73 protein-coding genes, 2 tRNA genes, 2 rRNA genes and 1 riboswitch (1 of these 78 cut by a window edge) are annotated in these 92,111 nt (G+C 28.2%); of the genes, 15 read left to right on the forward strand and 62 right to left on the reverse strand.

The window, feature by feature from the left end:
- From AC4FQV_RS06700 to uvrA, 11 genes are all read right to left on the reverse strand, one after another.
- Positions 1–3,555, reverse strand: partial view of a DNA polymerase III subunit alpha gene (locus AC4FQV_RS06700; RefSeq protein ID WP_491165162.1) — the 5' portion only. Its footprint begins 24 nt before the window's first position; 3,555 of the gene's 3,579 nt are visible here — the first part of the coding sequence; its start codon is at positions 3,553–3,555; the stop codon falls past the left edge of the window.
- Between the two features lie 169 nt (positions 3,556–3,724).
- Positions 3,725–4,279, reverse strand: a complete 555-nt coding sequence (locus tag AC4FQV_RS06705; RefSeq protein WP_491165163.1) for a hypothetical protein — start codon at positions 4,277–4,279, stop codon at positions 3,725–3,727.
- Positions 4,280–4,439: 160 nt separating this feature from the next.
- Positions 4,440–5,390, reverse strand: coding sequence for a DNA-binding protein WhiA (whiA, locus tag AC4FQV_RS06710; protein ID WP_491139678.1), 951 nt, complete (start codon positions 5,388–5,390; stop codon positions 4,440–4,442).
- 2 nt (positions 5,391–5,392) lie between these two features.
- Complete coding sequence (gene mgfK / locus AC4FQV_RS06715) at positions 5,393–6,739, reverse strand: gluconeogenesis morphogenetic factor MgfK (protein ID WP_491139679.1); 1,347 nt, start codon at positions 6,737–6,739, stop codon at positions 5,393–5,395.
- Entirely contained in the window at positions 6,736–7,620 is an 885-nt protein-coding gene (gene rapZ, locus AC4FQV_RS06720) for an RNase adapter RapZ (RefSeq protein ID WP_491139680.1), read from the reverse strand. The genes mgfK and rapZ overlap by 4 nt, the downstream gene beginning before the upstream one ends.
- Before the next feature lie 222 nt (positions 7,621–7,842).
- Positions 7,843–8,757 carry a UDP-N-acetylmuramate dehydrogenase gene (gene murB / locus AC4FQV_RS06725; protein WP_491139681.1) on the reverse strand — a complete coding sequence of 305 codons (915 nt, stop codon included), beginning with the start codon at positions 8,755–8,757 and terminating at the stop codon, positions 7,843–7,845.
- Positions 8,758–8,899: 142 nt separating this feature from the next.
- Positions 8,900–10,768, reverse strand: coding sequence for an excinuclease ABC subunit UvrC (uvrC, locus tag AC4FQV_RS06730; RefSeq protein WP_491165164.1), 1,869 nt, complete (start codon positions 10,766–10,768; stop codon positions 8,900–8,902).
- Between the two features lie 136 nt (positions 10,769–10,904).
- The gene (locus AC4FQV_RS06735; protein ID WP_491139683.1) at positions 10,905–12,371 is read right to left on the reverse strand and encodes a peptidoglycan D,D-transpeptidase FtsI family protein; all 1,467 of its coding nucleotides are present in this window, start codon (positions 12,369–12,371) and stop codon (positions 10,905–10,907) included.
- Positions 12,372–13,601: an FtsW/RodA/SpoVE family cell cycle protein gene (locus tag AC4FQV_RS06740; protein WP_491139684.1), complete on the reverse strand. Its 1,230-nt coding sequence runs from the start codon at positions 13,599–13,601 to the stop codon at positions 12,372–12,374.
- A gap of 13 nt (positions 13,602–13,614) precedes the next feature.
- A complete protein-coding gene (locus AC4FQV_RS06745; RefSeq protein ID WP_491139685.1) occupies positions 13,615–14,049 on the reverse strand; it encodes an FHA domain-containing protein in 435 nt (144 codons plus the stop codon).
- A 308-nt stretch (positions 14,050–14,357) separates the two neighbouring features.
- A complete protein-coding gene (gene uvrA / locus AC4FQV_RS06750; RefSeq protein ID WP_491165165.1) occupies positions 14,358–17,180 on the reverse strand; it encodes an excinuclease ABC subunit UvrA in 2,823 nt (940 codons plus the stop codon).
- 638 nt (positions 17,181–17,818) lie between these two features.
- Between uvrA and AC4FQV_RS06755 the strand changes: the two genes are divergently transcribed.
- Complete coding sequence (locus AC4FQV_RS06755) at positions 17,819–18,490, forward strand: cyclic nucleotide-binding domain-containing protein (protein WP_491139687.1); 672 nt, start codon at positions 17,819–17,821, stop codon at positions 18,488–18,490.
- Positions 18,491–18,547: 57 nt separating this feature from the next.
- Here AC4FQV_RS06755 and recQ read toward each other — a convergent pair whose 3' ends face one another.
- The 5 genes from recQ to AC4FQV_RS06780 all read right to left on the reverse strand — a co-directional run bounded on the left by recQ (position 18,548) and on the right by AC4FQV_RS06780 (position 27,244).
- Positions 18,548–20,713, reverse strand: coding sequence for a DNA helicase RecQ (gene recQ, locus AC4FQV_RS06760; RefSeq protein WP_491165166.1), 2,166 nt, complete (start codon positions 20,711–20,713; stop codon positions 18,548–18,550).
- Between the two features lie 175 nt (positions 20,714–20,888).
- Complete coding sequence (gene aspT / locus AC4FQV_RS06765; RefSeq protein ID WP_491139689.1) at positions 20,889–22,553, reverse strand: aspartate-alanine antiporter; 1,665 nt, start codon at positions 22,551–22,553, stop codon at positions 20,889–20,891.
- Positions 22,554–22,594: 41 nt separating this feature from the next.
- A complete protein-coding gene (locus AC4FQV_RS06770) occupies positions 22,595–24,184 on the reverse strand; it encodes a bifunctional aspartate transaminase/aspartate 4-decarboxylase (RefSeq protein WP_491165167.1) in 1,590 nt (529 codons plus the stop codon).
- A gap of 311 nt (positions 24,185–24,495) precedes the next feature.
- Complete coding sequence (locus AC4FQV_RS06775) at positions 24,496–25,845, reverse strand: TldD/PmbA family protein (RefSeq protein WP_491165168.1); 1,350 nt, start codon at positions 25,843–25,845, stop codon at positions 24,496–24,498.
- A 13-nt stretch (positions 25,846–25,858) separates the two neighbouring features.
- Positions 25,859–27,244, reverse strand: coding sequence for a TldD/PmbA family protein (locus tag AC4FQV_RS06780; RefSeq protein WP_491165169.1), 1,386 nt, complete (start codon positions 27,242–27,244; stop codon positions 25,859–25,861).
- 249 nt (positions 27,245–27,493) lie between these two features.
- On the opposite strand from AC4FQV_RS06780, the gene AC4FQV_RS06785 reads away from it, so the two are divergent.
- A complete protein-coding gene (locus AC4FQV_RS06785; RefSeq protein ID WP_491139693.1) occupies positions 27,494–28,792 on the forward strand; it encodes a DUF389 domain-containing protein in 1,299 nt (432 codons plus the stop codon).
- Positions 28,793–28,894: 102 nt separating this feature from the next.
- Here the strand turns inward: AC4FQV_RS06785 and AC4FQV_RS06790 are convergent, their stop codons facing one another.
- From AC4FQV_RS06790 to AC4FQV_RS06800, 3 genes are all read right to left on the reverse strand, one after another.
- The gene (locus tag AC4FQV_RS06790; protein ID WP_491139694.1) at positions 28,895–30,268 is read right to left on the reverse strand and encodes an APC family permease; all 1,374 of its coding nucleotides are present in this window, start codon (positions 30,266–30,268) and stop codon (positions 28,895–28,897) included.
- Positions 30,269–30,462: 194 nt separating this feature from the next.
- Entirely contained in the window at positions 30,463–31,389 is a 927-nt protein-coding gene (locus AC4FQV_RS06795; protein WP_491165170.1) for a DMT family transporter, read from the reverse strand.
- A gap of 348 nt (positions 31,390–31,737) precedes the next feature.
- Complete coding sequence (locus tag AC4FQV_RS06800) at positions 31,738–32,310, reverse strand: xanthine phosphoribosyltransferase (RefSeq protein ID WP_491139696.1); 573 nt, start codon at positions 32,308–32,310, stop codon at positions 31,738–31,740.
- Positions 32,311–32,509: 199 nt separating this feature from the next.
- A riboswitch (purine riboswitch) is annotated at positions 32,510–32,611 on the reverse strand.
- 607 nt (positions 32,612–33,218) lie between these two features.
- Here AC4FQV_RS06800 and AC4FQV_RS06805 point away from each other — a divergent pair.
- Positions 33,219–35,876 (forward strand): calcium-translocating P-type ATPase, PMCA-type, encoded by a 2,658-nt coding sequence (locus AC4FQV_RS06805; RefSeq protein WP_491139697.1) that lies wholly within the window; start codon positions 33,219–33,221, stop codon positions 35,874–35,876.
- A 44-nt stretch (positions 35,877–35,920) separates the two neighbouring features.
- Here AC4FQV_RS06805 and AC4FQV_RS06810 read toward each other — a convergent pair whose 3' ends face one another.
- On the reverse strand, positions 35,921–36,595 hold the full coding sequence (locus AC4FQV_RS06810) for a DUF975 family protein (protein ID WP_491139698.1): 675 nt from the start codon (positions 36,593–36,595) through the stop codon (positions 35,921–35,923).
- A 153-nt stretch (positions 36,596–36,748) separates the two neighbouring features.
- On the opposite strand from AC4FQV_RS06810, the gene AC4FQV_RS06815 reads away from it, so the two are divergent.
- The gene (locus AC4FQV_RS06815; RefSeq protein WP_491139699.1) at positions 36,749–37,129 is read left to right on the forward strand and encodes a ribosomal maturation YjgA family protein; all 381 of its coding nucleotides are present in this window, start codon (positions 36,749–36,751) and stop codon (positions 37,127–37,129) included.
- 94 nt (positions 37,130–37,223) lie between these two features.
- Here AC4FQV_RS06815 and AC4FQV_RS06820 read toward each other — a convergent pair whose 3' ends face one another.
- Complete coding sequence (locus AC4FQV_RS06820; protein WP_491139700.1) at positions 37,224–39,323, reverse strand: sodium-translocating pyrophosphatase; 2,100 nt, start codon at positions 39,321–39,323, stop codon at positions 37,224–37,226.
- A 585-nt stretch (positions 39,324–39,908) separates the two neighbouring features.
- Here AC4FQV_RS06820 and AC4FQV_RS06825 point away from each other — a divergent pair.
- Positions 39,909–40,307: an HsmA family protein gene (locus AC4FQV_RS06825; RefSeq protein WP_491139701.1), complete on the forward strand. Its 399-nt coding sequence runs from the start codon at positions 39,909–39,911 to the stop codon at positions 40,305–40,307.
- 63 nt (positions 40,308–40,370) lie between these two features.
- On the opposite strand, the gene AC4FQV_RS06830 is transcribed toward AC4FQV_RS06825, so the two are convergent.
- The 23 genes from AC4FQV_RS06830 to AC4FQV_RS06940 form a co-directional block, all read right to left on the reverse strand.
- The gene (locus AC4FQV_RS06830; RefSeq protein ID WP_491139702.1) at positions 40,371–41,771 is read right to left on the reverse strand and encodes an FAD-binding oxidoreductase; all 1,401 of its coding nucleotides are present in this window, start codon (positions 41,769–41,771) and stop codon (positions 40,371–40,373) included.
- Between the two features lies 1 nt (position 41,772).
- Complete coding sequence (locus AC4FQV_RS06835) at positions 41,773–42,966, reverse strand: electron transfer flavoprotein subunit alpha/FixB family protein (protein WP_491139703.1); 1,194 nt, start codon at positions 42,964–42,966, stop codon at positions 41,773–41,775.
- A gap of 12 nt (positions 42,967–42,978) precedes the next feature.
- Entirely contained in the window at positions 42,979–43,767 is a 789-nt protein-coding gene (locus AC4FQV_RS06840; RefSeq protein WP_491165171.1) for an electron transfer flavoprotein subunit beta/FixA family protein, read from the reverse strand.
- Between the two features lie 73 nt (positions 43,768–43,840).
- Positions 43,841–45,364 (reverse strand): L-lactate permease, encoded by a 1,524-nt coding sequence (locus tag AC4FQV_RS06845; protein ID WP_491139705.1) that lies wholly within the window; start codon positions 45,362–45,364, stop codon positions 43,841–43,843.
- A 225-nt stretch (positions 45,365–45,589) separates the two neighbouring features.
- Positions 45,590–46,276 carry a FadR/GntR family transcriptional regulator gene (locus AC4FQV_RS06850; protein ID WP_491139706.1) on the reverse strand — a complete coding sequence of 229 codons (687 nt, stop codon included), beginning with the start codon at positions 46,274–46,276 and terminating at the stop codon, positions 45,590–45,592.
- 180 nt (positions 46,277–46,456) lie between these two features.
- Positions 46,457–47,464 carry an alpha/beta hydrolase fold domain-containing protein gene (locus AC4FQV_RS06855; protein WP_491139707.1) on the reverse strand — a complete coding sequence of 336 codons (1,008 nt, stop codon included), beginning with the start codon at positions 47,462–47,464 and terminating at the stop codon, positions 46,457–46,459.
- Positions 47,465–47,601: 137 nt separating this feature from the next.
- The gene (locus tag AC4FQV_RS06860) at positions 47,602–49,194 is read right to left on the reverse strand and encodes a putative ABC transporter permease subunit (protein WP_491165172.1); all 1,593 of its coding nucleotides are present in this window, start codon (positions 49,192–49,194) and stop codon (positions 47,602–47,604) included.
- A complete protein-coding gene (locus AC4FQV_RS06865) occupies positions 49,187–49,912 on the reverse strand; it encodes an ABC transporter ATP-binding protein (RefSeq protein ID WP_491165173.1) in 726 nt (241 codons plus the stop codon). The genes AC4FQV_RS06860 and AC4FQV_RS06865 overlap by 8 nt, the downstream gene beginning before the upstream one ends.
- Positions 49,913–50,071: 159 nt before the next feature.
- Positions 50,072–50,923 (reverse strand): DegV family protein, encoded by an 852-nt coding sequence (locus AC4FQV_RS06870; RefSeq protein WP_491139712.1) that lies wholly within the window; start codon positions 50,921–50,923, stop codon positions 50,072–50,074.
- Between the two features lie 241 nt (positions 50,924–51,164).
- Complete coding sequence (gene uvrB / locus AC4FQV_RS06875) at positions 51,165–53,132, reverse strand: excinuclease ABC subunit UvrB (protein ID WP_491139714.1); 1,968 nt, start codon at positions 53,130–53,132, stop codon at positions 51,165–51,167.
- A 79-nt stretch (positions 53,133–53,211) separates the two neighbouring features.
- A complete protein-coding gene (locus AC4FQV_RS06880; RefSeq protein WP_491139716.1) occupies positions 53,212–54,474 on the reverse strand; it encodes a PDZ domain-containing protein in 1,263 nt (420 codons plus the stop codon).
- 22 nt (positions 54,475–54,496) lie between these two features.
- Positions 54,497–55,774 carry a S41 family peptidase gene (locus AC4FQV_RS06885; RefSeq protein ID WP_491139718.1) on the reverse strand — a complete coding sequence of 426 codons (1,278 nt, stop codon included), beginning with the start codon at positions 55,772–55,774 and terminating at the stop codon, positions 54,497–54,499.
- Between the two features lie 87 nt (positions 55,775–55,861).
- Positions 55,862–56,770 carry a permease-like cell division protein FtsX gene (ftsX, locus tag AC4FQV_RS06890; RefSeq protein WP_491139720.1) on the reverse strand — a complete coding sequence of 303 codons (909 nt, stop codon included), beginning with the start codon at positions 56,768–56,770 and terminating at the stop codon, positions 55,862–55,864.
- The gene (gene ftsE, locus AC4FQV_RS06895) at positions 56,760–57,446 is read right to left on the reverse strand and encodes a cell division ATP-binding protein FtsE (RefSeq protein WP_491139722.1); all 687 of its coding nucleotides are present in this window, start codon (positions 57,444–57,446) and stop codon (positions 56,760–56,762) included. Before ftsE ends, ftsX begins: the two co-directional genes overlap by 11 nt.
- Before the next feature lie 204 nt (positions 57,447–57,650).
- Positions 57,651–58,508, reverse strand: a complete 858-nt coding sequence (locus tag AC4FQV_RS06900) for a YitT family protein (protein ID WP_491139723.1) — start codon at positions 58,506–58,508, stop codon at positions 57,651–57,653.
- A 200-nt stretch (positions 58,509–58,708) separates the two neighbouring features.
- Positions 58,709–59,653 carry a transketolase family protein gene (locus tag AC4FQV_RS06905; protein ID WP_491165174.1) on the reverse strand — a complete coding sequence of 315 codons (945 nt, stop codon included), beginning with the start codon at positions 59,651–59,653 and terminating at the stop codon, positions 58,709–58,711.
- Entirely contained in the window at positions 59,653–60,477 is an 825-nt protein-coding gene (locus tag AC4FQV_RS06910; protein WP_491139726.1) for a transketolase, read from the reverse strand. Before AC4FQV_RS06910 ends, AC4FQV_RS06905 begins: the two co-directional genes overlap by 1 nt.
- Before the next feature lie 418 nt (positions 60,478–60,895).
- A complete protein-coding gene (locus tag AC4FQV_RS06915; protein ID WP_491139727.1) occupies positions 60,896–61,246 on the reverse strand; it encodes a type II toxin-antitoxin system PemK/MazF family toxin in 351 nt (116 codons plus the stop codon).
- A 5-nt stretch (positions 61,247–61,251) separates the two neighbouring features.
- Positions 61,252–61,494, reverse strand: coding sequence for a hypothetical protein (locus tag AC4FQV_RS06920; RefSeq protein ID WP_491139728.1), 243 nt, complete (start codon positions 61,492–61,494; stop codon positions 61,252–61,254).
- A gap of 227 nt (positions 61,495–61,721) precedes the next feature.
- Positions 61,722–62,315 (reverse strand): germination lipoprotein GerS-related protein, encoded by a 594-nt coding sequence (locus tag AC4FQV_RS06925; protein WP_491139729.1) that lies wholly within the window; start codon positions 62,313–62,315, stop codon positions 61,722–61,724.
- A gap of 61 nt (positions 62,316–62,376) precedes the next feature.
- Positions 62,377–63,876 (reverse strand): NAD(P)H-hydrate dehydratase, encoded by a 1,500-nt coding sequence (locus AC4FQV_RS06930; RefSeq protein WP_491165175.1) that lies wholly within the window; start codon positions 63,874–63,876, stop codon positions 62,377–62,379.
- Position 63,877: 1 nt separating this feature from the next.
- Positions 63,878–64,261: a holo-ACP synthase gene (gene acpS, locus AC4FQV_RS06935; protein ID WP_491139731.1), complete on the reverse strand. Its 384-nt coding sequence runs from the start codon at positions 64,259–64,261 to the stop codon at positions 63,878–63,880.
- Positions 64,262–64,310: 49 nt separating this feature from the next.
- A complete protein-coding gene (locus AC4FQV_RS06940) occupies positions 64,311–64,616 on the reverse strand; it encodes a DUF6514 family protein (RefSeq protein ID WP_491139732.1) in 306 nt (101 codons plus the stop codon).
- A gap of 367 nt (positions 64,617–64,983) precedes the next feature.
- Here AC4FQV_RS06940 and AC4FQV_RS06945 point away from each other — a divergent pair, with 367 nt between their 5' ends.
- Together AC4FQV_RS06945 and AC4FQV_RS06950 are read left to right on the forward strand one after the other, a co-directional pair.
- Positions 64,984–68,313, forward strand: coding sequence for an endo-beta-N-acetylglucosaminidase (locus tag AC4FQV_RS06945; RefSeq protein ID WP_491165176.1), 3,330 nt, complete (start codon positions 64,984–64,986; stop codon positions 68,311–68,313).
- Positions 68,314–68,777: 464 nt separating this feature from the next.
- Complete coding sequence (locus AC4FQV_RS06950) at positions 68,778–69,977, forward strand: FprA family A-type flavoprotein (protein WP_491139734.1); 1,200 nt, start codon at positions 68,778–68,780, stop codon at positions 69,975–69,977.
- A 61-nt stretch (positions 69,978–70,038) separates the two neighbouring features.
- Here the strand turns inward: AC4FQV_RS06950 and AC4FQV_RS06955 are convergent, their stop codons facing one another.
- On the reverse strand, positions 70,039–70,383 hold the full coding sequence (locus tag AC4FQV_RS06955) for a single-stranded DNA-binding protein (RefSeq protein WP_491139735.1): 345 nt from the start codon (positions 70,381–70,383) through the stop codon (positions 70,039–70,041).
- A gap of 150 nt (positions 70,384–70,533) precedes the next feature.
- Here AC4FQV_RS06955 and galE point away from each other — a divergent pair, with 150 nt between their 5' ends.
- Positions 70,534–71,520, forward strand: coding sequence for a UDP-glucose 4-epimerase GalE (gene galE / locus AC4FQV_RS06960; RefSeq protein WP_491139736.1), 987 nt, complete (start codon positions 70,534–70,536; stop codon positions 71,518–71,520).
- Positions 71,521–71,554: 34 nt separating this feature from the next.
- Here galE and AC4FQV_RS06965 read toward each other — a convergent pair whose 3' ends face one another.
- Entirely contained in the window at positions 71,555–72,406 is an 852-nt protein-coding gene (locus tag AC4FQV_RS06965; protein ID WP_491139737.1) for a YihY/virulence factor BrkB family protein, read from the reverse strand.
- Positions 72,407–72,576: 170 nt separating this feature from the next.
- On the opposite strand from AC4FQV_RS06965, the gene AC4FQV_RS06970 reads away from it, so the two are divergent.
- Together AC4FQV_RS06970 and AC4FQV_RS06975 are read left to right on the forward strand one after the other, a co-directional pair.
- Positions 72,577–73,575, forward strand: coding sequence for an LCP family protein (locus AC4FQV_RS06970; RefSeq protein ID WP_491165177.1), 999 nt, complete (start codon positions 72,577–72,579; stop codon positions 73,573–73,575).
- Positions 73,576–73,676: 101 nt separating this feature from the next.
- Positions 73,677–74,552, forward strand: coding sequence for an aldose 1-epimerase family protein (locus AC4FQV_RS06975; protein ID WP_491139739.1), 876 nt, complete (start codon positions 73,677–73,679; stop codon positions 74,550–74,552).
- A 49-nt stretch (positions 74,553–74,601) separates the two neighbouring features.
- Here the strand turns inward: AC4FQV_RS06975 and AC4FQV_RS06980 are convergent, their stop codons facing one another.
- Positions 74,602–75,201 carry a DUF1836 domain-containing protein gene (locus AC4FQV_RS06980; protein ID WP_491139740.1) on the reverse strand — a complete coding sequence of 200 codons (600 nt, stop codon included), beginning with the start codon at positions 75,199–75,201 and terminating at the stop codon, positions 74,602–74,604.
- Between the two features lie 676 nt (positions 75,202–75,877).
- Here AC4FQV_RS06980 and AC4FQV_RS06985 point away from each other — a divergent pair.
- Positions 75,878–76,117, forward strand: a complete 240-nt coding sequence (locus AC4FQV_RS06985) for an AbrB/MazE/SpoVT family DNA-binding domain-containing protein (protein ID WP_003476163.1) — start codon at positions 75,878–75,880, stop codon at positions 76,115–76,117.
- A gap of 163 nt (positions 76,118–76,280) precedes the next feature.
- Here AC4FQV_RS06985 and rsmI read toward each other — a convergent pair whose 3' ends face one another.
- From rsmI to AC4FQV_RS07005, 4 genes are all read right to left on the reverse strand, one after another.
- Positions 76,281–77,123 (reverse strand): 16S rRNA (cytidine(1402)-2'-O)-methyltransferase, encoded by an 843-nt coding sequence (rsmI, locus tag AC4FQV_RS06990; protein WP_491165178.1) that lies wholly within the window; start codon positions 77,121–77,123, stop codon positions 76,281–76,283.
- Positions 77,124–77,125: 2 nt separating this feature from the next.
- A complete protein-coding gene (locus tag AC4FQV_RS06995) occupies positions 77,126–77,896 on the reverse strand; it encodes a tRNA1(Val) (adenine(37)-N6)-methyltransferase (protein ID WP_491139742.1) in 771 nt (256 codons plus the stop codon).
- Positions 77,897–78,043: 147 nt separating this feature from the next.
- On the reverse strand, positions 78,044–79,354 hold the full coding sequence (locus tag AC4FQV_RS07000; protein WP_491139743.1) for a C40 family peptidase: 1,311 nt from the start codon (positions 79,352–79,354) through the stop codon (positions 78,044–78,046).
- 184 nt (positions 79,355–79,538) lie between these two features.
- A complete protein-coding gene (locus tag AC4FQV_RS07005) occupies positions 79,539–79,829 on the reverse strand; it encodes a hypothetical protein (RefSeq protein ID WP_491139744.1) in 291 nt (96 codons plus the stop codon).
- A gap of 163 nt (positions 79,830–79,992) precedes the next feature.
- On the opposite strand from AC4FQV_RS07005, the gene AC4FQV_RS07010 reads away from it, so the two are divergent.
- Positions 79,993–80,068 (forward strand) — tRNA-Pro (locus tag AC4FQV_RS07010).
- Between the two features lie 63 nt (positions 80,069–80,131).
- Here the strand turns inward: AC4FQV_RS07010 and AC4FQV_RS07015 are convergent.
- Complete coding sequence (locus tag AC4FQV_RS07015) at positions 80,132–80,260, reverse strand: hypothetical protein (RefSeq protein ID WP_491165179.1); 129 nt, start codon at positions 80,258–80,260, stop codon at positions 80,132–80,134.
- A 236-nt stretch (positions 80,261–80,496) separates the two neighbouring features.
- Between AC4FQV_RS07015 and AC4FQV_RS07020 the strand changes: the two genes are divergently transcribed.
- Together AC4FQV_RS07020 and AC4FQV_RS07025 are read left to right on the forward strand one after the other, a co-directional pair.
- Positions 80,497–81,846 (forward strand): [Fe-Fe] hydrogenase large subunit C-terminal domain-containing protein, encoded by a 1,350-nt coding sequence (locus AC4FQV_RS07020; protein ID WP_491165180.1) that lies wholly within the window; start codon positions 80,497–80,499, stop codon positions 81,844–81,846.
- An 85-nt stretch (positions 81,847–81,931) separates the two neighbouring features.
- A complete protein-coding gene (locus AC4FQV_RS07025; RefSeq protein ID WP_491139747.1) occupies positions 81,932–82,585 on the forward strand; it encodes an HAD family hydrolase in 654 nt (217 codons plus the stop codon).
- 50 nt (positions 82,586–82,635) lie between these two features.
- Here AC4FQV_RS07025 and AC4FQV_RS07030 read toward each other — a convergent pair whose 3' ends face one another.
- From AC4FQV_RS07030 to AC4FQV_RS07060, 7 genes are all read right to left on the reverse strand, one after another.
- On the reverse strand, positions 82,636–84,063 hold the full coding sequence (locus AC4FQV_RS07030; RefSeq protein WP_491139749.1) for a glycosyltransferase: 1,428 nt from the start codon (positions 84,061–84,063) through the stop codon (positions 82,636–82,638).
- Between the two features lie 109 nt (positions 84,064–84,172).
- Positions 84,173–85,354 (reverse strand): ABC transporter ATP-binding protein, encoded by a 1,182-nt coding sequence (locus tag AC4FQV_RS07035; protein ID WP_491165181.1) that lies wholly within the window; start codon positions 85,352–85,354, stop codon positions 84,173–84,175.
- Positions 85,355–85,367: 13 nt separating this feature from the next.
- Positions 85,368–86,603: a glycosyltransferase gene (locus tag AC4FQV_RS07040; RefSeq protein ID WP_491165182.1), complete on the reverse strand. Its 1,236-nt coding sequence runs from the start codon at positions 86,601–86,603 to the stop codon at positions 85,368–85,370.
- Positions 86,604–86,621: 18 nt separating this feature from the next.
- On the reverse strand, positions 86,622–87,905 hold the full coding sequence (locus AC4FQV_RS07045) for a glycosyltransferase (protein WP_491139753.1): 1,284 nt from the start codon (positions 87,903–87,905) through the stop codon (positions 86,622–86,624).
- Between the two features lie 13 nt (positions 87,906–87,918).
- Positions 87,919–89,091, reverse strand: a complete 1,173-nt coding sequence (locus AC4FQV_RS07050; RefSeq protein WP_491139754.1) for an ABC transporter ATP-binding protein — start codon at positions 89,089–89,091, stop codon at positions 87,919–87,921.
- Positions 89,092–89,109: 18 nt separating this feature from the next.
- Positions 89,110–89,931 (reverse strand): ABC transporter permease, encoded by an 822-nt coding sequence (locus AC4FQV_RS07055; protein WP_491139755.1) that lies wholly within the window; start codon positions 89,929–89,931, stop codon positions 89,110–89,112.
- Positions 89,932–90,228: 297 nt separating this feature from the next.
- Positions 90,229–90,975, reverse strand: a complete 747-nt coding sequence (locus AC4FQV_RS07060) for a peptidylprolyl isomerase (RefSeq protein ID WP_491139756.1) — start codon at positions 90,973–90,975, stop codon at positions 90,229–90,231.
- A gap of 305 nt (positions 90,976–91,280) precedes the next feature.
- On the opposite strand from AC4FQV_RS07060, the gene bcp reads away from it, so the two are divergent.
- The gene (bcp, locus tag AC4FQV_RS07065; protein WP_491139757.1) at positions 91,281–91,748 is read left to right on the forward strand and encodes a thioredoxin-dependent thiol peroxidase; all 468 of its coding nucleotides are present in this window, start codon (positions 91,281–91,283) and stop codon (positions 91,746–91,748) included.
- A gap of 33 nt (positions 91,749–91,781) precedes the next feature.
- Here the strand turns inward: bcp and AC4FQV_RS07070 are convergent.
- The 3 genes from AC4FQV_RS07070 to AC4FQV_RS07080 form a co-directional block, all read right to left on the reverse strand.
- Positions 91,782–91,857: transfer RNA gene (locus AC4FQV_RS07070), tRNA-Phe, on the reverse strand.
- 11 nt (positions 91,858–91,868) lie between these two features.
- A 5S ribosomal RNA gene (gene rrf / locus AC4FQV_RS07075) occupies positions 91,869–91,986 on the reverse strand.
- A gap of 52 nt (positions 91,987–92,038) precedes the next feature.
- Positions 92,039–92,111: ribosomal RNA gene (locus tag AC4FQV_RS07080) — 23S ribosomal RNA — on the reverse strand; the annotation flags it as partial.

Genomic DNA, 92,111 nt, shown 5'->3' on the forward strand with positions numbered 1-92,111 from the left:
TTCTTCTCCAAACTTTTCTTTTAAAAATTCTAATACACCTTTATCTAAATCCAACCACATATCTCTACTTAATCTAAAAGTCATTTTCTCCTTTGCAGTAAATAGATAAACTGGTGAATCTCCTCTATATGAAGATAATAATACCTTTAAAGGCTTAACTATTTTATTAGCCTTTTCTCTATTTTCAACCTTTATATAAACCTTAGAAGAATTAATAAGTTCTAAGGGTTGTATATCCTCACATAATATTTTTGGTTCCTCATCTTCTTTCAATGAAAGCCTTCCTCTTATTAAAACAAAGGAATCTTCATTTACTAACTCATTGCATTTTTCTAATACTTTAGGAAATATAACACACTCTAAATATCCTGTTAAATCTTCTATTTTACCAAAGGCCATAAGAGTGTTGTTTCTTGTTACCTTTCTAGATACATTAGTAAGTATTCCCCCTACAATAACTCTAGTTCCATCAGTTATAGAATTATCTAAAACAATATCTTCTAACTCAATATTTCCTTGTTCATTTAAATTATTTTGAACCTCTATTATCTTTTCTATAACAACTGAAGTCTGCTCTTTTAAGGTCTTTTCATAATCATCTAAAGGATGACCACTAATATAAAGCCCTGTCATTTCCTTTTCCATAGCAAGTAAATATTTTTTATTAAATTCTTTTATATTTGGATATTTTATCTCTAAATTTGATTCACTTTCTTCTTGCAAAGCTCCAAATAAAGACATCTGACCATCTATATTTTTCTTTCTTTGAGAATATACTCCATCCATTATTTTCTCAAAAACAGATAATAGTTGAGACCTATAAACTTTTAAACTGTCAAAAGCTCCTGCTTTTATTAAACTTTCAACAGCCCTTTTATTTACAATACTTAAATCTATTTTATTGCAAAAATCCATAAGTGAAGTAAATCTTCCCTTCTTCTCTCTAGATTTTGCTATATTTTCAACAACATTTACTCCTACATTTTTTATAGCTCCCATACCAAATCTTATAGTATCACCTTTAACAGTAAATTTTGTGTAACTCTCATTTATATCTGGTGGCAAAACTTGAATTCCAAGCTTTTCTGCACTTCTTATATATTCAGATACTTTATCACTATTACCCATAACAGAGTTAAGCATAGCCGCTAAAAACTCAACTGGATAGTATTTCATTAAATAAGCTGTTTGAAATCCTATTACTGCATAGGCAGCAGCATGACTTTTATTAAAAGCGTAAGAGGCAAAATCCATCATAGAATCAAATATTTTATTAGCAGCTTCAGCAGAAATTCCATTTCTTAAGCATCCAGGTACTTCTATATTACCCTCTTCGTCCTCAATTCCATATATGAAATTCTTTCTTTCTTCTTCCATTACCTTATGTTTTTTCTTAGACATAGCTCTTCTAACAAGGTCGCTTCTTCCCATAGAATATCCTGCTAATTTTCTAACAATCTCCATAACCTGTTCTTGATAAACCATAACTCCATAAGTTACATTTAATATATTCTCAAGCTCTGGAACTATATATTTAACTGATTTTGGATCTCTCTTACCACTTATATATCTTGGTATTTCTGCCATAGGACCAGGTCTATACAAAGATATACCTGCTATAATATCCTCTAAACAATCTGGCTTTAACTCTTTCATGAAAGAAGTCATTCCTGCAGATTCTAATTGAAATACTCCTACTGTATTTCCTTCCCCAATCATTTTATAAACTTCTTTATCATCAAAATCTAAATTATCTAAATCTATACAAACTCCTCTATTATACTTAATCATATCAATAGCATCACGCATAACAGTTAAAGTTCTAAGTCCTAAGAAATCCATTTTAAGCAAACCAAGTTCCTCAAGAGTTGTCATATCAAATTGAGTTACAATAGATTCATCATTTTTTTGAAGTGGAACATAATCAACTAATGGCTTAGAGGCTATAACAACTCCTGCTGCATGGGTTGATGAATGTCTTGGAAGTCCTTCTAATCTCCTACTTACATCAATAAGCTCTTTTACTCTCTCCTCATTATCATATATAGTTTTAAGCTCTGGATTTAAATCTAAAGCTTTATCTATTGTTACTCCAAGAACTGTAGGTATTTGTTTAGCTATTCTATCCACCTCTGCATAAGTATAATTCATAGCTCTTCCTACATCTCTAATACAAGCTCTTGCTGCCATTGTTCCAAAAGTTATAATCTGAGATACATTATCATGCCCATACTTTTCAACTACATAATCTATAACTCTCTGTCTTCCTTCATAACAAAAGTCAGAATCTATATCTGGCATACTTACTCTCTCAGGATTTAGAAAACGTTCAAAAAGCAAGCTATATTTCATAGGGTCTATTTTTGTTATACCTAGAGTATATGCAACTAATGCTCCTGCTGCTGAACCTCTTCCTGGTCCTGTTGGTATTCCATTGTCATTGGCATACTTTATAAAATCCCAAACAATTAGAAAGTAATCAACATATCCCATTTGCTTAATTACCCCAAGTTCATATTCAAGCCTTTCAACATCCTCTTTCACCTTTTTATTATTTTCACTAATTTCATACACCTTATCTATATCATATATTCTCTTTTCTTTAAGAGGCTTTAATTCCTCTAACCTATCTATAAGACCATAAAAACAGGTTTTTCTAAGATAATCAAAGGGTTCCACCCCCTCTGGTAATGGGAATTTGGGAAGTTTTGAAACATGAAATTCATAATCAAAATTACATTCCTCTGCAATTTTTAATGTATTTTCTAAAGCTTCTGGAATATAATCAAACATATCCCACATTTCTTCTGGTGATTTTAAATAAAATTGATCTGATGGATATCTTCTTCTATTTGGGTCATCTACAGTTTTTCCTGTTTGTATGCACATAAGTATGTCATGTGCTTTAGAATCCTCTTGATTTATATAATGAACATCATTAGTTACAATTAAAGGAATATTAAGTTCTTTAGCTAATTGTATATTTACCTCATTAACTTTTCTTTGTTCTTCTAGCCCATGATTTTGAAGTTCTAAATAAAAACCCTCCTTGAAAGTATCTCTATAAAAAGTTGCAGCTTCCCTAGCCTTATCTATATTTCCATTTAAAATAGCTTTTTGCACCTCTCCTCCAAGACAAGCACTTAAAGCTATGATTCCTTCTGAATGTTCCTTTAAATATTCTCTGTCAATTCTAGGCTTATAATAAAATCCTTCAATAGAAGCAACAGAAACTATTTTCATAAGATTTTCATATCCTTTTTCATTTTTAACAAGAAGAACTAAATGATATGTCTTATTATCTTCATCATTACTCTTTATTTTTCTAGACTTAGGAACAACATAAACTTCACATCCTAATATAGGTTTTATACCTGCCGCCTTTGCTTCTTTATATAACTCAACACACCCATACATAACACCATGGTCAGTTAAAGCAATACTTTCCATCCCAAGTTCTTTAGCCCTTTTAATAAGTGGCTTTATTTTTCCAGAACCATCAAGTAAACTGTACCCCGAGTGTAGATGCAGGTGGCAAAATTTCTTCTCCCCCATTAAATTCACTCCTTTCTTAAGCGAAAAATTTTCTATATTTAAACTTTAAATAAACTTTCTATATAAAATATTTAATTAACTTAGTTTAACATAACAAATTTATATTTATAAATATTATCTCATAAAAATAATCAAACCTATATTAAAAACTTAATATAGGTTTAAAAAATTACTTAAAACTATTTCTAACTTCATCTATAGCTTCTTGAAGCTTAACTTTAGCCTCATATACAGGCTTCTCCATATTTTGCATAGCAGAAATAAAATCTTCTTTATTCATTCCTAATACTTTATTTCTATTAGCATTTAACTCATTTCTTAGAGAACTTATATCCATTTTTAAATTTTCTATATTTTCAATAATTTTTTTATTAGCTACCTTTAAAACTTCTTGAGATGGTGAAACCTTAGAACTAAGCTCATTTTTTAAATTTGTAAGCTCTGTATCTAAATTTTTATAGTAATTTTCATACTCCTCATAAGTTGCATTTTTTCCTTCTTCACTAACTTTAGAAAAATCGTATTTTGTTCCTAAGTTTATATCTCCTAAATAAGTTTTTATTTTCTCTTCTAAAAGATTTCTATACTCTGTTGCAGTATCTATAGATAAATCTAGATTATTCAACTTATTATCTCTATTTTTATTACATCCTATAAAAGCTAGGGGTATAAAAATAATAAATAAAGCTAAAATCAAAAATTTTTTAGTAAATTTTTTTGACATGACAAGACCTCCAATTTAAATAATATTACTTGATTTATCTTTCCCATAAAATAAATTTATATTATTCAATTAGAATATCTTTTTATCAAAAAAATCTTTTAAGTCTTATTTAAAATAGTAAAATACTAAAAATAACCTCTTAAAAGATTTTAAATGGCTTTTAAAAATTCCCTGTTCTAAGCTCTTCAGCTATTTTTTCAATTTTTCTTAACCTATGATTTACTCCTGATTTTCCAACAGGAGGTTCAAGCATCTCACCAAGTTCCTTTAATGACTCCTCAGGATAAGTTAATCTAAGTTCTGCAACTTCTCTTAAATTCTTTGGAAGTCTAGCAAGACCAATTTCTTTTTCTATAAGTTTTATACTCTCAACTTGTCTAACAGCAGCATTTACAGTTTTACTAAGATTTGCAGTTTCACAGTTTACAAGCCTATTTACATTATTCCTCATCTCTTTCATAATCCTAATGTTTTCAAGCTCTAAAAGAGCAGTATGAGCCCCTATTATGTTTAATAAATCTACTATTTGTTCCCCTTCTTTTATATAAACTATGTAACTATTTTTTCTTTGTATAACCTTTGCTTTTAACCCAAAAGTATTTATTAACTTCCCTAAATCCTCTGCATATTCTTGAGAGTGAGTAACAAATTCTAAATGATAAGTCTTCTCTGGATTACTTATACTTCCTCCACCAATAAAGGCACCTCTAATATAAGCTTTTTTCTTAGCTTCTGTATCAACTAAATTTTTATCTATATGATAATCTAAAGACATTATTCCATCTATTTCTCTTAATATACCTGTTATCTCAAGTAAATTTTTAACGCCCATATCTTCAGTTATAACAACCATATAAATATTATTCTTCTTTAGTGAATTACTCTTTTTAACCATAAGTTTTGCATGTATATCAAAATAATCTTTCAATATGGTAAACATCAATCTTGCAGATGCAGGATTTTCTGTTGTCATCTTGAAACTTATTTGTCTACCACTAAAAGCAAGTGTACCACATACTTTCATAATAGCTGATATTTGAGCAAGAGCTTCCTCTTTTGATATATCAATATATCTACATATTTCTCCCTTTACTTTTGCTGAAAATGACATGGCTACTCCTTCCTATTTGAACTTTCTCTTTTCTTAATTCTTTGCGATAAATATATATACTCTAAAATTTTCTTTCTATCATATAATAAATGCTTTTCCATTACTGTTTCAATGAGAAGTTGTGCTAAATAATCCGAATTATGCCTTACATAGTCACCCTTAATCTTTGTTAAGTCTCCAGAAATAACACATAAGCCCATTTTCTTTAGCTTATTAGTATCAAGTTCTACAAGCTCGGAATTTTTTTCTAAATATTTTTCTTTTAACTCCTCTGAAATATTTCTAGAATTTGCAATTATACAATCTACCATATCTTTTCCACAATGGTCTAATATAACTTGTACATGGTCAGAAACTGTAAAACCATCAGTTTCCCCAGGTTGAGTCATTATATTACAATTATAAATTTTAAAAGCCTTACTTTTTTTAATAGCCTTTCTTATATCCTTTACTAAAAGATTAGGTAAAACACTAGTATATAAGCTTCCAGGACCTAAAACTATAGAGTCAGCTTCCTCTATAGCTTTTAAAGCCCTTTCTAAAGCACTAGCATCCTCTGGAATTATTCTTAACCTTTTTATAGGACTACTCTGGTCTATAACTTCTTCTCCAATTATAGACTCTCCTCTAACTTTATGACCATTCATAAGTTCTGCTTCTAATATCATATTTTCTAAGGTTACAGGTAAAACCTCCCCCTTAACAGCAAGTACAGAGCTCATTTTTTGAACAGCATCTTCAAAATTTTCTGATATTCCATCCATAGCTGCTAAAAATAAGTTTCCAAAGCTCTGTCCTTTTAATCTTCCGTCATTAAACCTATACTGCAATAAATCATTCATTAAAGGCTCTGTATTAGCTAAAGCTAAAATACAGTTTCTTATATCTCCAGGTGGTAGTATTCCTAGGTCCTCTCTTAATATCCCAGAACCACCACCATCATCTCCAACTGTTACTATAGCTGTTAAATTAGATGTATAATGCTTTAATCCCCTAAGCATTGTTGAAAGACCAGTTCCTCCACCTATTACAACAATTTTAGGTCCTTTTATCAATAGTCTATCATCCTCTATTAAATCCTCTAATTCTTCTTCTTCAATAGATAAATTTATATATCCCTTATTTACTAGAGAAACCATTGATTTAACACACCAAACTATAGATTTGTATCCTACTAAAGCAGAAAATAATATTAATATTATAAATACAGCCTTATCTTGAATTGTAGTTACATGAATCTCATCTATTAATTTTGCAATGGATACAGCCATTGTTATAATAGATGCTAAAGCCAAAAAAATGTATCGTTTCACTTTTATACCAGGCTTTAGTAATTTTTTCATCATCATAGTTTCCTATCTCCCCTATTTATGTCCTCGTTAATATCTCTATGTTCTAAAGTAACATGGAAGCTCTTAGATAAAAGGTCTTTATATAAAGCATTTGCTATTGCTACTGACCTATGTCTTCCTCCTGTACACCCAATAGAAATTATAAGTTGTCTTTTTCCCTCTTTTATATAGTTAGGTATTAAAAACTCTGCCATATCTGAAAGTCTTGATAAAAATCCCTTTGTTTCTTCTTGAGAAAGAACATAATTTTTTACTGGTTCATCCTCTCCTGAAAATGGTTTTAATTCAGGAATATAAAATGGATTTGGTATAAACCTTACATCAAAAACTAAATCTGAATCTGAAGGAATACCATATTTAAACCCAAAGGATAAAATAGTTATAGAAAGATTTTGATCTACTGGTTTACCATCTCCATATAAAAGATTTATTTTTTCTCTTAAGTTTCTTATAGGATAATTTGAAGTATCTATTATATTATCCGCTCTATCTTTAAGTTCTCTAAGTCTCATTCTCTCTTCACTAATACCTGTTATTATTCTTCCATCTGGTGAAAGGGGATGACTTCTTCTAGTTTCTTTAAATCGCTTAACTAATACCTCATCGGAAGCTTCTAGAAATAAAATTTCGTAATTAAAATCATTAGCTTTTAAATATTCTATGCTTTCAAATAAATCATCAAAGAATATTCCACCTCTTATATCTATAACTAAAGCTATTTTATCTATTTTACCTTCACTTTGGACACAGGCCTCTGCAAATTTTGGTATTAATTTTGGTGGTAAGTTATCCACACAAAAATATCCTAAATCTTCCAAACTTCTTGTTGCCTCTGTTTTACCTGCTCCTGATAGTCCAGTAACTATTACAAATCTCATTTCATCATCTCCTATATATCTATAATATATTTCACTTTTCAAAACATAATAAATGCTTTAATCACTTGGTAATTAAAGCAAAATCTAATCTCATAAATAAATTATAACATAAACAAGTTAATTGTTGCTTAAATTTATAAAGCTATATAATTTAAGCTAAAGTTAAAAAATTATAAATCTAAAATAGTTTAAAAAAGAGTATGCATAGCACACTCTTTTTTACTAATCTCTACCGATTATTCTAACTTCAGTATGAAGATCCACATCAAAATTTTCTTTTACAGTTTTTTGAACATGAGCGATTACATCTAAAACATCCTTAGCTGTAGCTCCACCCTTATTTATAACAAACCCTGAGTGTTTTTCTGAAACTGCTGCTCCTCCAATTGAGAATCCCTTAAGACCTGAATCTTGAATAAGCTTACCTGCAAAATATCCTTCTGGTCTTTTAAAAGTACTTCCTGCCGATGGATATTCTAAAGGTTGTTTGCTTTCTCTTTTTGTTGTAAGATCTTCAATCTTATCTTTTATACTAGCATACTCTCCGCTTTCTAGTTCTACTGTAGCTTCAATAACTACATATCCTTTTTTCATAACTACTGAACTTCTATATCCAAGTTCTAGCTCTTCTTTAGTTAAATTTTTAACATTACAATTTTCGTCAATTACTCTAGCTGACTTTATTACATGAGCCATTTCTCCATCATAGGCTCCTGCATTCATAAATACTGCTCCCCCAATACTACCTGGTATTCCGCAAGCAAATTCAAATCCCTTTAAATTATTTTCTAAAGCAACTTTTGATACATCCTTTAATAAAGCTCCACTTTGAGCTGTTACACAATTACCCTTTGCTGTAATTTTATTTAACTTATTAAACTTAATTACAACTCCAGAAACGCCCCCATCTTTAACTAAAATATTAGAACCATTACCTAATATAAAGTAAGGTACATTATATTCCCTACAAAGTTTTAAAGTATTAACTACTTGTTCTTCATTAACAGGAGTTACTAGTATATCTGCAGGTCCTCCCACTTTAAAATAAATATGTTCGCTCATAGGAGAGTCCACAGTGATATCTTCTTCATTATAAAATTTACTTAATAATTTATAAAACTCCATGTATTGATTCATACCCAAACTCCTCAATTTTAAATTTAATATCCTAATTTAATAGTATAAATTAATTCTTGACATCTTTTCAATATTTAGTACAAATTTTTTTTATTTTCTATGCCATAATATTATATATATTATATTAAGTCAATTTTTGTTATTAATTTTTTTTAGAAAAATATTGTATTATACTATTAGCTGCCCCCTTGTCAATTCCAGGGGTATCTAATAATTCTTCTAAAGAAGCCTCCTTAATTTTATCTACACTACCAAATTTCATAAGAAGATTCCTTCTTCTTTTTTCCCCAATTCTAGGTATATCTTCTAAGATAGAATGTAAAGTTCTTTTATCTCTTAAACTTCTATGATAAGTTATGGCATACCTATGAACTTCGTCCTGTATTCTAGTTATTAAGTTCATAAGACTAGAACCTTTTTTAATTATAAATTCTTCATTGTTAAAAATAATTCCACGAGTTCTATGCTTATCATCTTTAACAAGCCCACATACAGGAATCTCTATTCCAAAGTCTTTTAACACATCTAAAGCTATGTTAACTTGCCCTTTTCCTCCATCCATCATTATTAAATCTGGAAAAACACAAAATTTCCCTTTTGAATATTCTAAATTTCTATCTGCTATTTCCCTAACTTCTTTTAAACCATGAGAAAATCTTCTACTTAATATTTCTCTCATGCTTTCATAATCATTAGGTCCTTCTACACTTTTTATTTTAAATCTTCTATAGTCAGAATTTTTAGCTTTTCCCTCTTCAAAAACAACCATAGTCCCAACAGAGTCCATTCCTTGTATATTTGATATATCATAAGCTTCTATTCTAGAAGGTAATGAATCTAAAGAAAGCAATTCTGCAAGATTTTCTAAGGCATATTTATTTACTTCCTTTTCTTCAATCATCTTATCTTTAAATTGCTCTAACATTATTTTAGCATTATTTTTCACCATATCTAAAAGATTTTTTTTATCACCTTTTTTAGGAATCTTTATAGAAACCTTAGTGCCTCTTTTTTCTGAAAGAAATTTTTCTATAAGGTCTTTATCATCAATTTCATGAGAAACATAAATAACCTTAGGTATTTGTGCAGTTCCTCCATAAAAAGATAATATAAAAGAACTTAAAATATGTTCTTTTGATTCTTCATAAATATTTTCAAGCATAAAATGTTCTCTTCCTATAACCTTACCTTCTCTAAGAAAAAATACTTGAGCACATCCATCTTTTTCATCTCTATATATGTCTATAAAATCCTCTTCTCCTTCTTTAACCATAAACATTTTTTGTTTTTCCACAAGAGCTTCTATAGCCATTATTCTATCTCTTATCTTAGCAGCCTTTTCAAACTCTAAATCCTCTGATGCTCTTTGCATTTCTTCTTTTAAATCCTTTATTATAGAACTATCTAATCCCTTTAAGATATTTATTATTTCGTCTATCATCTTTCCATATTCTTTTTTAGATATATATCCTGCACAAGGTGCCTTACATAAATTTATATGATAATTTAAACAGGCTCTTGTAGGTTCTCCACCCTCTAAAATAACCTTTTTACAAGTTCTAAGAGGAAACAATTTTTTTATAAGCCCCATAACTTCATAAACAGCATTTCCATTTGTATAAGGTCCAAAGTATTTATTTCCATCCTTTGCAAAGTTTCTTGTAACATAAACTCTTGGGAAATCTTCATTAGTTGTTATTTTTATAAAGGGATAAAATTTATCATCCTTTAATGCTATATTATATTTTGGACTATATTTCTTTATAAGATTACACTCTAAAATTAAGGCTTCCATTTCAGAATCAGTAACTATATATTCAAATTCAGCTATATTTTTAACCATAGCCTTAACCTTTTCTGAATGACTTTTAGAGTTTTGAAAATACTGTCTTACTCTATTTTTTAAAACTTTTGCTTTTCCTACATAAATAACTTCTCCAAGAGAATTTTTCATTATATAAACTCCTGGCTTATCAGGTAATATTTTTAATTGATGTTGAAAATCAAACATTTCCTATCACCTCATCTCTTTTATTATAAAACTAATTTATATATATTAAATAACATTTATGTGAAATCAATATAAATTAATAAGCCCTAACACACTATTTTCATAGCATTATTAGGGCTAATAAGTTTTAATTTTATTATTTATTAAAATAAGCTTGCATTACTCTTGCAGTAACTGGAGCGGCAACCTTTGAACCTGAACCCCCATTTTCAACAATTGTTGCCACAGCTATCTTTGGATTATCAGCTGGTGCAAATGCTATTAGCCAAGCATGAGAACTTCCATCTGGAACTTGAGCTGTACCTGTTTTAGCAGCTACATTCATTCCGCTAAAATATCCCCAGTTATCATTTATTCTATCTTGAGCAACCCCTTGCATATATTGATTTATAATATTAGCTTGTTCAGGGGTCATAACAGTTTCCTTACTAGCAGAAGAAAACTCTTTTACAGTATCTCCACTTTTATCTACGATTTTACTAACTATATAAGGCTCTAATCTAACACCATTGTTTGCAATAGTTGCTGCAACAGTTGCCATTTCAATAGGACTTGCTAAAACATCTCCTTGTCCTATAGCCTCATAAGCTATTAATCCTCTATCTACTGTTTTTCTATCTGGGAAATTTCCAGAGTATGCCTTAAGTTTTCCTAGATATAAATCCTTATTAAAGCCGTACTTTTCTGCTGTTTCCCTTAACTTTTTATTACCAAGTTCTTCCCCTAAAATACCACCAAAAACTACGTTACTTGAAACTGATAAAGCTTTCTTTAAATCAATTTCTCCATAAGCATTTCCATTTTCATTTGGTAAATCCTTTGTTCCAACATTTATAGAACCTGTATCATCAAAAGTTCTTTCAGTTACATTCTTTAAATTTTCTAAAGCTGAAGTTAAAGTTATAATCTTAAAAGTTGAACCTGGTGGATATTGTCCATTTAAAGCTCTATCAACTAATATCGCATCCTTAGTATTACCATTTGGATTATTTGCTATTTCATAAGTTTCTTTTAAATTATTAGGATTAAATCCTGGTTTAGAAACACTTGCTAAAACTGCCCCAGTTTTAGGGTCTAAAGCAACAACAGCTCCTCTATTTGCTCCTAAAGCTGCATAAGCTGCCTTTTGCAAATCAGTATCTAAGGTAGTTATAACACTATTTCCAACCTTTTTATCTAACTCATCTCTATCTTTAAAATCTTCCTTAAAATTAAAAGATTTAAAAAATGCTCTTAATGAAATATTTTCATAAGTAGTTAATTCCTTTGAATATGCTCCCTCTAAACCTGAGTTTCCATATATTCCACTAGAATATCCAATTGGATGTGAGTATATTTCTCCATAAGGATATTCTCTCTTTTGAGTTAAATCCCCACTTTTAGTACTCTTAGCTAAGACATTTCCGTTTCTATCTTTTATATCACCTCTTATGACCTCATTTTGAGCAGCCATAACAGCTGTATTGCTATCCATCTCTGCTATTTTAGGAACTTGTATTAATTGGAAGTAAGCTATGTAACTTATAAGACCTACTAAAAGAAGTAAGTAAACAAACATAACTTTTTTTATACTTCCTGATAAATCCTTTTTTTTCTTTGCCATCTATCTTAGTCCCTCCTCTGAAATTTTCTGAAGTATTCCTAAGGAAATGAAAACTGTAAGCATAGATGTTCCACCATAACTAACTAAAGGTAAAGTAATACCTGTTAAAGGAATAACTGCAAATACCCCTCCTATAATTACTAAAACTTGAGCAACTATAAGTGTACTAAAACCTACAGCATTTAATTGTGAAAATTGGTCATCTGTATTTAGAGCAGCTCTTATTCCTCTATAAAATAATAGGAAATATATAAGTAATAATCCTATGCCAAAAACAAGACCTAATTCTTGTGCTATTAAAGCAAATATAAAATCTGTTGACCTAAAAGGTACAAGAGTAGGATATCCATTATAAAGTCCAACTCCAAACATTCCACCTAAAGACATTGCATAGAATCCTTGAACTATTTGATAACTTTCCTTGTTAGCATATTTCCAAACATCTTTCCAAATTTTTATTCTATTTCTAACATGACCAAATAAGAAGTAACTTGCTGTTCCTCCTACTGCAAAAAGACCTAAACCTGTAGCAACATATTTCCAATTACAAGTAGCAATATAAACCATTGTTACAGATACAAAGAAAAAGATAAGTGCTGAACCTAAATCCTTTTGTAAAACCATAAACCCTAAAGAATACATTACAACTAATGCTGGTTCTAAAAGTTGTTTAAATTCACTTTTTATACTTTTTTTCTTTTCATACTTCATTAAAGCAGAAGCTAAGTAAAGTATTAAAAATATTTTTCCTATTTCAGAAGGCTGAAAACCAAAACCTCCTATGTAAACCCAGTTTTTTGCTCCATTTATAGAAGTACCAATAAACATAGCCATCGCCATAAAAATTAAGGTACCTACTAAATAAACATATCTATACTTAGCAAAGCTTTTTAAATCAGGTAAAACTATTACAATTGTCATATAAATTGCAATTCCTAAACTAAACCAAACTAATTGTTTCATTGCTAATTTAGGGTCTAACCTATAAAGAACGGCTATTCCAACTACTGCTAAGACAGATGCAAAAATAAGCATATATTTATCCCCATCAGGATAAAACTTTCTTATTATAAAATGTGAAAATCCAATAATAACTATCAATATACCTGCTATAACAAATGCCATTTTGTCTATAGGGTTTTGCTTAAGTGCTATATTTGTAAATAAGGCTAAGCATAAAAGATAGACTAATAGCAACATTCTTTTTTCATACTTTAAAGCAGCATTCATCTTATCACCTCTTTTACCCTATAACCTTAAATTCAGTACTTCCCATTTTTATTCTATCATTTACCTTTAATCTAACTCTTCCCTCAACTTTAGAGCCATTTATAAATGTACCATTTGTACTTGCTAAATCTTCTAAATAAAAATCATTGTTTTTAACATAAATTTTAGCATGATATGATGATACAAACTGATCATTTAGCACAATAGAATTATCATCTCTTCGTCCAATAGATATAGTACTCGTCACAGGTATAACCGAGCCAACACCTAAAGTCCCATTAGAGATAGTCTGTAAGACTTCTAATCCATGTGCTTTCTTTCCAGGGGCTTTCTTCTTTTTCCCGCCTTTAACATCTTTATACATTATCTTTAATGCATAATAAATTATGGAATATAATATAACTATAAATATTATTCCAAAAACCCATGTCATTAGTTTAGAAAACATCACTTCACCTCTACATATTTTATATTTCTTTTATATTTTACTTTATTTAATAACTTGATTATACAATAAAAGCTTACAATTTCATAATCATAATTAAAATCCTTAATTATTATATCATTTTAAAAAGTGAAATTTATAATATTTATATTTTTATTTTACTTCTTTTTAAAACTTTTAATTAAAATTTCTTCTATAAGTTCATATATTAATAAAATTCATAAAATATAGCTATCAGAATAAAAAAATTCTGGTAGCCATAATATGTTGTATACTAAAATAATATATTTACTTTTTTAAATTATATTCCTCTACTCAAGATATTTTTTTAAATACTTCCCTGTATAAGAATCTTTATTTTCTACTATTTTTTCAGGTGTTCCAGAAACTACAATTGTTCCACCCTTATCTCCACCTTCAGGTCCTAAATCTATTATATAATCTGCACATTTAATCATATCTAAATTATGTTCGATTACAATTACTGTGTTTCCTCCCTCAACTAACCTTTGAAGAATTTTAACAAGCCTATTTACATCATGTATATGAAGTCCTGTTGTAGGCTCATCTAAAATATATAAGGTTTTTCCTGTACTTCTTTTAGATAATTCATAAGCTAATTTAATTCTTTGCGCTTCTCCACCTGATAGCTGTGTTGAGGGTTGCCCTAGTCTTATATAACCTAAGCCAACATCCATTAAAGTTTGAAGTTTATTTTTTATTCTTGGAATATTTTCAAAAAACTCCAAAGCTTCTTCAACTGTCATATTTAAAACATCTGCTATATTTTTCCCCTTATATTTAACCTCTAAAGTTTCTCTATTATATCTTTTTCCCTTACAAACTTCACAAGGAACATAAACATCAGATAAAAACTGCATTTCTATCTTTATTATACCATCTCCACTGCAAGCTTCACACCTTCCACCCTTTACGTTAAAGGAAAATCTACCAGGTTTATATCCTCTCATTTTTGCTTCTTGAGTTTGAGAGAAAAGCTCTCTTATTACATCAAAGGTTCCAGTATAAGTAGCTGGATTACTTCTTGGTGTTCTTCCTATAGGACTTTGGTCTATATCAATAATTTTATCAATATTTTCATAACCTGTTATATCTTTAAATTTTCCTGGTAAGTCCTTAGCTTTATTTACTATCTTATTTAATCCCTTATAAAGAATTTCATTAACTAAAGTACTTTTTCCAGAACCAGAAACTCCAGTAACCATAGTTAAAGTTCCTAAAGGAAATTTTACATTAATATTTTTTAAATTATTCTCCTTAGCTCCTTTAACAGTTATGAAATTTCCATTCCCTTTTCTTCTTTCCTTTGGAAGTTCAACTCTTTTAATTCCTGTTAAATATTTTCCTGTTAAAGAATTTTCATTTGCCATAACTTCCTCTAAAGTTCCTTTAGCAACTATTTCTCCACCATGTTCCCCTGCACCTGGTCCTATATCTACTATATAATCAGCTTCTCTCATAGTATCCTCATCATGTTCTACAACTATAAGTGTATTACCAAGGTCTCTAAGTTGTTTTAATGTAGAAATAAGCCTATCATTATCCCTTTGATGAAGTCCTATTGAAGGCTCATCTAGTATATATAAAACTCCCATAAGTTGAGAACCTATTTGAGTTGCAAGTCTTATTCTCTGTGCTTCTCCTCCTGATAAAGTTCCTGCCTTTCTTGCTAAATCTAAATAATCTAATCCTACATTTATTAAAAAGCTTAATCTAGATTGAATTTCCTTTATTATTTGATTACTTATTATTTTATCTTTTTCTGAAAAATTAATAGAATTTATAAAATCTAGTTCTTCTCTTATAGCTAATTTAGTAAACTCAAATATATTTTTTCCTCCAACAGTAACCCCTAAAGCTTCAGGCTTAAGTCTTGCACCTTTACATTTAGGACAAGGATTATCACTCATATACTTTTCTATTTCATCCTTTAAAGCATCTGAACCTGTTTCCATGTATCGTCTTCTTAAATTGTTTATTTCTCCTTCAAAGGAATGATTATAAACTGATTCTACATTTTCTTTTTTATATGTAACCTTTAATTTATCCTTTTCTCCATACATTAAAACTTCTTGTACCTTCTTAGGCAAATCTTTATATGGAGTATCTAAATCAAAATTATATTTCTTCATTAATGCCTTAAGAACAGAATAAGTCCAAGCATCCTCCTTAAGTCTTGCATCTCCCCAAGTAGAAATTGCCCCTTCTCTTATACTTAAATCTTTATTAGGAACAACTAAATTTTCATCAATTTCCATTAAAGTTCCTAACCCATCACATCTTTCACACTTTCCAAAAGGAGAGTTAAAAGAAAACATTCTTGGAGATAACTCCTCTATGCTTATTCCACAATCAGCACAAGCAAAATGCTCACTATAAAGTCTATCCTCTCCTCCTATTAAACTAACTAAAACTAAACCATCTGCCATTTTAAGAGAAGTTTCTATAGAATCTGTTAATCTTCCTTCAATTCCTTCCTTAACAATTATTCTATCTACTACTGCCTCTATATTATGCTTAATATTTTTTTCAAGCTTTACTTCATCCTCTGTTAAGTCATAAATTTCTCCATCTATTCTCGCTCTAACAAAACCTTGTTTTTTTATATTTTCAAGAACCTTTTCATGATTTCCTTTTCTGCCTCTTATTATTGGTGCTAAAATCATTATTTTACTTCTATCTGGAAGTTCCATAACTTTGTCTACTATTTGGTCAACAGATTGTTGAGATATTTCTTTTCCGCACTTAGGACAATGAGGTACTCCAACTCTTGCATATAATAATCTTAAATAATCATAAATTTCTGTTACTGTACCTACAGTTGACCTTGGATTTCTAGAGGTGGTTTTTTGGTCTATAGATATGGCTGGAGATAAACCTTCTATTGATTCAACCTCTGGTTTATCCATCTGTCCTAAAAATTGTCTTGCATAAGATGATAAAGATTCTACATACCTTCTTTGCCCCTCTGCATAAATAGTATCAAAGGCTAAGGAACTTTTACCAGAACCTGATAGTCCTGTAAATACAATAAGCTTATCTCTTGGAATTTCTAAGCTTATATTCTTTAAATTATGTACTTTTGCCCCTTTTATTATTATTTTGTCCTTCATAAAACTCTGCTACTAAAACTATATAAACTTTGTAATAAAATAAGTTTTAAGTGTGTAGCTCTCCCTTCTTTTATATTTTTATATAATTAATTTTCTCTTTAATTTCTTGTAAAACAAACTTCTATTTTATTATGTCTTTAAAGCTTATTTATTATATACACTAAAAGTTATTATTTATAAATAATACTTTGTATATTCTAAAAAAGCAAACGTAAGTTCGTATACAAATATTTTAATTCTCTAAAATTTATATGTCAAATTCTTTATATAATAATCATTATTATTTTCATAATCTTAGAATAATACAAAATTCTGTTTCATAAATTATATTGAAGTAACTTTTAAAGTCATTTCTTTAGGCATTAATAAATTTGTTTTTAAGACTCCTCCAGACGATTTATTAATGCCTAAGCTTTCAACATTTTACACCTCTAACATCTGATAACAAAAAATAAAGAGTGTATAGCATATATAAATGCTATCACTCTTTTATAGAATTTAAAGTATTAAGGCAATTTTATTGTTAATTTATTAAATATTCTCTTTAACCTATTAATAGGACTATTTTATCATATATACTATAGGTATAGTTATGACATATGTCTTATAATATCGGCTTCTTTAGGAGGTATAAACTCTTGGTACTTATAAATGATAGAGAAATTTTAATGAAATTAATATATAAATATGAACTTCAATCAATTTTCCCGAAGGAAATTATCCCCTTATTAGAATTACATATGTTTAAAAAGAATGAACACATTTGCTTTATGAATGAAGAACTTAAATATTTATACTTTTTTATTCATGGAAAAGCTAAGGTTTATAAAACCTTGCCAAATGGTAAGTCTTTACTTTTAGAATTTTACGAACCAATTCAATTAATTGGTGATTTAGAAGTTATATCAAAGGTAAGAGCTAATTGTAGTATAAAGGTCTTATGTAAAAGTCTTTGTATTGCTATTCCTGTTAAGGAAGTAAATAATATAGCCCTTAAAGATTTAAACTTTCTTATGTATATAACTAAAAATCTTTCAAAAAAATTAGAAAGATGTTCTGTAAGTAGTTCAATAACAATTACATATAATTTAGAAACCAAACTTGCAAATTACCTTTTAGCAAGAAATGAACACATAATAACTATAGATAATTATTCAAACTTAGCAGAACTTTTAGGTACAAGCTATAGACATTTAAATAGAACTTTAAATAAATTAATAGAAGATAAAATAATAAGCAAAGAAAAAAATGAAATAAAAATTTTAAATATAAAAGCTTTAGAAAGCCTTTGCATAGACTTAAAACAATAATTCCCTAGTTTATTAAGCTAAAAAGCATAATAAAACTAGGGATTTTTTTATTACAGATTACTCTTTATTTAAATTATTTATTACTAATTTAGTAACTATAAATCTTATCTTTTCATAAGAAACCTCTTCTTTTAAGTTTTCCTTAATAGGCTTTAACTTTCCATAACCTACTTCCTTTATGGCATCTAATACTAATTCTTCTTCTTTTTTTGAAAATAATGAATCAAAATCTATTTCAAAATCTATCTTATTTCCTTCTTCTAAATATTGTTGAATATGAGAGAGAAGTGTTGTTATAGATAACTCTCTTTCCTTTGCAATAGCATAAAGTTTTTCTCCCTCTTTAAGCATATCTATAGTAATTTCAAAGGATTTTTTCTTACCACTATTTCTCTTTAATTTTTTATCCATATCTTCCTTACTAACCTTTTCTCCTTCTTCCCATTTAACATTTATATTATTTTCTTTAACATATTCCTTTATTACCTTTATAAATACCTCTCCATATTTTTGTATTTTCTTTTCTCCAACTCCTGTTATTTCTGAAAGTTGATTTTCATTTACTGGTATTCTTACGCTCATTTCCTTAAGAGTATTATCCCCAAATACTATATATGGAGGAACCCCTTCTTCTAAAGCTATTTCTCTTCTTAAAGTTCTTAAAAGGTCAAATAATTCATTATTTTTATATACTTTTTTAAGCTTTCTTTTTTCCTTAAACATAACTTTTTCATTTCCTTTAAGAACCTCAATAGATATTTTATTTAATCTAACTACAGGATATTCTCCAGTATAATCTATAAATCTATGGGAAATTAAAGTATTTATAAAATCTTTAAGCTTATCCTTTGAATAGTCCTTCATTATTCCATAGGTACTTAACTTATCTAAGCCTAAATCAATTATTTTTTTATTTTTTGATGCTCTTAAAACATCTATTATTACCCCTATGCCAAAAGGTCTTTTCATTCTATAAACACAAGATATAACCTTTTGTGCATCTATGGTTTTATCAACTATTTCTCCTTCTATTTCACAATTGCTACAATTATTGCAGTCTTCTTCTAATGTTTCACCAAAATAATTAAGAATAAACTTTCTATAACATCCATTAGAATAAACTAAATCCATCATTGTCTGTAACTTGCTTAATTCATTTATTTTTCTTTCTGGATTTAAAGTTCCAGTTTCTATTATATATTTTTGAGTTTGAAGGTCTCCTGGTGAAAAAAGAAGAATACACTCTGACTTCTCTCCATCTCTTCCTGCTCTTCCTATTTCTTGATAATAAGCCTCTATATTTTTAGGCATATTGTTATGAATTACATATCTTATATTAGGCTTATCTATCCCCATTCCAAAGGCATTAGTAGCAATCATTATATTTACTTTATCAAAAACAAAATCCTCTTGATTTTTCTTTCTTTCTTCATCAGAAAGTCCCGCATGATACTTCGTACATTCCATACCTGATGAAATTATACTTTCATATAAAGAATCAACTTCTTTTCTAGTAGCACAATAAATAATTCCTGAAACATCTTTATTTTCTTTTAAATAATCTAATATATAGTAATTTTTATTTACCCCTTTTTCTATTATTATTTTTAAATTTTCTCTATCAAATCCAGAAATAAAAATCTTAGGTTTATTAAGGTCTAAAAGTCTTATTATATCTTTTCTAACCTCCTCTGTAGCAGTAGCTGTAAAAGCTGAAACTACAGGTCTTTTTTTTAAAAGGCTAATAAACTTACTGATAAACCTATAACTGCTTCTAAAATCATGTCCCCATTGAGAAACACAATGTGCTTCATCAACAGCCACTTGAGAAACATCTATATTAGAAACTAAAGATAAAAAATCCATTGATTCAAGTCTCTCAGGTGCTACATATAATATTTTTATAGCTCCTTTTTTAACTTCTTCAAATATAGTGTTTATTTCATAACTACTAAGAGTTGAATTTATATATGCAGACTCTATGCCCATACTATTTATAGAATCTACCTGGTCTTTCATAAGAGAAATAAGTGGAGAAATTACAACTGTAATACCTTCTAAAAGTAATGCAGGTATTTGATAACATATTGATTTTCCTCCTCCTGTGGGCATTATAGCTAGAACATCATTTCCCCTTACAATTTCATTTATAATTTCTTCTTGTCCTTTTCTAAATTCATTATATCCATAAAAACTTTTTAAAAATTCCTTTGCCTTACTCAATATTTCTCTCCTTTAATTAAAAAATATTTTTAATTATAATAGCTTTTTTATTTATTAACTAATATTACTAAATTCATACTTACTTCTTAATTATATCCTTAAAAAATCAAAAGACAAAACAGCTTAAAAATAAGCTGTTTTGCCTTTTTATAATAAATTTCTAAATTTTTTTGCTTTACCTAGCCAATAATCCTATTGTGAGTGGTCCCATGACGGTTATCAAAATATTACCTACTGCATAGGAAGGGGTATAACTTAAAGCAAATATACTACTTCCATTGTCCTCAACTATAGCATTTAAAGCTGCTGTTATAGTACCTGCACCACATTGAGAACCTATAATATCTACTGGATCTAGCTTTAATGCATATTTTCCAAAGAATATAGATAGGAAATGTGGAATTATAGCTACTAATACACCTACTAAAAGAACTTTAACTCCCATAGAACGTAATGCTGGAATAAATGCACTACCTGCTTCTAATCCAACTACAGCTATAAATAGGTTTAATCCTACACTCTTTAAGAACCAACGAGTTGAAGAAGGTATTTGTCCAAAACGAGGATGTTTGTTTTGATACCATCCACAGAATAAACCTGCAAATAAAGCTCCTCCACCGCTACCTAAAGTTAAAGGAACATGTCCTATAGTTATAGCTATTGTACCTATTAAAATACCAGCTATAATACCAAATGTTAAGTAACTAACATCTGTTTCTGAACCAGTATTTTTTATATAACCAAATTCTTTTATTATCTTGTCAATAGCATGCTCTGGTCCTATAATCTCTAAGAAATCTCCATTTTTCATTTGAGTTTCATCATCTAAGACCTTGTCATTTCTTTTAACTGATAATAACATTATGTTATTGTTATATAAATCTTGTAAGTTTCTTAAGTTAAATGCTTTTGTTAAAACAATTTCAGATTTCTTTAAAGAAACATTAAGATATTTATCATCTGAAGTTTCTGTTAAAGAGTCACTTGCTACTTTTAACATATCTGAAAGGTCACCAATTAAAGTAATATATTCACCTACTTCAATTTTTGTATTACCATCAAATTTTAAATCTTCATCATTTTTAAAGATTTTTTCAAAGGTAATTTTGTGCTTAAATTGTTTCTCTATATCGGAAACTGACTTTCCAATAAAAGAACAATTTTCATTTACTAAAAATGAACGCATTTTTACATTCTTTAAAATAGCAGAACCATTATTAGAATCACCTTTAAAGTTTAACTTTTCAATCATCTTTTTAGTTTCTTCTTTTAAGTTTACACGTAAAAGCATTGGTGCTATGTTCTTTAAGAAAATAAGAACACCAACAGTACCAAAAAGATAAGTTATTGCATAAGCAATAGCAACTTTAGATTCCATAGCATTTTTTTGTGCCGCCGAAATATCTAAAGAGTTTATAGCAGATGCCGAAGTACCTATAACCGCTGATTGTGTAAGTGAACCTGAGATTATTCCAGCACCTTCTCCTGGTCCAATTTTAAATATCTTAAAGCAAACCATTGCAACAATAAACGCAACTACACTAAAGAATACTGAGTGTATTATAAGTTTTACTCCTGATTTCTTTAAGCTATTTACAAATGCAGGACCTACTTCATAACCTATTGTAAAGATAAAGAAACTAAAGAATATACTCTTTACTACAGGTGAAATGTGGAATACGGTAATCTGCCCTAAAAGCAATCCTACAATTAAAGTTCCTACAGTAGAACCTAAACTAAAGGACTTGTATCTTAGCTTACCTACTAAATATCCTAAGCATAAACATAGAAATATAGCTACACTAGGGTTTTTCCCAAAAAAGTCAATTACATCTTTCACTTAAATCACCCTTTGTCCTAAATTTTTAACTTTTATTCAAACTATTTATTTTCTTTTTTATACTCATCATAATATTCAGAAAGTAATTCTAGTATTTGAGCTCCTATTTTCTTATAAGCATCATCTGGTAAATTTGCCTCTGATACACGAAGTGTTCCTGGAGTTGCTGCAAATCCTACACCTTCCATTAAAACTACTCCATTCATTTCAGCTAAACGTAATAAGAAATCAATAGGTTCAAAATTATTCTTTAAATATTCTTCAAACTTTTCATCATATACATTTTTTGCTAATTCATATACATCTATTAATGAATAATACTTAGCATTTTCTACACTATTGTCTTCTTTAATACCAAGAGTAGTGAATAAATCGTGATATCTTGCTCTTACTAATTTCTTAGCACTTTCAATATATGCATCTTTTTCTCCTGCACATAAATCACTTAAAGCAAATAAAGCCATTTGTACTTGTTGAGGTGTTGATAAACCTGAAGTATGATATAATCCAACTGAACGGCTATCTGCAACTAATCTATCTATAAATTTTAATTTTCTTGGTTCTAAAGTAACTAGACCATATCTCTTATCTAATTCTTTTAATTTTTCTTCTGGTAACTTAGCTATTAAATCATCTAAAACGTTATTTTCATTTGCAGCTATTAAACCTAATCTCCAACCTGTTGCTCCATATAATTTAGAGAAAGAGTAAACTAATAGTGTATTGTAAGGTGCTACAGAATATAAAGTTTTAAAGTTTTCAACAAAAGTTCCATAAACATCATCTGTTATTATTATTAAATCCTTACGTTCCTTAACTATTTCCTTAATATGATTTAAAGCTTCTTCACTTAATGCTTTAGAAGCTGGGTTAGAAGGGTTTACAAAGAATAAAGCTTTTATACTTTCATCTCTTAACTTTTCTATTTCCTGTGCATCTATTATCCAGTTATTTTCTTCTTTAGACATTAAGTCAACTTCTACCATATCATAATCATGTAATTGTGGTATTTGAAGATAAGGAGTAAATATAGGTGTATTTATTGCTATTTTGTCTCCTTTTTTTATTAATCCATTTTCCTTTAATGAATTAAATATGTAACATATTGCAGCTGTTCCACCTTCTGTTGGGAAAACTTCTGTTTCACTAGCTAACTTTATTCCATCATAAAGATTTTTTTCTAAGTACATGTTTACTATTTTTTCTACATTAACTAAGCATCTGCTAGGAACAGGATAGTTATTTCCTATAGCTCCATCTACAAATTCCTTAACTAAAGCATCTTTATCTATATTTAATTCTTCAGCACAGTAATTTACTGCTTTAATTAAAAATGCATCAACTTCATGATTTCCATTTAAGAAAGATACAAATCTATCATAAATTCCTTCTAAAGTTGTATATCCTGCTAAATTTCCATCTTCCATAGTTCTTCTCGACTCTGAAACACCAAATTCAACAATTCTTCCTAAAGCTAGTCTTCCTTGAGTGTTTATCCAGTTTGGATTTCCTCTACCTGCATTTAAAAAAGTATTATGCTTTTCATTTTCTTTAGCTAACTTTAGCATTTTACTACTGATTTCAAAAGCTCCTAAGCCTTCTAATTTTTTCTCAAAATCTTTTGTTATCATTTCCATCACTCCTTATTGTTAATAGTAAAAACATATAAGAAATTTAATATTTTAATTTCCAAAAAAAAGATTAAATCCCTTAATCAAGTATACCTTAACACTTTAACCATATTTTTAAAGTCAACCTATATATGCTTTTAATAAAAATAACGTTAAAATTTTTTTACTTTATAATTTTGTTATATACTATATTGACACAAAGAGAAATTTATGAAAAAATTTTTCCAAGTTTAATATATTTTCCCTAGAAAAAAAGTTAAAAGTATATATAAGAATATACTTTTAACCATGATATAAAGCTACTTATTTACTTATTCTCCAGCTATTGATAGTTCCTTAATAACAATATTAGGACTACCATAACCAGAAGTTACCCCACTTTCTTCTAAGTTATCTCCTATTTCTTCTATATTATTTAATAACTCAAAAAAGTTACCTGCAATTGTTATATGTTTTATAGCCCCTTTTAATTTTCCCTCTTCTATTTTTATCCCTTCAGCAGCTAAAGAAAAATCTCCTGTTACTGCATTAGCACCTGAGTGAAGTCCAGCTAAATCAATTATATAAACTCCATTACCTACAAATTTTAATAAATCTTCAAGGGATTTATCACCATTTTTTATATATAAGTTAGTAGGACTTGCTTTTACTGGGGATTTAAATGAAGCTTTAAAACCATTTCCTGTTGCCCTTACCCCTTCTTTATTTGCTGTTTTCAAATTGTGTAAAAAACCTTTAAAAATTCCCTCCTTAATTATCTCTTTAACTCTTGTAGGAACTCCTTCATCATCAAAGGAACAACTTGAAATTCCTCCTTCTAAAAATGGATTGTCTATTAAATTGAGCTTTTTAGATGCAATTTTTTCTCCTATTTTACCTTTTAAAAGAGTTTTATTTTCTTCAGCTATATGACCTAAAAAATTACTCTCCATTACTCTTATTAAAGAAGCCATAACCTCGCCTTCTATAATAACCTTATATTTTCCTGATGGTATTGAAGTAGCACCTTTTTTTCTTAAAGTATTATTTATTCCTTTTTTAATTAATTTATCTATATTTATATCGCTTAAATTAGTTGAAATCTTATAAGCACCATCTATAATCATATTTTCTCCCTCTTTAACAACTGGAGAAACTGAGGCACTAGCAATTGTTTTTTCTTCCTTCAAATTTATTCCTTCAGAATTAACTATTCTTCTCTCAATAATAGCTGTATTAAATTTTGTGTATTCACTTTTTAATATTTCAGAATTTATATTTGATGGCTCAAGGCTTAACCTTATAGCATTATCAATTTGTTTACTAGGAGTTAAATTTACTATATTTTCATCATAAGTACTGACCTTAAAATACTTCTCCTTTTCTCCAAAAATAAATTCAGAATCATCACTTTCTATAAGCTTTGCACATTCTAAAGCTTTCAAAACTAACAGGTCTATTGAATCTTCATCTAATTTTTCTGTATATGAATATCCCATCTTACCATTATATATTCCTCTAAAAGAAACACCTATAGAAGTGCTTAAACCATATCTTTCAACTTCCCCCTTAGAAGAAGTTATATTTAAAGCTTCGCTCTTACCATAATATAATTCATACTTTTCAAAATTAAGCTCTTTAGCTCTATTAAATAATTTTTCTTTAAAATCCTTAAATTCCATAATAGTAAACCTCCTATCTTCCCCCAACTGTAATTTCTTTAACTCTTAAAAGCGGTTGCCCTACATTTGTTGGAACAGAGCCACTTAAAGAACCACAAATCCCTTGACCATGAGCTAAATTTTTCCCAACCATATCTATATTCATTAAAATTTCAGCTCCATTTCCTATTAAACTTGCTCCTCTTACTGCTTTAGAAATAACTCCATTTTCAACTAAATATCCTTCAAGAATGTTAAAATTAAAATCACCAGTTATAGGATTAACTGAACCTCCTCCCATTTGTTTTGCATACAATCCATTTTCAATAGATTTTATTATTTCATCATTATCATCTTCTCCCTTTGCTATAAAGGTATTTGTCATTCTTGATGTAGGAGCATACTTATAGGATTCTCTTCTTCCACTTCCTGTTGATTTCATCCCCATTCTTCTTCCATTAAACTTATCAATCATATATGATTTAAGTATTCCATTTTCTATTAAAATATTTCTTTTAGTTTTTTCTCCTTCATCATCTATATTTAAAGACCCCCATGCATTAGGTATAGTCCCATCATCTATTGCAGTAACTTTTTTAGATGCTATCTGCTTTCCAAGCTTATTACAAAAAATAGAGTTTCCCTTAGCAACTGCAGTAGCCTCAAGCGAATGTCCACAAGCTTCATGGAAGATAACACCACCAAAGGAATTTTCAATTGCTACGGTCATTTTTCCAGCTTTACAATAATCTGCATGAAGCATTGTTACTGCTGACTTAGAAGCTTCTTTTCCTAAATCACTTAAATCTATTGTGTCAAAAAACTCAAAGCCCATAGATGCACCTGGTGAGCGAGAACCTGCTTGATTATCAATACCATTTGATGCTATAGAATTTACTGCTATTCTTGACCTAATTCTTCTATCTTCAGTAAATAGTCCTTCACTATTAGCTATTAAAATCTTTTGATCCTCATCTTTCATAGTAATAGTAACTTGAGATATTTCATTACTATACTCCTTTGCACCTTTATAAGCTTCCCTCATCTTTTCAATCTTTTTAAAAGAGTTTATAGAGGAAGGCACATATAAAATAGGATGAATATTAGTATTTACTCTTTCAACTAAATTAAGATTAATACTCTCTCCTTCAATAATATCTCCTAAAGCTAAAGCTGCTTTTTTGGCAGTATTTATTAAACTACATAAAGAGTCATCATTAGTATAAGCATATACACACTTTAAACCTTTAAAAATTCTTATACCAATTCCATAATCTTTTCCTGAAATAATATCCTTAACAACTCCTGAAGTTAATATAATATTGTTATTTATTTTTTCCTCAACAAAAACCTCTGCAAAATCCCCTCCTGTGCTAAGTGCTACAGAAAGCATCTTTTTTATTTTATCTTTACTTAACATTAAATCACTCCTAAAAACTCATTAAAATACATTTTAATTGTTAACTATATTCTAATTATATATAATTAAAATTTATACAATTAAAATAAATATTAACATTATAAAATTTTTTAGATAAATTAGGCTTTTAAAACATATTTAAACTTATTAGATGATTAACACCTATTTGTAAAGTGACATCTTATAGTAATTAGCTTAAAATTAGATTATTAAAATCATTTATAAAATCTAAAGAAAAGAGGAATTAATGTGAGGATTACTAAACAAAAATTTTTTAATGAATTTAAAAAAGACCAGGCAACCTACGATGAAATCCATGAAAACATTTTAGATGGGGTAAATATTGGTGGTTCTAATTTTATAATCTTAATGTGTGCAATAATAATAGCCTCTGTTGGACTAAATATGAATGCAACTGCTGTTATTATTGGTGCTATGTTAATTTCACCTCTTATGGGTCCTATAATTGCAATTGGTTACTCCGTAGGAATATATAACTTAAAATTATTAAAAAAAGCTGCAATTATACTAGGCATAGAAATTCTTATAAGTATAACAACTGCAACAATTTATTTTTCTTTAAGCCCAATATCTAGTGCTGGAAGTGAAATATTATCTAGAACAACTCCAAATATCTGGGATGTAATAATAGCCTTTGCAGGAGGAATTGCAGGAATTGTAGGTATAACTCGTAAAAAACCAGGAAACATATTGCCAGGTGTAGCTATAGCAACTGCTCTAATGCCACCTCTTTGTACTAGTGGATATGGATTAGCTACTAAAAATATACATATTTTTTTAGGTGCTGGTTATCTATTCTTTATAAACTCATTTTTTATAGCTCTTTCAGCATTACTTGTTGTAAAGTTTATGAGAATACCAACTAGAAATACTTTATCTGAAGATAAACAAAAAAAATTAAAGAAAATAATCATAGTATCTACAATAATTGTAACTATACCAAGCTTACTTTCCGCTGCTAATATGGTTAATAATTTCATAGATAATACAAATCTTAGTAACTTTATTGAAAATGAATTGCCTTCTGAATATATTTTAAATAAAGATATAAATACAAAAGATAAGACTATAGATTTAGTTATAATAGGAAATGCCATAGATAAACCAGAGGAAGAAAGACTTCAAGATGCCTTGAAATACTACAACTTTAGTGGATATAAACTTATAATTCAACAGTCTACAGATAATCTACCTGAACTTAAAATGTACTTAGATAAAATTAAAGAACAAGATTCAGGATTTATAGGAGATTTAGAAATAAATAAAGGAAAAAATTCTAATAGTCAAAATAGTTTAAATTCTGCTGTAAACTCAGTTACTTCTTCTTTAAAAGATAAGTTTAGTGATATAAGTAATATTTATAGCGGTGTTTTAGATAATGAACTTCCTGTATTTATAATAAATCATTCTAAGGATTCTATTGATAAAGATGCAATTAATTCATACATCTTATCTAATCCTCAATTAAAAAATGCAAAGATTTATTATGAAAAAGTAGATGAAGCAAAGACAACTACTAATAATTAATATTTAAATTTAAAGGACTATAAATAATTTTAAAACTTATAAATTATAAAATTTATAAACTTTAAAAAATTCTATAGTCCTTATTTTTATTAAATTTTAAAACTATTCTTTACCTACTAAGGAGTGTTTTTTACCATAAAATAAATAACTTATTATAAGTAAAATAAGTACTAAAATAAAAATAATCCAAGTGCTTTTAGATAAATTAGTCATTAAAAATAAACAACTTAATGCACCTAATATAGGTACTAAAGGTACTAATGGTGTTTTAAACCCTCTTTTTACCTCAGGATATTTTTTTCTAAAAGCTATTAAAGATATGCAAACTAAGGTATAGGTTAATAAAAATGCTATATTAGCAAAGTTTGCTAATTGACCTAAGTTAAAAAATCCTGCTAATAAAGCTCCAATTATCCCAACTGTCCATAAGGCTACATAAGGAACTTCTTTTTTATCAACTTTACTAAAAGTCTTTGGCAAAAGTCCATCTCTACTCATTGCTAAAAGAATATGAGATGTTGTAAAGTTACCTGCAAATATTACTGCTAAAATTCCTATAACTGTTCCTAAAGATACCACAAAAGACACCCATTTTTGTCCTACCAATTTTAAGGCATAAGATAAGGCATCACCTACATCTAAATTAGTATAAGAGGTCATTCCTGTAAGAACTAAAGAAACTGCTATGTATATCAATGTACAAATTATTAAAGAAGATATAAGACCTAAGGGTAAGGATTTTTGTGGATTTTTAACTTCTTCTGCTGCAGAAGCCGTAGCATCAAACCCACAATAAGCAAAAAATAAAGATGCTGTACCAGTTATTATTCCCTTAACTCCAAAGGGTGCAAAAGGATGCCAGTTTTCTGTATTTATATGAAAAACTCCAACTCCTATAAAAAGTGCAATAACTGCAATTTTTATAAATACCATAATATCATTAACCTTTTTACTCTCTCTTGTACCTAAAGATATTATAAATGTTATAAATAAAATAGATATCATTGCTGGCAAATTTAAAATTCCACCTTCGCTAGGTATTGCAGTATAAGCTTTAGGTAAATTTATTCCCAAAACTTCTAAAAGACTTAAAAGATACGAGCCCCATCCAGAAGCTACAGTAGCTGTTGATAAAGTATATCCTATAACTATACAAAGCCCTGAAATATATGCAATAATTTCTCCAAGCGAAACATAAGTAAAAGAATATGAACCACCAGCACTTGGGATGCTTGAACTAAACTCAGCATAACAAAGTACAATTATAGCTGCTGCAACTCCCCCACCTATAAAAGCTATAGAGGTAGCAGGACCTGATTGCTTAGATGCAACTATTCCAGTTAAAACCATAACCCCAGTACCAATTACAGACCCAACACTCATTAAAGTTAAATCTAAAGCACTTAGGGTTCTCTCCTTATTTTCACTTGCTTCGCTAAGTATTCTTTTTAAGCTCTGCTTTCTAAAAATATTCATTAAATTACTCCCCCTTTAGAATTATTTTATTTTTCTTTATACATTATATGTTAACACTTTATTCACTTTTAAGAAATATTTTCATAAATAAAAAAGACCACATAAAAATATGTGGTCTTATAATAATTTATAATACTTCTTTTAAGTCAGGGATTTTTAAAATCTATATTATAAAGTTATTAACTTATTAGTTTTTATTTTATAAATTTTAAACTTGAAAAACTTTTTATATTATATTTTTCTAAATTTAATTCTAAAAGTATAGCTGCAAATATTATTAATATAGCCCCTAGTATTTGTTTATTATTTAGTAATTCTCCAAAAATAAAAAAGGCAAATACACTAGATAAAACAGGTTCCATAGAAGCTAGTATACTAGTTACACTAGCTTCTATGTACTCAGTTGATTTTATATAGAATGTATTAGATATAAAAGTGCTTAAAACACCTATTGATAATATATTTAATATGACCATTTTAATATTTTGCGAAGTCATAATTATGTTTATAGATTCTTTAAAATCTGTGAACATGGCTAAAAATAAACTTGCAAAAATATAGCCATAAATAAGCAAAGTATCTTTTCTATAATTTATAAAAAACTTTGGAAATACTATTTGAAAAGCAAATAAAAATCCAGTTACTAAACCTGCTAAAATTCCAATAGTATTTAAATTTCCCTTTGATAAGGACATATTAGAAACTAAAATGCATCCTATTAAAGTAAGAAAAATAACAGTTATCTTTTTTTTATTTAACTTTTCTCCAAAAAAGAGAACACCAAAGATTGTTACCCATATTGAATTAGTAAACATAAGTACTGTAGCTACAGATATAGGTATATATTCAACAGATAAATTATAACCAATAAAACATAAAGAAAAGGTGCCAATACCATATAATGCTGAAATAGCTAACCCCTTTAAGTCAATCTTTAAAATCTTAATATCAGTTAATACTATCCAAGTTAAAAAGCATATGGAAGATAAAAAACTTCTAACAAAGGCTATAAACATCGTGCTTAAACCTGCTTCATATAAAATCCTACTACTTATACCCATTATCCCCCAAAAAACTGTTGCTATTAAAACTAGGGTTATTCCAATTCTCTTTTGGTTCATCTTATTTCCTCTTTTTTTCTTAATTTTTAGCACAAATTATATTATATACTTATTAACAATTTTTTAAAGTTTTAAAAATGACATTTTTCCTTTAATAAATTTCATTTTTCCTTGTAATACACAAATTTATTTCTTCTAGCTTAAAATTACTTTAATTAACTAATAATCTAAAAAACTTACAACATAAAACCCGTAATATATTTTTCACTTTGTAAGTTTTATTACTTTTTTGAAAGAATTAACATAAAATTATTCATATGCTTATAAATTAAACAAAAAAAAAATAAAGACTACCTTAAAAGCATTAAAAATTTTTTAAAAACTTTTAAGGTAGTCTATAAATAGTATTTATTTAAAATAAACCTTATTATTTTCTAATTTATCTATTATTGCAAGAGATTCCACTCTAACGCCTAAATCTTCTAAAACTTTTCTTCCTTCTTGGAATCCTTTTTCTATTACAATTCCTATACCCACTAATTCACAACCTGCTTGATTTACTAGGTCAATCATTCCTTTAGTAGCACATCCTTGAGCTAGGAAATCATCAATTATTAATACTCTTTCCCCTTTGTTTAAAAACTGTTTTCCTACTCTAACCTTATAATCTTTTTTCTTTGTAAAAGAATGCACATTTGATTCATAAACATCCTTATCTAAATTTAAGCTCTCAGTCTTTTTAGCAAAAACCACAGGAACATAATCAAAATATTGTGAAGTTATTCCTGCTATAGCTATTCCTGAAGCTTCTATAGTAAGTATTTTATCTATCTTTTCTCCGTCAAATCTTTTTTTAAATTCTTTACCTACTTCATTTAAAAACTTTATATCCATTTGATGATTTAAAAAACAATCAACTTTAAGTATATTTCCTTCTCTAACTTTTCCTTCTTTTAAAATCTTCTCTTTTAATGCTTCCATTTTTCTTCTCCCTGTTATAAAAATTATTTAGTAATATAGTTATCTTTAAATTCAATTAATATAAGCCACTATCCTCTACTATAAAGATAATTTCTATAAAAGCTTTAAAATAAATTAAGCATTAGTTTAAATAAATACTTTTTAATCAAAAAAATTCCCAAGCAAAAGCCTAGGAATATATAATCATTTCAAAAAGTACAGAAATCACCTATATATTCGTAGTTAGGATGTTTACGGCCTCCTAGTAGAAACACTCAACCCATATCGTCGAGCATATACGATTTACTTCTAAAGTTATTTTTAATTATTAAGTAGTATTATAAACATTTATTCTTTTAATGTAAAGTTTTATATACAAAAATACTCTAAATTCCTCATATAATAATCATAAATAAGTTTATTATATTTATATTTGTTATAATAAAACCTATAAATTAATAGAAACTAAGTTCTATATGATAGACTTAACTTTAAATTATATTTTAATACTCTTATACTTTTAGTAATTAATAAAAATTCCTAGACTAAGATTTTTAAAATAGTATATCCATTATTAATACCCTTTTCAAAATATTAATAAAATACTATTATTTTCGTAATAAAATATTATTGACATAGATTACTAAGAGATATAATATGATATTAAACTTAATAATATCTTTTGTGTTAAGAGGGAGTAGTTACAAGTTATAATATCAACAACGCGGTTAACTAAAAGTTACCTGGTATTATACACCAACATTTGGTTACAAGACTTTTAATATAATCTAAGGAATTCAAGACATTTCATTGACTATTCCTTAGATTATATTAAAAGTCTTATTTTTTTGTCTCCTATAAATAGATATTATTTGGTAACAATAAGCTTTATCTAAAGGCTAATATTAGGAAAGAAAGGAGTTAATTTTATGAAAAAAGTTTACTCAAAATCTAAAGAAGAACTTTTCAAAGAACTCGGTGTAAACAAAGATGGATTAAACAGCACTGAAGTTGAAAAAATGAAAGAGAAATACGGCAAAAATGAACTAGTTGAAGGAAAGAAAAAATCCACTTTCCAAGTATTCCTTGACCAATTTAAGGACATGCTAATAATAATTCTTATATGTGCCGCTGCTATTTCTATGTTTTTAGGAGATTTTGAAAGTGCTGCTGTTATTATATTTGTTTTAATAGTAAATGCTACTCTTGGAACAATTCAACATGTAAAGGCAGAACAATCCTTAAACAGCTTAAAGGCACTATCCTCTCCTTCAACCAAAGTACTTAGAAATGGTGAAAGAATAGAAATAGACTCTACTGATGTTGTAGTTGGAGATATTATTTTTCTTGAAGCTGGAGATTATATACCTTGTGATGGTAGAATACTTGAAAACTATAGCTTACAGGTTAACGAAAGTTCATTAACTGGTGAATCTGAAAGTATTGTAAAAATGTCTGAAATAATAAAAGGAGAAGAGGTTCCTATAGGTGATAGAAAAAATATGGTCTTCTCAGGTAGCTTAGTAACTTATGGTAGAGCTACTATTTTAGCAACAGCTGTTGGTATGAATACTGAAATAGGTAAAATAGCTCAATTATTAAATGATACTAAAGAGAAGAAAACTCCTCTTCAAACTAACTTAGATAACTTTGGTAAAAAACTTGCAATTGCAATCCTTGTAATATGTGCAATAGTATTTGCTATTAGTATTTATAGAGGTGAAGCTCTTATAGAAGCCTTCATGTTTGCTGTAGCCTTAGCAGTTGCTGCTATTCCTGAAGCTTTAAGTTCTATAGTAACAATAGTTCTTTCCTTAGGAACTCAAAAAATGGCTAAGGAAAATGCTATTGTAAGAAAACTTCAAGCTGTAGAAGGTTTAGGAAGTGTATCTATAATTTGTTCAGATAAAACTGGTACTTTAACTCAAAATAAAATGACTGTTAAAAAGATTTTTGTTGATGGACAAGTTATACAATCTAATGAATTAAATTTAGAAAAGAAAATAGATAATGACCTTTTAACAATGAGTTTACTTTGTAATGATGCAATTACAGATTGTGAAAAGGAAATAGGAGACCCAACAGAAGTTGCACTTGTAAATCTTGGAGATTTATATGGTGTTGATGAACTTGTACAAAGAGATAAATTTAAAAGACTTGGAGAAATACCTTTTGACTCTGATAGAAAGCTTATGAGTGTTGTTTATAATATTCATGGTCAAAACATAATAGCAACTAAAGGTGCTGTTGATGTACTTTTAAAAAGGTCTACTAAAATAGAAACTTCAGAAGGTGTTAGACCTTTAACTAAAAAAGACATAGCTAAAATAGAAGAAATTAACCAAGAGTTCTCAAGAACAGGACTTAGAGTTTTATCTTTTGCATATAGAAATATAGAAAGTAGAACTGATATAACTCTTAAAGATGAAAATGACTTAACTTTCATAGGTCTTATATCAATGATGGACCCTCCAAGAGAGGAATCTGCTGAAGCTGTAAAAGCATGTATAGAAGCAGGAATTAAACCAGTAATGATAACAGGAGACCATAAAATAACTGCTTCTGCAATCGCAAAGCAAATAGGTATATTAAAAGATGAAAGTGAAGCTATTGAAGGTTCTGCCTTAGATAAAGTTACTGATGAAGAACTTAAAAATATGGTAGAAAATATTTCTGTGTATGCTAGGGTTTCTCCAGAGCATAAAATAAGAATAGTTAGAGCATGGCAAGAAAAAGGTAATGTTGTTGCTATGACTGGTGACGGTGTAAATGATGCTCCTGCTTTAAAACAAGCTGATATAGGAGTTGCAATGGGTATTACAGGTTCAGAGGTTGCAAAAGATGCAGCATCAATGGTTTTAACAGATGATAACTTTGCAACTATAGTAAAAGCAATTGAAAATGGTAGAAATATTTATGCTAATATTAAAAATGCTATTAAGTTCCTACTATCTGGTAACACAGCTGGTATATTATGTGTTTTATATGCTTCAATATTAGCTTTACCAGTACCTTTTGCTGCAGTACATCTATTATTTATAAACCTATTAACAGATAGTTTACCTGCAATTGCACTAGGTCTTGAACCTCATAAAAAAGATGTTATGAAAGAAAAACCTAGAAAAGCTAATGCTTCTATTTTAACAAAAGACTTTATTGCAGATGTATTATTTGAAGGTGTAGTAATTACAATTGTAACTATGATTGCTTTCTATATAGGTTTAAATCAAGGTGGAGCCTTATTAGCAAGTACAATGGCATTTGCTACATTATGTTTATCAAGACTTGTACATGGATTTAATAGTAAATCTAAAAATCATGTATTATCAAAAGAACTTTTCTCTAATAAATATTTATGGGCTGCTTTTGGTGTAGGATTTATTCTTTTAAATGTAGTTCTTTTAGTTCCTGCTTTTAAAGGATTATTCCAAGTTGCACCACTTACACTTAATAATTTATTTACTATATATGGCTTATCACTATGCACATTTATAGTTATACAAGCCTTTAAATTTATAAGAGAAAAAGTTACTAAAAATCATAAAGAAACAGTAGCAGAAGCACCTAATAAAAATAAAGCTGCTTAAAATAAAAAAGACCAAAGTAAATTTTTACTTTGGTCTTTTTTATTTTATATAAAATTATTGTCACTTCTTATAGCTTTATAAAAAAGGTAATATGATAAAGTCATATAAGGTTGTAGCCATAGCATACCTATACCTAAAATAAGCCAAGATAAAATTATCCATCCTATAAAACTTAACTTCATTACTATATAAGCTATTCTATGTCCCTTAGTTATTTTTATACTAATATCTAAAGCTTCTAAAATGCCCACATTCTCATCCTCTGTAAAAATCATAGGAATAGGAAATAATATAGCCTCTATTAATAAAGCTAAAAAAGCTAAAATTATTAAAAAGGCAATTAAAAGTATAAAAACACTATTTTGCAAAGATAGAGCTAAAATAATAGGAAATATAATTACTAATACTAATATAGATAATATAGATGTTAATATATTAAAAACTGTAATCTTAAATGTTGCCTTAAAACTTATAAAACAATCTAAATACTTAACCCTTTCTCCACTTTCAGTTAACTTCATACAATATTTTATAAAACTTCCTGTTAAAAAAGCTGTAAGAAAATAAAGTAAAATCCAACCCACTAAAGGAATTATTGATAATAAGAAACTAAATACAATATTAAAAAAAGCATAAACTATAGTAGCCCCAGCAGCATTACTCCACCGTCCACTTAAAAGATTTTTTGCATCCTCTTTACATTCAATCCTATAATTCAAATTTATCCCCCTAAAAATTATTTAATTAATTTATTCTATTCGATTATACCATATTTTGCCACCAAAACAAATTACTTGTATTAATCTTTTTAAACTCTGATATAATTGTATATATACTTATTTAAAATAAATTTAACTATAAGGAAGAGATTAATGAGAAAAAAATACTTTATTTTAACAATTTTATGTATGATTTTAGGACTATGTTCTAGAAAATTTATAATTTATATGCCTAGTTTAATTGCTCCATATTTAGGTGATACGCTTTGGGCATCTATGGTTTACTTTGGATTTAGATTTTTATTTCCTAAACTTAGCCTTAATTATGGCTTTTTAATTGCAATAATATTCTCCTTTTCAATAGAGTTTAGTCAAATATACCAAGCACCATGGATAAATAGAATCAGAGATACTACTTTAGGCTCCTTAATCCTTGGGCATGGTTTCTTATTTAGCGACTTGATTTGCTATACTGTAGGCATAATAATAGCCTTATTTATAGATAAAATATTTATAAAAAAAAGCTCTAAGTAAAAAACTTAGAGCAAACAAGAGGTATCTACAATAGCAACCACAATATGACTTAATAATTTTTTAAGTCATATATTATCTTATATTCAACAATTTATCAAAATATACCTATTGATAAAATTAAAGAGGCAAAAACAATTGAAATCATTGACATTAACTTTATTAAAATATCAATTGAAGGTCCTGTAGTATCTTTAAAAGGGTCTCCAACTGTATCTCCAACTACTGCTGCTTTATGACAATCAGAACCTTTTCCTCCTAAAACTCCTCCTTCAATATATTTTTTAGCATTATCCCAAGCTCCTCCTGAATTAGCCATCATTATAGCTAACACAAAACCAGTTACCGTAGAACCTGCTAAAAGACCAGCAACTCCATTTGGTCCTAATAAAAATCCTGTTATTATAGGAGTTAAAATAGCTACTAAAGCAATTGGAATCAACTCTCTTTGAGATGATTTTGTACATATATCTACACATTTTTCAAAATCTGCTTCTGCTTCCCCTTCTAAAAGACCCTTTATTTCTTTAAATTGTCTTCTCACCTCAATAACAATCTTAGAAGCCGCTCTTCCTACAGCATCCATAGTTAATGCTGAAAAAACAAAGGTAACCATTCCCCCAACAAAAAGCCCTATTAAAACCTGTGGATTTATTATAGATAGATTAAAAGTAAAATCAATTCCCTTTGATAAGGAAATATTCTCTACAGAATCTTTATATGCTGCTATAAAAGCTAAGGCTGTTAAGGCAGCAGAGCCTATTGCAAAGCCTTTTCCTGTAGCAGCTGTTGTATTTCCTAATGAATCTAAAGCGTCGGTCCTTCTTCTAACCTCAGGACTTTGTTCTGTCATCTCTGCAATTCCACCTGCATTATCTGCTACTGGTCCATAGGCATCTGTAGCTAAAGTAATTCCTAAAGTAGATAACATTCCTACAGCTGAAATAGCAATTCCATAAAGCCCTAGACTAAAATCTTTATTTCCACCAGATAGTAAAAAGCTACTTATTATAGATATAGCTATTATAATAACTGGCATAGCAGTAGATAGCATACCTAACGATAATCCTCCTATTATTGTAGTAGCTGAACCTGTTTTAGTCATATCAGCTAATTTTTTTGTAGGCTTATAATTATCACTAGTATAATATTCTGTAAAATATCCAATTAAAATTCCAGCAATTAATCCTGATAATATACTAAAATATATTCCTAAATTATTTTCTCCAACAACTATTTTAACAATAAAAAAACCTGAAATAGCCACTAAAATTGAAGATATATATGTTCCTCTTCTCAAAGCTGAAAGTAAGGATTTCTGTGTTGCATCCTCCTTTGCCTTTACAAAAAATGTTCCTATAATACAAGCAACTGCACCTACAGAAGCAATAATTAAAGGAAGTACTACTCCCTTTATTCCTAAACCAGCTGAAACAGCTAAAGCACAGGCTGAAACTAAGGAACCTACATATGATTCATATAAATCTGCTCCTAATCCAGCAACATCCCCTACATTATCTCCTACATTATCAGCTATAACAGCTGGATTTCTATGATCATCCTCTGGAATACCAGCTTCAACCTTTCCAACTAAGTCTGCTCCAACATCAGCAGCCTTTGTAAATATTCCTCCTCCAACTCTTGCAAAAAGTGCCATAGAAGAAGCTCCCATTCCAAAAGTTAACATAACAGAAGTTATTTGTCCTATTTTTTCAGCCTCAGGTAAATATGCATAATACCAATCTAATATATAGTACCAAATTCCTAAATGAAAAAGTGCTAACCCTACAACTACTAACCCCATTATAGCTCCACTAGAAAAAGCAATTCTTAAAGCATCATTTAAGCTTTTTTTAGCTGCCATGGTTGTTCTAGAATTAGCATTAGTTGCTGTTTTCATTCCTAAATAACCACTTAGTCCAGAAAATAATCCTCCTGTCAAAAATGCAAAAGGAACAAAAATGGATAAGTATCCCTTAAAACTCAAAAAAATTAATATAATAAACATTCCTAAGAAAAATAAAGAAACACCCCTATACTGTCTAACTAAAAAAGCATTAGCTCCTCTTTTAATCTTCTCAGAAACTTCTCTTATTTTTTCATCCTCTACAGGATTTTTCATTATACCTTTTCCTAGATAAAGAGCAAATAAAAGCGATATTATAGAACATATTGGTACCAAAAGCATAAGGTCCATTTTTCTATCCTCCTATTTTCTTTATAAATTTAAAAAAATTTGTAAAAATCAACAAATTTTTTTTAAATTTTAATAATGATATAAAAAATTTAACTTTAAAGAAAAATAAAGTAAACCTTTCCAAGAAAATAATTTTAAATACCTCCTTTTAAAATTATTTAAGTTTTTAAAACTTAATTTAGGTTCTATTACTAATATATTTATTAAAGCTTTTTTATTTTCCTAATATTTTTTAAATAAACATTTTATTTACAAATTATCAAATTTATTTATTTTCTATATATTATATTAAAATACTTTTTTTAACTATTATTCTTTTAAAATACAAATTATTTATTAAAAATTTAATTTTAATTTTATAAATACATTTAACTTAAAATAAACTTAATTCTTTTAACAAATTGTAAACATTTTTTTCTCTTTAGGACTATTATTTTTTTATGGATATGTTATTATTAATATGAACCTAGTCCATATTTAAGCTATTTTCACATATTAAAGTAAACCAAAAAAAGATTTCTTTTAATATATGAAAATGCTTTTTATGGACAGGCTCTAAATCTAATAAAGAAAGAAGGTTTTATTATGCCTAAGTTATTAATCCCAGCTATTATATTTATAACTTTAGCACTAATATTCTACACAATTGGTGTTTGGAGCGAGCATAGAGCAGGTATTTTGAAGAAAAAACATGTAATAATCTTCTGGTGTGGTTTAGTTTGCGATACTCTTGGAACTTTCACAATGAGTAGAATAGTTGCTGCTGGAACTGATAAGGGTATTACCCCAAGAGATTTATTCATACATCAATCAACAGGTATGCTTGCTATTATATTAATGCTTATACATGCTGTTTGGGCAACTATAGTTTTAAATAGAGGTAGTGAAAAAGCAAAAGCAATATTCCACAAATTTAGTTTAGTGGTTTGGTTCATATGGCTAATTCCTTACTTCGTAGGTATGTACATAGGAATGACATCTTAATAAAAAAAACTCCTTTTAAATTAATTAAAAGGAGTTTTTATTTTACAACCTTATTTTATTATTTTATTCACATACCTTACCTGGATTTAAAACATTATTTGGGTCAAAAACTAATTTTATTCCTCTCATAATATCCATAGTAGCCTTATTTAAAGATTCATCTAAATAAATTCTCTTAGCTAAACCAATACCATGTTCACCAGAAACCTGTCCATTTAGTTCTCTTTGTTTCTTATAAAGAATTTCCATAGCTTCTTTAAGCTTTTTATCCCATTCTTCATCAGATAATTCATCCTTTAAGATATAAATGTGTAAATTCCCATCACCAGCATGACCAAAACTTCTTATTCTAACCTTTAATTGCTTTTCAACTTCATTTGTGAACTTAACAAACTCTGCAACCTTATTTCTTGGTACAACAACATCAACTTCATCTAAATCACTAGTTGATGCTTTTATAGCTTCTAAAAATGCTCCCCTTGCTGTCCATATAGATTCTTGTCTTTCCTCTGTATCTGATATAAAGACATCTAAAGCACCTGCTTTTAAGCATATATCTGCAACCTTTGCATAATATCCTTCTACTTCTTCCTTTGAGTTTCCATCAAAACTTAATATTAAGTAAGCATTTGAAGTATTATCAGGGAATTTTTTCCCTAAAAATTCTTCAGCTGATAATATTAAATCCCTTTGCATAAATTCTATAGCAGTCGGAATATTTTTTGATTTTATTATTTCAGGTACTGTTTCTATAGCAGTATCTAAGTCATTAAAAGGCACTAAAAGACTTATTACCTTTTTTGGAAGTGGTATTAATTTTAAAACTATTTTAGTTATTATTGCTAAGGTTCCTTCTGAACCAACTATTAAATCTTTTAAGCTATATCCAGAACTATTTTTAACAACCTTTCCTCCAAGCTCTAAAATTTCTCCACTTGGAAGAACTACTTCTATACCTCTTACATAATCCCTTGTTACACCATACTTAACAGCTCTCATACCACCTGCATTAGTACTAACATTACCACCTATTGTTGCTGTTTTTTCTCCTGGGTCTGGTGGATAAAATAAATCATGTTCCTCAACAAACTTTGAAATTTCCATAATAAGAACTCCAGGCTCAACAGTAAGAGTTAAGTTTTCTTCATCTAACTCTAATATCTTATTCATTCCAGTTAAGTCTAAAACAATTCCTCCAAGTATTGGAACTGCTGCTCCAACAAGACCAGTTCCTGCTCCTCTTACTGTTATAGGAATTTTATTTTCATTAGCATATTTCATTATTTCAACTATTTCTTCTCTATTAAGTGCCTTAACAACAATATCAGGCATATGTTTTTCAGAACCTAACTCATCATGAGAATAATCTTCACTTATATCTAACCCTGTAAATACTCTTTCCTCATCTTTTATAATTTCTTTTATAAAATTAATACCTTTTTCATCTATTTTATTATAACTCATACTAAAGCACCCCTTCTCCTTTTATTTTCTCAATAAGTTTAGGAACAATCTCATAAATATCACCAACTATTCCATAATGAGAAACCTCAAATATAGGTGCCTTTTCATCTTTATTTATAGCAAATATATAATCTGCATTATTCATTCCTGCTACAAATTGAATAGCTCCTGAAACACCACAAGTTATTATAAGCTTAGGTCTTACAGTTCTTCCACTTAATCCAACTTGTCTATTTGCATCAGCCCATCCATTCTCTATAAGAGGTCTTGTAACTGCAACTTCTCCTCCTAATAAATCAGCTAATTCTTTTATAAGTTTTAAATCCTTCTCTGCCTTTACTCCTCTACCTGCTACAACTATTACTTCAGCATCTGATATACTATGTTCCTTTGGTTTTTCCTTAATCTCCTTAACCTCGATATCTGACTTTAATTTATCCTTTTCTATTTCAAAGTATTTAATCTCTCCAGTACATTCATCATTTCTCTCTGGTGCAGACATAACTTTATATCTAACAGTTGCCATCTGAGGTCTTGAATTTGGTGTAACTATTTGTGCCATTATATTTCCACCAAAAGCTGGTCTTATCTGAACTAAATCTGTATTTTCTTTTATATCAAGTATAGTACAATCAGCAGTAAGACCAGTTCTACATCTAGCAGCTACTCTTGGGGCTAAGGATCTTCCTAGTGTAGTTGCACCAACTAAAATTGAACAAGGTTTTATCTTGCTTATAAAGTCATAAAAGACAGCTGTATAAGGTTCAATTCTAAAGTTTTCAAGTTCTTTATAATCATAAACTATAACTTCATCTACTCCATAATGTAGAAGTTCTCCAGCTTTATCTTTTATTCCATTCCCCATAAATAAACAGTAAACCTTTTGATTTATTTTATCAGCTAATTCTCTAGCCTTACCTATTAATTCTAAAGTTACAGGGTGAATCTCTCCATTTACATGGTCAACATAAACAGCAATACCTTTCCATTCATCCTTATTAACTAAAACTTTATCCTTATCTTCAACAAATTCAAAAGCACCCTTAGGTCCCTTTCTAACACAAACTTTACACATTCTACAACTTGCATTTATTTCTACTTTTCCATCAACTATTTCCATAGCTCCAAATGGACAAATTTTTATTACATTATTCATATCATCTATTTTATCTTGATGAACTACTAATCTACCCATAATATTTACCCCCTATATAAACTTAAGCTCTCTTAATTTATCTTCCATTTTTTCGCTTAATTTTGCTGCATCTCCAGTCCAAATTTCATGGTCATCATTATTACTTGGTGGAAATATTCTTTCAACTTGAGTAGGTGAGCCATTTAATCCATATTTTTTCTCATCTTTATCTTCAAAATCCTTTAAAGATATTACATTTATTTCTCTCTCCTCTGTTTCAAGTTTCTTTTTATAGGATGGTAACCTTGGTTGAAAAATATCTTTATCCACAGTTAAAAGACAAGGATACTTAACCTCTAAAACCTCTATTGTATTTGGCATATCCATTTCAACTTTAATAAAGTCTTCATTCACATCTAGTATTTTTCTAACATTTGCAACATGAGGTACACCTAAATACTCTGCCATTTCAGGACCAACCTGTGCTGTATCTCCATCTGTAGTCTGTTTACCACAAATAATTATGTCAAAGTCTCCACATTTTCTAACACCTTGTGATAAAGTATATGAAGTTGCTAAAACATCAGCTCCTGCAAATTTTCTATCTGAAACTAAAGTTCCTTCATCAGCTCCCATAGCATAAGCTTCTTTTATTACAGCTTTAGCCTGTGGTGGCCCCATACTTATAACCTTTATACTTCCTCCCTTCTTTTCTTTTATTCTAAGAGCAGTTTCTAATGCATATAAGTCATAAGGATTCATCTTTGAATCTACACCATCTCTTTTTAAAACTCCTGTCTTTTCATCAACCTCAACCTTTGAAGTACCTGGAACTTGTTTGATACAAACCATAATCTTCATAAAATCACTCCATTCCCTCTAAAACTCTCATCTTTTTGTTTTAAATTAGTTTAAATTCGATAAACGTTTTCACTTATACAAAAACTAGGCTTCCTAAATAACTTATTACACCTAATAATATTACGTATATAACGCATACCTTTAATGTTGAATTTAATATCTTTCCCTCTTTTCCAGCTAGTCCTGTTGCTGCTGTAGCTACAGCTATACTTTGAGGTGATATCATTTTCCCTGCAGTTGCTCCACAAGTATTTGCTGCTGCAAGCCAAGCTGGCTTTATTCCTAAAGATTCAGCAGCCGCTGCTTGAAGAGAACCAAATAATACATTAGCAGAGGTATCACTACCTGTTACAAAAGTTCCTAAAGCTCCAATAAAAGGTGCTATAAAAGCATAAAATGAACCAGTTATCATAACTAATACTGTAGCTATAGATGAAACCATTCCACTATAACCCATAACCTTAGCTAAAGCTATTATTGCAAGTATGGTTATTGTAGATTTACTCATTTGTTTAATGGTTTTCATTAAAAGTCCTACCATTTCTTTAAAAGAAGCCTTTTGTATAAAGCCTCCAATAAAAGAAGCTATTAATATTAAAATTCCAGGAGTTGTTAGCCATACAAATGTGTATGGTTTAGCTCCAAGGCCTGTATAAATATTAACAGAAGTTCTAACTTCACTTAACATATTATATAGTGATGGAAATAATGGACTAATACCTATTATTATTACTAATATTAATATAAATGGAGAAAAGGCAATTAGGACACTTTTAAAATTAAATTTCTCTTCTTCTTTAGTGTTATCCTTATGTTTATAAAATTTCTTTGCCATAAAAATTGTAACTAACAATGAAACTATTGAACCTAAAACTGCTGGTAATTCAGGTCCTAAAAATTTAGCTACTAGTACTTGAACTATACCAAAAGAAAGGCCAGAGGCTAAGGTTATACCAAATACCCCTTTAATCCCCTTTAAACTCTTTTCAGTTAAGGCTACCAAAACAAAAGGAATTAATATTACAAAGAAAAGTAATTGTAGTACTACATAATAACTTAAAGATTCTATAGGAACTGAAGCTACATTAGCTAAAGTTATAACTGGCAACCCTATAGCTCCAAAGGCTGTAGGTGTAGTATTAGCTACTAGGCAAATAACAGATGCAAAAAAAGGATTAAACCCTAAAGCTGCCATTATTCCAACAGGAATAGCAACTGCCGTTCCAAAACCTGCTACAGCCTCTAAAAATCCACCAAATCCCCATGATAATATAAGAACTAAAATTCTTTTATCATCACTAACACTTATTAGCATTGATTTTATTACTTCCATAGCCTTTGTATAAACTACTAAGTTATATGTAAATACTGCTGCAATAATAACTATCATTATAGGCCATATTCCTAAAGCAACTCCTTCTAAAGCTGCTGTTAAAGCATCTAAAGTTGGCATTTTCCATGCAAATATAGATAATAAAATGGTAATTATTAAAGCTATAGGACATATTTTATGAGCTGGAATTTTAAGAACTCCTAAACCAATAATTAAAATTATTATAGGAATAAGAGCTAGAAAGAACATAAGATAAATATTCATTTTTTCACCCCTCATAACAACTTTTAAATTATAATTTGGTATGACCAATTTTTACTTAGAAAATAACATATTTTTTAATATGTTATAAAACTTATAAATTAAAAGTCTCCTTCTATACCCTAATTTAACCTTATACCTTTTAGATATTTTAGTCAATTTTTACATTTATTATATTTAGCTATAATAGGTTAAATTTTACTTTTATTGCAAATAGAGTCTATATTACTATATATTTTCCTTTATTAATTGGAAATGCTCTTGCATATGCTTATATGCTAAATAAGCATCTCTATTTTTTATTGCTAAGTATATCTTTTCATGATAGTCTAAAAGCTTTCCCCTGTTTCTAATATCACTTAATATAGCTTTTCTTCCCTCACTTATAAATTTATCTACAAGCTCTGAAACTCCTTCTAATAAATTGCTTATAAGTACATTATTTGCTCCCCTTACAATAATGCTATGAAATTCACTATCTATTTTAACATTTTCTTCTTCATCTTTAGAGACCTTAAACTTTTCAACTAACTCACCAAGCCTTTTTAAGTCCTCTTCAGATATTCTCATTACAGATAAAAATATAGTAGATAATTCTAAAACCTCTCTTAACTCTAAAATATCTCTATTTGTTCCATTTTGAAGCATAAAAACTATAGAGAGAGGCTCTAATAATACATCATCAAAATCCTCTCTTATATAATTCCCTGCCCCTTGTTTACTTTCAATTAGACCAATTACCTCTAAAGCTCTCATAGCTTCTCTTATAGAAGTTCTACTTACTTGAAGTTCTTCAGCCATAACTCTTTCTGTAGGTAGCTTGTCTCCCTTCTTTATCTGTCCTATTCTAACCATTTCTTTTATTTGGTCCACAACCTGCTCATAAACTTTCATGTTTTTAACTGGTTTAAACATCCTAACAATCCTTTCTAAAATTCATATTACTTGGATTTATTCCCCTGATTATTTCATCAACTTCACAAAACTTATAACTAATTACTTATTTTTAATGATTTTATTATATCTTTTTTTATAATAAAAGTGAAACTTAAGACAAAAACATAATATTTTTTAATAGGCTTAAATCTTATATATTTAATAAAATTTAGTATTAAATAATATAAAATTTATAACCTTAAATCCTAAATTAAAAACTTCATTTATATCTACTTGAGAAAAATCATGTCCACTATTTTCTAAAGTAACTATTTTAACTTTATTCCCAAGGGCCTTACTTTCTTCATATAGTTTAACTGAATTGCTATAAGGAACTAACTTATCCTCTTTTCCATGAATTATTAAAGTATTTGGCAAATCACTTTTTAAATAATTTATAGGACTATATTTATCCATGTAATCTTTTATACTTTCACCCTTTTTCAAATCTTTTTCTGCATTTTTTATAGATTGATTTAAGTCAAAGGATGCCATAGACATATCTAAAGAACTTAAATCAGTTGGTCCAAAAAAGTCTACAAGATATTTTACTTTTGATGGGTATTTAGCTAATTCTTTATCATCAACAAATTCATTTTCTCCACTATAAGTTGCTAATAAAGATAAATGAGCTCCTGAAGAAACTCCTATAACTCCAATTTCCTCTGTATTAAAATCATATTTATCCTTATTTTTATAAACCCATCTTATAGAATCTTTAACATCAGAGGCTTGTTTTTCAAAATCAATCTTATTAGTGGCAAGTTCATATCCTACACTTATTATGGTGTAACCATCTTTTCTAAAGGAATCTAAAATCGGAGCTATTAATTCTGGTATTTCTTTATTACCATAGACCCAACTTCCTCCATGAACATATATAATTACTGGAGAACCATTTTTTAATTTTTTTTCAGGTCCATAAATATCTAAAGTTTCCTTTTTTCCTTTTGTATCTTTATAAACTACATCTTTAAAGTCCATATCTTCACTAAATTTAAAGTTTTTTATCTCCTCAACACTAGGTGGATTTTCCCTAAATTTTAAATATTCCTTTCCTATGTTTATGTAAAAACCTATTTGTCCTCGAAAATAAAAGGCTAAAGAACCTAATAGTAATAATATTATTAAAAGTATGATACTTAATGTTTTAAAAAACTTTTTCATTATATATCTCCTTTTCTTTTAAAATATTTAATTTAAAAAGAACAAATTAAAACCTTTTAATTTTAATTTGTTCTTAATAAAATAATATAAAATATCTAAGCTTTATAATTTATAAAAAGGTTACGCTTTATAAATTATTATACCCTTTTATAAATCTCTAATCCTTTTTTCATAAGAAATTTATATAATATTAAAGCTAATACTATTAAAATACTTATATCTATTAAAAATATAATTAATGGACTTTTAGTAAAAACTAAAAGCATGTTAAGACCTCCTAAAATTAATGAAATAAAAATTACTAATAGAGGTTTAAAATTATGACTATATAAATTTTTAGTATCTACCCAATGTAATTTAGGAGAAGAATAATCTAAAATCATCCCCAATAAAGATATTAAAATTATTGTACCAATTTGTAATAATATACTCATGAAAATTATTAAAATAGATGCTTTTAAATAAATTAATAGTATTATACCAAATATAAGTACTATAGAATTTACCACACAAGAAACTATAAGCTTACATTGTATCTGCAATTTATAATCTACAGGGATATACTTTGATATAAATATTTCCTGTCCTTCTCTACTTAAAGCTGTACAAGAAACAGAATTACTTGACACAGTTAATGCTGTTACTATAAATGTAGCTGATAATATTAATGTATCTCCAATTAATGAAATTATTTCTCCAAAGCTATTTCCAGTTAAAAGAAAAATAATCATTAATATAGGCATATATATTGTCATTACAATACAATTTATAAAATTACTAGGTTCTCTTAAAATCCTTCTAATCTCTCTTAATACAATAGCCTTTCTTAAAGAATGTTTTACTGAAAAATTTTTATTATTTAATACATCTTTTTTTTCGCTATATACATTTAAATTTGTAGTTATAATTTTCTTATACATTGATTTTCCTAATGAATATAAAATCACTAAAGCTATAATTGATATAATAGCTAAACCAAGTAAATTTATTAATCCCTTTATTGAATTGCTATAAAGAAGTGCTTTTACACTAAAAGTAATATTTATAAATATTTTATTAGTTATATCTATTAAGTTAATTTTATTTTTTATTGCTAAAGAAATACTTTCTTTATCTAAACCTAATGAATTTAAAGAGTATACAAATAAAACTATTATAATACACAAAGTTGCAAAAGTTATCTCAAACACATTTTTATATTTAGATATATTTATAAAACTCATTAAAATCATTGTTATTAATATACAAAATACTATTAATACAATTGGAAAAATTAAATAAACAGGAATTATCATAAGAAAATAGGAAATACTAGCCTTCATATTTAACCCATAATCTATTAAAGGAATTATTATAATACTTAAATACATATACATATCTACTAAGCAAGAAATGAATTTTCCCATAATTATTTCTTCACTTTTAAAAGGAAGAGAAATCAATGGTTCTATATCCCTAGAAAAGAAAAATGAATCTAAAATATCATATATACCTAAAATAAGTAAAGAAAAGGAACCAATTAAGAATATAATTGAAAGAGGATATGCTTCTTGATTAATAAGTGCAAAATCTTGATAAATTGAGTCTATCATCTTTGCTATAGGCACAGATATACCTATTATTATTAATGTGTAAACTAAAGTTCCTAAGGCTTTAGACTTTATATTTTTAAAACAATTATCTAAAGTATTGCCTATAAAATATTTTAATAATAATGCAATTCTATTCATCTTCCGTAATCTCCAAAAACATTTTTTCTAAAGTTTCATCTGCTTTAAATTCCTCTTTTAGTTCCTCTAACGTCCCAACAAAAATAAGTTTTCCATTTTTTATTATTCCTACTCTATTACATAATTTCTCTGCTACCTCTAAGACATGCGTAGAAAATAAAACAGTATTTCCTTCTTTCGCATGTTTTATCATCATTTCCTTTAAGATATATGAAGATTTAGGGTCTAATCCTGTTAAAGGCTCATCTAATATCCAAACACTAGGTTTATGAAGTAAAACACCCATTATTATTATCTTTTGTCTCATTCCATGAGAGTAACTTTGAATTTTATTTCCTAAGGAGTTAACCATATTAAATCTTTCAGCCAACTCCTTAATTCTTTTTTCTCTATCAGTTTTATTTACATTATAAACATCACCAATAAAATTAAGATACTCTATTCCTTTATATCTTAAAAACATATCAGGACTATCAGGAACATAGCCAAACTGCATTTTAGCTTCTACTGGCTTTTTATTTATATCAATATTATTTATCTTAACTTCCCCCTTAGTAGGTTGTATTATTCCTGTTATCATGTTTATTGTAGTTGTCTTTCCTGCTCCATTTGGTCCTAGTATGCCAAATATTTCACCATCTTTAATTTCTAAATTTAAATTGTTTACAACCTTTACACCTTTTGTGTATTCTTTTTCAATATCTTTTAAAACAATCATTTTCAAACACCCCTTAACCATTTAGTAACATTATTTTAACATATTGAACATATAATTTCATAATTTAAATATAATAATATATTTTCCTAATAGTTATAAAAATATTGTAATAAAAAAAGAAGCTTGATAAATTATATAATTTATCAAGCTTCTTTTTTATTAAGATTCCCTAGCATATGCTATACCTACACTCTTAACCCCTACATGCACGCCTATAACTGCACTTATTTCACCAATCATTGAATCTAAATCTAATTCTTCTTTAAGTCTTTTTGCTAAATCTCTAGCTTCATCTTCTGCTAATATATGACAAACAACAGCTTTTTTGATTCCTTTTTCTTTTAAATCATGTTTAACTACTTCAACAATCTTATCTATTGCTCTCTTTTTAGTTCTAACTTTATCCATTACAACAACAGCACCTTCTTTAACTGTTAGTATTGGATTTATTTTAAGCATTTTTCCAAATAAAGCTGCTGCTCCACCTATTCTTCCACCTTTTTTAAGGTTTTCTAAAGTTCCAGGAACAAATATTATTTCAGATTCTTTAATAGTATTTCTAACTATTTTTGAAACTTCATCAAAATCTTTTCCCTCCTGTGCAGCCTTAGCTCCTTCTAAAACTCCAATTCCAAGTGCCATTACGGAAGTTTGAGAATCTATAAGGTCAATTTTAACCTCTGGATACTTTTCTAATATCATCTCTTTTATAATATGTGATGTTGTATATGTTCCACTTAATTTAGATGATATAAATGCAGCAACTATATCATCACCTTCCTTAGCAAACTTTTCAAAAGCCATATAAAATTCATCCATAGGTGGTTGAGAAGATGTTGGAAGTTTATCACATTTAGCTAATTCATCATAAAAAGCTTCACTATCAATATCAACTTCCTTATAAGTTTCTCCATTCATTATAACGCTTAAAGATACTATCTCCACTCCATACTTTTCTGCTAAATCTTTTGGTATGCAACTAGTACTATCTGTAATTACTTTAACAGCCATATATTCCTCCTAAAACTTAAATACGTTATTTTATAGCTCTCTTAGATTTCCCTATATTAAAAATTCCTCTAATAGTGCCATTTTATATTTATGTCTTTTTCTATATTATATTTTATTTCATAATATATTTATATTAATAATCTATTATTCATTTTAACATCTAATTTAAATTTGTAAAACTCTTTTCAATACAATAATTACTTTATTAAACATATTTATGTAAAGATACAAAGTTTCAAATTTAAGAATTTTTTAATTCTTTTATTAAATCTCTAAGTTCAGCGGCTCTCTCAAATTGAAGATTTTTAGCAGCCTCTCTCATTTCCTCTTCATACTTATCTATAAGTGTTTCTATAGGAATCTCTTTATCCTCTACCTTTTTAATTTCTTCTTTAATGTCCTCACTAGAAACCTTAGTAGCTTCTATTACATCTCTAACTCCCTTAATTACTGTAGTTGGAATAATATTATGCTCCTTATTATATTCCCTTTGAATAATTCTTCTTCTTTCAGTTTCTTTAATAGATTTTTCCATAGATTTAGTAATATTGTCTGCATACATTATAACTTTACTTTCTGAATTTCTAGCTGCTCTTCCTATAGTCTGTATTAAAGAAGTTTCTGACCTTAAAAACCCTTCTTTATCAGCATCTAATATAGCAACTAAAGCCACTTCTGGTATATCTAAACCTTCTCTTAAAAGATTTATTCCTATTAAAACATCAACTTCACCAAGTCTTAGTTCTCTTATTATCTTCATTCTTTCTAAGGTATCTATATCAGAGTGCATATATGTAGCCTTTACCTTTAAATCTTTTAAGTACTTAGTTAAATCCTCTGCCATTCTCTTTGTAAGAGTTGTTATAAGAACCCTAAAGCCTCTTTTAACTGTTTTTTGTATTTCGCTATATAGGTCATCAATTTGACCATTTATAGGTCTTACTTCGATTATAGGGTCTAAAAGACCAGTAGGCCTTATAATTTGTTCAGCAATAACTTTAGAATTATCTAATTCATACTGTCCTGGAGTAGCACTTACAAAAACCACTTGATTTATTTTACTTTCAAACTCACTAAATTTAAGTGGTCTATTATCAAAAGCACAGGGCAACCTAAAACCAAAGTCAACTAAAGTAGTTTTTCTTGACCTATCTCCAGCATACATAGCTCTAACCTGCGGAAGTGTAACATGACTTTCATCTATAAACATTAAAAAATCCTCTGGAAAATAATCAAGTAAAGTCTGTGGTGGAGTCCCTGGCATTCTTCCATCTAATATTCTTGAATAGTTTTCTATACCTTGACAATACCCCATTTCTCTAATCATTTCAATATCATAATTTGTCCTTTGCTTTAACCTTTGAGCCTCTAATATTTTATCTTCAGCATTTAATACCTTTAATCTGTCCTCTAATTCATCCTCTATTACCTTTATTGCTTTTTCTAAAGTTTCTTCAGAAGCTGCAAAGTGAGATGCTGGAGTTATACTAACATGTTGCCTTTCACCAATTATATTTCCTGTTAATACATCAAACTCTCTTATTCTATCTATCTCATCTCCAAAAAATTCAACCCTAATTCCCTTAGATGAAGAGGATGAAGGAATTATATCTAAATTATCTCCTCTAACTCTAAAAGTTCCTCTAGCAAAATCTATGTCATTTCTTTCATACTGTATTTCTATAAGTTTCTTAATAACCTCATCTCTATCTTTAATCATTCCAGGTCTTAAAGATATTGTAAGCTTTCTATACTCCTCGGGGTTACCAAGACCATATATACAAGAAACAGAAGCAACTATTATTACATCTCTTCTTTCTAAAAGTGCAGAGGTTGCTGAATGACGCAACTTATCAATTTCATCATTTATAGATGCATCTTTCTCTATAAATGTATCTGTTTGAGGAACATAGGCCTCTGGTTGATAGTAGTCATAATATGATACAAAATATTCTACTATGTTATCTGGAAAAAACTCCTTAAATTCAGCACAAAGTTGAGCTGCAAGAGTTTTATTATGAGCTAAAATAAGCGTTGGCTTTTGAGTTCTTTCTATAATATTTGCCATGGTAAAGGTTTTTCCTGAGCCTGTAACCCCTAAAAGAGTTTGTCCTCTATTACCAACTTCAATAGAATCAACTAGTTTTTCTATAGCCTGTGGTTGATCGCCTGTTGGCTTAAACTTTGAATGTATTTTAAATTCTCCCATAAACTTTTCCTCCTAAATTAAAATAACTGTATCTTAAATATTTTCTAAAATAGAATATCAAGATACAGCCAATTTAAATTTACTTATCCTTGCTAGCTTTTTTTAATTTTTCTAAAAACTCATCTATTTCCTTCTCAAAAGAAACGCCCTTCGGAACTAAAACTATACCAAACTGACTTCTACCTTCTTCACTAGTAATTGTATAATCTCTTATTTCATTTTTTCTATTTTTAATTTTAATATCTACTCCATAAATATTATTTTTTAAAGCTAAAAATATATCCTTTTCATTTTTTGGTTTTTGCCCATTAATATTAACTATTCTATCTCCACCTCTTATACCCTTTTTATAAGCTATAGATTTAGGTAAAACATCTAAAATACATATTTCATTACTATTAGAGAAATATATTCCTTTTCTCTTATCTTCAATAATATATTCAAATTTAACCTTTAACTCATAAATAAATGGAATTATTAAAGTTAATATTACTGTTAATAAATAACTTTCACGAAAGACATAGGCTAATATTATAACTACTAATCCATAAATTATATTTATAACTCCAGATTGAATTAATTTTCCTTTTTTACTAGTAGTAAAAGTAACTCCTTCATAAGAAATAGCCCCATAAGAAGCCATTATTCCTATAGATAAAGCTCCAATTAAAATTTTATCTAAATTATCATTTAAAAAAGGTAAGTATGTAGGAATATCTTTAATTTCATTAATTATATAGCCATCATTTCCACCTAAAAAAATTATTAAGCATAAAGGTATCATCCAAAATCTTCTAAAGGCAAATCCACCTAATAAAACCCCATTTTTTTGAGTGAAAACAGGTAAATAACCTTTATCTCCATCTAAAATTATTAAAATTCCTTCTGTTATTGCAAAAGTACCAATTAAGGCTAAAATACCTGTTAAATTAATAGAAAAATTTAAATCTTCTCCTAAGTATCTAGTTAATATATCTAATAAAACTACTATTATACTTATTATAACGGCTATATATGAAAATTTCATAAACCTACTTTTATATAAAATTGAAATTATAGAAACAGTTAAAATAACATTTATAAAAAAGCTATTTTCAAAACTTATACCTAGAAAGGCTAGTATAGTACTAGCTATAACTCCTCCTACTATTCCTATTAATATTTGTAATAAAGTCATTTCGAGAGGAGATTGTAAACTCCTCCCAAGCATTAATTTTTGCATAAGAGCTACTTTTTTATTTTTAAAATAAAAAATAACAACAATTATAAGTAACATTAAAGACAAGGTAGGACTTATTAAGGCATATGATATGCCCTTTATAACTTCTGTAAGTAAATTCATCTTAAGTCCTCCAAAATTTCATTTATTTTATCTCTTTTTGTATAACCTCTAAAGCCTTATTAAATTGAGGGTCATTTTCTCTATTATAAGGTTTTTCAGTAAGTTCCTCTGGATATTCAACAACTATATTAGGCTCTATACCTTTTTTATGAATATTTTCTCCATTTGGTGTGTAATATTTTGAAATAGTTACCTTTAAAGCAGTTCCATCTTTTTCTTTTCCTATTTTATCTAAAACCACTTGAACTATTCCTTTACCAAAGGAAGTTGTTCCAACTAAAGTACCTAAATTATAATCTCTTATAGCCCCTGCTACAATTTCTGAAGCTGAAGCCGTTCCACCATCAATTAAAACAACTAAAGGCATTCCTTGAGCTATGCCTCCTTTAGATACATTTTCTTCTTTATTTCCATATTTATCAATTGTTGAAACTATAACCTTATCCTTTGGAACAAAATTTGATACTAAATCAACACATTCTTTCATAAATCCACCAGGATTTCCTCTTAAATCAAGAATTAATCCTTTCATTCCTTTATCTTCTAAGGATTTTAATTGAGTTTCAAAATCCTTAGCTGTACCTTCATCAAAGCCTAAAACTTTTATATACCCAATATCACCATCTATCATTTCACTTTTAACATTAACTGATTTTATGACATCTCTCATAACAGAAACGTTAAATTCGCCTTTACCTTCTCTATATAATGTTAATTCTATGTTTTCTTTTGTAGTTCCTTTCATCATAGAAACAGCCTTTTCTAAATCTTTTCCTGTAACAGGCTCCCCGTTTATTTTTAAAATAACATCTCCTGGCTCTATACCAGCCTCTTGTGCTGGACTTCCTTCAATAGGAGCAACAACTGTTATTTTACCATCTTTAACAGCTACTTGAATTCCAATCCCCATATAATTTCCTTGACTTTTTTCCTTAAAATCTGAAAATTCTTTTTCATTCATATAATATGTGTATTGATCTCCTAAGGAAGAAACCATGCCCTTTATAGCACCTTCTGTTAACTTAGCCTCATCAATTTCTCCATCATAAAACCTATAAAGCATTTCTCTAACATCTAAAACCTTCTTAAAATTATCTGTATCATTTACTTTATCTAATGAAGCTTGAACTGACTTAACATTAGTTAAGGGTAAAACTCCCCAAGCTGTTAATCTATTTCCTGCATATATAGATATACCAACAATTAAGACTAAAGCAAGAGACATAGATAAAACTCTTACACTTTTTTTCTTTTTGAAATTATTAAATTTTTCCTTCTTTTCATCATTACTATGACTCATAAAAACCTACCCTTCCAAAAAAAAGCTTAAAATACGCTATATTAAATAGTTTACGTATTTTAAGCTTTTTATATTCTATATTAGATATTAAACGTCTAAGAATTTTCTTAAAGCTATTATACTACCTACTGCACCAATAACAATACCTGCTAGTATAAACTGCCATGACATTGTTGTTAAAACGTACATAGGTGGTACAAATTGTGGCATATATAGTGATGATGATGATACTATCTTATCATATAAGAAACTATAACCTGCAAATAGTAAAATTGTTGAAAGTATTCCACCTATAAGCCCGATTATTACCCCTTCTATAACGAAAGGCCATCTTATAAACCAGTCAGTAGCACCTACAAATTTCATTATTCCAACTTCTCTTCTTCTTGAGTAAACTGTAATCTTTATTGTGTTTACTATTAAGAATAATGATACACCAACAAATACTATACCTAGAACTAAACCTACTGTGTTAATAACTTTTACAAAGGAGTTTATAGTTCCTATAAGCTCTTCATCATTACCAACATCTTCTACTCCAGCCATATACTTATTATCTGGCTTCATGGCACTTTCTACATTTGTTGCTACATCAGTATTTTCTAATCTTACTATATAAGAAGCTGGTAGAGGGTTGTTTTCTTTACTATACCCAGCTAAAATTTCCTTATTGTATTCACTTGAATCCTCCATTTTAGCAAAAGCATCATCTTTAGATTCAAATTCTATTTCTTTAACCCCTGAAATAGTTTTAAGCTTTTCTTCTATAGCTTGTTTTTGTTCTTTTGTGGCATCATCTTTAAGGAAGACCTTAACCTCAACCTTATCTTGAACATCTGTAACCCCATTTTTAACATTTAATGCAGTTAATAAAAATGCTCCAAATATAAATAATGTTGTAAGAACTGTTGCTACTGAAGCTATACTTATTGTTCTATTTCTTTTTAAACTCTTGAAAGCATCTGATATGAAATATCCTATAGTACTAAACTTCATATTCATATCCTCCTTTCTGAACATCACTAACAACTTCACCTTTATCTATAGCTATAACTCTCTTTTTCATTGAGTTAACTATGTCTTTAGCATGAGTAGCCATAACTACTGTTGTTCCTGCTTTGTTTATATCATCAATTAATTCCATTATTTCTTTAGCTGTTTCTGGGTCTAAGTTACCTGTAGGTTCATCAGCTATTAAAACTTTTGGATTATTAACTATAGCTCTAGCTATTGAAACCCTTTGTTGTTCTCCACCTGATAATTCATTTGGAAACATCTTATATTTGTTTGATAATCCAACTAATGATAACACCATAGGAACTCTTTTTCTTATTTCCTTAGGTGAAGCACCTACTACTCTCATTGCAAAAGCGACATTTTCATAAACGTTTAGAGTTGGTATCAACCTAAAGTCTTGAAATACCATACCTATCTTTCTTCTATGATAAGGTATTTGTCTTCTCTTTATTTGAGATAAATCTTCATTTCCCATAACTATGTTTCCTGTTGAAGGTTCAACTTCTTTTAGTAACATCTTTATGAAAGTTGATTTACCTGCACCACTAGGTCCAACTAAAAATACAAACTCACCTTTATCAATATTTATATTGACATTTGTAAGCGCTTTAACATTTTTATTATAGACCTTGCTAACATTCCTAAATTCTATCATTGTTAACACTCCTTAATAACTTTTTTCTACTCAACAAATTAAGATTTAAATAACTATTTTTTTCACAAATATATATAAATTTCCCCGATTGCTATCAACACTAATCTTTTTTATTTTACCCTACTTTCCTACATTAATCTACTTAATTTTTGTTAATATTTGATACATTAATGTAAAGCAACTTAATTATAACATAATCAACTTCTACATTTCTACTAAATCAAGAAAACCCTCACCAAATACTTCTTTAGAATCTGTTACTGTAATAAATGCTTTCTTGTCTATTTCTTTTATTTTTTTCTTAAGATTTATAAATTGACTTTTATTTACAACTACATAAATAAGAGTAACACTTTCGTTTGTGTATCCTCCTGTACCTTTTATTTTAGTACATCCTCTTTCGATTTCTTTCATTATTACTTGAGAAATTTCTTCACTTTTTTCACTTATAATTAATAGTTGTTTGCATGAATTAAATCCATCTATTATTTTATCTATTAATGTTCCCATTATGAAAACACCAATTAATCCAAAAAGTGCCTTATCAACTCCAAAAACTAAAAGAGCACATAAAACTACAACACAATCTGCACATAAAAGAGATTTTCCTATTTCTATATGTAGATATTTATTTAATATCTTAGCAACAATAGCCGTTCCTCCAGTTGAAGAGTTTTGACTAAATACTAAGGCTATTCCAAAAGCTCCTATTACACTACCAAAAATAGTAGCTAAAAGCATATTATTTGTTATAGCAAAGGTTGGAAGAAAGCTTTCTATTAAACTTATACTTATAGATAATCCAAAAGCGGCATATAAACTACGACCACCAAAACTTCCACCAATAAGCCAAAAAGCTAATATAAATAATATAACATTGGCAATATTCATAAATAAACCTTGAGGCATACCCGTTACTTTGTTTATTACTAAAGCTAATCCTGAAATTCCTCCAGCTGCTATATCATTTGGATAATAGAAATATTCTAATGATATAGCTAACAAAAGAACTCCTATAGTAATTATTGCATATTCTTTTACTGTTTTTTTGCTAATTTTCATCTCTAAACCCCCTCTTCTTAAATTTATTTAATTTTATATCCCCATTTTAAGAAATAAATAAGCTATATTTTATCCCTCAATTTTTAATATTAACATTTATATTCATATTTTGGCAATAAAATTCAATTTAATACATTTTATTTCTATTTATAAAAAAAATAGCATGAGAAAAATACTCATGCTATTTTAGATAATATAAACTATTTCTTTAAGTTCATTGCTTTTTTAGTAGCCTTTACAGCTTCTTCTGAAGTTAATCCATAAGCTTTTAATAATTCGTCTGGTTTACCACTTTCTCCAAAAGTATCCTTAACACCAACTCTTACTACTGGTACTGGATACTCACCTGCTACAACTTCAGCTACTGCTGAACCTAAACCACCAATTATATTATGTTCTTCTAAAGTAACTATAGCTCCAGTTTCTTTAGCAGCTTTTAATATAAGTTCTGAATCTATAGGTTTAATAGTATGGATATTTATTAATCTAGCATTAATTCCTTCTTTAGCTAAAGCTTCAACAGCTTCTATAGCTACATCTACCATTATACCTGTTGCAATTAATGTTACATCATTACCTTCTTTTAATTCTATACCTTTTCCAATTTCAAACTTGTACTCTGGTCTATCATTTATTACATTAACTCCAGCTCTTCCTAATCTTACATAGCAAGGTCCGTTAAATTCAGCAACAGCTCTTATTGCAGCTTCTGTTTCAACTGCATCTGATGGGCATATTACTGTCATATTTGGTATGCTTCTCATTAAAGATAAATCTTCTATAGCTTGGTGTGATGCACCATCTTCTCCAACTGTTAATCCAGCATGAGTTGCACATATTTTTACATTTAATCTTGGGTAGCATATTGAGTTTCTTATTTGCTCAAAAGCTCTTCCAGCAGCAAACATAGCAAAAGTACTAGCAAATGGAATTTTTCCACAAGTTGATAGACCTGCTGCTACTGACATCATGTTTCCTTCTGCAATACCCATATTTATAAATCTTTCTGGACATGCTTTTTTGAAATCAGCAGTTTTAGTTGATTTTGAAAGGTCTGCATCTAAAACTACTATATCTTTGTTTTCACTAGCTAGTTTAGCTAATGCTTTTCCGTATGCTTCTCTAGTTGCTATTTTTTTAGCCATTAGTTGTCCCCTCCGATCTCTTTTATAGCTTGCTCACATTGCTCTTTAGTTGGAGCTGTTCCATGCCAAGCTGCTTCATTTTCCATAAATGAAACACCCTTACCTTTTACTGTGTTACAAACTATGCAAGTTGGTGCTCCTTTTGTACTCTTAGCTTTTTGTATAGCATTTATAATTTCTTCGTAATCATGTCCATTTATAACTATTACATTCCATCCGAAAGCTTCAAACTTCTTGTCTATTGGACATGGACTCATTACTTCTTTAATATCACCATCTATTTGTAATCCATTAAAATCAACAAAGGCAGTTAAATTGTCTAATCTGTAGTGAGCTGCTGACATAGCTGCTTCCCAAACTTGACCTTCTTCTAACTCTCCATCTCCTAAAATAGTAAATACTCTGTAATCTTTATTATCTAATTTTCCAGCTAAAGCCATACCTACAGCTGCTGAAATACCTTGACCTAAAGAACCAGTTGACATATCTATTCCTGGTAAGTCGTTCATATTTGGATGTCCTTGAAGGTTTGAACCAAATTTTCTTAAAGTTTTTAACTCTTCTGGATCAAAATATCCTCTTCTTGCTAAAGCACTGTATAATACTGGTGCTGCATGTCCCTTTGATAAAACGAATCTATCTCTATTTGGATCCTTTGGATTTTTTGGATCAATATTCATTTCATCAAAGTATAATACTGTTATTATATCTGCTATTGATAAAGATCCACCTGGATGTCCTGATGCTGACTCTGTAAGCATAGTTACTATGTCTTTTCTTATAACCTTAGACATGCTTTTTAACTCTTGTATCTTGTTGCTCATAATGACCTCCTGTACATTTATGTAAACTTTTTTTAAAATATTGTTTTACCTTTTTACAAAGTTCATTCTATCATAAAACCTTAACTTTTCCTATAGGAATTTTTTATTTATGCTAATCTTTTTATGCTTTTTGCTTTCATTAAGAGTATGCTATTTGTATAATAGACTACTCTATTTCTCGTTAAAATTCCTCCCTTAAAATCATCTTTTTAAGATTAAATACTATAATAGTATATCCTGGATAAATTTTTATATGAAAAAGTTTTAATTAGAGTAACACATTAATACTTTTAATACTATACAAAAATTATATCGATTACACCCTATTATTTTTTTAATTTTATATATTATTAGCTAAAAAAACCTTGAAAATTCCTTTTAAAATAAAATAGAACTAGAAAATTTCTAGTTCTATTTTTTATAAATTTAAACTTATTAACAAAGATTTATTTACTTTTTTCATATCTTCTTCTGTCATATGTCCTATTTTTTCTTTTAATCTTTTTTTATCTAAAGTTCTTATTTGTTCTAAAAGAACAACAGAATCCCTATTTAATCCATATTCCTCTGAAGAAATTTCTACATGTGTCGGCAATTTAGCCTTATTTATTTGTGAAGTTATAGCCGCAACGATTACAGTTGGACTATATCTATTTCCTATATCATTTTGTATTACTATAACAGGTCTTATTCCTCCTTGCTCAGAACCAACTACAGGACTAAGATCTGCATAAAATATATCCCCTCTTTTTACACTCAAACCAGCCATTTATATCACACTCCGCAAAGCCATGTCTCATATTCTAATTGATCAAAATATTCTACAGAAGTTGCTTCTTCAGCGTATTGAGAATTTATTAAAGCCATAGCCTTATACCCTTCTTTCATAGCTTCATAGAAGTCCTCTTCCTTTTTATCCTTACTATATGTTATTAAATTTGTCCCTTTTAATTGACTAAAATTTTCTATTTTTTTTTCTTTTTTTGAATTTTGTTTGTTAATCTTTGATACTGACATGTACATCACTCCTAAATGTAAAAAGAGTTATAAAATTATGTATAGATTATATTACAAAATATGCCACCTTGTCAAAGATTTCATCTTACGTAAATGATATTTTTTGACAGAATATTTACTATTAAACTTATTTACCAATTACTTTATTTAAAATATATTAAATATGTAAAATTCATCTTGAGATTTATTTAATATTGTGATTGCTTTTTTAGCAATCACAGTATTAATTAATTTTTTACTTCACTAAAATTATCAAATCTTATAGAAATACTTTCTGAGTCATTCCTACCATATATTGTAGCCTCTTTAGGAATTCCCCTTTTAGCATCTATAATCATTACTTCTTTTTTAAAATTCTCATTCCCATTTAAATTGTTAAATTCTAAAACTATCTCTGTCTTTTCTTCTTCGTCTTTCCATTTGTAAGTAAATTCATGTTCCTCATTGCACAAATTTTTAAGTTCATTTATAAACATAAACCTATAAAATTCGTCATAATCTCTTGAAACTTCATATGTTTTTTCATCATTAAAGTAATTTATTAATATTTTATCTTCTTTAAAAAATTGCTCTCTATCCTCTAAAACAATTTTTGTACCTACTTCTTCATCATAATAAATTCTACCTTTTTCTTGGAACTGTCCTCTAGAGTTTTTAACAACATAAGTTATATCTGTTTCATATGAACTCATAGAGAACATGTTTTGTAAAATTTCTTCCTTTGTTTTCTCATGATTTTTTTGATAAATAGCTAAAGAACTTACAACTGCAAAGATTACAATTAACAATACAACTAATATAGTATTTCTTTTGCCTTTCATAGAAATCCTCCCACCTGAAATCTTATACCTTACATACTATTAATTAGTAATCTTTTTTATTCTATTTATAAATTAATTCTTTAATTTTATTAGGAATATTATAAATAACATCCATAGCACTTACCGAAAAGTTATCTTTAGAAAGTTCCTCTCCTATATATCCATGTATATAGGCTCCTAATATTGTAGCATCAAAAGCTTTTACTCCTTGTGATATTAAAGATGATATAATTCCTGTTAAGGTATCCCCCATACCTCCAGATGCCATCGAACTATTTCCAGTAGGATTTATAAAAACCCTTTCTCCATCTGTTATAACAGTATTGTATCCTTTTAATAAAACAACTACCTCATACTTTTTAGCAAACTCTTTTGCTACATAAATTCTATTTTTCTCAACTTCTTCAATACTAACATTTAATAACCTTGCCATTTCTCCTAAATGAGGTGTAAGAACAATTTCCCCCTTAAAATCTTTTAAAATATTCTCATTCCCCTTTAGTGCATTAATTCCATCTGCATCTATTACAATACTCCCACTATAATTTTGTAATAAATCCTTTAATATATTAAATGTTAATTCTCTATTACCCATACCTGGTCCAAAAGCTATTGAATTAGCCTTGCTTAAAATTTCTAAATAATTATTTCTTTCATTGTAATTGTCAGTCATAGCCTCATTTAATTTAATTGACAATTCCTTTTGAATTTCTTTATCTGTAAAAAGTGTAACCAATCCAGCTCCTGTCTTTATAGCTGCATAAGCTGCCATGTAGGAAGCTCCACCAAACCCTAAACTTCCTGCAAATATTAAACATCTTCCATAGGTGCCTTTATGACCATATATCTTTCTATAAGGAAATTTTTCCTTTATATATTCTAAATCTGAAAATTTTATTTTCTCTGAATGTTTATCTACTATCTTTTTTGGTATACCTATATCTACAACCTTTACATCACCTAGATATTTAAAGCTTTCATAATTTAAAAATCCCACCTTATAAACTTGAAAACTTATAGTTTCCTTAGCTTTAACTGCTGTTTTTAAAGCCTCTCCACTATCAGCATTTAACCCTGAAGGAATATCTATTGATATAGTGTGTTTGCTATTTTCATTTATACAATTTATAGCTTCAAAATATATACCAGAAACTTCTTTATTAAGTCCTGTTCCGAAAATCCCATCAATCACTATCTCACTATTTTTAATATTTTCTTTTAATACCCCTAAATCACTTTTATTAGAAACATCCTTTATATAACATCCTGTATTTTCTAATATAGAAAGATTAATATTGTAATCTAAAGACCCCTCTTTTTCTTTCTCTAATATATGTACATAAACTTTTTTACCTTTATTTAATAGATGTCTAGCAATACCTAAGGCATCACCACCGTTATTGCCTCTTCCAGAAATAATGGTAAAACTTTCATTTGTTGTGTCTAAATTTTCTAAAAATTTAATTACTGCGTTTTCCATTAAAACTATACTTGGCATATTAAAATCTTCTATATATTCTTTGTCAATATTTCTTATACTTTTAACACTACATATTTCCAAATTAATCACCCTCCAAAACAGAATATGCTATTGCATTACTATTATTATGAGAGATGCTTAAATTTATCCTTAAAGAATTATTTTTAGCCAACTTTTTTCCAATTTCTTCTGCCCCATTATATAAATTAACCTCTGGTTTTCCTAATTCATTTCTAAGAATTTCAATATCCCTAAAAGAGAACCCCCTTATACCGGTTCCTAAAGCTTTGCTCATAGCTTCCTTAGCTGCAAAATTTCCAGCTATAACCTCACTATTCATATTTCTACTAATAAAATACTCTATTTCTTTTTCAGTAAATATTTTTTTTAAGAAATTCTTATTTTTTTGAATAGCTTGTCTAACTCTTTCTATCTCAATTATGTCTACACCAACACCTAATATCATAGAGTCCTCTCCCCTTAATAATTAATTATATTTATCTACTATGATACTACTAGAAAGAAAAATCAGCTACTGAATTATCTACTGTTTCACCTATAACATCTATTAGATGTATAGGTGAAACTTCATACTTGTGTAACTTATTAACTAATTCTTCTACCTTATCCTTATTTGGAGATATTTTAATTACAGAATCTCTTTCTATATTAATTACCTCATCTTCTTTAAAATCTTTTCTTTCAACTTCTATTCCATAAACTAGTTCTTCTTTAAAATATGTTTCCACTAGTCTATAACAGAACTTATAGCACTTATCTTCGACACTTATTTCCTTATACAGATTTTTTACAATTTTCATTTAATTTCCTCCCTATTTCCCCCTAAGTTGTATAATATAAACCTTAATCCTCTTTTATCTTATCATCTTTATATAAAAAAACCTGTCAAATCATGCACATATAATCTTATTTTTTATCGTTATTTAACGACATAAGTTTCTTATTGCAAACCCAAAATTAATTTTTTCTGTATTTTTCTGTGAAATTTTTTTATTTTTTATGCATATTTTTTTATCCTTTCATAATTTAGCAATAAATTTTATGAAAACGTTGTAAATACTATAATTTATCCACTTTTTATATAATTAGTTAATTTATGAAAATTACTTATTATGCAATAATTCAATCTATAAACTTATATATATTAAATAATTAGGGGGATTTGTTATGAAAAATAAAAAACAAATTAAAAAACGTAGAAGAGCTCTACTTTGTGTTTTTGCTGCTTTCGCCTTTTCTTTTAATGCCTTAGGAAAAATAACTTATGCTTCACCTAAGGCTGATTCTCAAATATCAAATTATAGTGAAAATTATGAAAAATCAAATTCTATAGAAAATCAACCTATCTCTTCCTATTGGTATCCTGAAGATTTATTAAAATGGAGTGCAAAAAACGACAAAGATGTTTTATTTAATAAAAGTACAGTACCACTAGCAAAAAGAGTCGAAAAAGATAAACTTGATACAGTTAATGAAACTCAAAATAAGGATGTTAAAGTTGTAGCAATTTCAATTATGAATGCAAATACTAGTGGAAATCCTTCTCAAGGTTCTAATCAATTTAGTGCTAACACCTTCTCATACTGGCAGTATATAGATAAATTAGTATATTGGGGTGGCTCTGCTGGTGAAGGTTTAATAGTTCCTCCAAGTCCTGATGTTACAGATTCAGCACACAGAAATGGTGTTCCTGTTTTAGGAACTATATTCTTCCCTATGACAGCTCATGGTGGAAAAATGGAATGGTTAAATCAATTTCTTCAAAAGGATTCTAATGGAAACTTCCCAATAGTTGATAAATTAATAGAAGTTGCCGAAACTTATGGCTTTGATGGTTGGTTTATAAATCAAGAGACTGAAGGTACTGAAGAAGAACCTCTAACAAAAGAACACGCTTCTCTTATGCAGGAATTAATAAAGCAGTTTAAGGAAAAATCAAAAAATAATCTTGAAATAATGTGGTATGATTCCATGACAAAGGAAGGAAAAATGGATTGGCAAAATGCCTTAACAGATGAAAATGAATATTTTTTAATAGATGGAGATAAAAACAAAGTTGCAGATAGTATGTTTTTAAACTTTTGGTGGACAAATAATAGTTTAAAAGACAAAGACCTTTTAAGAGTGTCTAATGAAAAAGCTAAGGAAAGTGGAATAAATCCTTATGACTTATACGCTGGAATAGATGTTCAAGCAAATGGCTATAAAACTCCTATTAGATGGACTCACTATCAAAGAGACGGACAAGCACCTTTTACTTCTTTAGGTTTATATTGTCCTAGCTGGACATACTTCAATGCAGAAACTCCTGAGGAATTCTTAGATAATGAAAGTAAGCTATGGGTAAATGAAAAAGGAGACCCTTCTAAGGCTACAGAAGCTGAAGGTGTTGACTGGAGAGGAATATCAACTTACTCAGTAGAAAAAAGTGCTGTAACAACTCTTCCTTTCACCACTAATTTTAATATGGGAAATGGCTATGACTTCTATGTTGACGGTAATAAAGTTTCAACTGAAGATTGGAATAATAGAAGTTTAAATGATATAATGCCAACTTATAGATGGATTATTTCAAATGAAGGAAATAACAACTTAAAAGCTGATATAGATTATAAGACTGCTTATTATGGTGGTAATTCAATTAAAGTCTTTGGTTCTCTAGAAGGAAATACCCCTTCTACATTAAAGCTTTATAGCGCAGATTTAAACTTACCAAAGGGAACAGAGTTTTCAACTATAGCTAAGGCTAATGAAACAGGAGTTAATATGGATTTACTTCTTACCTTCCAAGATGGAACAGAAGCCTTAATAAAAGGAAATACTTCTCTTAATAAAGAGTGGACAAAAGTAAATTATGATATATCTCCATACTATGGTAAATCAATAAAAACTATATCATATAAATTTTCAAGTGAAAAACCTTTAGAAAACGCTTTAATAAATTTAGGAAATATAACTGTGGAAGTTCCTAACTCTAGTGAAATAGTAAATATAGATAATGCAAATTTAAATGACGTAGAATTTAAAAATGGAATTTATGCTGGTGCAAGACTTTCATGGAATGCAAATGATTCCTCTAACGTTCATCATTATGAAGTATATAGAATTATGAAGGATGGTTCTAAAGTTTTAGTAGGTGCAACTCCTAACAATAATTATTATGTTGGGAATTTAAAAAGAGATAATAAGGAAGCCAACACTAAATTTGAAATAGTTGCTATTAATAAAAACTTAAAAAGAGGAAATAGTCAAAGTATAACTATGGAATGGCCTGACTATCCTTCACCACAAGCTTCATTTAAAGTTTCTAATACATTAATAGCTCCAGGTCAATCTGTAACATTTACAAATACTAGTTCTGAAGTTACAGAAGAAGTATTATGGAAATTCCCTGGTGCAACAATAGAAAGTAGTACAGAAAATAATCCAACTGTAGTTTACGAAAAAGAAGGGGTTTATCCTGTAACATTAATAGCTAAGAACTCTGCTGGAGAAAATGTAGAAACTAAAACTGAACTTATAACTGTTACAAATAAAGCAAAGGATGGCTTAATAAACTTATCTCTTAATAAGGATGCTACTGCTTCAAGCTTTGTAAATGAAAATGAAGCACCTAAATTTGCTTTAGATGGAGATGTAAAAACAAAATGGTGTGCAGTAGGAGAAGCACCTCATACTTTAACTATAGACCTTGGAGATATTAAAACCATAAGCGAATTAGAAATAAGCCATGCAGAAGCTGGTGGAGAAAGTTCTGGAATGAATACTAAAGCATACTCTCTTGAAGCTAGTAAAGATGGAAAGAACTTTACTAAAATACTTTCTGTAGAAGATAATAAAGAGGCAATAAGTAAAGATGCTTTCCCTGTTACAGAAGCTAGGTATGTAAGAGTAAATATAATAAAGCCAACTCAAGGTGCAGATTCAGCAGCTAGAATATACGAAGTTGCTATAAAAGGATTGGATGGTACTTTAGATTTACCACCTGCACAAAATCCTGATAAACCAGTTGAACCTGATAAGCCTAATAATCCTGAAAATCCAAATAACCCAGAGAACCCAGATTCTCAAGAAAAACCTGAAAATGGTGGTAACGTAGATATAACAACTACAGAACCTCAGGATTTCAAAAGCAAAGAAATAACTGAAAATAGCGTACTATTATCCTGGAAAGCTCCTAAGGATGAATCTTTAATTAAAGAATATGTTATATATAAAGATGGTGAAGAAATAGCACGAGTTTCTTCTGATAATGAGCCTCTTGAATTTTTAGTAAAAGATTTAAATGAAAACACTAAATATACCTTCTCTATTTCATCTTTAGACAAAGAAGGAAATGAATCAAAGAAAGTTTCTTTAGAGGTTACAACAAAAAAATTAGAAAGTGGAAATTTACCTAATACAGGTTCCCCATTAAATGCTTCTGCTCTAGCAACAGTAGGAATTGCCTTATCTGGTTTAGGTGCTTATTTAAGCTTAAGAAAAAAGAAAAAATAAATAATATTTAAATAAAACAACCTACTAAATATTAGTAGGTTGTTTTAAAATTTAATTAAAATTTTTAAAAACAAATCTTAGTAAAATTAATGAAAGAAACTAGTGAATATTCTGAAAATTCCCAATTGTTTTTTAGTTTAAAATTAAGTTAATACTACCTAATTTCTATTTACTTTTAACCCTAAAAGTGTATAATTAATAATATCAAATAATAGAATTTATTATTTGATATTATTAATTAAGTAACAAATCATTAAAATTTATATTAATTTATCAATATTTTATATACTTATTTAACATAGTTAATAGAATTATTGGTAATTATATATAGGGATAGAGGTTAGATTAATTAATTTAATATATTTCAGGTTTATGTATAAAATAATTCTTAATTTATAAAAAATATTACATTGTTGAAGGGAGGTAGCTGCATATTATTCTACAAAAAATATGTAGCGTATGTAGTGAAGCACTTAAATATTAAAGACGATTTATTTTGGGTAGGAGCATTAGATCCAAACCTTAGAGTATTTGACATAATAATGTATACACCTCATGGAACAACTTATAACTCATATGTTGTTAAAGGTAGTGAAAAAACTGCAGTATTTGAAACTGTAAAAGATGGATTCTTTGATCAATATATAGAAAGATTACAAGACTTAGGTGTTGAGCCTTCAGAAATTGACTACATAGTTGTAAGTCATACTGAACCTGACCATGCTGGTTCTATAGATAAGTTACTAAAATTAGCTCCTAAAGCTAAGATAGTAGCATCACCAATAGCTATTAACTACATAAAAGAAATAGTTAACGGAAGCTTTGAATCAATTCCTGTTAAAGATGGTGATTCAATTTCTTTAGGAAATAAAACTTTAAAATTCATGTCAGTACCTTTCTTACACTGGCCAGATACAATCTACACTTATATAGAGGAAGATAAAACTCTTATAACTTGTGATTCCTTCGGAAGCCATTATTGTACTGAAGAAATGTTTGATGATTTAATAACTAACGAAGATGAATATCTAGGTTCTTTAAAATACTACTTTGATTGTATAATGGGACCATTTAAACCTTACGTATTAAAAGCTTTAGATAAAATTAAAGATTTAGATATAGAAATAATTTGTCCAGGTCATGGACCAATATTAAGAAGTAACCCTCAAAAGGTTATGAACCTTTACAAGGAATGGAGTACTCCAGCACCTAAGAATGAAGTTAAGAAGGTTTCAATTTTCTACGTATCTGCTTATGGATATACTAAAATGTTAGCTGATAAGATAGTTGAAGGCCTTAAATCTACTGGTGATTTAGATATACACATGTTTAATATAATTGAACATGATATGTCAGAATTAGTTAACGAAGTTAATACATCAGATGCTATATTATTTGGTTCACCAACTATAGTTAATGAACTTCTTGAGCCAGTTAGAGACTTAATGTCAAAACTTAACCCTGTAATACATGGTGGAAAAATAGCTGGTGCCTTCGGTTCTTTCGGATGGAGTGGTGAAGCTGTTCCTAGAATGGAAGTTAGATTAAAAGAATTAAGAATGAAAATGCCTGTAGAAGGATTAAGAGTTAAATTTAAACCTTCTGAAGAAGAAGCTCAAAAAGCTTTCGACTTCGGAGTTGGAATTGGAAATGCTTTAAAATAATTTTAAAAGTTTGAATATATTAAATAGAGAGTAGTAAGTTTTTCTTACTACTCTTTTTATATTAAATATTATTATCTATTCTATCTTGATTAAAATTTATACATTTAAAGTCCTCTACAGATACTTCTACTATATATCTTCTCTTCCCATATTCATCTTCAAAACTTCTAGTTATAAGTCTTCCACTAACACTTAACATATCTCCTTTTTTTAGATATTTACAAGCTATTTCAGCCTTTTTATCCCACATTATTATTGGTATAAAATCTTTTTTTCTTTCCCCTGTAGAAGATTTAAAATTTCTAGCCACAGCAATTGTAAATTTGGTAAAGACTTTTTCACTATTTTCTACATATCTTAATTCTGGATTCTTTACAAGACGTCCTAATAAAACTATTTTATTCATGTAATATAACCTCCTAAAAATTCTTACCTATGATTTTAACCAAAAAAGTTAAATTTATTCAAAATTCATATTAATTTTTATTTTTTTAGTAAAAATTTTACCTCAAATGGTATATAATTAAAATATAATAAAATTTACGGAGGTATTAATATGGCAATTTTAGTTTGTGGTGGTGCTGGTTATATCGGTAGCCATATGGTTGCTGATTTACTTGAAAAAAATAAAGAAGTTGTTATTTTAGATAACTTTGAAAAAGGACATGAAGATGCAATTCTTGGAGGAAAAGTTTATAAAGGTGACTTAAGAGATAGAAAAATCTTAGACAAGGTATTTACTGAAAATGATATAGAAGCTGTTATAGATTTTGCTGCATACTCTCTTGTAGGAGAAAGTATGACTCAACCTTTAGAATACTTTGATAATAACGTTTCAGGTACTATATGCTTATTAGAAGCTATGAGAGATCATAATGTAAAATATATAGTATTTTCTTCAACAGCAGCAACATATGGAGAACCTGAAAATATTCCTATATTAGAAACAGATAAAAATCTTCCAACTAACCCTTATGGAGAATCTAAACTTCTTGTTGAAAAGATTTTAAAATGGTGTGATAGTGCTTACGGTATAAAATATACTGCCTTAAGATACTTTAATGCAGCTGGTGCTCATATTAGTGGAAAAATAGGAGAAGACCACTCACCTGAAACTCACCTAATTCCATTAATCTTAGAAGTTGCTTTAGGAAAAAGAGAAAAAATCATGATATTTGGTGATGACTATAAGACTAAAGATGGTACTTGCGTAAGAGACTATATTCATGTATCAGATTTAACTTCAGCTCACTCTTTAGCTCTTGAAAGATTAATGAATGGTGGAGAAAGCAGAATATATAACTTAGGTAATGGTACTGGATTTACAGTAAAAGAAGTTGTGGAGGCTTCAAGAAAAGTAACTGGTCATAAAATCCCAGCAGAAATTGCTCCTAGAAGAGCTGGAGACCCTGCTATACTAATAGCATCATCAGAAAAAGCTATTGAAGAATTAAATTGGAAACCTCAATTTAACTCTTTAGAAACAATAATAGAAACAGCTTGGAAATGGCATAAAAATCATCCAAATGGATATGAAAAATAAATAATAAAAGAGTTATTCTTTGAATAACTCTTTTTTATATTTTTCTTAATCTTTCTTTTTCGGCTACTATAGCATTTACTTCTCCACCTAATATTAAAATCATAGAGGTTATAAACATCCAAGTCATAAACATAAACACAGCTCCTAAACTTCCATAAAGTCTAGAGTAATTACTAAAGTTGTTTACATAAAAAGCAAAGATATAGGATATTGATATCCACCCTAAAGTTGTTAAAACTGCTCCTGGAATAACTTCAATCCATCCAAGTCTTACACAAGGAGTAGCATTATATAAAAACATAAAAAATAATATCATAATTAAAATTACTACCACATACCTTAATATATTCCAAACCTTATATATAAACTCAGGATGTTCTAAAAACCTTATAAAAAAGTCTCCTATTACATCTCCAAAAACAAATAAAAATAATGTTGCAATTACAATTAATGCTAATAAGACTGTGTAAATCATAGAAATTATTTTTAACTTAATATAAGACCTAGTTTCCTTAACTCCATATGCTTTATTCAATCCCTTAATTACAGCTTTAAAACCAGAAGATGACACCCATATAGCTAAAAATATACTTATCCATAATAATCCTGTCTGTTCTCTATCTACAATTTCAATAACAGTACTTTTTATTAAATCAAAGGCTTCTGTTGGCATAACATTACTTAATAAATTAAGTATGGTATCACTATTTAAATTACTAAAACCTACTAAAGTCATTAAAAACATTAAAAAAGGTATAAATGATAATACCATATAATATGCTAACTGAGCCCCTAAGGCAAAAATATCGTCATTTCCTATTTTTTTTATGAACATCACAAGAAATATTATAGTTTTTCTCAAAAAACCTTTTGATTTCTCTTTCATAAAACGGCTCCTTACAAATAAATATTAATTTTATAATTAACTATAGATATATTAATTATACACATTTATAATAAATATGTATAACTTATATAAATATAACTTTCTTATAAAAGACCTAAAAAATCATATGAAAAATTTTAAATTTTAAATAATAAAGGTTGGTGAATTTAATGTCGAAAGATGATAATTTTAAGAATAACGACACTCAAAAATCAAAGAAAAAAAATAAAGCAAAAATAATTGTATTAACACTATTCTTTTTACTTCTTATAGGAATAGGTCTTGGGGCTACATACATACACTCTACACTTAATAAAATGGATATAAAAAAAATAGCTCAAGATGATGAATCTTTAGGAATAGATAAAGAAAATGAAGATATTTTTCAAGATGGAATTTTAAATGTTGCTCTCTTTGGTGTAGATAGTAGAGACCATAATAATACTGGCCGTTCTGATGCTATAATAATAGCTACTGTTGATACTAAGCATGATAAATTAAAACTTACCTCTCTTATGAGAGACAGTTATGTAGATGTAGATGGTCATGGTATGACTAAATTAAATCACGCCTACTCTTATGGAGGACCAACTTTAGCTTTAAAAACTATAAACGAAAACTTTGGATTAAATATAAAAGATTATGTTACAGTAAATTTTGATAGTTTAGCCGAAATAATAAATCATTTAGGTGGGGTTACTATAGATGTTAAGCCTTATGAAGTAGCTGATATTAATAATGCCTGTGATAGTAATGGAAATAAGTTTCCTCCAGTTCATGCAGGTAATCAAGTATTAAATGGTGAACAAGCTGTAGCCTATGCAAGAATACGTTATGAAGGAAATGGAGATTATGAAAGAACTGAAAGACAAAGAAATATTCTTGATGCATTAGTAAATAAACTTTCATCTTTAAAACCTTCTGAATATCCAGACATAGTAAATAAACTTTTACCTTATGTTGAAACAAACTTAACTCCATCTAAAATAATTAAGGTTGCTACTTCTGTAGCTAAAACTGGAATTCCTCCATTAGAAAATATGCGTTTTCCTCTAGATGGATATTGCAAAGGAGAAATGATGGATGGCACTTGGTATCTAATTTTTGACCAAGCCAAAACAAAAGAACAAATTCAAAACTATATTTATAACGATGTTAATCCTAATTAATAAAAAAAGCTAGAAAATATTTATTGTTTTCTAGCTTTTTTACTTTACATAATTAATGGTATAATTATACTAAAATATAAAAAATCTGAAAGGATGAGATTATGATTTATACCCTTGAAAATGAATACTTAAAAGTTACTTTAAGCAATCATGGCGGAGAATTACACAGTATTACTGGAAAAAAAGATAACACAGAATTTTTATGGTCAGGAGATGAAGCCTACTGGAAATATCACTCTCCAGTACTTTTCCCTATAGTAGGAAAAGTATTTAACGGAAAATATAAGGTTAACAATGAAATATATGAATTACCTCAACATGGATTAGCTAGAGTACGTGATTTTAATATGATAGAAAAAAGTGAAAATAGTATATCCTTTGAACTTAAATATTCTGAAGATACTTTAAAAATATATCCTTTTAAATTTTCACTTATAATTAAATATACATTAAAAGAAAATAATTTAGATATAAAATATATCGTTAAAAATTTAGATAATAAAGAAATGTATTTTTCAATAGGAGCTCACCCTGCTTTTATGTGTCCTATAGAAAAAGATAATTTTGATGATTACTATTTTGAATTTAACAAAAAAGAAAAGGCAAATATAATGGAATTAATAGGTGCTGGATATTTTTCAAAGGAAGAAAAACCTTATTTAAAGGATGAAAATATAATAAATTTATCTACTGATTTATTTAAAAATGATGCCTTAGTTTTTAATAATCTAAATTCAAATAAAATAGCATTAAAATCAAAAAAACATAAAAAATATATAGACTTTGATTTTTCTGGTTTTCCTTATTTAGGACTTTGGTCAAAAGATACAGGTGCTCCTTTTGTTTGTATAGAGCCTTGGTTTGGTCATGCTGATTTTTATGGTTTTGAAGGAGAGCTTAAAGATAAAGCCGCTATAGAAAAACTTATGCCTAAAAAAGAGTTTACCTGTGATTATAATATTTCTTTCTATGAATAAAATATTGCAAATTAAATAAAAAAAGTTGAAGCATACCCTTCAACTTTTTTTATGTTTCATCTCTATGATAATTATTAACTATTTTTTGTACAATCTTTTTAACTACACTAGCCTGTGCAATTAAGGTCATAACAGTTAAAAAGGTTACTATACAATCTCTATCCTTTTCTTTTATATCAGAAAATTTTATTATTTCTTCTATTTTATCGTTATTAACTAATGGTACCTCTAAAAATCTTTTTATGCTTTCCTCTTGAACTTCTCCAAACATTTTGTAAGCAGTTTCCCAAGATATTATATCATCACTTCTATCATTAATATCATTAAAAGCTAAAGCAAATACTTTTTTAATCTCATCGGTTTTTAACAAGGGTCTCATATAACTTAATAAAACCAACTGAGCTAAGTGCACCTTAGTGTATCCTCGTTTTTTACCATCTTCTGGTTTTGATATTACCTCACTTTTAATATAATTTTGAACTATATTATTAGTGAATTTATCCTCTGTAAACTTATCATTTAGATAATCTATAACCTGTGAAAGAAATAAATCATACTTTGGCAAATCATCATAGGAAACCATACTATTTTTTGACATTTCCTCTACCAAATCTCTTATTTGTTCAGAATTAAAATTATTAATATCCATAGTACACCTCAAATTTCGTTTTAAACCCTTATTATGTATTATATAGTATCTATAATCACATTACAAGTTAATACCCTCTATTTTATGATGATATGGTAATTTTATAATAAAAAACTTTTTATAGAAAAATTCTTTTATATTTAATTCTATATTAGTAAAATATTTTCAAATTTTTTTAAAAAAATTTAAATTTACTTTAGTTAATATTAGATTTTTTTTGACAAATATGAAATAAAATATTCTGAATTTCTAAATTCGCATATTTACACCTATTTTTCTATACAATAATAAACAATATACTAAATTATTCATATAATATTGTATAAATTAAATAATTTGACGTACGACATTTTTAATATTTTTTTCCAATTTTATTTTTAAATATATATTTTATAAGTTAATTGTTATTTTTTCATGTAAATTTGCTACCATTATATCAATATTTATCCTTTTGTTTGACTTTTTGTCAAAATATTTAAGTCTATTTATGTAAAATAAATTAATCTTTACCTTGACTTTTCAAAAAAATGGTAGTATATTTAATATATAATTGATTGAGAATAAAAAAATTGTAAACAAACATTTTTTTTGACAAAACATATTGACTTAATATGACAAGTTTGTTAATATTATAATGCGTTTTGTCGAAAGTTGTAAAATGCAAGGAGGAAGTATAATGAAATCAACAGGTGTAGTAAGAAGAGTAGACGAATTAGGAAGAATAGTTATTCCTATAGAGTTAAGAAGAACATTAGATATCGCAGAAAAGGATGCTTTAGAAATATATGTAGATGGTGAGCAAATCATCTTAAAGAAATATGAGCCAGCATGCATATTCTGTGGAGATGCAAGAGATGTTGTTAACTACAAAGGTAAAAACATCTGCCAAAAATGTTTAGATGAATTAAAAAAATAGTAATTAACTTATTTTATATAAATAATTAATTAACATTTTAACCCTAACCAATAATAATTTTAACACTATATCCCCTTATAGTGTTAAAGCACTTCATAATCCCCTATGAAGTGCTTTATTTTTTATTAAATTTATTTTTGTTTATATTAAAGATATTTGTCAATTATATATCTAAAGAAAATTTATATATTTCTGACTTTGCAACTCCTCTATCCTTTGCTACTTGTTTTATAGCATCTTTTTTCTTCATTCCTTCATTATCAATATAATGTATTATATGTTCTTCTATTGACATGCTTATCCATTTTGAAGTATTTTCCTCTTCTATTTCTTTATTTGTTTTTCCTGAAATAACAAAAACAAATTCTCCCTTTGGAGCATTTTCTTCAAAATGAAGTTTTGCTTCTTCTAAAGTTCCTCTAAATATTTCTTCATGAAGCTTAGTTAATTCTCTACATATAGCTACGTTTCTATTTCCTAACCCTTCTTTTAAAGTATCTATAGTATCTAAAACTCTATAAGGTGATTCATAGATTATTATTGTCTCTCTTCTATCCTTTATGTCTTCAATGAAAGCTCTTTTCTCCTTATTTTCTCTTGGAAAAAATCCCTTAAATATAAATTTAGTTGTATCTAAACCTGAATATATTAAAGCAGTTGTAAAAGCTGTAGCTCCAGGTAAAACTTCAAACTCTATGCCTTCTTCTATACATTTTTCAACAACAACACTTCCTGGGTCTGATATACCTGGTGTTCCTGCATCGCTAACTATAGCAACTGAAACTCCTTCTTTAACTCTTTTAAGAATTTCTTCTCCCTTTCCTTGTTCATTATGTTTATGATAACTTATTAAAGGCTTTTTAATTTCAAAATGATTTAAAAGTTTAAGGGTTTGTCTTGTATCCTCAGCAGCTATTAAGTCAACACTTTTTAAAACCTCTAAAGCTCTTAATGTAATGTCTCCTAAATTTCCTATTGGAGTTGGAACTAAATACACTTTACTCATTTTTAAAAATTCTCCCTTCCATATATCTTATTTATCTCTTCACTATATCCACCTTCATCATTGTAAACATATAAAGGTGCTTCCCACTTTAAGAAAGCTCCTCCATCTCTTTGTCCTTCCACTAAAACTATATTAGCAGCTTTTTTTGTATTAGGATGAACCATTCTAACTCTTTTAGGTTCTATTTTATATTTTCTCATAAGACAAAATATATCTGCTAATCTCTCTGGTCTATGTACAATATATAATCTTCCATTATCTTTTAAGAATCTTCTACTTGCCTTTATTACATCTTCTAAGGTACACATAATTTCATGTCTAGCTATAGCAAGCTTATCCTTTGGATTAATTATTCCTGCATTATTTAATTTATAGGGAGGATTAACTGTTACTACATCAAACCTAGGCATTGATTTTATTAACTTTTCATCCTTTAAATCTCCACACACAAAGGATAATTTATCCTGAAGATTATTAATTTTCGCACTTCTATTTGCCATTTCAGCAAATTCTTCCTGTATTTCAACCCCATATACTTCCTTAGGTTCTTTTTTTCCGTAAATAATAAAAGGAATTATACCTGTTCCTGTACATAAATCTAATACAGAATGCTTTTTATTAACATTAGCAAAATTAGCTAATAAAACAGCATCTACTCCAAATCTAAATCCTTCTTTTTTCTGTATTAAATGAAGCCCATTTAATTGTAAGTCATCAAGAGTTTCATCTTCTTTAACTAAATCTAAGTTAAGATTATTTAAAGTTTTAGTCATATATACACTCACCTTTTTATAATAATTATCATAAAATATATAAAAATATTTATAATATATTTAATCTTCTATTTTATATTATATACTTAATCGAAAAATTAAAAAATGCCAAATAGCTTAAATAGCTATTTGGCATAAACAATCTAATTATAATATTCTTCTAGCTGATGAATAATTATATATAGGTCCTACTATTACACCAACACCTGGTCTAGCAGCATGAATCATTTGTCCATCTCCTACATATATTCCAACATGACCCACTCCATTAGTAAATACTAAATCTCCAGGTTGTAACTGATCTCTAGATACAGGTCTACCTTGAGTTATTTGTGAGTAAGTAGTTCTAGTAATTTCCTTACCTACTGCATGTCTATATACATAGCTAGTAAATCCTGAACAGTCAAAGGCATCAGGACCTACAGCACCATATACATATGGTTTTCCTATGAATTGATATGCATAAGATACTACAGCTGAAGCAGCTCCTGAACTTGGTGGTGCTACTGTTGTTCCACTATTTGATGAAGAACTGCTACTACCACTATTACTGCTACTGCTTGATTGGCTTGAAGATGCATTTACATCTCCTCCTCTATTAGGTGCACTACTTACAGTTTCCTGTGATTTCTTAGTTTCAATTAAATCCTTAGCTTTTTCTATAGCTTGAGCAGCCTCTGCATCTACTTCTGGAGTTTTTATTTGATTTCTTAATCCAGTTAAAGCTGTAACAGCTTGATTTAAATCAGTTATTGAACTATTTTCATTTATCTTAGCAGTCCAAGGTTCTATTAATTTTTTCTCTAATGGAGCTAATTCTCCAACAACCTTCTCTTGCTCTGCTTTCATATCTTTTATAGCAACTTCTTGCTCTGCTTTCATTTTGTTTAATTCATCTATCTTAGTTTGAGTTTCTGAGTTAAGGTCATTTAACTCTTTAGTTTTATCTTCTAATTCTTTAACTTGACTATCAAGTTTATCCTTTTCTGAAGTTAATTGGTCAATTACTTGTTTATCCATGCCCATAACTCTACTTATAGCTTGGACTTTTGATAAAAAGTCTCCTATTCCATTAGAATCTAATAAAGCTGTTAAATAAGTCGCTTGTCCACCACTTTTATATGTTGCTCTTATTCTTTGACCTAAAACTTCTTGTTGTTTTTCTATCTTTTGCTTTGATTCATCAATTTGAACCTTAACAGTTGAAATCGATTCCTTTGTCTTAGCAATCTCCTCTTTATTTTTCTCTACTTGGAAAAATAAAGGTTCTATCTTTTCTGTTAATCCATCTATTTTATCTTCTAACTCTCTTATCTTACTATTTATATCTGCATATTTATCTTGACTTTGTTCCATTTGTTGCTTTTGATCATCTGTAAGTGGAGTTGCGAATACACTTTGTCCTACTCCAAATGCCATTGTAGCAGCAAGAACTGTTGAAATTATTTTTTTCTTCATATCTACTTGCCCCCATTTAATGAAAAATAGGAACTCATCCCTCCCCTATGTTAAAAGTTTTACACCTATACATTATATCATTTGAAACCTTTTTGTAACAATATAATTTTGTCATTTTTTTGTTAAATAAATATATTTTTTTCACTATTTTTACACTTTTTTAACTTTTTATACCATATTTATCCTATTTTGAGATTTTATTTCCAATAATTCTTTGTATTATAGAACCTCCAATCAAGATTATAACAAAGATAATTTTTATAGAATTTCCACTAACAAAATTATCTATAACCCCTAAAATAGTTCCTGCAAGTCCTATAAGAATATTTCCTATAGCATTACATTGTATGTATTTTGCACTATATTTACCTTTTTGATTTTCTCCTTCAAATCTCTTTTTGTTTGCAAATAATATTATCCCTACAACTATTAATAAAAAACTAGCTGCTAAAATAATAATTGAACTTATTTTCATTAGTTTCACCTCATCATCTTAATTTTAAATTCTAAATAACATTATAACATCCATAGCAAAATATGAAATATTATAATTTTATATATTATAAATATATATTATAAATTTTTTTTATTTTTTTGTTGACAATAATATTTTTTTCTCATATAATAATAAATGTCGCCGGGGTGTGGCGCAGATGGGAGCGCGCGTGGTTTGGGACCATGAGGTCGCAGGTTCGATCCCTGTCACCCCGACCAAAAGGAATTGCAAAAGCAATTCCTTTTTTTTATAAAAATCTTTCTTTATTATATGAAAGATACTTATCTTTTATTTTCTTCATTAATATACCTTTCAAAAGCTTCCTTTAAATATATATCTTCTTTTGAAGCCATTTTAAATAAAGAAAAATAAAAAAGGTATAATATTGAAATAGCTATTATAAAAATCATAATCTTTACTATACTCTCCTTTTATAATCTATAACTTATTATTAAATGCTTTCCAAATTTCTTTTTCATTATTCAATTAATAATACATTTTTAAAATTTGTACATAATAACTTTATAAAAATTATTTTCCTAAAATTCTATAAATTTTCTACCTATAAAAACTTAATCAAAAGAAAAATAAATAGAAAGGAGAGAATCATCTATAAAAATTTTAATTTATGATGATTTAATTTATTATGCACAAAAAATATAAAAATTTACTTAACGAACTTATTTATTCCTACTACAATGAAGATTCCTTTGAGGAAAAATTAGAAAATATACTAAATGAAAATTTTTCAAATAAAGAAGAAGGATTAAAAGTTATCTGCTCTTTATGTGGAATTTCTTTAAACAATGTATCTAAAACTTCTCCTTATGAAATAAAAAAGGCTATAACCTCTTATGAAATCAAAAATAATTTAAATGATAAAATATCCTTTTTAAAAGGAAAATGCTCAAAAGATTGCACAGGAGATTGCAAAAGCCTCTGTCCTTTTGATGCTATACTAGTTGACCCTATAGATAATAGTAAATATATAGACAAAGATTTATGTGAAAACTGTGGTATTTGTGTTGATTTTTGTGAAAATGGACACTTTTTAGATAAAGTAGAACTTCTCCCTCTTCTTGAATTAATTAAAAATAACAAACCTGTTATTGCTATTGTAGCACCAGCTATTATTGGCCAATTTGGAGAAGATGTATCTTTAGATATGCTAAGAGAAGCCTTTATAAAGGTAGGGTTTTCAGACATGATTGAAGTTGCCTTTGCAGCTGATATGTTATCTATAAAAGAAGCTCTTGAATTTAATCGTCATGTAGAAAAAAATGGAGATATACTAATTACTTCTTGCTGTTGTCCTATATGGGTAGCACTTTTAAGAAAATCTTATAATGATTTAGTTAAAGATGTGTCTCCTTCAGTTTCACCAATGATAGCTATGGGTAGAGTTATAAAAAAACTAAACCCTAAAAGTAAAGTAGTATTTATAGGCCCATGTATAGCTAAAAAAGCTGAAGCTAAAGAAGAAGATTTACTAGGAGCCATAGATTTTGTTTTAACCTTCGAGGAAGTAAAAGTGCTATTTGAAGCTTTAAAGATAGAACCTAAAAATTTAAAAGGTATTCCTTCTATAGAATATGCCTCAAAGGGAGGAAGAATTTATGCTAAAACTGGTGGAGTATCTAAAGCTATACAAGAAGTTGTAGAGGAGCTTTATCCTTCTAAAGGAAAAATATTTAAAGCAGTACAAGGAAATGGAGTTAAAGAGTGTAAAGAACTTTTAAAAAAGGTACAAAATAAAGAAGTAAAAGCTAATTTTATAGAAGGTATGGGATGCATTGGTGGATGTGTTGGTGGTCCTAAAAGAATTATTGATTCATCTTTAGGAAAAGAAGCTGTAGAAAAACTTGCTAAAAAATCACCTATTAAAATTTCCACTCATAGTCCTATAATGGATGAAGTTTTATTAAGAATTGGAATAAAATCCTTAAAAGACTTTGAAGATAAAGAAAAAATATCTATTTTTGAAAGAGAATTTTAAAAAGCTACCTAATTAGTTAAAAATATTTCTTCTTAACTTAATTAGCATTTATATGTTAAACTGTATTTTGGGGGTGAGGCAATAAATGCTTAAAAATATAAAAGGAGTTATTTTTGACCTAGATGGAACATTAGTCGATTCTATGGATGTTTGGGCTAAAATTGATGAGGATTATTTAAATAATCTTGGATTAGAAGTGCCTAAAAACTTAAAAGAAGAAATTACACATTTAGGCTTTAAAGAGGTTGCTAAATACTTTAAAAAAAGATTTAATATTGAAAGTTCTGAAGAAGAAATAATGAAAACATGGCATGATATGGCTTATGTAGAATATAAAAATAATATAAAACTTAAATCTGGTGCAAGAGAATTTCTTGAGCAACTGAAAAAATCAAATATAAAAATAGGATTAGCAACTAGTAATTCATATCCTTTATTAGAGGTTTGTTTAAAAGAAAATGATATATTTCACCTATTTGATTCTATAACAATTACAGGAGAAGTTCCTAGAGGAAAGGATTTTCCTGATGTTTATCTATTAGCTGCTGAAAGATTAGGCTTAGAACCTAAAGAATGTGCAGTATTTGAAGATATCCTTCCTGCTGTTAAAGGTGCTCTTAGTGCTGGCATGAAGGTTTTCGCTGTAGAAGAACATACAGTATCTGAAGAAGAAAAATCTCAAATAAAAGAACTAGTACATGAATACATAGATTCCTTTAAAGATTTACTTATAAATTAAGTAAAGTACATAATTTAAAGAAAAAAAGCTCAATTAAAATTGAGCTTTTTTTATATTTTTTTTATAGCTTCTTTAATTTCATTTGCTCTGCTACTCCATGTGTTTTCTTTAGCTTCGCTTCTTAAAATATTAAAATAGCTTCTATGTCTTCTTTTTAGCTTTAAAGCCTTATCAATATTTAATAAAAATTCATCAGAATTCTTAGAAACTATACAAGACTCATAATTTTTGCATTCATTTATATCTGTTGTAACTATAGGTTTTTCTAAAGCCATATATTCAAAAATTTTCAAAGGTGATGTTGAATCAGTTATATCATTTTTTATAAAAGGAACCATACATACGTCAAAATGCTTTGAGTAATTTATTAAATCGTCATAATCAATCATTCCAAGATAAGATATATTCTCATAATTTTTTAAATTACTATTATCATAGGAACCATCATAATTCATCCCTATTAAAACTATTTCATACTTTTCTCTTTCCTTTGCTAATTTTTCAATTAAATCATAATCAAACCATTTAGCTAAGGCTCCATAATAACCTATTATATGTCTTCTTTTTCTTAATATAGGTTTAATTTTTTCACCAACAGTATATTTTTTGTTAAAATCCTCTAAATTAACAGCATTAGGAACTAAAATATTATTTTCATCCTGTCCTCTAAAATCATCTACAATATCTTTTAATTTTTTTGCTGTTGAAAGTACTAATACATTTTTAGTATCTCTTAAAAGCTTTTTATGGTCCTCAATCATTTTGTCAGTTATACTATAACCACTTATTTCACTAGATAGTTCATCAACAAAATCATATATAACCTTAAAGCCCTTATCCATATAAGATTTTATCTTTTCGTAATCAACAAAATTCAAGCAAGTTGCATAGACATGTACAAATTTAGCTTTATTGATATCCTTTATAGCCTCAAAAAAAGCTACGTTTAAGCTATATAAATCTAAATTTAAAACATATAAGTTATCTTTTATCTTTTTTATAGAATATATATCATCATTTTTAGAATCACTTCTATATATATATAAGATTTTTTTATTACTAAGGGCTTCTGCTAAATGTTGAGGTCTTTGTTTCATCTCTATATTCCATCCAAAGGAACCATGAAAAACTACAATTTCTTCGAAATCTTCTATTTCTAATATGCTTTTTATCTTTTCATAAAAACAGTTAAACTGTGTTTCAAATAATATTGAACTTATTGCATCTTCAATATATTTAGAAGCTTTAGAACATATTTCATTAAATTTTCCTGATAATATATCCTCCTCTGTTATTTCATTTTTATAATAAGACTTTTCTTCTCCATTCTCGTCTATTTCCTTAGTAAGCTTCATTTTAGAATTTATAAGTTCATTAAGATTTAATTTTTCTATAAGAAAAAGATTTAATTCTCTTTTTTCCTCATAAGTAAAATCATTAATATCTTTTTTTAACATTGTTTCAAAAATATTACTCATAAAAATTCTCCTTATAATAAGCCTTTAATATTATAAATTTTAACATTTGTCTTATAATTAATACACAAAAGAGGATATAATCCATTTTTATGGTCATATCCTCTATTCTTTATTTCCAAGTTGAATCTAAGAATATAAAACCTTCAGATTCTCCTTCATTTTTAACTTCAAAAGAAACTACATTTTCTTGTGTTTCTAATGCAACTAGATTTTGACTTTCTGAAAATATAGCATCTAAGTAATAAATTCCTTCTTTAACATCTAAAGAATCAATTTTAAAAGTGATTTTGTTTTTTCCTTTTTTCCAAGGTATAGAAAACTCATCTACATTACTATTTACAGAAAAAATAAATTGGTCTGCATTTCTATATTCACAAGGCTCTCTATAAGCTCTTCTCATTTCAATTGTAATACCAGCATTTTTAACAGAAGGATTAAAAACTTCATATTCAATAGAAAGATCTATAGAATCACCTTTTTCATAAAACTTTTTCTTATTTTTTATTTCTACATTAATAAGCTCTACGAATTTTCCTACCTCAACTTCTTCCTTATCTCCACTTTTCATAAGTTTATCATAATACTTTTCTACTATGTCAAAAGAAGGGCCAATATCAACAACACGCCCTTTTTCAAGCCAAATAGCCCTTTCACAAAAGGTTTGAACAGTTTCAAGACCATGAGATACATAAAGAACAGTTTTCCCAGCTTCCTTAAATTCATTAAATTTATCCATACATTTTTTTTGGAAACCAACATCTCCTACAGATAATATCTCATCTACAATAAGTATATCAGGATTAATGTTTATAGCAACAGCGAAGGCTAATCTAGCATACATACCACTAGAGTAACTTTTTACTGGTTGATTTATAAACTCTCCTATATCTGCAAATTCTATTATATTATCTTTAACATTATCAACCTCTTCTTTAGTTAATCCCATAAGGCTTCCATTAAAATATATATTTTCCTCTCCTGTAAGCTCTGGATTAAATCCAGTACCTAATTCTAATAAAGAAGAAACTCTTCCATTAACATTAACTTCTCCTGATGAGGGAAAAGAAACTCCTGTTAATATTTTAAGTAAAGTAGATTTACCTGCTCCATTATTACCTATAATACCTACTATTTCTCCTCTATCAACATAAAAAGAAACATCCTGTAGGGCCTTAAACTCCTTAACCTCTTTTTTTGCAAAAGGATTTATTATGCTTTTTATTCTACTTGACTTTGAGTCATAAACTCTGTAATTTTTACAGAGATTTTTTACTTCTATTGCCTTTTCCATTACTTCTCCTCCATTAAGAGTTTAGTATAAGCTCCTTAATGTCTTTTGCCTTTTGTCTCCATGTATTTTGATTTCCTTCTTTTCTAAGAAGTTCTATATATTCTTTAGAATTTTCTAATTCACTAGCTTTTTTAATATTATTTATAAAATCCTCATGTGAATCACTAACTAAAGGTGATTTATACTTTCTACACTCTGGTAAAGCTGTTGTAACTATAGGTTTTCCTAAAGCCATATATTCAAATAATTTTACTGGTGAAGTAGCTTCTGTTATTTCATTTACCACAAAAGGAATTATTGAAACATTAAAGAATTTAGAGTAAGTTGGAAGCTCATTATAATTAACAGTTCCTAAATAATGAACATTATCTAATTTTAATATTCCACTTTTTCCTAAAGATTCATCGTAATCTATTCCTATTAAAACTATTTCGTAATCATCTTTAAACTCTTTTGAAAGTTCTTTTATAAGGTCATAATCAAACCAGCTAGCTAAAGCCCCAAAATATCCTATTATCTTTTTTTTCTTATTAAGGATATTTTTCATCTTATCTGGAACCTTAGTACAGTCAATATTAGCAAAATGCTCATATTGTACTCCATTTGTTACAAGAGCTAATTTATTTTCTCCTCTAATCTCTTTAGCCTCTTTATAAAGCTTATCTGCTGTAGTTACCACATAAACTTTTTCTGTATCACTAAGCATTCTCTTATGACTTGCTTTAATTTCATCTGATATTTTAAAGCCTGCAATATCATCTGATAAATCATCAACATATTCATATATTATCTTAAAGTTTCTATCTGTAAATTTCTTTAACCAACTGTCATACTCAACAAAGGAAGTTGAATATATTTGACCAAAGGCAGGAACTCCACTTTGAGACACTATATCTATTAAACATTCTTGTAGCCAATATAAATCTGTATTAACTAAATAAAGATTTTCCTCCATCTTTTTATAGGTTTGAATATCCTTGTCAACATAAGGTGAAGCTTTATAAAAATATAAAACATTCTCCTTAGCTAAATTTAAAGCTATATGCTGAGGTCTTTGAAACATCTTAACCTCGAAGCCAAAATAAACATCAAAAATAACTATAGCATCATAATTGCCATTTTTTATAGCCCCAGTTATTTCATCAAAGAATATTTGCTTTTGGTCTTCATGTCCTTTTTCTCTGTATTTAAGTAACATTGGCTTTAATACAGGTCTTAATAAATTTTTTATATTTCTTTTTAAACTCATACTATTACCCTCTCATTATTAAATATTTTTATCTATTAATCTATCTAATATAGCAGCTTTTTCTTTCCAAGTATTTTCTAAAGCTTCTTCTTTTAGATAACTATAGTATTCATCTTCTTTATCAAGAGTTAGTGCAAAGTCTAATTTTTCTATGAAGTCTTCATGACTCTTTCCAATTAATACGGATTTATATTTTCTACACTCTCTCATATCCGTAGTAACTATAGGATGACCCATTGCCATATACTCAAAAAGTTTAACAGGACTTGTAGATTCTGTTATATCATTTAATAAGAATGGGATAGTTGATACTGTAAAGTACTGTGAATATCTATTTAGTTCTTTATAGTCAACAATACCTAAATAATGAACATTTTCAATTTCTTCAACTTGACTATCCTTAAAACTATTATCATATAAAAATCCTATTAATACTATTTCATAATTTGGTCTTTCCTTAGCAACTTTTTTAATAAGCTCATAATCAAACCATTTTGCTAAAGCACCAAAATATCCTATTATAGGATTTCCCTTGTTTACTATTTCTTTAAGCTTATCAGGAACCTCATCACTTCTATATTGCCAATGGTCATATTGAACCCCATTTGTTATCATTGCAACATTTTCATTTCCTCTAATTTCTTCAATTTCCTCTATAAGCTTATCTGCTGAACCTACAGCAATATTAGTTTTATCTTCTATAATATGTTTGTGTCTATCATAAACAAAATCAGGTAAATGACCTGATATTTCATCAGAAAGTTCATCTATATACTCATAAATTATCTTAAATCCATTATTTGTGTACTTTTCTTTTATATATTCCTCATCTAGATAAACATCTGTTGAGTAAAGAGATAAAAACTTATGACCTTTATATTCTTTTAAAAGGTCAAACATAGCATTTTGCCAAGCAAAATTAGCCATGTTAACTAAATAAAGTCTATCTTTAAGCTTCTCAACAGTTTTTATATGTGGGTCAAACTGTTCTGATGTTCTATAAAAGTAAAGATATCCATCATCTGTAAGCTCATTAGCCATATGTTGTGAACGTTGAAATAAAGGTATATTCCATCCAACTCTTGAATCAAAAACAACTATAGCTTTAAATTTTTCATTTTTTAAAATATCATGAAATATGGCATTACCCTCTTCATAATTTTTTCTATAAGTTATAGCATTATTATCTAATTTAGTTCTAAGACGTCTTTTTATATATCTTAAAACTCTTTTCATTACTTCAACTAACCCATCTTCTCTAAGAACTTCCGTGGTTCTCCTAGCAATTCTAACTACGCTCATACTATTCCTCCGATTACTTACCCCAAGAATGTCCAAGTATAAGGAATCCTTCCCCTCTATACTTATCATTCAAAGTAAAACTATACGCATTTATTTTTCTATAAACTTCTTCCTCTCCATCTCTTAAGACAAAATCAATATAGTAAACTCCTGCAACTAAATTAATTCTGTTTAATGAAACATTTATTTTATTTAATCCTAAATTAAAAGGAAGATTTTTCATATGGTCTTTACTATTTATACCACAAACAAACTGATCATTTCCTCTAGTTGTTCCTGGTTCATAATCTGTTTTTCTAAACTCTAAAACTATGTTAGGTTCTTTCAACTTATTTGAAATAATCTCATAATTAACATCTAAATCTATTTTTTCAAGATATTTTACCTTCTTAACATTAGATGTGATTTTTATACTATTTATTATGTCGCTTTTATGGTCTTTTAACTGTTCTATATTTGCAGGGTTAAAATTAAGATTATAGTATCTTTCTACTACAATTACTGAATTACCATCATCTACAACCTTACCTTTTTGTAACCAAATTGCTCTATCACAGAACTTCTTAACAGTTCCAAGCCCATGTGAAACATAAAGTATAGTTTTTCCCTTTTTCTTAAACTCATTAAATTTCTCCATACACTTAACTTGAAACCCTACATCACCAACTGATAAAATTTCATCAACTATAAGTATGTCAGGGTCTACATTAATAGCTACTGCAAATGCTAATCTAGCAAACATACCGCTTGAATAATTCTTTACAGGTTGCTCTATAAACTTACCAATGTCTGCAAAGTCAAGTATATCCTTTAATTTTACATCTATTTCTTCTTTTGTTAAACCATTTAAACTTCCATTAAAATAAATATTTTCCATACCTGTAAGCTCCGGATTAAATCCTGAACCTAATTCTAACATAGAAGCCAATCTACCATTTATCTCAATTTCGCCTGAAGTAGGAAAAGCAACTCCTGTTAGCAATTTTAAAAGTGTTGATTTACCGGCCCCATTGTGACCGATAATACCAACACACTCTCCCTTATTTATTTCAAAGGAAACTCCTTTTAATGCATAAAATTCCTTTATATTCTTTTCTCTACCAAAAATATTTCCTATTTTTTCAGCTCTTTTCTGATATAGTTTATATTTTTTGGTCAAATCTTTAACTCTTATAGCAACAGACATATTCTGTACCTCTCTTTTTTATAAAACATCATCAAATTCTGGTCTAAATTTCTTAAATACTTTAGAGCCAAATATGAATAATAGTATAGTAACTACCCAGAAATAAATTCCATATGCTACTCCTACTGTATGTGTACCTAAATATGCATCTCTAAACAAAACAGCTAAATAATATAATGGATTTAATTTTAATATTTTTTCAATCCAAGGCATACTAGCTCCAACAGGTAATTCTCCAGCTTGCCACATAACAGGACACATCCAAAATAAAAATTGCATAAATACAGATATTCCATGTAATATATCAATAGACATAACTACCCATGTAGCTAATAATCTAGATAAGGCCGCTAAAAATATTACAGTTATTATTATTGCATAAATAAGTTTAGGTATGTTTATTAAATCTAAGTTACCATTTATGGCAAATATTATAAAACTTATTACTAACAAAATTAAAAATGTGTAAAAACTAATTACTATCCTAATGGTAGGTAATATTTCTACAGGGAATTTAACCTTCTTAACCAAAAAGGAGTTAACCCTTATGGAACCTGCACCTGACATAATTACGTCTGAAATAAATATCCATGGTATGTACGCTGATACTAGCCATACTAAGTAATTAACCTGTACATTTGAGCTAGTTGTTCTCATTCCTGTCGAGAATATCATCCAGAAAACAGTTATCATAGCTAGGGGTCTAATTATAGCCCATGCCATTCCTAACTTAGAACCAGCAAACTCTTTTTTAAATTCTTTCTTGGATATGCTAAATATCATTCTCCAATGAGAAAAAATACTTTTCTCAATCTCAAGCCAATCCTTCAAGTTGTTCACCTCTGCTTATAATCTATTTTTTTGTAAAATAACTAAACCTAATTATACCACAAATACTCTATTAATATTTATACTTTTGTCTTACAAAATGACAAAATATAAAGTTAATTTACTACTTTTCTTATAAATTAATATTTCTTTTAAAAAAATAATTTATATTTAAAAAAATTCTTCAAAATATAAGCATATAAAAATACAAATATTTATTGTAATCAATTTTATTATTAACATTTCTTATATTTAATACACAAAAAAAGTTAGATGCAAAATTGCATCTAACTTTTAAAAACTTTTAAATTAAGCTAATTTAACTCCATATTTATCTCTTAATTCTTTTATTAATTCTAAATATTTCTTTTGTTGTCTTTCTTGAATTAACATATTAACAACTTGATCTTTAACTTCTTCAAAAGACTTAGTCTTAGCTTCTGATTTATCTTCAACCTTTATTAAGTGATATCCAAATTGAGTTTTAACTGGAGCACTAACTACTCCTAACTCTAAATTAAATGCAGCATCTTCAAATTCTGGAACCATCATTCCCTTTGAGAATGAGCCTAAGTTACCACCTTGCTCTTTTGAAGGACAGCTTGAATATTTATTTGCAGCATCTTCAAAAGATATGCTTCCTGAAGCTATTTCTTCTTCAACTTTCTTAGCTTCTTCTTCTGAAGGAACTAAGATATGCTTAGCTGTTACAGTTTCTAACTCTACAAATCTATCTTTATGTTCTTCATAAAAAGCTTTTGCTTCTTCATCTGTAACAGTAACTGAAGATAAAGTCTTATGCATTACCATTTGAGCTAATAATTCTTTTGTAAACTTATTTAATTGATCTTTAAATTCTTCTGTTTTATCTAAACCAGTTTCTTTTGCAAACTCTGACATTAATTCAAAAGCAATTGCTTGCTCTAAAACTTGTCTTCTACCTTCTTCACTTGCAAGCATAGCTTGTTGTTGTGCTGGGTATCTTGCTATTATCTCATCTATATAGTCTGAAGTTATTTCTGTGTTTCCAACTGTTGCTAAAACTTTCTTTTCCATATGTATTATCTCCTTTTTAATTAAAGTTTTTTCTATACTTCATATATTAACATACATTTAAGGAATTAAAAAGAAATTCTGAGTATTTTCCTAATATATAATATAACTTTATAGTTCATTAAAAAACTCTCAAATATTTAATTAAAAATTTTTACTATTAATAGAGTTAATTTTTAATAATAAGTAAGTACTATTTGATATAATAATATATCCTTATTTATTGATAATTAATAATTACTATTATATAATATATTTAATTAAATATTCATGCTAAATATTTATCATTTATATTAAGGAGGATTTTTATGGCAATTGAAATAAACAAATTAGCTCCAGATTTTAAGCTTATGGGGTCAGACAATAAAGAACATTCTTTAAAAGACTATAGAGGGAAAAATATAATCCTTTATTTTTATCCTAAAGACAACACTCCAGGTTGTACTACTGAAGCTTGCGACTTTAGAGATAATATTAATAAATTTAATGAGTTAGATACTATAGTTTTAGGTGTTTCTAAAGATTCTTTAAGTTCTCACGATAAATTTATTAACAAACTTTCTCTTCCATTTACATTACTTAGCGACCCTAAGGAAGAAGTATGTCAATTGTATGATGTAATAAAAGAAAAAAATATGTATGGAAAAAAATATATGGGTGTAGAAAGAAGTACTTTCCTAATAAATAAAGATGGAATATTAATAGCAGAATTTAGAAAAGTAAGAGTTAAAGGTCATGTAGAAAAGATTTTAGAAAAATTAAAAGAATTAAACTAATAAAAAAAGCTTAGTGAATATTCACTAAGCTTTTGGTGGCTCGAGCAGGAATCGAACCAGCGACACGAGGATTTTCAGTCCTCTGCTCTACCGACTGAGCTATCGAGCCATAAAATAAAAACCTGGCGACCACCTACTCTCCCACACAGTCTCCCGTGCAGTACCATCGGCTTCTATAGGCTTAACCGTCGTGTTCGGAATGGGAACGGGTGTTACCCTAAAGAACATCATCACCAGATGTTTAAAAGAACTTTGTTCTTTCAAAATTGCACATATTTAATTTACTATATTTGGTCAAGCCCTCGATCTATTAGTATCGGTCAGCTGAACATGTTACCATGCTTACACCTCCGACCTATCAAC

It is taken from the genome of Clostridium sp. TJA038 (assembly GCF_058310255.1).

Bases quoted from the DNA above. Each gene is read 5' to 3' on its own strand.
- AC4FQV_RS06735 (WP_491139683.1), bottom strand. From the start codon at position 12,371: ATGGCAAAGAAAAAAAAGGATTTATCAGGAAGTATAAAAAAAGTTATG.
- AC4FQV_RS06915 (WP_491139727.1), bottom strand. From the start codon at position 61,246: ATGGCTGGTTTGAGTGTAAAAAGAGGGGATATATTTTATGCAGATCTT.
- AC4FQV_RS06850 (WP_491139706.1), bottom strand. From the start codon at position 46,276: ATGTTTAAACCAGTTAAAAACATGAAAGTTTATGAGCAGGTTGTGGAC.
- AC4FQV_RS06800 (WP_491139696.1), bottom strand. From the start codon at position 32,310: ATGGAAGCATTAAAAGAGAAGATTTTAAAAGAAGGAAAAGTTAGAGAA.
- AC4FQV_RS06995 (WP_491139742.1), bottom strand. From the start codon at position 77,896: ATGACTAAAACTTTAAATAATCTTAACTTAGATTTAGTTAAAGAAGAT.
- AC4FQV_RS06865 (WP_491165173.1), bottom strand. From the start codon at position 49,912: ATGATTGTTTTAAAAGATATTGAAAAAGAATACACAAAAGGTGTAAAG.
- rsmI (WP_491165178.1), bottom strand. From the start codon at position 77,123: ATGAGTAAAGTGTATTTAGTTCCAACTCCAATAGGAAATTTAGGAGAC.
- AC4FQV_RS06835 (WP_491139703.1), bottom strand. From the start codon at position 42,966: ATGGGTAGATTAGTAGTTCATCAAGATAAAATAGATGATATGAATAAT.
- AC4FQV_RS06775 (WP_491165168.1), bottom strand. From the start codon at position 25,845: ATGGAATTTAAGGATTTTAAAGAAAAATTATTTAATAGAGCTAAAGAG.
- AC4FQV_RS06790 (WP_491139694.1), bottom strand. From the start codon at position 30,268: ATGAATATTTTTAGAAAGCAGAGCTTAAAAAGAATACTTAGCGAAGCA.
- AC4FQV_RS06985 (WP_003476163.1), top strand. From the start codon at position 75,878: ATGAAATCAACAGGTGTAGTAAGAAGAGTAGACGAATTAGGAAGAATA.
- AC4FQV_RS07030 (WP_491139749.1), bottom strand. From the start codon at position 84,063: ATGAGTAATATTTTTGAAACAATGTTAAAAAAAGATATTAATGATTTT.
- AC4FQV_RS06965 (WP_491139737.1), bottom strand. From the start codon at position 72,406: ATGAAAGAGAAATCAAAAGGTTTTTTGAGAAAAACTATAATATTTCTT.
- AC4FQV_RS06940 (WP_491139732.1), bottom strand. From the start codon at position 64,616: ATGAAAATTGTAAAAAATCTGTATAAGGAAATAAGTGTCGAAGATAAG.
- uvrC (WP_491165164.1), bottom strand. From the start codon at position 10,768: ATGTTTGATTTTCAACATCAATTAAAAATATTACCTGATAAGCCAGGA.
- AC4FQV_RS06830 (WP_491139702.1), bottom strand. From the start codon at position 41,771: ATGAGTTATAATAAAATAGATGAAAAAGGTATTAATTTTATAAAAGAA.
- AC4FQV_RS07050 (WP_491139754.1), bottom strand. From the start codon at position 89,091: ATGTCTGTTGCTATAAGAGTTAAAGATTTGACCAAAAAATATAAACTA.
- AC4FQV_RS06980 (WP_491139740.1), bottom strand. From the start codon at position 75,201: ATGGATATTAATAATTTTAATTCTGAACAAATAAGAGATTTGGTAGAG.
- AC4FQV_RS07060 (WP_491139756.1), bottom strand. From the start codon at position 90,975: ATGGAAAAGAAAGTTTTAGCAACAGTTGGAAACACAGAAATAACTTCA.
- AC4FQV_RS06840 (WP_491165171.1), bottom strand. From the start codon at position 43,767: ATGAAGATTATGGTTTGTATCAAACAAGTTCCAGGTACTTCAAAGGTT.
- ftsE (WP_491139722.1), bottom strand. From the start codon at position 57,446: ATGATAGAATTTAGGAATGTTAGCAAGGTCTATAATAAAAATGTTAAA.
- AC4FQV_RS06975 (WP_491139739.1), top strand. From the start codon at position 73,677: ATGATTTATACCCTTGAAAATGAATACTTAAAAGTTACTTTAAGCAAT.
- AC4FQV_RS06845 (WP_491139705.1), bottom strand. From the start codon at position 45,364: ATGAATATTTATCTTATGTTCTTTCTAGCTCTTATTCCTATAATAATT.
- AC4FQV_RS06825 (WP_491139701.1), top strand. From the start codon at position 39,909: ATGCCTAAGTTATTAATCCCAGCTATTATATTTATAACTTTAGCACTA.
- AC4FQV_RS06805 (WP_491139697.1), top strand. From the start codon at position 33,219: ATGAAAAAAGTTTACTCAAAATCTAAAGAAGAACTTTTCAAAGAACTC.
- AC4FQV_RS06910 (WP_491139726.1), bottom strand. From the start codon at position 60,477: ATGAGCAACAAGATACAAGAGTTAAAAAGCATGTCTAAGGTTATAAGA.
- AC4FQV_RS07000 (WP_491139743.1), bottom strand. From the start codon at position 79,354: ATGAAGAAAAAAATAATTTCAACAGTTCTTGCTGCTACAATGGCATTT.
- AC4FQV_RS06815 (WP_491139699.1), top strand. From the start codon at position 36,749: ATGAGAAAAAAATACTTTATTTTAACAATTTTATGTATGATTTTAGGA.
- AC4FQV_RS06925 (WP_491139729.1), bottom strand. From the start codon at position 62,315: ATGAAAGGCAAAAGAAATACTATATTAGTTGTATTGTTAATTGTAATC.
- AC4FQV_RS06900 (WP_491139723.1), bottom strand. From the start codon at position 58,508: ATGAAAATTAGCAAAAAAACAGTAAAAGAATATGCAATAATTACTATA.
- AC4FQV_RS06885 (WP_491139718.1), bottom strand. From the start codon at position 55,774: ATGAGTCATAGTAATGATGAAAAGAAGGAAAAATTTAATAATTTCAAA.
- AC4FQV_RS06860 (WP_491165172.1), bottom strand. From the start codon at position 49,194: ATGAATAGAATTGCATTATTATTAAAATATTTTATAGGCAATACTTTA.
- AC4FQV_RS07035 (WP_491165181.1), bottom strand. From the start codon at position 85,354: ATGGAAAAGGCAATAGAAGTAAAAAATCTCTGTAAAAATTACAGAGTT.
- rapZ (WP_491139680.1), bottom strand. From the start codon at position 7,620: ATGAGATTTGTAATAGTTACTGGACTATCAGGAGCAGGTAAAACAGAG.
- uvrA (WP_491165165.1), bottom strand. From the start codon at position 17,180: ATGAAGGACAAAATAATAATAAAAGGGGCAAAAGTACATAATTTAAAG.
- AC4FQV_RS06970 (WP_491165177.1), top strand. From the start codon at position 72,577: ATGTCGAAAGATGATAATTTTAAGAATAACGACACTCAAAAATCAAAG.
- AC4FQV_RS06955 (WP_491139735.1), bottom strand. From the start codon at position 70,383: ATGAATAAAATAGTTTTATTAGGACGTCTTGTAAAGAATCCAGAATTA.
- AC4FQV_RS06740 (WP_491139684.1), bottom strand. From the start codon at position 13,601: ATGAATGCTGCTTTAAAGTATGAAAAAAGAATGTTGCTATTAGTCTAT.
- AC4FQV_RS06780 (WP_491165169.1), bottom strand. From the start codon at position 27,244: ATGTTAAGTAAAGATAAAATAAAAAAGATGCTTTCTGTAGCACTTAGC.
- AC4FQV_RS06770 (WP_491165167.1), bottom strand. From the start codon at position 24,184: ATGATAACAAAAGATTTTGAGAAAAAATTAGAAGGCTTAGGAGCTTTT.
- AC4FQV_RS06745 (WP_491139685.1), bottom strand. From the start codon at position 14,049: ATGTTTTCTAAACTAATGACATGGGTTTTTGGAATAATATTTATAGTT.
- AC4FQV_RS07015 (WP_491165179.1), bottom strand. From the start codon at position 80,260: ATGATTTTTATAATAGCTATTTCAATATTATACCTTTTTTATTTTTCT.
- whiA (WP_491139678.1), bottom strand. From the start codon at position 5,390: ATGTCATTTTCAGCAAAAGTAAAGGGAGAAATATGTAGATATATTGAT.
- ftsX (WP_491139720.1), bottom strand. From the start codon at position 56,770: ATGAAGTTTAGTACTATAGGATATTTCATATCAGATGCTTTCAAGAGT.
- AC4FQV_RS06870 (WP_491139712.1), bottom strand. From the start codon at position 50,923: ATGGCTGTTAAAGTAATTACAGATAGTACTAGTTGCATACCAAAAGAT.
- AC4FQV_RS06855 (WP_491139707.1), bottom strand. From the start codon at position 47,464: ATGAAAAAGTTTTTTAAAACATTAAGTATCATACTTTTAATAATATTA.
- AC4FQV_RS06795 (WP_491165170.1), bottom strand. From the start codon at position 31,389: ATGAACCAAAAGAGAATTGGAATAACCCTAGTTTTAATAGCAACAGTT.
- AC4FQV_RS07045 (WP_491139753.1), bottom strand. From the start codon at position 87,905: ATGAGCGTAGTTAGAATTGCTAGGAGAACCACGGAAGTTCTTAGAGAA.
- AC4FQV_RS07005 (WP_491139744.1), bottom strand. From the start codon at position 79,829: ATGAAAATAAGTTCAATTATTATTTTAGCAGCTAGTTTTTTATTAATA.
- AC4FQV_RS07040 (WP_491165182.1), bottom strand. From the start codon at position 86,603: ATGAGTTTAAAAAGAAATATAAAAAATTTATTAAGACCTGTATTAAAG.
- mgfK (WP_491139679.1), bottom strand. From the start codon at position 6,739: ATGATGATGAAAAAATTACTAAAGCCTGGTATAAAAGTGAAACGATAC.
- galE (WP_491139736.1), top strand. From the start codon at position 70,534: ATGGCAATTTTAGTTTGTGGTGGTGCTGGTTATATCGGTAGCCATATG.
- AC4FQV_RS06905 (WP_491165174.1), bottom strand. From the start codon at position 59,653: ATGGCTAAAAAAATAGCAACTAGAGAAGCATACGGAAAAGCATTAGCT.
- bcp (WP_491139757.1), top strand. From the start codon at position 91,281: ATGGCAATTGAAATAAACAAATTAGCTCCAGATTTTAAGCTTATGGGG.
- AC4FQV_RS06920 (WP_491139728.1), bottom strand. From the start codon at position 61,494: ATGTCAGTATCAAAGATTAACAAACAAAATTCAAAAAAAGAAAAAAAA.
- uvrB (WP_491139714.1), bottom strand. From the start codon at position 53,132: ATGGGAGAATTTAAAATACATTCAAAGTTTAAGCCAACAGGCGATCAA.
- acpS (WP_491139731.1), bottom strand. From the start codon at position 64,261: ATGATATTAGGTGTTGGTGTAGACATAATTGAGATAGAAAGAGTTAGA.
- murB (WP_491139681.1), bottom strand. From the start codon at position 8,757: ATGAATCAATACATGGAGTTTTATAAATTATTAAGTAAATTTTATAAT.
- AC4FQV_RS06945 (WP_491165176.1), top strand. From the start codon at position 64,984: ATGAAAAATAAAAAACAAATTAAAAAACGTAGAAGAGCTCTACTTTGT.
- AC4FQV_RS07020 (WP_491165180.1), top strand. From the start codon at position 80,497: ATGCACAAAAAATATAAAAATTTACTTAACGAACTTATTTATTCCTAC.
- AC4FQV_RS07025 (WP_491139747.1), top strand. From the start codon at position 81,932: ATGCTTAAAAATATAAAAGGAGTTATTTTTGACCTAGATGGAACATTA.
- AC4FQV_RS06705 (WP_491165163.1), bottom strand. From the start codon at position 4,279: ATGTCAAAAAAATTTACTAAAAAATTTTTGATTTTAGCTTTATTTATT.
- AC4FQV_RS06820 (WP_491139700.1), bottom strand. From the start codon at position 39,323: ATGGACCTTATGCTTTTGGTACCAATATGTTCTATAATATCGCTTTTA.
- AC4FQV_RS06880 (WP_491139716.1), bottom strand. From the start codon at position 54,474: ATGAATTTACTTACAGAAGTTATAAAGGGCATATCATATGCCTTAATA.